The 109,782-nt window shown below is 72.9% G+C and carries 107 protein-coding genes and 1 tRNA gene (1 of these 108 only partly in view); 63 read left to right on the plus strand and 45 right to left on the minus strand.

What is annotated here, in order from left to right; translation table 11 throughout:
* Window positions 1–120 precede the first annotated feature (120 nt).
* On the plus strand, window positions 121–897 hold the full coding sequence (locus DOO78_RS14255; RefSeq protein ID WP_111470672.1) for an SDR family NAD(P)-dependent oxidoreductase: 777 nt from the start codon (window positions 121–123) through the stop codon (window positions 895–897).
* A gap of 158 nt (window positions 898–1,055) precedes the next feature.
* Here the strand turns inward: DOO78_RS14255 and DOO78_RS14260 are convergent, their stop codons facing one another.
* From DOO78_RS14260 to DOO78_RS14275, 4 genes are all read right to left on the minus strand, one after another.
* A complete protein-coding gene (locus DOO78_RS14260; RefSeq protein ID WP_111470528.1) occupies window positions 1,056–2,087 on the minus strand; it encodes an amino acid ABC transporter substrate-binding protein in 1,032 nt (343 codons plus the stop codon).
* Window positions 2,088–2,104: 17 nt separating this feature from the next.
* Window positions 2,105–4,003, minus strand: a complete 1,899-nt coding sequence (locus tag DOO78_RS14265) for a TRAP transporter permease (protein WP_111470529.1) — start codon at window positions 4,001–4,003, stop codon at window positions 2,105–2,107.
* A gap of 99 nt (window positions 4,004–4,102) precedes the next feature.
* Entirely contained in the window at window positions 4,103–5,089 is a 987-nt protein-coding gene (locus tag DOO78_RS14270) for a TAXI family TRAP transporter solute-binding subunit (protein ID WP_165838897.1), read from the minus strand.
* Window positions 5,090–5,195: 106 nt separating this feature from the next.
* Window positions 5,196–6,263, minus strand: coding sequence for an LLM class flavin-dependent oxidoreductase (locus DOO78_RS14275; RefSeq protein WP_111470531.1), 1,068 nt, complete (start codon window positions 6,261–6,263; stop codon window positions 5,196–5,198).
* 95 nt (window positions 6,264–6,358) lie between these two features.
* On the opposite strand from DOO78_RS14275, the gene DOO78_RS14280 reads away from it, so the two are divergent.
* The gene (locus DOO78_RS14280) at window positions 6,359–7,297 is read left to right on the plus strand and encodes an AEC family transporter (RefSeq protein ID WP_111470532.1); all 939 of its coding nucleotides are present in this window, start codon (window positions 6,359–6,361) and stop codon (window positions 7,295–7,297) included.
* 91 nt (window positions 7,298–7,388) lie between these two features.
* The gene (locus DOO78_RS14285; RefSeq protein ID WP_111470533.1) at window positions 7,389–7,625 is read left to right on the plus strand and encodes a hypothetical protein; all 237 of its coding nucleotides are present in this window, start codon (window positions 7,389–7,391) and stop codon (window positions 7,623–7,625) included.
* 26 nt (window positions 7,626–7,651) lie between these two features.
* Here DOO78_RS14285 and DOO78_RS14290 read toward each other — a convergent pair whose 3' ends face one another.
* Window positions 7,652–8,680 carry an amino acid ABC transporter substrate-binding protein gene (locus DOO78_RS14290; RefSeq protein WP_111470534.1) on the minus strand — a complete coding sequence of 343 codons (1,029 nt, stop codon included), beginning with the start codon at window positions 8,678–8,680 and terminating at the stop codon, window positions 7,652–7,654.
* A gap of 102 nt (window positions 8,681–8,782) precedes the next feature.
* Between DOO78_RS14290 and DOO78_RS14295 the strand changes: the two genes are divergently transcribed.
* On the plus strand, window positions 8,783–9,277 hold the full coding sequence (locus DOO78_RS14295) for a hypothetical protein (protein ID WP_111470535.1): 495 nt from the start codon (window positions 8,783–8,785) through the stop codon (window positions 9,275–9,277).
* Between the two features lie 98 nt (window positions 9,278–9,375).
* On the opposite strand, the gene pdxY is transcribed toward DOO78_RS14295, so the two are convergent.
* The gene (gene pdxY / locus DOO78_RS14300; protein WP_111470536.1) at window positions 9,376–10,224 is read right to left on the minus strand and encodes a pyridoxal kinase PdxY; all 849 of its coding nucleotides are present in this window, start codon (window positions 10,222–10,224) and stop codon (window positions 9,376–9,378) included.
* A gap of 203 nt (window positions 10,225–10,427) precedes the next feature.
* Between pdxY and DOO78_RS14305 the strand changes: the two genes are divergently transcribed.
* From DOO78_RS14305 to DOO78_RS14345, 9 genes are all read left to right on the plus strand, one after another.
* Window positions 10,428–11,744 carry an ABC transporter substrate-binding protein gene (locus DOO78_RS14305; RefSeq protein ID WP_243634549.1) on the plus strand — a complete coding sequence of 439 codons (1,317 nt, stop codon included), beginning with the start codon at window positions 10,428–10,430 and terminating at the stop codon, window positions 11,742–11,744.
* Between the two features lie 48 nt (window positions 11,745–11,792).
* A complete protein-coding gene (locus tag DOO78_RS14310) occupies window positions 11,793–12,728 on the plus strand; it encodes a branched-chain amino acid ABC transporter permease (RefSeq protein ID WP_111470537.1) in 936 nt (311 codons plus the stop codon).
* Window positions 12,725–13,693 (plus strand): branched-chain amino acid ABC transporter permease, encoded by a 969-nt coding sequence (locus DOO78_RS14315; protein ID WP_111470538.1) that lies wholly within the window; start codon window positions 12,725–12,727, stop codon window positions 13,691–13,693. Before DOO78_RS14310 ends, DOO78_RS14315 begins: the two co-directional genes overlap by 4 nt.
* Window positions 13,690–14,451, plus strand: a complete 762-nt coding sequence (locus tag DOO78_RS14320; RefSeq protein WP_111470539.1) for an ABC transporter ATP-binding protein — start codon at window positions 13,690–13,692, stop codon at window positions 14,449–14,451. Before DOO78_RS14315 ends, DOO78_RS14320 begins: the two co-directional genes overlap by 4 nt.
* The gene (locus DOO78_RS14325) at window positions 14,444–15,100 is read left to right on the plus strand and encodes an ABC transporter ATP-binding protein (RefSeq protein ID WP_111470540.1); all 657 of its coding nucleotides are present in this window, start codon (window positions 14,444–14,446) and stop codon (window positions 15,098–15,100) included. Before DOO78_RS14320 ends, DOO78_RS14325 begins: the two co-directional genes overlap by 8 nt.
* A gap of 161 nt (window positions 15,101–15,261) precedes the next feature.
* The gene (locus tag DOO78_RS14330) at window positions 15,262–15,654 is read left to right on the plus strand and encodes a hypothetical protein (protein WP_111470541.1); all 393 of its coding nucleotides are present in this window, start codon (window positions 15,262–15,264) and stop codon (window positions 15,652–15,654) included.
* Between the two features lie 178 nt (window positions 15,655–15,832).
* A complete protein-coding gene (locus DOO78_RS14335) occupies window positions 15,833–16,819 on the plus strand; it encodes a hydroxyacid dehydrogenase (protein ID WP_165838898.1) in 987 nt (328 codons plus the stop codon).
* 7 nt (window positions 16,820–16,826) lie between these two features.
* Window positions 16,827–17,435 (plus strand): glutathione S-transferase family protein, encoded by a 609-nt coding sequence (locus tag DOO78_RS14340; RefSeq protein ID WP_243634550.1) that lies wholly within the window; start codon window positions 16,827–16,829, stop codon window positions 17,433–17,435.
* 120 nt (window positions 17,436–17,555) lie between these two features.
* Window positions 17,556–18,881 carry an LLM class flavin-dependent oxidoreductase gene (locus tag DOO78_RS14345; protein ID WP_111470543.1) on the plus strand — a complete coding sequence of 442 codons (1,326 nt, stop codon included), beginning with the start codon at window positions 17,556–17,558 and terminating at the stop codon, window positions 18,879–18,881.
* A gap of 46 nt (window positions 18,882–18,927) precedes the next feature.
* Here the strand turns inward: DOO78_RS14345 and DOO78_RS14350 are convergent, their stop codons facing one another.
* Entirely contained in the window at window positions 18,928–19,362 is a 435-nt protein-coding gene (locus tag DOO78_RS14350) for a PsiF family protein (protein ID WP_111470544.1), read from the minus strand.
* Window positions 19,362–20,147, minus strand: a complete 786-nt coding sequence (aqpZ, locus tag DOO78_RS14355) for an aquaporin Z (protein ID WP_243634551.1) — start codon at window positions 20,145–20,147, stop codon at window positions 19,362–19,364. Before aqpZ ends, DOO78_RS14350 begins: the two co-directional genes overlap by 1 nt.
* A 431-nt stretch (window positions 20,148–20,578) precedes the next feature.
* On the opposite strand from aqpZ, the gene DOO78_RS14360 reads away from it, so the two are divergent.
* The 3 genes from DOO78_RS14360 to DOO78_RS14370 all read left to right on the plus strand — a co-directional run bounded on the left by DOO78_RS14360 (window position 20,579) and on the right by DOO78_RS14370 (window position 23,788).
* The gene (locus DOO78_RS14360) at window positions 20,579–21,442 is read left to right on the plus strand and encodes a transglutaminase-like domain-containing protein (protein WP_111470546.1); all 864 of its coding nucleotides are present in this window, start codon (window positions 20,579–20,581) and stop codon (window positions 21,440–21,442) included.
* A gap of 44 nt (window positions 21,443–21,486) precedes the next feature.
* A complete protein-coding gene (locus tag DOO78_RS14365; protein ID WP_111470547.1) occupies window positions 21,487–21,828 on the plus strand; it encodes a DOPA 4,5-dioxygenase family protein in 342 nt (113 codons plus the stop codon).
* A gap of 67 nt (window positions 21,829–21,895) precedes the next feature.
* On the plus strand, window positions 21,896–23,788 hold the full coding sequence (locus DOO78_RS14370) for a potassium transporter Kup (RefSeq protein WP_111470548.1): 1,893 nt from the start codon (window positions 21,896–21,898) through the stop codon (window positions 23,786–23,788).
* A 60-nt stretch (window positions 23,789–23,848) separates the two neighbouring features.
* On the opposite strand, the gene DOO78_RS14375 is transcribed toward DOO78_RS14370, so the two are convergent.
* The 10 genes from DOO78_RS14375 to DOO78_RS14420 all read right to left on the minus strand — a co-directional run bounded on the left by DOO78_RS14375 (window position 23,849) and on the right by DOO78_RS14420 (window position 34,833).
* The gene (locus DOO78_RS14375; RefSeq protein WP_165838899.1) at window positions 23,849–25,357 is read right to left on the minus strand and encodes an efflux transporter outer membrane subunit; all 1,509 of its coding nucleotides are present in this window, start codon (window positions 25,355–25,357) and stop codon (window positions 23,849–23,851) included.
* A gap of 16 nt (window positions 25,358–25,373) precedes the next feature.
* Window positions 25,374–26,960, minus strand: a complete 1,587-nt coding sequence (locus tag DOO78_RS14380) for a DHA2 family efflux MFS transporter permease subunit (RefSeq protein ID WP_111470550.1) — start codon at window positions 26,958–26,960, stop codon at window positions 25,374–25,376.
* Window positions 26,961–28,088, minus strand: a complete 1,128-nt coding sequence (locus DOO78_RS14385) for an HlyD family secretion protein (protein ID WP_111470551.1) — start codon at window positions 28,086–28,088, stop codon at window positions 26,961–26,963.
* Between the two features lie 133 nt (window positions 28,089–28,221).
* Window positions 28,222–28,479 (minus strand): hypothetical protein, encoded by a 258-nt coding sequence (locus DOO78_RS14390; protein ID WP_111470552.1) that lies wholly within the window; start codon window positions 28,477–28,479, stop codon window positions 28,222–28,224.
* Window positions 28,480–28,586: 107 nt separating this feature from the next.
* Window positions 28,587–29,222 carry an HAD family hydrolase gene (locus tag DOO78_RS14395; protein WP_111470675.1) on the minus strand — a complete coding sequence of 212 codons (636 nt, stop codon included), beginning with the start codon at window positions 29,220–29,222 and terminating at the stop codon, window positions 28,587–28,589.
* A gap of 34 nt (window positions 29,223–29,256) precedes the next feature.
* Window positions 29,257–30,363, minus strand: coding sequence for an ABC transporter permease (locus DOO78_RS14400; protein ID WP_111470553.1), 1,107 nt, complete (start codon window positions 30,361–30,363; stop codon window positions 29,257–29,259).
* Window positions 30,364–30,366: 3 nt separating this feature from the next.
* Window positions 30,367–33,096: a ribosome-associated ATPase/putative transporter RbbA gene (gene rbbA / locus DOO78_RS14405; protein WP_111470554.1), complete on the minus strand. Its 2,730-nt coding sequence runs from the start codon at window positions 33,094–33,096 to the stop codon at window positions 30,367–30,369.
* The gene (locus tag DOO78_RS14410) at window positions 33,093–34,067 is read right to left on the minus strand and encodes an HlyD family secretion protein (protein WP_243634552.1); all 975 of its coding nucleotides are present in this window, start codon (window positions 34,065–34,067) and stop codon (window positions 33,093–33,095) included. Before DOO78_RS14410 ends, rbbA begins: the two co-directional genes overlap by 4 nt.
* 329 nt (window positions 34,068–34,396) lie before the next feature.
* Window positions 34,397–34,472: transfer RNA gene (locus DOO78_RS14415), tRNA-Glu, on the minus strand.
* 85 nt (window positions 34,473–34,557) lie between these two features.
* Window positions 34,558–34,833, minus strand: a complete 276-nt coding sequence (locus tag DOO78_RS14420; protein ID WP_243634553.1) for a DUF6476 family protein — start codon at window positions 34,831–34,833, stop codon at window positions 34,558–34,560.
* Here DOO78_RS14420 and DOO78_RS14425 point away from each other — a divergent pair.
* From DOO78_RS14425 to DOO78_RS14465, 9 genes are all read left to right on the plus strand, one after another.
* Window positions 34,802–35,827, plus strand: coding sequence for an RluA family pseudouridine synthase (locus tag DOO78_RS14425; RefSeq protein ID WP_111470556.1), 1,026 nt, complete (start codon window positions 34,802–34,804; stop codon window positions 35,825–35,827). The genes DOO78_RS14420 and DOO78_RS14425 overlap by 32 nt on opposite strands.
* 232 nt (window positions 35,828–36,059) lie before the next feature.
* Window positions 36,060–36,941: an RNA polymerase sigma factor RpoH gene (gene rpoH / locus DOO78_RS14430; protein ID WP_111470557.1), complete on the plus strand. Its 882-nt coding sequence runs from the start codon at window positions 36,060–36,062 to the stop codon at window positions 36,939–36,941.
* 142 nt (window positions 36,942–37,083) lie between these two features.
* Window positions 37,084–37,911: an ABC transporter permease gene (locus tag DOO78_RS14435; RefSeq protein ID WP_111470558.1), complete on the plus strand. Its 828-nt coding sequence runs from the start codon at window positions 37,084–37,086 to the stop codon at window positions 37,909–37,911.
* On the plus strand, window positions 37,911–38,678 hold the full coding sequence (locus DOO78_RS14440) for an ABC transporter permease (RefSeq protein WP_111470559.1): 768 nt from the start codon (window positions 37,911–37,913) through the stop codon (window positions 38,676–38,678). Before DOO78_RS14435 ends, DOO78_RS14440 begins: the two co-directional genes overlap by 1 nt.
* Window positions 38,679–38,716: 38 nt before the next feature.
* A complete protein-coding gene (locus tag DOO78_RS14445) occupies window positions 38,717–39,742 on the plus strand; it encodes a taurine ABC transporter substrate-binding protein (RefSeq protein ID WP_165838900.1) in 1,026 nt (341 codons plus the stop codon).
* Window positions 39,739–40,527 (plus strand): ABC transporter ATP-binding protein, encoded by a 789-nt coding sequence (locus DOO78_RS14450; RefSeq protein WP_111470561.1) that lies wholly within the window; start codon window positions 39,739–39,741, stop codon window positions 40,525–40,527. Before DOO78_RS14445 ends, DOO78_RS14450 begins: the two co-directional genes overlap by 4 nt.
* Before the next feature lie 66 nt (window positions 40,528–40,593).
* Window positions 40,594–41,190, plus strand: a complete 597-nt coding sequence (locus tag DOO78_RS14455; protein ID WP_111470562.1) for a glutathione S-transferase N-terminal domain-containing protein — start codon at window positions 40,594–40,596, stop codon at window positions 41,188–41,190.
* 126 nt (window positions 41,191–41,316) lie between these two features.
* Window positions 41,317–41,847, plus strand: coding sequence for a VOC family protein (locus DOO78_RS14460; protein ID WP_207802906.1), 531 nt, complete (start codon window positions 41,317–41,319; stop codon window positions 41,845–41,847).
* Window positions 41,848–41,958: 111 nt separating this feature from the next.
* Entirely contained in the window at window positions 41,959–43,569 is a 1,611-nt protein-coding gene (locus DOO78_RS14465; protein WP_111470563.1) for a peptide chain release factor 3, read from the plus strand.
* Window positions 43,570–43,596: 27 nt separating this feature from the next.
* Here DOO78_RS14465 and DOO78_RS14470 read toward each other — a convergent pair whose 3' ends face one another.
* Window positions 43,597–44,019 (minus strand): DoxX family protein, encoded by a 423-nt coding sequence (locus tag DOO78_RS14470; RefSeq protein ID WP_243634555.1) that lies wholly within the window; start codon window positions 44,017–44,019, stop codon window positions 43,597–43,599.
* 248 nt (window positions 44,020–44,267) lie between these two features.
* On the opposite strand from DOO78_RS14470, the gene DOO78_RS14475 reads away from it, so the two are divergent.
* On the plus strand, window positions 44,268–45,311 hold the full coding sequence (locus DOO78_RS14475; protein WP_165838901.1) for an alpha/beta hydrolase family protein: 1,044 nt from the start codon (window positions 44,268–44,270) through the stop codon (window positions 45,309–45,311).
* A 123-nt stretch (window positions 45,312–45,434) separates the two neighbouring features.
* Here the strand turns inward: DOO78_RS14475 and DOO78_RS14480 are convergent, their stop codons facing one another.
* Both DOO78_RS14480 and DOO78_RS14485 read right to left on the minus strand, forming a co-directional pair.
* Complete coding sequence (locus DOO78_RS14480; RefSeq protein WP_111470566.1) at window positions 45,435–46,724, minus strand: adenylosuccinate synthase; 1,290 nt, start codon at window positions 46,722–46,724, stop codon at window positions 45,435–45,437.
* A 4-nt stretch (window positions 46,725–46,728) separates the two neighbouring features.
* A complete protein-coding gene (locus DOO78_RS14485) occupies window positions 46,729–47,958 on the minus strand; it encodes an ATP phosphoribosyltransferase regulatory subunit (RefSeq protein ID WP_111470567.1) in 1,230 nt (409 codons plus the stop codon).
* A 323-nt stretch (window positions 47,959–48,281) separates the two neighbouring features.
* Here DOO78_RS14485 and DOO78_RS14490 point away from each other — a divergent pair, with 323 nt between their 5' ends.
* The 5 genes from DOO78_RS14490 to DOO78_RS14510 all read left to right on the plus strand — a co-directional run bounded on the left by DOO78_RS14490 (window position 48,282) and on the right by DOO78_RS14510 (window position 53,230).
* Entirely contained in the window at window positions 48,282–49,094 is an 813-nt protein-coding gene (locus DOO78_RS14490; protein ID WP_111470568.1) for an alpha/beta fold hydrolase, read from the plus strand.
* Window positions 49,095–49,096: 2 nt separating this feature from the next.
* Window positions 49,097–49,999: an NAD-dependent epimerase/dehydratase family protein gene (locus tag DOO78_RS14495; protein WP_111470569.1), complete on the plus strand. Its 903-nt coding sequence runs from the start codon at window positions 49,097–49,099 to the stop codon at window positions 49,997–49,999.
* 67 nt (window positions 50,000–50,066) lie between these two features.
* Window positions 50,067–52,130, plus strand: coding sequence for a carbon starvation CstA family protein (locus DOO78_RS14500; RefSeq protein WP_111470570.1), 2,064 nt, complete (start codon window positions 50,067–50,069; stop codon window positions 52,128–52,130).
* Window positions 52,127–52,342 carry a YbdD/YjiX family protein gene (locus tag DOO78_RS14505; RefSeq protein ID WP_111470571.1) on the plus strand — a complete coding sequence of 72 codons (216 nt, stop codon included), beginning with the start codon at window positions 52,127–52,129 and terminating at the stop codon, window positions 52,340–52,342. The genes DOO78_RS14500 and DOO78_RS14505 overlap by 4 nt, the downstream gene beginning before the upstream one ends.
* Window positions 52,343–52,384: 42 nt before the next feature.
* Window positions 52,385–53,230 carry an SDR family NAD(P)-dependent oxidoreductase gene (locus DOO78_RS14510; RefSeq protein ID WP_111470572.1) on the plus strand — a complete coding sequence of 282 codons (846 nt, stop codon included), beginning with the start codon at window positions 52,385–52,387 and terminating at the stop codon, window positions 53,228–53,230.
* A gap of 262 nt (window positions 53,231–53,492) precedes the next feature.
* Here DOO78_RS14510 and DOO78_RS14515 read toward each other — a convergent pair whose 3' ends face one another.
* A complete protein-coding gene (locus DOO78_RS14515) occupies window positions 53,493–54,479 on the minus strand; it encodes a Bug family tripartite tricarboxylate transporter substrate binding protein (RefSeq protein ID WP_111470573.1) in 987 nt (328 codons plus the stop codon).
* 89 nt (window positions 54,480–54,568) lie between these two features.
* Entirely contained in the window at window positions 54,569–56,287 is a 1,719-nt protein-coding gene (locus DOO78_RS14520; RefSeq protein ID WP_111470574.1) for an N-acyl-D-amino-acid deacylase family protein, read from the minus strand.
* 175 nt (window positions 56,288–56,462) lie between these two features.
* On the opposite strand from DOO78_RS14520, the gene DOO78_RS14525 reads away from it, so the two are divergent.
* Together DOO78_RS14525 and DOO78_RS14530 are read left to right on the plus strand one after the other, a co-directional pair.
* A complete protein-coding gene (locus tag DOO78_RS14525; RefSeq protein WP_165838902.1) occupies window positions 56,463–57,125 on the plus strand; it encodes a DUF924 family protein in 663 nt (220 codons plus the stop codon).
* A 95-nt stretch (window positions 57,126–57,220) separates the two neighbouring features.
* Window positions 57,221–57,451 (plus strand): hypothetical protein, encoded by a 231-nt coding sequence (locus tag DOO78_RS14530; protein WP_111470576.1) that lies wholly within the window; start codon window positions 57,221–57,223, stop codon window positions 57,449–57,451.
* A 23-nt stretch (window positions 57,452–57,474) separates the two neighbouring features.
* Here the strand turns inward: DOO78_RS14530 and DOO78_RS14535 are convergent, their stop codons facing one another.
* A complete protein-coding gene (locus tag DOO78_RS14535) occupies window positions 57,475–59,190 on the minus strand; it encodes a gamma-glutamyltransferase family protein (protein ID WP_111470577.1) in 1,716 nt (571 codons plus the stop codon).
* Between the two features lie 145 nt (window positions 59,191–59,335).
* On the opposite strand from DOO78_RS14535, the gene DOO78_RS14540 reads away from it, so the two are divergent.
* The 7 genes from DOO78_RS14540 to phoB all read left to right on the plus strand — a co-directional run bounded on the left by DOO78_RS14540 (window position 59,336) and on the right by phoB (window position 65,858).
* Complete coding sequence (locus tag DOO78_RS14540) at window positions 59,336–60,130, plus strand: enoyl-CoA hydratase-related protein (protein WP_111470578.1); 795 nt, start codon at window positions 59,336–59,338, stop codon at window positions 60,128–60,130.
* Between the two features lie 302 nt (window positions 60,131–60,432).
* Complete coding sequence (gene pstS / locus DOO78_RS14545; protein WP_243634556.1) at window positions 60,433–61,488, plus strand: phosphate ABC transporter substrate-binding protein PstS; 1,056 nt, start codon at window positions 60,433–60,435, stop codon at window positions 61,486–61,488.
* Between the two features lie 152 nt (window positions 61,489–61,640).
* Window positions 61,641–62,609 (plus strand): phosphate ABC transporter permease subunit PstC, encoded by a 969-nt coding sequence (gene pstC / locus DOO78_RS14550; RefSeq protein WP_111470580.1) that lies wholly within the window; start codon window positions 61,641–61,643, stop codon window positions 62,607–62,609.
* Between the two features lie 6 nt (window positions 62,610–62,615).
* Window positions 62,616–63,521, plus strand: coding sequence for a phosphate ABC transporter permease PstA (gene pstA / locus DOO78_RS14555; protein ID WP_111470581.1), 906 nt, complete (start codon window positions 62,616–62,618; stop codon window positions 63,519–63,521).
* A gap of 74 nt (window positions 63,522–63,595) precedes the next feature.
* Window positions 63,596–64,390 carry a phosphate ABC transporter ATP-binding protein PstB gene (pstB, locus tag DOO78_RS14560; RefSeq protein ID WP_243634564.1) on the plus strand — a complete coding sequence of 265 codons (795 nt, stop codon included), beginning with the start codon at window positions 63,596–63,598 and terminating at the stop codon, window positions 64,388–64,390.
* A 14-nt stretch (window positions 64,391–64,404) separates the two neighbouring features.
* The gene (phoU, locus tag DOO78_RS14565) at window positions 64,405–65,124 is read left to right on the plus strand and encodes a phosphate signaling complex protein PhoU (protein WP_111470582.1); all 720 of its coding nucleotides are present in this window, start codon (window positions 64,405–64,407) and stop codon (window positions 65,122–65,124) included.
* A gap of 17 nt (window positions 65,125–65,141) precedes the next feature.
* A complete protein-coding gene (phoB, locus tag DOO78_RS14570; protein WP_111470583.1) occupies window positions 65,142–65,858 on the plus strand; it encodes a phosphate regulon transcriptional regulator PhoB in 717 nt (238 codons plus the stop codon).
* A gap of 114 nt (window positions 65,859–65,972) precedes the next feature.
* On the opposite strand, the gene dctA is transcribed toward phoB, so the two are convergent.
* From dctA to DOO78_RS14585, 3 genes are all read right to left on the minus strand, one after another.
* A complete protein-coding gene (gene dctA / locus DOO78_RS14575) occupies window positions 65,973–67,280 on the minus strand; it encodes a C4-dicarboxylate transporter DctA (RefSeq protein ID WP_111470584.1) in 1,308 nt (435 codons plus the stop codon).
* 117 nt (window positions 67,281–67,397) lie between these two features.
* The gene (locus DOO78_RS14580; protein WP_243634557.1) at window positions 67,398–68,504 is read right to left on the minus strand and encodes an alanine racemase; all 1,107 of its coding nucleotides are present in this window, start codon (window positions 68,502–68,504) and stop codon (window positions 67,398–67,400) included.
* Complete coding sequence (locus DOO78_RS14585) at window positions 68,501–69,625, minus strand: pyridoxal-phosphate dependent enzyme (RefSeq protein WP_111470585.1); 1,125 nt, start codon at window positions 69,623–69,625, stop codon at window positions 68,501–68,503. The genes DOO78_RS14580 and DOO78_RS14585 overlap by 4 nt, the downstream gene beginning before the upstream one ends.
* A 47-nt stretch (window positions 69,626–69,672) precedes the next feature.
* Between DOO78_RS14585 and DOO78_RS14590 the strand changes: the two genes are divergently transcribed.
* Window positions 69,673–70,776: a M20/M25/M40 family metallo-hydrolase gene (locus DOO78_RS14590; protein WP_111470586.1), complete on the plus strand. Its 1,104-nt coding sequence runs from the start codon at window positions 69,673–69,675 to the stop codon at window positions 70,774–70,776.
* Between the two features lie 113 nt (window positions 70,777–70,889).
* Window positions 70,890–71,492: a glycine zipper family protein gene (locus DOO78_RS27095; protein ID WP_111470587.1), complete on the plus strand. Its 603-nt coding sequence runs from the start codon at window positions 70,890–70,892 to the stop codon at window positions 71,490–71,492.
* Window positions 71,493–71,507: 15 nt separating this feature from the next.
* Here DOO78_RS27095 and DOO78_RS14600 read toward each other — a convergent pair whose 3' ends face one another.
* Window positions 71,508–72,239 carry an SDR family NAD(P)-dependent oxidoreductase gene (locus DOO78_RS14600; RefSeq protein ID WP_111470588.1) on the minus strand — a complete coding sequence of 244 codons (732 nt, stop codon included), beginning with the start codon at window positions 72,237–72,239 and terminating at the stop codon, window positions 71,508–71,510.
* 305 nt (window positions 72,240–72,544) lie between these two features.
* Between DOO78_RS14600 and DOO78_RS14605 the strand changes: the two genes are divergently transcribed.
* The 5 genes from DOO78_RS14605 (at window position 72,545) to DOO78_RS14630 (ending at window position 75,691) form a co-directional block, all read left to right on the plus strand.
* Complete coding sequence (locus tag DOO78_RS14605; RefSeq protein ID WP_165838903.1) at window positions 72,545–72,877, plus strand: c-type cytochrome; 333 nt, start codon at window positions 72,545–72,547, stop codon at window positions 72,875–72,877.
* A gap of 236 nt (window positions 72,878–73,113) precedes the next feature.
* Complete coding sequence (gene phbB, locus DOO78_RS14610; RefSeq protein ID WP_111470590.1) at window positions 73,114–73,836, plus strand: acetoacetyl-CoA reductase; 723 nt, start codon at window positions 73,114–73,116, stop codon at window positions 73,834–73,836.
* 213 nt (window positions 73,837–74,049) lie between these two features.
* A complete protein-coding gene (locus DOO78_RS28175; RefSeq protein ID WP_243634558.1) occupies window positions 74,050–74,697 on the plus strand; it encodes a YciI family protein in 648 nt (215 codons plus the stop codon).
* Complete coding sequence (locus tag DOO78_RS14625; protein ID WP_207802908.1) at window positions 74,697–75,086, plus strand: carboxymuconolactone decarboxylase family protein; 390 nt, start codon at window positions 74,697–74,699, stop codon at window positions 75,084–75,086. Before DOO78_RS28175 ends, DOO78_RS14625 begins: the two co-directional genes overlap by 1 nt.
* On the plus strand, window positions 75,083–75,691 hold the full coding sequence (locus tag DOO78_RS14630; RefSeq protein ID WP_111470592.1) for a GDSL-type esterase/lipase family protein: 609 nt from the start codon (window positions 75,083–75,085) through the stop codon (window positions 75,689–75,691). The genes DOO78_RS14625 and DOO78_RS14630 overlap by 4 nt, the downstream gene beginning before the upstream one ends.
* A 40-nt stretch (window positions 75,692–75,731) precedes the next feature.
* Here DOO78_RS14630 and DOO78_RS14635 read toward each other — a convergent pair whose 3' ends face one another.
* Complete coding sequence (locus DOO78_RS14635; protein ID WP_111470593.1) at window positions 75,732–76,079, minus strand: phage holin family protein; 348 nt, start codon at window positions 76,077–76,079, stop codon at window positions 75,732–75,734.
* A 70-nt stretch (window positions 76,080–76,149) separates the two neighbouring features.
* Between DOO78_RS14635 and yddG the strand changes: the two genes are divergently transcribed.
* Window positions 76,150–77,061, plus strand: coding sequence for an aromatic amino acid exporter YddG (gene yddG, locus DOO78_RS14640; protein WP_243634559.1), 912 nt, complete (start codon window positions 76,150–76,152; stop codon window positions 77,059–77,061).
* 4 nt (window positions 77,062–77,065) lie between these two features.
* Here the strand turns inward: yddG and DOO78_RS14645 are convergent, their stop codons facing one another.
* Both DOO78_RS14645 and gloB read right to left on the minus strand, forming a co-directional pair.
* Window positions 77,066–77,488 (minus strand): cupin domain-containing protein, encoded by a 423-nt coding sequence (locus DOO78_RS14645; RefSeq protein ID WP_243634560.1) that lies wholly within the window; start codon window positions 77,486–77,488, stop codon window positions 77,066–77,068.
* Between the two features lie 47 nt (window positions 77,489–77,535).
* Window positions 77,536–78,264 carry a hydroxyacylglutathione hydrolase gene (gene gloB / locus DOO78_RS14650; RefSeq protein ID WP_111470594.1) on the minus strand — a complete coding sequence of 243 codons (729 nt, stop codon included), beginning with the start codon at window positions 78,262–78,264 and terminating at the stop codon, window positions 77,536–77,538.
* Window positions 78,265–78,321: 57 nt separating this feature from the next.
* Here gloB and DOO78_RS14655 point away from each other — a divergent pair, with 57 nt between their 5' ends.
* Window positions 78,322–79,218, plus strand: coding sequence for a class I SAM-dependent methyltransferase (locus DOO78_RS14655; RefSeq protein WP_111470595.1), 897 nt, complete (start codon window positions 78,322–78,324; stop codon window positions 79,216–79,218).
* A gap of 107 nt (window positions 79,219–79,325) precedes the next feature.
* Entirely contained in the window at window positions 79,326–80,951 is a 1,626-nt protein-coding gene (locus DOO78_RS14660) for an ABC transporter substrate-binding protein (RefSeq protein ID WP_111470596.1), read from the plus strand.
* 152 nt (window positions 80,952–81,103) lie between these two features.
* Here DOO78_RS14660 and DOO78_RS14665 read toward each other — a convergent pair whose 3' ends face one another.
* A complete protein-coding gene (locus DOO78_RS14665) occupies window positions 81,104–81,412 on the minus strand; it encodes an EthD family reductase (protein WP_111470597.1) in 309 nt (102 codons plus the stop codon).
* A 288-nt stretch (window positions 81,413–81,700) separates the two neighbouring features.
* On the opposite strand from DOO78_RS14665, the gene DOO78_RS14670 reads away from it, so the two are divergent.
* The 3 genes from DOO78_RS14670 to DOO78_RS14680 all read left to right on the plus strand — a co-directional run bounded on the left by DOO78_RS14670 (window position 81,701) and on the right by DOO78_RS14680 (window position 85,483).
* The gene (locus DOO78_RS14670) at window positions 81,701–82,810 is read left to right on the plus strand and encodes an SMP-30/gluconolactonase/LRE family protein (protein WP_111470598.1); all 1,110 of its coding nucleotides are present in this window, start codon (window positions 81,701–81,703) and stop codon (window positions 82,808–82,810) included.
* 255 nt (window positions 82,811–83,065) lie between these two features.
* A complete protein-coding gene (locus tag DOO78_RS14675; protein ID WP_128080061.1) occupies window positions 83,066–84,400 on the plus strand; it encodes an ATP-binding protein in 1,335 nt (444 codons plus the stop codon).
* Between the two features lie 288 nt (window positions 84,401–84,688).
* A complete protein-coding gene (locus DOO78_RS14680) occupies window positions 84,689–85,483 on the plus strand; it encodes a hypothetical protein (RefSeq protein ID WP_128080062.1) in 795 nt (264 codons plus the stop codon).
* 100 nt (window positions 85,484–85,583) lie between these two features.
* On the opposite strand, the gene DOO78_RS14685 is transcribed toward DOO78_RS14680, so the two are convergent.
* On the minus strand, window positions 85,584–86,759 hold the full coding sequence (locus DOO78_RS14685) for an acetyl-CoA C-acetyltransferase (protein ID WP_111470601.1): 1,176 nt from the start codon (window positions 86,757–86,759) through the stop codon (window positions 85,584–85,586).
* A gap of 75 nt (window positions 86,760–86,834) precedes the next feature.
* Complete coding sequence (locus tag DOO78_RS14690) at window positions 86,835–88,127, minus strand: alpha/beta fold hydrolase (RefSeq protein ID WP_111470602.1); 1,293 nt, start codon at window positions 88,125–88,127, stop codon at window positions 86,835–86,837.
* A 404-nt stretch (window positions 88,128–88,531) separates the two neighbouring features.
* Between DOO78_RS14690 and phaR the strand changes: the two genes are divergently transcribed.
* The 3 genes from phaR (at window position 88,532) to DOO78_RS14705 (ending at window position 90,657) form a co-directional block, all read left to right on the plus strand.
* Window positions 88,532–89,134, plus strand: a complete 603-nt coding sequence (gene phaR, locus DOO78_RS14695; RefSeq protein ID WP_111470603.1) for a polyhydroxyalkanoate synthesis repressor PhaR — start codon at window positions 88,532–88,534, stop codon at window positions 89,132–89,134.
* Window positions 89,135–89,242: 108 nt separating this feature from the next.
* Window positions 89,243–89,707, plus strand: coding sequence for a helix-turn-helix domain-containing protein (locus tag DOO78_RS14700; RefSeq protein ID WP_111470604.1), 465 nt, complete (start codon window positions 89,243–89,245; stop codon window positions 89,705–89,707).
* 134 nt (window positions 89,708–89,841) lie between these two features.
* Window positions 89,842–90,657: a hypothetical protein gene (locus tag DOO78_RS14705; protein WP_128080063.1), complete on the plus strand. Its 816-nt coding sequence runs from the start codon at window positions 89,842–89,844 to the stop codon at window positions 90,655–90,657.
* Between the two features lie 60 nt (window positions 90,658–90,717).
* Here the strand turns inward: DOO78_RS14705 and DOO78_RS14710 are convergent, their stop codons facing one another.
* Complete coding sequence (locus DOO78_RS14710) at window positions 90,718–92,343, minus strand: ABC transporter substrate-binding protein (RefSeq protein ID WP_165838904.1); 1,626 nt, start codon at window positions 92,341–92,343, stop codon at window positions 90,718–90,720.
* 282 nt (window positions 92,344–92,625) lie between these two features.
* Between DOO78_RS14710 and DOO78_RS14715 the strand changes: the two genes are divergently transcribed.
* The gene (locus DOO78_RS14715) at window positions 92,626–93,864 is read left to right on the plus strand and encodes an ABC transporter substrate-binding protein (protein WP_111470606.1); all 1,239 of its coding nucleotides are present in this window, start codon (window positions 92,626–92,628) and stop codon (window positions 93,862–93,864) included.
* A 145-nt stretch (window positions 93,865–94,009) separates the two neighbouring features.
* Here DOO78_RS14715 and DOO78_RS14720 read toward each other — a convergent pair whose 3' ends face one another.
* Entirely contained in the window at window positions 94,010–95,473 is a 1,464-nt protein-coding gene (locus DOO78_RS14720; protein ID WP_243634561.1) for an NADP-dependent isocitrate dehydrogenase, read from the minus strand.
* Between the two features lie 138 nt (window positions 95,474–95,611).
* On the opposite strand from DOO78_RS14720, the gene DOO78_RS14725 reads away from it, so the two are divergent.
* The gene (locus DOO78_RS14725) at window positions 95,612–96,004 is read left to right on the plus strand and encodes a hypothetical protein (RefSeq protein ID WP_111470607.1); all 393 of its coding nucleotides are present in this window, start codon (window positions 95,612–95,614) and stop codon (window positions 96,002–96,004) included.
* Here DOO78_RS14725 and DOO78_RS14730 read toward each other — a convergent pair.
* A complete protein-coding gene (locus DOO78_RS14730) occupies window positions 95,958–96,704 on the minus strand; it encodes an aspartate/glutamate racemase family protein (protein WP_111470608.1) in 747 nt (248 codons plus the stop codon). The genes DOO78_RS14725 and DOO78_RS14730 overlap by 47 nt on opposite strands.
* Window positions 96,705–96,755: 51 nt before the next feature.
* Between DOO78_RS14730 and DOO78_RS14735 the strand changes: the two genes are divergently transcribed.
* Window positions 96,756–97,739, plus strand: coding sequence for a Bug family tripartite tricarboxylate transporter substrate binding protein (locus DOO78_RS14735; RefSeq protein WP_111470609.1), 984 nt, complete (start codon window positions 96,756–96,758; stop codon window positions 97,737–97,739).
* 206 nt (window positions 97,740–97,945) lie between these two features.
* Here DOO78_RS14735 and DOO78_RS14740 read toward each other — a convergent pair whose 3' ends face one another.
* The 7 genes from DOO78_RS14740 to DOO78_RS14770 all read right to left on the minus strand — a co-directional run bounded on the left by DOO78_RS14740 (window position 97,946) and on the right by DOO78_RS14770 (window position 105,233).
* Window positions 97,946–98,548 carry a TetR/AcrR family transcriptional regulator gene (locus tag DOO78_RS14740; protein ID WP_165838905.1) on the minus strand — a complete coding sequence of 201 codons (603 nt, stop codon included), beginning with the start codon at window positions 98,546–98,548 and terminating at the stop codon, window positions 97,946–97,948.
* A 224-nt stretch (window positions 98,549–98,772) separates the two neighbouring features.
* Entirely contained in the window at window positions 98,773–99,510 is a 738-nt protein-coding gene (locus DOO78_RS14745; protein ID WP_111470611.1) for a hypothetical protein, read from the minus strand.
* A gap of 57 nt (window positions 99,511–99,567) precedes the next feature.
* Window positions 99,568–100,002: a PaaI family thioesterase gene (locus DOO78_RS14750; protein ID WP_111470612.1), complete on the minus strand. Its 435-nt coding sequence runs from the start codon at window positions 100,000–100,002 to the stop codon at window positions 99,568–99,570.
* A complete protein-coding gene (gene hutI / locus DOO78_RS14755; protein ID WP_111470613.1) occupies window positions 99,999–101,222 on the minus strand; it encodes an imidazolonepropionase in 1,224 nt (407 codons plus the stop codon). The genes DOO78_RS14750 and hutI overlap by 4 nt, the downstream gene beginning before the upstream one ends.
* Complete coding sequence (hutH, locus tag DOO78_RS14760) at window positions 101,222–102,730, minus strand: histidine ammonia-lyase (protein ID WP_111470614.1); 1,509 nt, start codon at window positions 102,728–102,730, stop codon at window positions 101,222–101,224. The genes hutI and hutH overlap by 1 nt, the downstream gene beginning before the upstream one ends.
* Window positions 102,727–104,409 carry a urocanate hydratase gene (hutU, locus tag DOO78_RS14765; RefSeq protein WP_111470615.1) on the minus strand — a complete coding sequence of 561 codons (1,683 nt, stop codon included), beginning with the start codon at window positions 104,407–104,409 and terminating at the stop codon, window positions 102,727–102,729. The genes hutH and hutU overlap by 4 nt, the downstream gene beginning before the upstream one ends.
* Window positions 104,410–104,441: 32 nt before the next feature.
* Entirely contained in the window at window positions 104,442–105,233 is a 792-nt protein-coding gene (locus tag DOO78_RS14770; RefSeq protein ID WP_111470616.1) for a phosphatase PAP2 family protein, read from the minus strand.
* Between the two features lie 10 nt (window positions 105,234–105,243).
* On the opposite strand from DOO78_RS14770, the gene DOO78_RS14775 reads away from it, so the two are divergent.
* The 4 genes from DOO78_RS14775 (at window position 105,244) to DOO78_RS14790 (ending at window position 109,013) form a co-directional block, all read left to right on the plus strand.
* Window positions 105,244–106,275, plus strand: coding sequence for a lipid kinase (locus tag DOO78_RS14775; protein WP_111470685.1), 1,032 nt, complete (start codon window positions 105,244–105,246; stop codon window positions 106,273–106,275).
* Window positions 106,276–106,356: 81 nt separating this feature from the next.
* A complete protein-coding gene (locus DOO78_RS14780; protein WP_111470617.1) occupies window positions 106,357–107,730 on the plus strand; it encodes a formimidoylglutamate deiminase in 1,374 nt (457 codons plus the stop codon).
* Between the two features lie 64 nt (window positions 107,731–107,794).
* Window positions 107,795–108,244, plus strand: a complete 450-nt coding sequence (locus DOO78_RS14785) for a PH domain-containing protein (protein WP_207802909.1) — start codon at window positions 107,795–107,797, stop codon at window positions 108,242–108,244.
* A gap of 16 nt (window positions 108,245–108,260) precedes the next feature.
* Window positions 108,261–109,013 (plus strand): SDR family NAD(P)-dependent oxidoreductase, encoded by a 753-nt coding sequence (locus tag DOO78_RS14790; RefSeq protein WP_111470619.1) that lies wholly within the window; start codon window positions 108,261–108,263, stop codon window positions 109,011–109,013.
* A 422-nt stretch (window positions 109,014–109,435) separates the two neighbouring features.
* Here DOO78_RS14790 and DOO78_RS14795 read toward each other — a convergent pair whose 3' ends face one another.
* Window positions 109,436–109,782 carry the final stretch of a transposase gene (locus tag DOO78_RS14795; protein WP_165838906.1) on the minus strand. 412 nt of this gene lie beyond the right edge of the window, so 347 of the gene's 759 nt are visible here — the last part of the coding sequence; the start codon falls outside the window, past its right edge; the stop codon is at window positions 109,436–109,438.

Raw genomic sequence — 109,782 nt, forward strand, 5'->3', positions numbered from 1 at the left:
GCGCCCAAGTCTCTATCCCAGCGCCAAAGACACAAGCGAACCGGAGGTTCGCGCCCGGCGTCTGAGGGGCCGGTGATGGGTCACCAGCAACGGCCGTTCGTATAAGGCTTGGAGATCGGCATGCAGAAGGTCGCCCTCGTCACCGGCGCCGCGCGCGGCATCGGCCTCGGCACGGCGCGGCGCTTCCTCGCCGAGGGCTGGCGGGTGGCGCTGCTCGATATCGACGCGGCGGGGCTGGAGGCCGCGGCCGCCGGGCTCGGCGCGGCCGACCGGGTGCTTGCGCTGCCCTGCGACGTCGCCGAGCCCGGCGCGGTCTTCCCCGCCGTGCAGCGCGCCGCCGCGCGATTCGGCCGGCTGGACGCGCTGGTGAACAATGCCGGCACCGCGGTGTTCAAGCCGCTGCTGGAGACGACGCCCGAGGAATGGAACCGCGTGCTGGCGGTGAACCTGACCGGCCCCTTCCTCGCCACCCAGGCCGCCGCGCCGCTGATGGCGGAGGGCGGCGGCGGCGCGGTGGTGAACGTCACCTCCATCTCCGGCCTGCGCGCCTCGACGCTCCGCGTCGCCTACGGCACCAGCAAGGCGGCGCTGGCGCATCTGACGCGGCAGCAGGCGGTGGAGCTCGCCGCGCTCGGCATCCGCGTCAATGCCGTGGCGCCGGGGCCGGTCGAGACCGCCATGGCCAAGGCGGTGCACACGCCGGAGATCCGGCGCGATTACCACGACGCCATCCCCCTCGCCCGCTACGGGCTGGAGGAGGAGCTGGCGGAGGTCATCGTCTTCCTCTGCGGCGAGCGCGCGAGCTACCTCACCGGCCAGGAGATCGCCGTCGATGGCGGCTTCGACGCCGCCGGCATCGGCCTGCCGACGCTGCGGCAGGCGCGGCGCAACCTGTAGCGCGTCGCAGGCCAGCGGACCGGCCCCCGCAAGGCGCCCGTCGAAACCGTCGCTGCCCGTTGCCCTGCCGCGGCTTCGCCGCGACAGGCTGTGACGGATCCTCGACCCGCAGCGAATCACGGGGCCCCCGCGAAGACGCGCAGCGGCTTCGTGGGGAGCTACCGCATCGGCGGCGCCACCATCAGCCCGCCCCGGGTCCAGAGGTCGTTCGGCCCACGCGGCAGCTGCGCCGGGCTGTCCTTGCCGAGATGCCGGTCGTAGATCTCGCCGTAATTGCCCACCGCCCTGATGGCGTTCAGCATCCAGGCGCGGTCGAGGCCGAGCGCCGGGCCCAGCTCGCCGGTCTTGCCGAGCAACCGCTGCACCGCCGGGCTCGGGCTCTCGGCCAGCATCTTGCCGGCATTCTCGCGGGTGATGCCGAGCTCCTCCGCCTCGACGAGGCCGTAGACCACGTAGCGGATGATGTCGAACCACTGGTCGTCGCCCTGCTTCACCGCGGGCGCGTAGGGCTCCTTGCTGATGCGGTCGGGCAGCAGCCGGTGCGCCCGGGCGTCCGGGAAGGCGGCGCGGATGGCGGCGAGCTGGCTGGCATCGCCGGTGTAGCTGTCGCACCGGCCGCTCTCATAGGCGCGGCGCGCCTCGTCCTTGTCGGCGAAGATCACCGGCGTGAAGCGCACGCCCGTGTTGCGGCTCCAGTCCTGCAGGTTCAGCTCATGCGTGCTGGCCGAGACGAAGCAGATGGTGGCGCCGTCGAGCTGCTTCGCGCCCGTCACGCCGCTGTCGGCGCGCACCAGGAAGCCCTGGCCGTCGTAGAAATTCGGCGCGGTGAAATTGAGGCCGAGCTGGGCGTCGCGGAGGAAGGTCCAGGTGGTGGTGCGGGTCAGCACCTCCACCTGCCCCGTCACCAGGGCCGGGAAGCGGTTCTGCCCGGTCAGGTGCTGCCAGACCAGCTTCTCCGGGCTGCCGAGCACCGCGGCGGCGAAGGCGCGGCAGAGATCGGCATCCATCCCCTGCCAGACGCCGCGGCTGTCCGGCTGGCTCCAGGCCGGATCGCCGGTCGAGATGCCGCAGGAGAGCGCGCCGCGCGCCCGGACCGCGGCGAGGGTCGGGCCAGGCGCAGCCGGCTGCGCGGCCGCCAGGCCCGGGGCCAGCAGGGACAGGACCAGGCCGGCCCCTCGCAACAGGCGCATCGGCCTCCTCCTCCTCGTCATCGGCGCCCGGCCAGGAGCGGCCCGGCGCCCAGCAGCAGCAGCGCCCCGGCGCCGATGCCGAGGCGCAGCAGGTCCGGCACGCCGTGGTAGAAGGCCGCGAGGAAGCCCGCGGCCGCCAGCAGCAGCCGCGCCACCGGGCCCATCGGCCGCAGCAGGAAGCCGGCATAGGCGGCGCAGAGCGCGGTCAGCGCCACCACCTGGATCGCGGTCGCCACCAGCACCGCGCCGAGGCCGCCGCGCAGCATGATCCCGGGGTCGTAGAGGAAGGCGAAGCCCACGGTGAAGCCGGCGATGCCGAAGCGCGTCGCCTCCATGCTGGTGACGAGCGGGCTGGCGCGGGCGATCGCCGCCGCCGCGAAGGCCGCCGCCGCGACGGGCGGCGAGGCATCCGCCAGCACCGCGAAGTAGAAGATGAAGAGATGCGCCGGCAGCACCAGCGCCGCCTGCGGCACGCCGAGCGCGGCCGAGCCGAGCTCGAGGATCTGCGGCACGCCGATGGCCGCGGCGATGATGTAGGAGGGCGTGGTCGGCAGCCCCATGCCGAGCACCAGCACCGTCACCGCCAGCAGCACCAGCAGCAGCGGGAAGCTGCCCGCCGCCAGGTCCTTGATGATGCCGCCGAGCGCCACGACCATCCCCGTCGCGGTCAGCGCCGAGACGACGATGCCGGCGCCGGCGATGGAGACGGCGAGCGGCGCCATGGTCAGCCCGGCATTGGCCAGGCTCTCCAGGATGGCGCGGGGCCCCATGCGGCTGCGTCGGCGCAGCGCAGCGGTGGCGACCATGGCGATGGTCGCCCAGAAGGCGGCGAAATTGCCGCTCCAGCGCTCCGTCATCAGCCAGACCAGCAGCGCCACGGGCAGGATCAGGTGCGCATCCTGCGCCACCTCGCGCCAGGGCGGGATGTCGGCCGCCGGCATCGGCGCCATGCCGGCCTTCTTCGCCTCGACATGCACCGCGACCAGGATGGCGAAGTAGTAGAGGACGGCGCCGATCGCCGCCGCCACCACGATGTCGCCATAGGCGATGCCGGTGATCTCGGCCATGACGAAGGCGGCCGCGCCCATCACCGGCGGCATCAGCGCGCCGCCGACCGAGGCGGCGCTCTCGATCCCGCCGGCGATCGCCGGCCGGTAGCCGATGCGGACCATCAGCGGGATGGTCATGGCGCCGGTGGTGATGACGTTGGAGACGCTGCTGCCGCTCATCGTGCCGAACAGGCCGGAGGTGATGACCGCGACCTTGGCCGGGCCGCCGGTGAAGCGCCCGGCGACGGCGGCGCCGAGGTTGCTGAACAGCCGGCCGGTGCCGCTGCCCTGCATGAAGGCGCCGAAGATGATGAAGACGGCGATGGTGGTGGCGACGATGCCGGTGAGCGGCCCGTAGACCCCGCCGGCCGAGGGCACCAGCCAGGAGGCCTCGAGGATCTCGTTCGGGGTGAAGGGCCGGGTGTTCAGCACGCCCGGCAGCCAGTGGCCCCACTGCATGTAGGCGAGGCTGATGATCACCATCCAGGCGAGGCCGACCTCGACCGCGCGGCGCGTCGCCTCCAGCAGGGTGACGATGGCGAGCACCGCCAGCACCGCCATGGTGGGCGTGAAGGGATCGACATACTCCATGCGGTCGGAGACATCGGCCCAATGCGCCATCACCCAGGCATGCGGCGCGGCGGCGGCGGCGGCCCAGAGCCAGTCGGGCAGGCTCGGGCGCCCCTTCGGCGAGGCGGCCCGGGCCGGGTAGAGCAGGAAGAGCGGCGGGACGAAGACCAGCAGGTGGAAGCCGCGCGTGGTGAGCGGCTCGGGGAAGCCGAAGCCGCCGAAATAGAGATGGATCGCCGCCGCGGCGGCCAGCCAGAGGGTGACGGCGAGTTTCAGGGGTGCGGCCAGGTCGCGCATCGGGGGTCCTGAGTCATGGGTCGCGGGGCCGCATGGTCTTCTTGCGCCGCGCCGGCGGCGATCGGGGCGGGCGCCGGCCCGCCCCCGGCTGCGCCGCGCTCAGGCCGGCATGCCGGCGCCCTCGCGGAAGGCGCGGGCGGCGCCGGGGTGCAGCGGCAGCCCCTGGTACTTCCAGGAGGTCGCCGGGTCCCAGGCGCCCATGCTGGAATGGATGGCGGTCAGGCGCTGGCCCTTGTTGCGGATCAGGGTGCGGGTGATCTTGTAGGCGGCCTCCTCGGCGAAGCTCTCATGCACCAGGATGACGCTGTCCATGGTGGTGACGCCGATCGCGCCGCCCTGCAGCCCGGGATAGGTGCCGGCCGGGATGGTGCCCTCGGCATAGGCGTACTGGTCGATCAGGTGCCGGCGCAGATCGGCCGGGAACTCGACCAGCGTGGCGGCCCGCCGGCCCTGGGCGATCTCGGTGAGCAGCGAGGCCGGGCGGGCGAGCGCGACATAGAGGTAGTCCACCTGCCCGTCGGCGAAGGCGCCGCCGATATCGGCATAGCTGCCGTTCAGGTAGGTGCCGCCCTCGGCGCGGATCCTCTCGGGGCTGGTGCCGTAGAATTTCAGGATGCGCCGCAGGGTCATCTCGTCGGTCGAGGAGCGCTGCGGGCAGGCGAGCTTCAGCCCCTTCTGGGTGAGGATCGCCTTCATGTCGGCCGGCCCGCCCTCGGCGCGGCGGAGGAAATTGTGCTCGGTCGGCGAGTAGCCGCTGCCGAGGCAGCGCAGCGCCAGATGCGGCTCGGCATAGGGCTCCTCGCCCTTGCGGGCGGCGGCGGCGAAGGCGTCGATGCCCCAGCCCATGGGCGACTGGTTGCGGTTCACCCGCGTCGCGTTGGCGAGGCCGCCGCCGGGCACGACGCGGATCTGGATGTCCGGATTCTCGTCCTTGATCAGCGCCGAGAGCCCGGCCGCCATGGTGTACCAGCCGCCGCCGAGCGAGCCGGCGACCCATTCCAGGCTCTGCTGCGCCTGCGCGCGCCGCAGGAAGGGGGCGGCGAGCAGGCCGCCCGCGAGGACGCGGCGCGTCCAGAGATGCCTCATCGGCCAGGGTCTCCCGGTGTCACGGGAAGGAATGATGCGGCGCCAGCCCGCGGCCGGCAACCGGCCGGGCCGCGGATCGGTCGCCCGTCCGGCGGAGGGGCGCCGCTCAGCGGAAGGCGCGCATGATCCGGCCCCAATCCTCGATGGCGTGCTCCTGCCCGGGCACGATCTGCACCGTGAACTCGGTGTAGCCGGCATCGCGCAGGTCGCCGATCCGGCGCTTCAGCTCCGCCTCGGTGGCGGTGAAGCTGCTGAGCCGGATGAGGTCGGCGGTGACGAAGGGCCGCTCCTCCTCCTTGAGGAACATGAGGTGGCCGCGGTGGTTCTCGAGCCAGGGCGCGTCCTTCGGCTCGAAGCCGCGGGCCGCCGCGACATAGCCCTCGACCGCGGCGCGGCAGCTCTCCGGCACCGGCGAGATGTTGGGCAGGCCGGAGAGCGCCTCGTCCGCCGCCCGGTGCAGCATCACCGCGGCGCGCGGCCCGGCCTGGGCGATGGCGCGCGGGCTGTCATAGGGCTCGCCCTCCTCCAGCACGCAGCCGAGGACGAAGGCCGTGGCCTCCAGCGCGCCGGGCTGGCCCGATGCCTGCCAGGCCCCGCGCATCTCGCCGAGCATGGCGACGGCGGCCGGCACGTCGGAGAAGAAGTTGATCCAGCCCGCCCCGAGTCGCGCGGTGAGGGCCCGCGCCCGCGGCCCGGCGGCGGCCAGGTGCAGGCGCATCGGCGTCCGCGTGTCGATCAGGCCGAGATCGGGGTTCAGCAGCCGGATCTTCCGCCGCTGCCCCTCGATCTCGGTCTCCACCGTCTCGCCGGCGATCAGCGCCAGCATGACGTGGATATACTCCTCGAACTCCTTCAGCTTCATCGCGCCGAGCCCCATGGCCCGCCGCCCGGTGAAGCCGGTGCCGAGGCCCATATCCACCCGCCCCGGCGCCAGCTTGTTCAGCGTGGCGAAGGCGTTGGCGGTGACCGCGGCGATGCGGTTCGAGGGGATCAGCACCCCGGTGCCGAGGCGGATGCGGCGGGTCTTCATCGCCGCCGCGCCCATGGCGACGAAGCAATCCGCGCTCAGCATCTGGGTGTCGTAGAACCAGGCGGAGCGGAAGCCGAGCGCCTCGGCGCGTTCCGCCAGCCGCCAGCTCTCGGCATCGGTCGGCATGGCGATCCCGAATTCCATGACCCTTCCTCCCTTTTGGGCATCGGCGCCAGCCAAGCGCGCCCGGGCCGCGGCGGCAAGCTGGCGGCGACGCCGGCAGCGGCTATGCTGGGCCCGTGCTCGGCTTCCTCTCGCTCTGCCTGCCGATCTTCGCCGTGGTCGGCCTGGGCTGGGTCGCCCTGCGCCGCGGCGCCATCACGCCGGCAGTCGCCGACGCGGTCGGGAGCTTCGCCTTCAGCTTCGCCCTGCCGGCCATGCTGCTGCGGCTGATGGCGGCGCAGCCGCTGGCCGAGAGCTTCGAGATCCGCTTCTTCGGCGGCTATCTCGGCGCCTGCCTGCTGGTCTTCGCCGGCGTCATGCTCGGCGCCATGGCGCTCGCCGGGCGGCGCCGCGGCCAGGCGGCGGCCATCGCCGCGGCCGCCGCCATGGGCAATGTCGGCTATCTCGGCCCGCCCCTCCTGCTGCCGCTGATGGGCGAGCGCGCCGCCGGCCCGGTCGCCATGGCGATCATGTCGGAGGTCGCCATCGTCATCGCGCTCGGCAGCGTGCTGATGGCGCCGATGGGCGAGCGGGGGGTGATGCGCCGCGTGCTGCGCTCGCTGCTGCTCAACCCGGTGCTGCTCGCCATCGCCGGCGGCGCGGCGCTCGGCGCCCTCGGCCTGCCCCTGCCCGCCCCGGTGGACCGCTTCCTCGCCTTCCTCGGCGCGAGCGCCGGGCCGACCGCGCTCTTCGCCCTCGGCGGCGTGCTGGGACGCCTCAGCCTCGACCGCCGGTTGTTCGTGACCGCCGCCTCCGCGGTCTGTGGCAAGCTTCTTGCCTATCCCCTGCTGGTCTGGGTGCTGCTCGGGCCCCTGCTCGGGCTCGAGGCCTTCTGGGTGCGGACGGGCGTGCTGCTGGCGGCGATGCCGACCGCGACGAACGCCTTCGTCCTCGCGCAGCGCTTCCATACCGGGGCGGAGGCGGTCTCGGCGGTGGTGCTGCTCTCGACCGTCATCGCCTCCGTGGCCTTCCCGGCCACGGCCTGGCTGCTCACCCCGGCCGCGCCGGTTCCATAACGATGGCGCCGGGGAACGGGGCCGCTTGGGCGGGGCGTTCGCTGCACCGTCACTTGCGTGGCGGGCCCCACGCTCGGTAGGCGGAGAAGGCATGACAGGCCGAAGCGCGATCCTGGTGGCCCTCGTGGCCCTGCTTCCCGTCCTCGGCGCCTGCGGCGAGGTGGTCCCCACGGCTGCCAGCGCCGGGGATGCGCTGCCGGCCTTCGGCGTCGGCCCGCCGCGGCTGCGCGAGCCCCCTGCCACGCGCCCGGCCTGGCTGTCGGACCCGCATCCCAACCCGGAGCGCTACCGGGTGCCGGATGACAGCTTCCTGGACCATCTGGGCTGACGGCCGCCCCTGCCCCGCCCGATCGCTCAGCGGATGGGCGGCGCATACATCAGCCCGCCCTTGGTCCAGAGCGCGTTCAGCCCGCGCGGCAGCCCCACCGGGCTGGCCAGGCCGAGGTTGCGCTCGAAGATCTCGCCGTAATTGCCGACCGCCTTGATGGCGTTCGCCGCCCAGCCCGGCTCCAGCCCCATCAGCGCGCCATGGTCGCCGGTGAGGCCGAGCAGCCGCCGCACCTCCGGATTGGCGCTCTTGCGCTCGGCCTCGACATTCGCCTGGGTGACGCCCAGCTCCTCGGCGGTCAGCAGCGCGAAGAAGGTCCAGCGGACGATGTCGAACCACTGGTCGTCGCCCTGCCGCACCACCGGCGCATGCGGCTCCTTGCTGATGATCTCCGGCAGGATCACGTGCTCCTCCGGGTTGGGGAAGCTGGACCGCAACCCGGCGAGCTGGCTGGCATCGGTGGAATAGGCGTCGCAGCGGCCGGCGAGGTAGCTGCGGCGGGCCTCGTCGTTCTGCTCGAAGACGACGGGGCGGTAATCCACGTGGTGCAGCCGCGCCCAGTCGGTGAGGTTCAGCTCGTTGGTGCTGCCCGCGACGACGCAGATCGAGGCGCCCTGCAGGTCGGTCGCCTTGGCGACGCCAAGGGATTTCCGCAGCATGAAGCCCTGACCGTCGTAGAAATTGACCGCGGTGAAGTTCAGCCCGGTGGCGGTGTCGCGCGCCTGGGTCCAGGTGGTGGTGCGGATCAGCACGTCCACCTGGCCGGATTGCAGGGCCGGCAGCCGGGCGCTGCTGGTCAGCGGCATCCAGCGGATCTTCGCCGGGTCGCCGAGCACGGCGGCGGCCAGGGCGCGGCAGAGGTCGGTGTCGAGGCCGCGATACTCGCCGCGGCTGTCCGGCAGCGAGAAGCCGGCCGCGCCGGTCGAGGTGCCGCAGGTCAGCACCCCGCGCTGCTTCACCGCGGCGAGGGTCGGGCCCGGCGCCTGCGGCTCCGCCCGCAGCCCCGGGCTGAGGGCGAGGAGGAGGGCAAGCGCGGCGAGAAGCGGCTTCGGCATGGCATGTGTCCCGGCAGGGTGGGCGATGATGCTGGCACCGGGCGGCGGGCCACAAGCCGGGCCGGGCTTGCAGCGGCGCCCGCGGGGCCACACCTCGGCTGCATGCGCCGCCTGCTGCCGGTCCTGCTGTTGCTGCCGCTGCTCGGGCTGCCCGCCGGGGCGCTCGCCCAGGCCCGCTTCTCGCTGCCCGAGACGGGCCGGATGCGCGTGGTCACCCGGGCGCTCGGCTGGACGGTGCTGCGCGACAGCGCCGCGCCGGCCGATGCGGCGGAGACCGCGATGATCCTGATCCGCGCCCAGCGCCCGGTGCCGCCCGCCGCCCGGCCGGGGCATCTCGGGCGGCTGCTGCCCGGGCTGCGGCCCTTCCACTTCGCCCGCCTGCCGGCCGAGGGGGAGATCCGCCTGGCGGGCCTGCCGGGCCAGGTGATCGAGGCGCCGGCCACCGGCCAGCCGAGCGGCGCGCCGGTCCGGGTGCGGGCGATCTGCCTCTTCGGCCGCGAGCGGAGCTGGCTGCTCGTCGCCTCGGCCCCGGCGGGCGAATGGCCGGCGCTGGAGCCCGAGCTCGCCCGCGTGCTGGAGGGCTTCCGGCCGGGCTGACCGCCGCGGCGGCCGCCGCCAGGGCGTGATCGCTGGACGTGCCCTCGCCCAAAGCATGAAGCACCCGATCAGGTGATTCTGCCCGATCGGGATCTGCTCTAGCAGGGCTCGGCCGGGAAGACCTCGGAGGGCGCGACGAACTCCTCCTGCGCCGCGACGGTCAGCAGCTCGCGCGAGCCCGCCGCCGCCGTGCGCCGCAGCAGCCCATGGATCGCGGCCGCGGCCTGTTCCAGCGCCACCCGGGCGCTGCCCGAGCGCAGCCGGTGGAAGAGGAAGAGCGCGGCGATCGCATCGCCGGCGCCGTTGACCGAGATCGGCAGCAGCGGCGTGCGCACGCGCCAGGCCGCCTCGCCCTCGGCCGCCAGCAGGTCGAGCGCTTCCGGCGGCGTCTCGGCGGTGCGGAGCGAGGTGACGAGGACGCAGCGCGGCCCCCCGGCCTGCAGGGCGGCGACGGCCGCCTTCGCCTCGGCCAGGGTGGCGACGGGCGCGCCGGTCAGCCATTCCAGCTCGAACTGGTTGGGGGTGACGATATCGGCGAGCCCCAGGGCCCGGTCGCGGAAGAATTCCGGGATCCCCGGCCGGACGAAGACGCCGCGCCCGACATCGCCGATCACCGGGTCGCAGCACCAGAGCGCGGCGGGATTGGCGGCCTTCACCCGCGCCACCGAGTCGAGGATCGCCGCCCCCGTCGCGGCATCGCCGACATAGCCGGTCAGCACGGCATCGCAGCCCGCCAGCACGCCGCGCTCGGCGATGCCCTCGACGCACTCGCCGATCAGCGCCGGCGGCATCACCTGGCCGCGCCAGGCGCCGTAGCCGGTGTGGTTGGAGAACTGCACGGTGTGGATCGCCCAGACCTCGGCGCCGAGCCGCTGCAGCGGGAAGACGGCGCTGGCATTGCCGACATGGCCATAGGCGACCCAGGACTGGATCGAGAGGATGTTCACGCCCGCAGCCTAGGACAGGTCCCGCAGGGCTGGAACCACCCGGAGAGGCGGGAAGGCCCGGCCTCCAGGGGGCAGCGCCACGGGCCCAGCCCGGGGCCGGCGGGACGCCCGATGCCAGCCGCCCCTTTCCAGGCCGCGCGCCGACAGGCATGGTGCGGCCACGAACCGGACCGCAACCGGCCCTCCAGGGAGGACCCGCCTCGATGACCCTCGCCCTCAGCCGCCGCGCCGCCATGCTCGGCGCCGCCGCCACCTCGGGCAGCCTGCTCTTCGCCGGCGGCCAGGCCGGGGCGCAGCAGAAGCCCACCGAGCTGCGCGTCGGCATCACCACCTTCCTCTCCGGCCCGGCCTCGGTCTTTGGCGTGCCGGCGCGGCAGGCGGCCGACCTGCTCTTCGAGGAGATCAACAAGGCGGGCGGCATCGCCGGCATCCCGGTGCGCGCCTTCTACGTCGATGAGGGGCCCGGCACGGATCACCTCGTCGGCGAGTACCGCCGGCTGGTGCAGAACGAGGGCGTGCACATCGTCTTCGCCTCCATCTCCTCCGGCTCCTGCCTCGCCTGCACGCCGCTCTCGGACGAGATGAAGAAGACCACGCTGCTCTGGGACTGCGGCACGCAGCGCATCTTCGAGGAGGGCCCGCACCCCTTCGCCTTCCGCACCCAGGGCTACGGCACGCCGGAGGTGCTGGCGCCGCTGCTCTACCTGCTGAAGCACAAGCCGGAGTTCCGCAGCATCGCCGTCATCAACCAGGACTATGCCTGGGGCCGCGATTCCTGGGAGCTGTGGAAGGCCGGGATGGACGCGCTGAAGCCCGGCGTGCGGGTGCTGGCCGAGCTCTTCCCGCGCTTCAACAGCACCGATTTCAGCACCGAGATCACCCGCCTGCTGGCGCTGCGCCCGGACGTCATCCTCTCCACCTCCTGGGGCGGCGAGCTGGTGACGCTGATCCGCCAGGCCTCCGAGCGGAAGCTGTTCGAGCGCTCGACCTTCGTCCTGCCGGTGGCCGAGGCCTCGCTGCAGCAGCTCGGCAAGGCGATGCCGCAGGGCCATGTCATCGGCGCCCGCGGCGACCACTGGAACAACCACCCGAAGCCGAAGGACCCGGCGCGCTTCAAGCGCTTCGTCGACACCTACCGGGCGAAGTACAACGAGTACCCGATCTACCCCTGCCACCATATGGCGCAGGCGATCGCCGCCATGCAGGCCGGCATCGCCCGCGCCGTCGCGGCCAAGGGCGGCGGTTGGCCGAATGACCAGGAGCTGGCGAACGCCTTCCGCGGCCTGACCTTCGACAGCCCGACCTCGAGCATCACGCTGCGCGAGGACGGCCAGGGGCTGGAGGACCAGATCGTCGGCCTCTCGACCTTCACCGACAAATTCGCCTTCGCGGTGCCGAAGGACATGGTGATCTTCCCCGCCGCCATGGTCTCGACGCCGGTCGGGCAGAAGAGCGTGCCCTGGCTGAAATCGCTGAAGCCGGAGATCCTGGACCAGATGCCGGCGCCGATCGCGGGCTGAGCCGGGGCGCCGCCGGCGCCCCTCCCTTCCTTCGTTTAGGTCTGCTGCATGGGCGCGTGGTTCTCAGAGAACGGGCTGCTGATCGGGCTGGCCCTGCTGGATGGTCTCGCCAATGCGGCGCTGATCTTCATGGTGGCCGTCGGGCTCAACCTCGTCTTCGGCGTGCTGCGCATCGTCAACGTGGCGCATGGCAGCCTCTTCGCCATCGGCGCCTATGCCGCGGCCTCGCTCGGCCTGTTTCTCGCCTCGCTCGGCCTGCCGCCGGCCTTCGGCTTCGCGGCGCTGGTGGTGGCGGCGGCCCTGGTCGGCGGCCTGCTCGGGCCGCTGATCGAGCGGCTGGTGCTGCGCCGCATCTACGGCCAGGAGGAGGTGCTGCAGCTCCTCGTCACCTTCGCCCTCTTCATGATCCTCGAGGACGTGCAGAAGCTGGTCTGGGGCGTGCAGCCGATCCTGCAGGACGCGCCGATGAAGCTGCTGGGGACGGTCGAGGTGCCCTTCGGCGAGGACACCATCCCCTTCACCGCCTATCAGCTCTTCCTCCTGCCCGGCGTGGCGCTGGCGACGCTGGTGGGCCTTGCCTGGTTCCTCCGCCGGACGCTCACCGGGCGGGTCATCGTCGCCGTCACCACCGACAAGGAGGCGGCGATGGCCATGGGCATCGACGCGGCGAAGGTGACGCTGCTGACCTTCACCTTCGGCGCCGCGCTGGCCGCGCTCGGCGGGGCGCTGGCCTCGCCCACCACCTCGCTGGTGCCGGGCATCGGGGCGCAGACCATCGTGCTCTCCTTCGCCGTGGTAGCGACGGCGGGCCTCGGGCAGATCGAGGGCGCGGCGATCTCGGCGCTGATGATCGGCCTCGGCCGCTCCATCGCCGTCTACCTGGCGCCGGAATTCGAGGTGGTGGTGCCCTATCTGATCATGGTGGCGGTGCTGCTGGTGCGGCCGCAGGGGCTGTTCGGCGTGCTGGAGACCCGGCGGGTATGAGCGGCACCGTCACCGCACCGGCGCGCCGGGTGGCGCCGATCGGCGAGGCTCTGCTCGCCCTGCTCGGCATCGCCGCCGTCATCCTCGCCGCCTGGGCCGTGCCCTGGCTGAAATTCATCCTCACCGTGGCGCTGGCGAAGGGCATCGCCGTGCTCGGCATCCTGCTGCTGCTGCGCGCCGGGCAGGTGAGCTTCGGCCACAGCATGTTCCTCGCCATCGGCGCCTACACCGTCGCCTTCCTGGCGCCCGCCCTGCCCGAGGCGCTGCTGCTGCTGCCGCTCGGCGCCGCCATCGCCGGGCTGTTCGGCCTCGTCATCGGCCTCTTCGTGGTGCGCTACCGCGACATCTTCTTCGGCATGCTGAACCTCGCCCTCTCCATGGTGCTCTACAGCCTGCTGGAGAAGCTCTACAGCCTGACCAAGGGCACCGACGGCATCCGCGTCTCCGGGCTCCGCTTCGCCGGCATCACGCCGGATCTGGCGACCCAGGAATGGGTGATGTTCGGCCTCGCCCTCGGCCTCGCCATCCTCTTCGGCCTGCTGGTGCGGGCCTATCTCGGCTCGCCCATGGGACGGGCGCTGGCCGGCATCAAGACGCGCGAGACGCGGCTCGAGTTCATGGGCGTCTCGGCGCGGCGGGTGCTGCTCGCGGCCTATGTCCTGTCGGCCGTCATGGGCGGCGTCGCCGGCACGCTGGTGGCGATGACCTCGCGGCACGTGACGCCGCAGCTCGCCTACTGGACCTCCTCGGGCGAGCTGGTCTTCATCGCCGTCCTCGGCGGCGCCGGCAGTGCCCTCGGCCCCTTCCTCGGCGCCGCCGCCTTCGAGCTGGTGCGGGTCTATGCCGCGGCGGCGGTCGCCGATGCCTGGCAGATGATCCTCGGCGCCGTGCTGCTGCTCGTCATCCTCTTCGCCCCGGGCGGGCTCTGGGGGATGCTGGCCGGGCGGCTGGGGCGGCGGCCATGAGCGGCCCGCTGCTCTCCGCCCGCGGCCTCCGCCTCGCCTTCGGGGGCGTCAAGGCGGCGGACGGCATCGATCTCGACGTCATGCCGGGCGAGTTCCTCGCCATCATCGGCCCGAACGGCGCCGGCAAGACCACCTTCATCAACATGACGACCGGCTACCTGAAGCCGCAGGGCGGCAGCATCGCCTATGACGGCGAGCCCATCCTCGGCCTCGCGCCGCGCGCCATCGTCCGGCGCGGCATCGGCCGCAGCTTCCAGCTGCCGCAGCTCTTCGCCGAGCATACGGTGCTGGAGAACGCCGCGCTCGCCATCGCCGCCCGCTCCGGCCTGTGGTCGCCGCTCACGCCGCTGCTGCGCCCCGCCTGGCGCGCGGAGGCGATGGCGGTGCTGGAGCGCTTCGGCCTCGCGCCGCTGGCCGAGGCGCGCGCCGACGCGCTGAACGAGGGGGCGCGGAAGCTCGCCGACATCGCCATGGCCGTCGCGCTGCAGCCGCGCCTGATCCTGATGGACGAGCCGACCAGCGGCGTCGCCGCCGCCGAGAAGATGAGCGTGGTCGAGACCCTGGTGCGGGTGCTGCGGGAGGCGAAGGTGACGGCGGTCTTCGTCGAGCACGACATGGAGGTGGTGGAGCGCTTCGCCGACCGCGTCGCCGTCTGGAACCAGGGCCGCATCGCCGCCCTCGGCCCGCCGCAGCAGGTGCTGAACGACCCGGCGGTGCTGCGCGACGTCATCGGCATCGAGCCCGCCCACCATGCTTGAGCTGCACGACGTCTCGGTCGACATCGCCGGCGTGCCGGTGCTGCGCGCCGTGCATCTCGCCGTCCCGCCCGGCGGCCGGGTGGCGCTGATCGGCCGCAACGGCGCCGGCAAGACGACCACGCTCCGCACCCTGATGGGCCTGCTGCCGGTCCGCGCCGGCCGGGTGGTGACCGATGGCCAGGACACCACCGCCGTGCCGGCGCATCGCCGCGCCCGGCTCGGCATCGGCTATGCGCCGGAGGAACGGCGGCTCTTCGGCAGCTTCTCGGTGCGCGAGAACATGCTGCTGCCGGCACAGGTGCTCGGCCTCGCCCCGGCCGAGGTGGCGCGGCGGCTCGAGGCCGTCTTTGCCCTGCTGCCGGAGCTGAAGGACCTCGCCGGGCGCCGCGCCGCGGGCCTCTCGGGCGGCCAGGGCAAGATGGTGGCGCTCGGCCGGGCGCTGATGGTCGGGACCAGGGCGGTGCTGCTGGACGAGCCTTTCCAGGGCCTCGCCCCCGCCCTCGCGCTGCGCTACGCCGAGGCGCTGCGGCGCCTGCACGAGGCGCTGCCGGACGTCGCCATCCTGATCACCGAGAGCAATCCGGAGCTGCTGCGGCCGCTGGTCGAGCGGACCTTCGTCATCGAGCGCGGCGAGATCACCGCCGGCTGAGCCCGGCGGCCGGCGGCGCGCCTTCCCCCCCTGCTCCGGGTGCCCCGGGATCGAGCGGAGCTGATGGCCGGGCCGGCTGTCGCCGCCCGTCCCGTCGCCCATATGCAACAGAGACGCGCGAGGAAGCGGCGATGCGGTGCAGGGGATGCCGGCGGACGGCCTTGATCGCCACGCTGCTCGCGCTCGCCGCCTGCACGCCCCGCCCCTCGCCGCCGCAGCCCGACCCGGCGCTGCTCGCCACGCATGAATGGGCGCATGGGCCGCCCTGGGGTCCGCAGGAGCCGCCCTGGATCCCGCTTGCGGACTGGCCCGTCTATGGGCCCGGCTATGGTCCGGCCGGCTGGGCCTATGACCCCTGGGGGCCGGGCGGCTGGTGGGGGCCGTCCTTCGGAATCGGGCTCGGCTTCAGCCGCGGCCCCTGGTGGCGCGGCCATCGCAGCCCGCCGGTCTGGGCCCATCGCAGCCCGCCGGGCTGGGCCCATCGCAGCCCGCCGGGCTGGGCCCATCGCGGCTGGCCCGGCGGCCTCCGCGGCGGCGGCCATCGTCGCCGCTAGGGCAGATCCTGAACCGGTGTTCAGGGGAAGCGCCCTGGACCATGGTCCAGCGCGCTGATTGGTCGTGTGATTCACGCCTTCGGTGAGTCCCCCTCGGGCGATCACGTGCCAGCCCCCCTTCGCGCCCGGCGGGTTTACCGCCACCATGCCGCAACGCCAGAGGGGGAAAGATCCGGTCATGCCGCACCGCGTCCTGTTGTGCCGCACCCTGCACCCGGCCGGCATGGCCGTGCTGCAGGCGCGCCCCGATCTCGAGATCGTCGCGCTGCACGATCCGCCGGTCGAGCAATTCCACCAGCACCTCTCCTCGGCCGATGCCGCGCTCTGCTGGCTGGAGCGCGTGGACCGCGCCGCGCTGGCGGCGGCGCCGCGGCTGAAGGTCGTCTCGCGCTACGGCGTCGGCTTCGACACCGTCGACATCCCCGCCTGCACCGAGCGCGACATCCCGGTGATGGTGACGAACGGCGCCAACGACCTCTCGGTCGCCGAGCACGCCATGATGCTGCTGCTCGCCGTCGCGCGACGCGCCCTCGACCACGACCGTCATGTGCGCGGCGGTGGCTGGTGGGACGGGCCCGATCCCCGCATGGTCGATCTCGCCGGCCGCAGCGTGCTGGTCGTCGGCTATGGCCGCATCGGCAGCCGCGTGGCGAATTACTGCCGCGCCTTCCACATGCGAGTGATGGTGATGGATCCCGGCTTCCATCCCGCCCGCATCGCGGCGGATGGCTTCGTGCCGGTCCGCGACCTGCATCAGGGCCTGGCGCAGGCGGATGTGGTGACGCTGCATTGCCCGCTGAGCCCGGCGACGCGGCACCTGATGGACGAGGCCGCCTTCGCGGCGCTGAAGCCCGGCGCCATCCTGGTGAACACGGCGCGCGGCCCGATCGTCTCGCAACCCGCCCTGGTCGCGGCCTTGCAAAGCGGCCGGCTGCACGGCGCCGGGCTCGACGTGCTGGAGGTCGAGCCGTCGGATGCCGGCAACCCGCTCTTCGCCCTGCCGAACCTCGTCATCAGCCCGCACAACGCCGCCAGCACCGAGGAGGGCCTCGCCCGCATGGCGCGGCAGGCGGCGCAGAACATCCTCGACGTGCTGGATGGCCGCCGCGACCCGGCCTTCATGGTGAATGCCGAGCTCGCCCGCCCCCAAGACCAGCGCCGCTGAGGAGCCGATGATGAAGCTGTTCCATTCCGCAGCCTCGCCCTTCGTCCGCAAGGTGACGGTCTGCGCCGCCGAGCTCGGCATCGCGCTGGAGCGCCTGCCGAGCGCCGCGCATCCGATCGACCGGGACAAGACGATCATTCCCCTCAACCCGCTCGGCAAGGTGCCGACGCTGATCCTCGAGGACGGCACGGCGCTCTTCGACAGCCGCGTCATCTGCGAGTATCTCGACAGCCAGGCGGGCGGTGGCCGCCTCTTCCCCGCCGCCGGCCCGGCCCGCTGGCGGGCGTTGACGGAACAGAGCCTCGGCGACGGCATGCTCGATGCCGGCATCCTGCTGCGCTACGAGGGCGTGGTCCGGCCGCCGGAAAAGCAGTCCGAGGCCTGGCGCGCCGGCCAGATGGACAAGATCGCCTGCGGCCTGGCCGAGCTCGAGACGCGCGCCGCCGGCTTCGGCGAGCGGGTCGATATCGGCACCATCACCATCGGCTGCACCCTGGGCTGGCTGGATTTCCGCTTCGGCGATCTCGGCTGGCGGCAGGGCCGGCCGCAGCTCGCCGCCTGGTTCGAGCGCTTCGCCCAGCGGCCCTCCATGGCCGGCTCGCAGCCCGCCGCCTGAGGCAACGGGCGCCGACCGCGCCCCGCTTCATCCGGTCCGGGCATGGGGGGTATTCGCGGGAGGAGTTGCTCCCGCGGGACCCCGCTGCGCTAGGCTCGCCGCAACCGGCGGAGAGCCCGCATGCCCGCGAAGCAGCTGCATCTCGGCGCCTTCATGCGCCCGATCTCCATCCATACCGGCGCCTGGCGCTATCCCGGCGCGTGGCCGGATGCGAATTTCAACCTGAACGCTTATGTCCGGCTGATCCGGAAGCTGGAAGAAGGCTGCTTCGACGCCTTCTTCATGGCCGACCACATGGCGGTGCTGAACATGCCGCCCGAGGCGCTGCGGCGCAGCCACACCATCACCTCCTTCGAGCCGCTGACCCTGCTCTCGGCGCTGGCAATGGTGACGGAGCGGATCGGCCTGATCGCCACCGCCAGCACGACCTACAACGACCCCTATCACATCGCCCGGAAATTCGCCTCGCTCGACCATATCAGCGGCGGCCGGGCCGGCTGGAACCTCGTCACCACCGCCAATCCGGACGCCGCGCTCAATTTCGGCCATGACGCGCATATGGCGCATGGCGAGCGCTACAAGCGGGCCCGGGAATTCTACGACGTCGTCACCGGCCTCTGGGACAGCTTCGCCGACGACGCCTTCCTCCGCGATGTCGGGAGCGGCATCTTCTTCGACCCGGCGCGGATGCATGTGCTCGGGCACAAGGGGCCGGAGCTGTCGGTGCGCGGCCCGCTCAACATCGCCCGGCCGGTGCAGGGCTGGCCGGTCATCGTGCAGGCCGGCGCCTCGGAGGCGGGGCGGCAGATCGCGGCCGAGACGGCCGAGGCGGTCTTCGGCGCCTCGGCCACCATCGAGGAGGCCCGCGCCTTCTATGCCGACGTGAAGGGCCGGATGGATCGGCTCGGCCGCGACCGCGACCACCTGAAGATCCTGCCCGGCTGCTTCGTCGTCGTCGGCGACAGCCTGGAGGAGGCGCAGGCGAAGCGGGCCCGGCTCGACGGCCTGGTGCATTACGAGAGTGCCGTCGCCTCGCTCTCGGTCGCGCTCGGCGTCGATGCCTCCCGCTTCGACCCGGATGCACCCCTGCCGGAGATCCCCGAGACCAACCAGAGCAAGAGCGGCCGCGAGCGGGCCATCGCCCTGGCACGGCGCGAGGGGCTGACCGTGCGCCAGCTCGCCCAGCGCCTCGGCGGCTATGGCGGGCTCGCCATGCTCGGCACGCCGGCGATGATCGCCGACCAGATGCAGCTCTGGCTGGAGAGCGAGGCCTGCGACGGCTTCAACGTGATGTTCCCCTTCCTGCCCGCCGGGCTGGAGGAGTTCGTCGACCGCGTGGTGCCGGAGTTGCAGCGGCGCGGCCTGTTCCGGCGCGCCTATGAAGGCAGGACCCTGCGCGAGCATCTGGGCCTGCCGAGGCCCGGGAATCGCTTCTTTCCGGATTGACGCCGGGGCCACGCGGCCCCGGCATCCGTCCCTCAGTCCGGGTGGCTCAATTCCGGGTGGCGGGCGCCGCCGCCCCGGTGGCGCCGGTCGCGGTGCTGCCGCTGAGGCAGCTGCTCATGAAGCGCTGCCGCGCATCGCCGCCCAGCTTGCGGCCCGCCGCCTCGGCGTTGCAGCTCTTCATCCGCTCCTGCTGCGCCGTCAGCGCCGGCTGGGCCGGCGCCGCCGCGGTGCGGCCGGCCAGGCAGTCGCGCATGAAGCCCTGGCGGGCGTCGCCGGCGAGGCTTTTCGCGCCGGCTTCGCTGTTGCAGCTCTTCATCCGTTCCTGCTGCGCGGTGAGCGGCGCCGCGCCCCCTTGGGCCTGCGTGCCCTGGGCCTGAGTCCCCTGGGCCTGCGTGCCTTGGGCCTGCGTAGCCGGGGCCCAGGCGGTGGACGTCGCAAGGGCCGCCAGCAGGGCGAGCCCCGGGGCGAGGCGCCGGCGCATCAGCGCGGCTCCCGCGCCGTGGCGGGCGCCAGGGCTTCCGGCGTCGCCGAGCGGGCGGCGGCCTCCGCCGCGGCGCGGTCGAGCACGTCGAGCGGCCCTTCGGTGCTCAGCCAGCGATGCACCAGGCCGCTGATCACGGCGCCGATGATCGGGGCCACCCAGAACATCCAGAGCTGCTGCAGCGCGATGCCGCCGACGACCAGGGCCGGGCCGGTGCTGCGCGCCGGGTTCACGCTGGTGTTGGTGACCGGGATGCTGATCAGGTGGATCAGCGTCAGGCCGAGACCGATGGCGATCGGCGCGAAGCCCTTCGGCGCCCGCTCCGAGGTGCTGCCGAGGATGATCAGCAGGAAGAAGAAGGTCATCACCACCTCGGTGACGAAGCCGGCGCCGAACGCAAACTTGCCCGGCGAGGCCTCGCCGAAGCCGTTCGCCGCCAGCCCCTTCACCGCGATGTCCCAGCCCGGCTGACCGGAGGCGATGCTGTAGAGCAGGAAGGCGCCGACCACGGCGCCGACGACCTGGGCGACGATGTAGGGCAGCGCCTCGCCGGCCTTGAAGCGGCCGGCGGCGACGAGCCCGCAGGTGACGGCCGGGTTGAGGTGGCAGCCGGAGATGTGGCCGATGGCGAAGGCCATGGTCAGGACGGTGAGGCCGAAAGCCAGTGACACGCCGACGAGGCCGATGCCGACCTGCGGGAAGGTGGCAGCCAGGACGGCGCTGCCACAACCGCCAAGCACGAGCCAGAGCGTGCCGAGGAATTCCGCTGCGAGCTTTCGAGACACCAAACTTACCCTCCACGAGGGGCCGCCCCTCCGGCACCCCAACGTCGGCGCGGAGTGTACTGCGAGTTGCGTTCGTGGTTCGGGCGTCGCGGGAATGTGTCGAATCAGCAGAGAATGCCTGGGCATCGGCTGGATCGCGTCCTCTGCCCCGCAGACTGGTCCGATGCCACACCCTGGGATTGCTTCTTCTTTCGGCACTACCCGCCAGCGGCGACCACGAATGCCAATCTTTCGGTCGAAGGCCCGCCTGACTGCATCGATTCGCACCTGTCGGCTATACTTTGCCTCCGCTTTCAGCTACAGGCGCCTGCTCCTTCGCCCGTCGGCCGTGCCTGGCACCGCAGCGGGCAACGGGACCGCCGCCGGAAACCACGCTCCTGGGCCGGCGTTGTGCGGCCCCGCTCCGCAGCACTCGTTCCGGATACCCCGCGATGTACATCCGCACCGGCTACACCCTGTCCTTCGAAACCAACGGCCCGACGCCGATGAGCCTGCTGCTGAGCGTCCGGCCGGAGCGGCGGGGCGACCTGCGCAGCTCCGATGTCATCGCCTTCGACCCGCCGGTGCCGGCCACGCAGCATCTCGACGCCTTCGGCAACACCATGACGCGCATCGTGGCGCCCGGCGGCCCGCTGACCATCTCGGCCGACTTCCTCATCGAGGATAGCGGCCTGCTCGACGAGGCTGCGCCCGAGGCCCGCCAGATCCCGCCTGCGGAGCTGCCGGACGAGGTGCTGCCTTTCCTGCTCGGCTCCCGCTACTGCGACACCGACAAGCTGTCGCAGATCGCCTGGAACCTGTTCGGCACGGCGCCGGAAGGCTGGGGCCGGGTGCAGGCCATCGTCGACTTCGTGCACAACCGCCTGCGCTTCGACTACCAGCTCGCCGACGCCACCCGGTCCGCCTCCGAGGGCTACTGGCAACAGGTCGGCGTCTGCCGGGATTTCGCGCATCTGGCGATCGCCTTCTGCCGCTGCATGAACATCCCGGCGCGCTACGCCACCGGCTATCTCGGCGATATCGGCGTGCCGAAGGACCCGGCGCCGATGGACTTCTCCGCCTGGTTCGAGGTCTACCTGCAGGGGCCGGAGGGCGGCCGCTGGTACACCTTCGATGCGCGGCACAACAAGCGGCGCATCGGCCGCATCGTCATGGCCCGCGGCCGGGACGCCACCGACTGCGCGCTGACGACGAGCTTCGGCACGGCGATCCTCACCCGCTTCGAGGTCCATACCGACGAGGTGGTCGGCGGCTTCGCGCACCAGGCGCCGCGGATCGCCGCCGCCGCGGCCTGAAGGATGGCTTGACCGCCCCCCGCGCGGGGGCGGAGGCTCGCCGGATGCAGACGCCCATCGCCGGCTGGCACGCCCATGTCTACTACGACCCCGCCGCGACCCGGCCGGCCGCGGAGGCGGTGCGGGCGGGGATCGCCGGGGCCTTTCCCGACGCCATCCTGGGGCGGTGGCACGACGTGCCGGTCGGGCCGCATACGGCGGCGATGTACCAGGTCGCCTTCCCGCCCAGCCTCTTTGCCGCGCTGGTGCCCTGGCTGGCCCTGAACCGGCAGGGGCTGTCGGTGCTGCTGCATCCCGAGACCGGCCGGCAGCGGGCGGACCACACCCGCCACGCCCTCTGGCTCGGCACCCCCCTGCCCCTCAAGGCCGAGCTGCTGCCCGAATAGCCGTTGCCCGCGTAACTTTGCCGCCCCTTGCCGCGTTGCCGCTGCCGCACCGCGGAGACCTCGGCGCATGTCGCGCAGCACGGCCGCCATTTCCACCCCCGCCCTCGCCGGGCATCCGGCGATGCGGGCCATGCTGCTCGGCGCCCTCGGCGTGGTCTTCGGCGATATCGGCACCAGCCCGATCTACGCCTTCCGCGAGAGCCTGCGGACCGCGGCCGCCCATGGCATCCCGGCGGACGAGGCGGTCCTCGGCACCGTGTCCCTGATCCTCTGGTCGGTGACGCTGGTCGTCGCGGTGAAATACGTCGTCTTCGTCATGCGCGCCGACAATGACGGCGAGGGCGGGACCATGGCGCTGCTCTCCCTCGCCCTGCCCGCGGCCGGCCGCCTCAGGCCGCTGCTGCTCCCCATCGGCCTCGCCGGCGCCTCGCTCTTCTTCGGCGACGCGATGATCACGCCGGCCATCTCGGTCCTCTCGGCGATCGAGGGCGCCACGGTCGCCGCGCCGCGGCTGCAGCCCTATGTCATCCCGGCCGCCCTGGTGGTGCTGGCCGCCCTCTTCCTTCTCCAGTCGCGCGGCAGCGGCAGCGTCGGGCGTCTCTTCGGCCCGGTCATGGCCGTCTGGTTCGTGACGCTGGCGGCGACCGGCCTGTGGCAGGTGCTGCGGCATCCCGGCATCCTGGCCGCGCTCGATCCGCGGCACGCGCTGCAGGTGATCGGCACGGGCGGCGGCTTCGCGGCGCTCGGCAGCGTCTTCCTCGCCGTCACCGGCGGCGAGGCGCTCTACGCCGATATGGGCCATTTCGGCCGGCCGGCCATCCGCATCGACTGGTTCGCCGCCGTCATGCCGGCGCTGGTGCTGAACTATCTCGGCCAGGGGGCGCTCGCCCTGGCCGATCCGGGCAGCCTCGCCGATCCCTTCTTCCACCTCTTCCCGGGCTGGCTGCTGCTGCCGGCCGTGCTGCTCGCCACCGCCGCCACCGTCATCGCTAGCCAGGCGGTGATCTCGGGCGCCTTCGCCCTGGTGCAGCAGGCCATCCAGCTCGGCGTCCTGCCGCGGCTCGAGGTCCGGCAGACCTCGGAGGAGGCGGCCGGCCAGGTCTATGTGCCGCAGATCAACTGGCTCCTCGCCCTCGCCGTGCTCGGCCTGGTCCTCGGCTTCCGCAGCTCGGAAGCCCTGGCGAACGCCTATGGCATCGCCGTCGCGGGCGACATGCTGGTGACGACGATCCTGGTCGGCCTGGTGGCGCATGCCCGCTGGGGCCTGCCGCTCGCCGCGGTGTTGCCCGTGGCCGGCGCCTTCCTCGCCCTCGATCTCGGCTTCGTCGCCGCGAACCTGCACAAGATCCCGGCCGGCGGCTGGTTTCCGCTCGTCGTGGCGACGATCTGCCTGACCCTCCTGCTGGTCTGGATCCGCGGCCGGGCCGTCCTGCTCGAGCACCGGGACGAGGGCGCCGCCGAGCTCGCGCCCTTCCTGGCCAAGCTGGTTGCCGCCGGCGCCCCCGGCCGCGTCCCCGGCACGGCGATCTACCTCACCACGCGCCGGGCGCTGATGCCCGGCGCCCTGGCCCTCAACCTCAAGCACAACGGCGTGCTGCATGAGCGGGTCGTGCTGCTGACCGTCCAGGGCGAGCGCGTGCCGCGCATCCCGGAGGCGGAGCGGCTGCGGATCGAGCCGCTGCCGCACGGCTTCTGCCGCGTCCTGCTGCGCTTCGGCTTCGCCGAGCGGCCGAGCGTCCTGCCGGCGCTTGCCCTGCACCAGGAGGCGCTCGGCTTCGATCCCGGCACCGCCTCCTGGTTCCTCGGCCGCGAGGTGCCGGTGCCCTCCATGCGGCCGGACCTGCCGCCCTGGCAGGAACGGCTCTTCGCCTTCCTGACGCGCAACGCGGTGGGCGCCACGGATTACTTCGGCATCCCGAGCGACCGGGTGGTGGAGCTCGGCACGCGGGTCGAGATGTAGCGCGCGGCGTGGGGGCCAAACCCTGGTCTGGCACCATGTCTGGCCGCTTGGGTCACGTCGTCAGGCGCCGCCCGGCCGCGGCACCGGCTCCCAGCCGCCGCCGAGCGCCTTGTAGACCGCGACGAGATCGGTCGAGACCGCGGCGGCGCTTTCGGCCACCGCCAGCTCCGCCGCCAGCCGGGTGCGGTCGGCATCGAGCACCTCGAGGAAGGTGCCGAGCCCGGCGGTGAAGCGGGTGCGCGCCAGGTTCGAAGCCCGCCGTGCCGCCACCGCCTGGCGCCGCAGCCCGTCGCGCCGCCCCTGGTCGCCGTAATAGGAGGCCAGTGCGTTCTCCACCTCGTGCAGCGCGTCGAGCACGGTGCGGCGCCAGACGATGGCCGCCGTGCGTTGCCGCGCCTCCTCGAGCCGGATCTGCGCCCGCAGCCGGCCGCCCTCGAAGAGCGGGATGATCAGCGCCGGGCCGATGGAGAAGAAGCGGCTCGCCGTCTCGAAGAGATTGACCGTGTTGCCGGATTGCAGCCCGATCGAGCCGTTGATGCGCAGCGTCGGGTAGAGCTGCGCCGTGGCGACGCCGATCCGGGCCGTCTGCGCCGCCAGGGCGGCCTCGGCGGCGGCCACGTCCGGGCGGCGGCGGATGGTCTCGAGCGGCAGGCCGATCGCCACCGCGGGCGGCGCCGGCGGGATCGGCGCCGCGCTGGCGAGGCGCTCGCGCAGCGTCCCGGGCGCCTGGCCGAGCAGCCGGCTCAGCCGGTTCATCGCCTGCGTCACCTGCGCGTCGTATTGCGGCAGCGTCGCCTCGGTGCTGGCGACCAGCGCATCGGCATTGGCCACGTCCACCTCGGTGGCGAAGCCGGCGCCGTAGCGCGAGCGGGTGAGCTGGGCGTTGTCGCGCTGCAGGCGCAGGCTCTGCCGCGCGATCTGCTGCCGGGCCTGCAGCCCCCGCAATTCGAGATAGGCGCGCGCCGCCTCCGCCCGCAGCGACAGGCGCACATTGTCGAGCTGGCGCTCGGCCGAGCGGATATCGGCCTCCGCCGCCTCGACGCCGCGCCGGGTGCGGCCGAAGAGGTCGAGCTCCCAGGCCGCGTCGAAGCCGGCCTGATAGATGGTGAAGCCGGGCTTGGGGCCGGTCGAGATCGGCACGCCGGAGGCCGCGTTGGGCTGGGCCGCGGTCGCCGAGGCGCCGCCGCCGGCAATGGCGGCGAAGGGGCTGTTCTCGCTGATCCGCAGCCGCGTGTCGGAGGCCTGGGCATCGAGGGTCGGCCAGAAGCCGGCATAGGCGATGCGCCGCTGCTCCCGCGTCTCGGCGATGCGCGAGGTGGCCTCCTCGAGATCCGGGTTGCCCTGCTCGACCGAGGTGACGAGCCAGGTCAGCGTCGGGTCGTGGAAGCTCTCCCACCAGGCCGCGTCGATCGCGCCCGCCTCCGCCCGGCTGCGGGCATAGGCGGGCGGCGACAGGCTGGCCTCGGTCCAGCCCGCGGGCACCTGCGGCACCGGGCTGGCGAAGTCCGGCCCGACATTGCAGCCGGCGAGCAGGAGCGCCGCCCATGGCGCGAGCCGGCCCCGCCGCATCCCTCTCCGCGTCCCCCTATCCATGGCCACCGGATCCGGCTCCCTTCGGCACGTCGCGCATCAGGAAGACCAGCGGCCAGAGCACCAGCACCGCCACGCCGAGCAGCCAGAACGCGTCCATATAGCTGAGCACCTGCGCCTGTGCCTGCACCTGGGCGGCGAGTTGCGCAAGGGCCGCCTGCGACGCCTCCCAGGCCCCGAGCCCGGCACCGCGCAGCGCCTGCTCGGTCTGCCGCAGATGCTCGGTCCAGAGCGGATTCGTGTCGCGGGCGGATTCGATCAGCCGGTTCTGGTGGACCTGCGCGCCATGCACCACCACCGCGTTCATCACCGAGATGCCGACCGAGGCGCCGAGGTTGCGCATCAGGTTGATGAGCGCGCTGGCGTCGTTCGTCTTGTCGGGCGGCAGCCCGATATAGGCCGCCGTGGTGATCGGCACGAAGAGGAAGGGCAGCGCCACCACCTGCACCACGCGCAGCATCGAGACGTGCCAGAAGGACATGGTGAGGTCGATCCGGGTGGCATGCAGCAAGGCGCCGCCCGACCAGAGCAGCGCGGCGAGGATCACCCAGCGCGGCTGCACCAGCGTCGTCAGCTTCCCGGCGAATGGCATGACGAAGATGGTGCCGATCCCGCCGATGGCGAGCGTCAGCCCGGCCGTGGTGGCGTCGTAACCCATCAGCTCCTGCGTCAGCTGCGGCAGGAGTTGCGTGGTGCTGAACAGCGTGAAGGCGACGAGGAACATGATCAGGCAGGCGGCGAGGAAGGAGCGGTAGCCGAAGAGCCGCACATCCACCGCCGGCCGCGCCTGCCGCCGCTCCCAGGGGATCAGCAGCACGAAGCCCGCGATGCAGAGGACGGTCAGCCAGGAGACCAGCGGCGACCAGAAGCCGTCGTCGATCACGGCGCGGTCCAGCACGATCTGCAGGCTGCCGAGCGCCATGGCGGAGAGGCCGAAGCCGACCCAGTCGATGCCGCTGCCCTCGGCGAGGAAGCGCCGCCGGTCCTCCTGCACCGCCGGCGGCTCCTGCACGAAGACCGAGACCAGGACGAGCGACAGCGCGCCGACCGGCAGGTTGATCAGGAAGATCCAGTGCCAGGAGTAGTTGTCGGTGATCCAGCCGCCGAGGGCCGGCCCGATCGCCGGCGCGGTGACCACCGTCAGCCCGTAGAGGGCGAAGGCCTGGGCGCGCTTCTCCGGCGGGAAGGTGTCGGCGAGGATCGACTGCTCCACCGGCGCCAGGCCGCCGCCGCCGATCCCCTGGATGGCGCGGCAGACCAGCAGCAGGCCGAGGCTCGGCGCGAGCGCGCAGCCGAGCGAGGCCAGGGTGAAGAGCGCGACGCAGCCCATGTAGAAGCGCTTGCGCCCGAGCGCCGTCGCCAGGTAGCCGGAGACCGGCAGGACGATGGCGTTGGTCACCAGGTAGGTGGTCAGGATCCAGGTGCTCTCGTCCTGGCTCGCCCCGACCCCGCCGGCCATGTGGCGCAGGGCGACATTGGCGATGGTGGTGTCGAGCACCTCCATGAAGGTGGCGATGGAGACGATGGAGGCGATGAGCCAGGGCGAGCGGCGGCCGGCGGCCGAGCGCGGCAGGTCGGCCATCTAGTTGCGGATCCTGACGCTCGGCACCACGGAGAGGCCGGGCGAGAGCGGCAGGTCCCTCGCCCGCGCATCCTCGATGACGATCTTGACCGGCACGCGCTGCGTCACCTTCACGTAGTTGCCGGTGGCGTTCTGCGGCGGCAGCACCGAGAAGCGCGCGCCGGTGCCGGACTGGATGCTGTCCACCCGGCCGGCGAGGAGCGGGCGCGGATAGGCATCGACCCGCAGCTGCACGGCCTGGCCGGGATGGATGCGCCGCAGCTGCGTCTCCTTGAAATTCGCGGTCACCCAGACCTCGGGCTCGACGATCGAGAGCAGCGCCTGCCCCGGCGTGACGTAGTTGCCGACCTCGACCCCGCGATTGGCGACGCGGCCGGCGACCGGCGCCGTGATGCGGGCATAGGAGAGCTGCAGCCCGGCATTCTCGACCGCCGCCTCCGCCTCGCGCAGCGCCGCCTCGGCCGCCTGGCGCTGCGCCTCCGCCGCCGCCGCCTGGGCCTCGGCCGCCGTTACCTCCTGCTTCGCCGCCTCGACCCGGGCACGGGCGCTGCGGGCTGCGGCCTCGGCGTCGTCGGATTGCTGGCGGGTCACGGCGCGCGGATCGACGCTGCGGAACCGGCGGAGCGTCGTCTCGGTGTTCTCCCGGTCCGCCTCGGCGATGACCTGGTTGGCGCGCGCCTGGCCGATCGCCGCCCGCCGCACCGCCAGCTGCGCCTCGGCCTCGGCGATCTGCGCCGCGGCGCTGCCGCGCCGGGCCACCGCATTGGCCAGCGCCACCTCGAAATTGCGCGGGTCGATCTGCACCAGGAGCTGGCCGGCCTGGACCGGCTGGTTGTCCTCCACCAGGAGCCGCGCGACCGGGCCCGAAACCTGCGGCGCCAGGCGGGTCACATGCGATTCGAGGAAGGCGTCGTCGGTCGATTCCCAGAGCCGCGCCTGCCACCACCAGGCGGCACCGCCGCCCAGCACCAGGAGGCCGGCAACCAGGCCCGCCGCGATCAGCCAGCGCCGGCGGCCGGGCGATGCCGGCGTCTCCCCCTCCGCCGCATCGGCGTCCGGCGGGGGCGATCCCCGCCCGCGGCTGCGCGCCGCGGCCTGACTCTCCGATGTCGGCGGCACGTCGTCCATGCGCGGCAGGCCCCTGTCACGGCGCAAGCGCGCTGCCGCTGTCAGGGTTGCCCGGGATGGCGCGGCCGCGGAAGGAGGCGCCGCTGGCACGACCCCGCCCGCCGCGCCGATGGCGGGGACGGGCCGGGCGCGGTCACGCCGTCCGGGCGGGCGGCCGCAGGCGCAGCGGCCCGGACTGGCACATCAGGGCCTCCGCCTGCGCCCTCGCCTCCCGCGGGCTCAGGCTGGGCACGAAGACGGACAGCAGCCCGCCGGCCTCGCCCAGCGCCTGGCGGTGCGAGAGGCCGCGCTCGCGCGCATCGAGGTAGCGCGCCGACACCGCTTGCGACCACAACAGCCCAAGCGGGGCGACGGGGGCGGCGACGTCGAGGGATGTCGTTGCCTGGGTCATGCCCGAGCCTCCCGACCTGTTGCGCAAAGCGGTCATTTCGACCGCCCCATTCAACCCATCCCTGCGAGTCGCACCAAGCCCGAATGCGCGGCCCCGCCGCGGGGCCGTCAGCCGGTCGGCGGCAGCAGGCCGAGCGACCCGAGCTCGCGCCGCAGCGCCTCGGGGCCGGTGAAGTGGATGCCGTGCATCCCGATCGCCGTCGCCGCCGCCGCGTTGCGCGGGTTGTCGTCGACATAGACGATGTCGCCGACCCGCAGGCCGTAGCGCTCGACGAGCAGGTGGTAGATCCGCGGATCGGGCTTCACCATCCGCTCCTGGCCCGAGACGATGATGCCCCGGAACCAGGCGAGGAAGTCGAAGCGCTCGAGCGCGATCGGGAAGGTCTCGTGCGACCAGTTGGTCAGGGCGAAGACCGGCGTGCCGCGGTCCCGCAGCGCGCGCAGGATCGCCACGGCGCCCTCGATCGGGCCGGCCAGCATCTCGCCCCAGCGCTGGTGATAGGCATCGATCAGCGCCGCCTGGTCCGGATGCCGCGCCTTGAGCAGCGCCGTGCCCTCCGCCCAGCTCCGGCCGCCATCCTGCTCGAGGTTCCAGGCGCCGGTGCAGACCTCCGCCAGGAAGCGCTCCATGCCCGCCTCGTCGCCGGGAAAGAGCTTGCGGTAGAGATAGCGGGGATTCCAGTCGATCAGCACCCCGCCGAGGTCGAACACGACCGTGCCCCGCCCGGCCGGGCCTTGCGCCATCTCCGCCATCCCGATCCTCCCCACCTGTCCGCCGCTACTCCGCCAGGGTGTGCCGCAGCCGCCGATAGGCCGCCCCGAAGAAGAGCAGGCCCAGCAGGCACAGCACGCCGAGCCTCGGCGCCACAAGCGCGAAATCGGCGCCGCGGAACAACACCGATTGCGCGAAGGCCACGAATTGCGTGGTCGGCAGCACCTGCACCATCGCCTGCAGCCAGCCCGGCATGCTCTCGAGCGGCGTCATGCTGCCCGAGAGCAGCATCATCAGGATGAACACGGGCAGGGCCAGCAGGCCGAACTGGCCGGTCGAGGTCGTCAGGGTGGCGAGCAGCACGCCGAGCGCCGCCACGGAGACCTGGAAGACGATGGTCCCGAGCACGAAGAGCGGCACCGATCCGGCGATCGGCACCGCGAGCAGGCCCCGCACCACCAGCAGCAGCGACAGGGTGGCCGCCGCCACGATGACCAGCGCATTCGCCCCGATCTTGGCGAGCAGGATCTCGAGCGGCGTCACCGGCATGGCCAGCAGATGCTCGAGCGTGCCGTGCTCGCGCTCCCGCAGCATCGCTGCCCCGGGCAGGATGATCGAGAGGATCAGCGTGCTGTTCATCACCTGCATGACGGAGGTGAACCATTCCGGCAAGCCGTTCGGGTTGAAGCGCAGGCGGACCGCCAGGGCGATCGGCGGGGCGGCCGTCCCCAGCCGCTCGCCGATCGTCGCCAGCACGATCTGCTGGATGTAGGCGGCGCCGTTGCCGGCCTGCGCCATCGCCGTGGCATCGACATCGAGCCCGAGATCGACCGGGCGCGAGGCCAGCAGGTCGGACTCGAAGCGCGGCGGCAATTGCAGCACGAAGACGAAGCGCCCCGCATCCAGCGCCGGCGTCACCTCGGCGGGCGCGATCGCCGCCGGCGGCTGGAACAGGGGCGGCAGCAGCGCCGCCGTGACGGCGCGCGACAGCTCGGAGCGGTCCTCGTCCACCACCGCGATGGCGGCGTTGCGCACCTCGGTCTTCACCCCGGTCGCCACCGTGTAGACCGCGATGGTGAAGGTATAGACGACGAGCAGCAGCAGGACGGGATCGGCCCGCAGCACCCGAAGCTCCTTCAGCGTCAACCACAGGACGTTGCCGAGGCTGCGCATCGGTCAGGCCTCCTGCTTGCGCAACAGCAGCGAGGCCGCCAGGACGAAGCCGATGGCGAAGCCGGCCAGCGCCAGGTGGTTCACCCAGGTCTCGGCGAGGCCGAGCCCCTTGCTCATGGTGCCGATCGAGATCTGCTGGAACCAGCCGGACGGGAAGGCCAGCCCGATGGCGCGGGCCGCGCCCGAGAGCGAGGAGGTCGGCACCAGCAGGCCGGAGAAGTTCACCGCCGGCACCACCGAGAGGATCGCCGCGGCGAAGATGGCCGCGACCTGGCTCGCCACGAAGGCGGAGATCAGCAGCCCGAAGCCCGTCGAGGCCAGGACATAGAGCACCGCCCCGCCGGCGAGGGCGGCGCCGGAGCCGAGCACCGGCACGCCGAAGACCAGCCGCGCCGCCAGCACCAGCGCGGCGAAGCTCGCCAGCGCCACGGCGATGTAGGGAAGCTGCTTGCCGATGAGGAATTCGGGCGCCGTGACCGGCGTCGCGCGGAAATTGGCGATCGCCCCGCTCTCCTTCTCGCGCACCACGCCGACGGCGGCCAGCATGGCCGGCACCAGCATGAGCATGAGCATGATCACGCCGGGCACGATGGCGACGGCGCTGCGGAAGGCCTGGTTGTAGCGGAAGCGCGTCTCGATGCTGGCGGCATCGCGCTGCCGCGGCAGCGGCGAGAGCGCCTGCTCGTCGCGCAGCCAGGTCTGCGACAGGCCCATGACGTAGCTGCGGGCGGTCTCGGCGCGGAAGGGCATCGCCCCGTCCACCAGCACCGAGACCTCCGGCCGGTCGCCGCGGCGCAGGTCGTGCCCGAAGCGCGGCGGCACCTCGATGGCGAGGGCGATGCGGGCGGCGCGGAGCGCGGCCTCGGCCGCCGCCTCGCTCGGCAGCGGCGGCCGCGCGGAGAAGTAGCGGGACCCGGCGAAGCTCTCCAGCAGCCCGCGGCTGTCGGGCGACTGGTCGCCGTCGAGCACCGCATAGGGCAGGTTCTCCACGTCGAAGGAGATGCCGAAGCCGAAGGCGATCATCAGCACCACCGGCCCGACGAGCGCGAAGGCCAGGCGGACGCGGTCGCGCAGCAGCTCCAGCGCCTCGCGCCAGGCGCAGGCCAGCAGCCGCCCGGGGGCGAACCGGGTCGGCCGGGCCGGCTGCCGGGCCGCGGCCGGCGCCGGCAGGTCGGGCGTCGCCTCCTCGGGACCGGCCGCCTCCTCGAGCCAGCCGATGAAGGCCTCCTCCAGCGAGGCGGCGTGGCGCTGCGCCACCAGCTCGGCCGGCTTCCCCACGGCGAGGATGCGGCCCGCATGCTGCAGCGAGATGCGATCGCAGCGCTCCGCCTCGTTCATGAAATGGGTGGAGATGAAGATGGTCACGCCCTGCTGGCGGGAGAGGCGCAGCAGGTGCCGCCAGAACAGGTCGCGCGCCACCGGGTCGACGCCCGAGGTCGGCTCGTCGAGGATCAGCAGCGCCGGCTCGTGCACCACCGCCGCGGCCAGTTGCAGCCGCTGCCGCACGCCGAGCGGCAGGGATTCCGGCGCCGCATCGACCACCTGCTCCAGGTCGAAATCCCGCAGCACCGCGGCGATGCGGGCGGCGGCGCGGTCCGGCGGCAGATGGAAGAGATGCGCGTGCAGCTCCAGGTTCTGCCGCACCGTCAGCTCGCCATAGAGCGAGAAGGCCTGCGACATGTAGCCGACCTGGCGGCGGGAATCGCCGCCGGCGCCGGGGCGCTGCCCGAGCACGGTGGCATGGCCCTCGCTGGCCGGCAGCAGCCCGGTCAGCATGCGCATGGTCGTGCTCTTGCCCGAGCCATTGGAGCCGAGGAAGCCGAAGATCTCGCCGCGCCGCACGCTGAGGTTGACGTGGTCCACCGCGACGAAATCGCCGAAGCGCTTGGTCAGCCCCTCCGCCTCGATCACCGGCCCCTCGCCCGGGCGCGGCGGCGGCGGCGGCGTGATGACGACCGGCTCGTAGCCGCGGCGCCGGTCCTCCGGCAGCATGGCGATGAAGGCCTGCTCGAAGCTCGCCGTCCCCGTCCGCTGCCGGATCTCGGCCGGGCTGCCGGTCACGGTGACCTTGCCGGCATCCAACGCGGCCAGCCAGTCGAAGCGCTCCGCCTCGTCCATATAGGCGGTGGCGACCAGCACGCTCATCGTCGGGCGGCGAGCGCGCAGCCGGTCGATCAGGGTCCAGAATTGCCGGCGGGAGAGCGGGTCGACCCCGGTGGTCGGCTCGTCGAGGATGAGCAGGTCGGGCTCGCGCATCAGGGCGCAGCAGAGCGAGAGCTTCTGCTTCATGCCGCCGGAGAGCTGGCCGGCGGGCCGGTCGGTGAAGCGGGCGAGCCCGGTCGCCTGCACGAGCTCGGCCGCGCGCTCCCGCCGCACATCCCGTGCCTGGCCGAACAGGCGGCCGAAATACGCGATGTTCTCCGCCACCGAGAGGGTCGGGTAGAGGTTCCGCCCGAGTCCCTGCGGCATATAGGCGATGCGCTCGCGGAAGCGGGCGAGCGCGGCGGGGTCGCGCAGGTTCTCGCCCAGCGCCTCGAGCTCCCCCGCCTGCGGCCGGCGCACCGCGGCCAGCAGCGCCAGCAGGGTGGACTTGCCGACGCCGTCCGGCCCCACCAGCCCGACCATCCGGCCGGCCGGGATGGTCAGGGTGATGCCATCGAGCGCGCGCGCCGCGCCATAGCGGTGCCGGACATCGCGCAGCACCGCGGCGGCCTGGCCGGCCGTGGCGGTCACGGCAGGCGCACCTGCAGCCGCTCCGGCCAGGGCAAGGCGGGATCGAGCCGGAGATAGGCGAGGCCGCGCACGCCGCCCTTCACCTGCTCGGCATGCGCCTGCAGCAGCTCGGGCGGCAGCCGCAGCTTGACGCGGAACATCAGGTTCCCGCGTTCCGTCGTCGTCTCCACCTGGCGCGGCGTGAACTGCGCCTCCGGCGCCACGAAGCTCACGCTCGCCGGCAGGACGTAGGCCGGCACGGGGTCGAGCACCAGCCGCGCCTCGGCGCCATAGGCGAGCCGGCCGGCCTGCGCCGCGGGCAGGAAGACGATCATCGAGACATCGGTCGGGTCGATCAGCGTGGCGACGCGGCCGCCGGCGGCCACCACCTCGCCATCGCGGACGAGGCGATAGAGGACGCGACCGGCCCGCGAGGCGGTGAGGATCGTGTCCTGCAGCATGGTCCGCACCTGCGCGGCATTGGCTTGCGCCGCCTGCAGCGCGGCATCGGCGCGCTGCCGGCCGGCTTCCGCGGTCGCCACCGTCGCATCGCTCACCTCGACGGCCGCGCGCCGCTGGTCGAGCTGCTCGGTCGGGGCGTAGCCGCGTTGCGCGAGGGTCTGGGTGCGGCCGAACTCGGTCTGCGCGAGCTGCCGCAGGCTGGCGGCGCGGGCGAGTTCCGCCTTCGCCTGGGCGACCGCGTGCTCCGCCTCCCCGACCTGCGCCTCGGCGGCGCGGAGCTGCGCCTGCAGGGTGGCGTCGTCGAGTCGCGCCACCACCGCGCCGGCCGCGACCATCTGGCCTTCCTCGACGCTCACCGTCAGCACCCGCCCGGCGATCTTGCTGGCGACGTCGAATTGCTGCGCCTCGATGCGTCCGTTGGTCTCGACGATGCTGGCGGGCAGGGCGGGCAGGGCGGGAAGGGCCGTGCTCCGGCGCCAGACGGCGTAGCTGCCGCCGGCCAGCACCAGCGCGGCAAACCCGATGAGCACGGCTCGCTTCGAGACTGTCATCCGTCGATCCCGACCTGTGGCGGGCGGCGGGCGGGCTGCGAGCCGCGGACGCCCTCCCGGCCCGCCAGGGATAGAGGCTTCCGCGGCCCCTGCCCATCGCCCGCCGCCGGGAGGGCGGACGCCGGACCGTGATCCGCTCACGCGGGTCCAAGGATCTGGTCTAGGGAGGGTCGCCGATGAACAGCCAGCGCAGGAAGCGGCCGATGAGCTTCAGCAATTCCCAGAAATCGTGCGGGCTCACGGCAGCGCCAGGGACTCGGATCGGGGTGGGGGCGGCGCTGGAGCGGCTCCGCCATGATGGCGGCCGCTGGCGTCCCATAGGGGATTCGAACCCCTGTTGCCGCCGTGAGAGGGCGGTGTCCTAGGCCTCTAGACGAATGGGACGTGGAGGCGTCGTGGCGGGGCTTCTAGGGCCGGGCCGCGGGAGGGTCAAGCACCCTGTCGCCGTTCTTGCCTCAACGATCTCGCCTCACCGGCCTGGCCGGATCTCGCCGATCACCCGCCCGCGCTTCGGCTCCACCACCAGCACCCGCTCGCCATCCGGCCGCGCCAGCAGCACGGCGATGCCGCTCTCGGTGGCGGCAAGGCCGGTGATGCGCGTGCCCTCGGGCTGGTCGAGCGCCGCCTCCCAGCGCGTGCCGCTCGCCGCGCCACCAACCCGCTGGACGAGCACCATCACCAGGCCCACCGTGCCAGCGACGATCAACACCCCCATGACGACGACCAGGATCTTGAGCGCGCGCACCGACCATCCCCCCGAACCCACGGGCGGCGAGACCATCACCCTGATTGCGGCACCCGCCCAGGCCGGCCTGCGGGCCGACCGATTCCTCGCGGAGGCGATAGGCTCGCTGTCGCGCTCCCGCGTCAAGGCGCTGATCGCCGCCGGGGCCGCCAGCCGCGATGGCCAGCCGCTGCGCGACGCCGCCGAGGCGGTGCGCGCCGGCAGCACCTATGCGCTGGCGATCCCGGCCGCGACGCCCGCCCTGCCACAACCGCAGGACATCCCGCTCGCCATCCTGTTCGAGGACGCGCATCTGATCGTGCTCGACAAGCCGGCCGGGCTGGTGGTCCACCCCGCGCCCGGCAACCAGGACGGCACGCTGGTCAACGCCCTGCTGGCACATGCCGGCGAGGAGCTGCCGGGCATCGGCGGCGAGAAGCGGCCGGGCATCGTGCATCGCCTGGACAAGGACACCTCCGGCGTCATGGTCGTGGCCAAGACCGAGGTCGCCCACCGCGCCCTCTCGCTCGCCTTCGCCGAGCGCGACCTCGACCGGGAATACCTCGCGCTCGTCTGGGGCCTGCCCAGCCCGCCTTCCGGCCAGATTGAGGGGGCGATCGGCCGCCACCCGACGGACCGCAAGCGCATGGCCGTCGTGTCACGCGGCGGCAAGCCCGCCCTCACCCATTACGCCACCGACCGCGCCTGGGGAACCGCCTGCGCCCTGCTGCGCTGCCGGCTGGCGACCGGGCGGACGCACCAGATTCGGGTGCATCTCGCCGAGGTCGGGCATCCCCTGGTCGGCGACCCGGTCTATCTGCGTCGCACGCCTGCGGCGGCGCGAGGCCTGCCGGAGCCGGTGCGGCAGGGGCTTCTCGCCTTCCCCCGGCAGGCGCTGCATGCGGCGACGCTCGGCTTCCGCCATCCGGTGACCGGGCAGCCCCTGGCCTTCACCGCACCGCCGCCAGCGGATTTCGTTTTGCTTCTCACATTGCTGTCCGGTAACCCAGAGTAACCAACCCAGAAACTCGGTTTTTCTGGACAGCCAGCATCGCAGCCGGTACAAACATCCCGAGGCAGCGTCATCGGGTGCCGCAAAAGCTGGACGAGCGCCGATCTCGCCCCGTCGTGACCGGGGCAGGCGATGTCCGGTGGGCCTGCATGGCGTTCGAACTGCCAAGATCCGTCGCGGAGAGGGCACCGCCGTCACGGGGTCGCCCGCCGCGCGCAGGAGGCAGATGATCCAAATGGCTTCCAGCTCGGTCATTCCCGTTGCCCCCGAGGGCAACCTCTCCCGCTACCTGCAGGAGATCCGGAAATTTCCCATGCTCTCGCCGGAGGAGGAGCTCTCGCTCGCCCGGCGTTGGCGCGATGAAGGCGACGAGCGCGCCGCGCACAAGCTCGTTACCAGCCATCTCCGGCTCGTGGCCAAGATCGCCATGGGCTATCGCGGCTACGGCCTGCCGGTCGGCGAGCTCATCTCCGAAGGCAATGTCGGCATGATGCAGGCGGTGAAGCGGTTCGATCCGGACCGCGGCTTCCGCCTGGCCACCTATGCGATGTGGTGGATCCGCGCTGCCATCCAGGAATACATCCTCCATAGCTGGTCGCTGGTGAAGATGGGGACGACCGCGGCCCAGAAAAAGCTCTTCTTCAATCTCCGGCGCCTGAAGGGCCAGATGGCGGCCCTCGAGGACGGGGACCTGAAGCCGGAGCAGGTGGAGAAGATCGCCCGGGTCCTGCAGGTGCCGGAGCAGGACGTGGTCTCCATGAACCGCCGCCTGGCCTCGCCCGACCATTCCCTGAACGCGCCCGTCCGCTCGGACAGCGAGGGCGAGTGGCAGGACTGGCTGGTCGACGACCAGGAGACGCAGGAGAGCGAGCTGTCCGAGCGGGAGGATCTCTCCAACCGCCGCATGCTGCTCGGCGAGGCGCTGAAGACGCTGAACGAGCGGGAGCGGCACATCCTGATCGAGCGCCGGCTGAAGGACGAGCCGACGACGCTCGAGGAGCTCTCGCAGCAGTACAACATCAGCCGCGAGCGCGTGCGCCAGATCGAGGTGCGCGCCTTCGAGAAGCTGCAGAAGAGCATGAAGACCCAGGTCGTCGAGCGGAGGCTTGCGGTCTAGGCATTTCCCGCGAAGCGGCCCCAGCGGCCAATGGCCCGGCGGACAGTCCGCCGGGCTTTTTTTGTGCCTCGGCCGCCCGCCGGGTCTGGGCGGCGCCATGGCATGGGTGTTGCTATCACCGACGCCCGCGCCGAGTTGGACCATGCCCGACCTGCCCGTCCCCCTGCCGAGCCTGGCAGCCGCCCCGCCCCGCCGGCCTCGCCGCCCCCTGCCCCTGCCTGCCTATGGCGCCGGCGCGGTGGCGGCGATGCTGGTCGCCTGGTGGGCGGTCTCGGGCGGCCGCCTCGTCCCCGCCGAGCTGCTCCCCGCGCCCCTCCAGGTCTGGCAGGCCCTGACCGAGGTGCTGCGGGAGGGCTATCGCGGCACCACCCTCGCCGAGAACGTCCTGTCCACCCTCGGCCGGCTTGGCGGCGGCTTCGGCCTGGCGGTGCTCACCGGCGTGCCGCTCGGCCTCTGGATGGGCCGCAACCGCATCGCCGGCGCCGCCATCGACTGGATCATCCAGTTCCTGCGGCCGCTGCCGCCGCTCTCCTACATGATCCTGCTGATCCTCTGGCTCGGCACCGGCGACGCCTCGAAGACCGCGCTGCTCTTCCTCACCGCCTTCCCGATCATCGTCGCCGCCAGCGCCGCCGGGCTGCGCGGCGTCAAGCGGCAGCGGATCCAGGCGGCCGAGGCGCTCGGCGCCTCGCCCAGCCAGGTCTTCCGCCACGTCATCTTGCCCTCGGCGGCGCCGATGATCTTCACCGGCCTGCAGATCGCCCTCGCCGCCGCCTTCTCCACCGTGGTCTCGGCCGAGCTCATGGCGGCCAGCGACGGGCTCGGCTGGATGGTGATCTCGGCCAGCCATTTCCTGCGCAACGACATCATCATCCTCTGCATCCTGCTGCTCGGCCTGCTCGGCATCGCCCTCGCCTGGGCGCTCCGCCTGCTCGACCGGCGGCTGGTGCACTGGCGGGGCCGCGACTGATGCGCAGCCTGCCGAACTGGGCGGTCACCGGCCTCTCGATCCTTCTCGTCCTCTCGGCCTGGGTGGCGGTGACGCGGCTCGGCCTGGTGCGCGACCTGTTTCTGCCCGGCCCGCGCGACCTCTGGCTCGGCCTGCAGGAGCTGCTGGACGAGGGCTACAAGGGCCGCACCCTGCCCGAGCATCTGGGCATGAGCCTGCTGCGCGTCGGTACTGGCTTCCTCACCGGGGCGCTGGCCGGCACCGCGCTCGGCCTCGCCATGGGCGTCTCGCGCAAGCTGGACGCGATGGCCGCGCCCTTCATCGAATTCCTCCGCCCGCTGCCGCAGCTCGCCTATCTGGTGCTGCTCATCGTCTGGCTGGGCATCGGCGAGGGCAGCAAGATCAGCATGCTCTTCCTCGCCGCCCTGCCAGTCGCCGCCGTCGCGGCGCGGGACGGCGTGCGCAACATCCCGCCCGAGCGGCTGCGCATGGCGGCCGCCCTCGGCGCCTCGCCGCGGCAGGTCTTCTGGCATGTGGTGGCGCCCTCGGCCCTGCCGGAGATCCTCACCGGCGCCCGCCTCGCGCTCGGCATCGTCTATGCCACGCTGATCGCGGCCGAGATCATCGCCGGGTCGAGCGGCATCGGCTGGATGATCCTCGATGCCGGGCGCTTCCTGCGCTCGGACTACGCCTTCGTCGGCATCCTGGTCATCGGCCTGACCGGGATCGCCATCGACCGCCTGCTGCTTTGGCTCGAGCGGCGTATCGTCCACTGGGCCGGCCGCTGACCCGCCCCATGCCCACCGCAACGACCAGGGAGACCGCCATGACCGCGCTGCCCCTCACCCGCCGCTCGGCCCTCGCCGCCGCTGCCGCCGCCACCGGTGCCCTGGCGCTGCCGCGCCTCAGCCGCGCCGCCCCGGCCAAGGTGAATGTCGGCTTCTTCACCGAGGCCAAGCCGACCATGATCGCCAAGGGCCAAGGCTGGTTCGCCGAGGGCGTCGGCGCGCCGATCACCTGGACCGAATACGGCAGCGGCGCCGAGATCAACACCGCCATGGTCGGCGGCTCCTGCGATATCGGCCTCGCCACCGGCTCGGTCGCCACCGCCGCCGGCATCGCCCAGGGCCTGCCCTTCCAGGTGATCGGACTGGTCGACAATATCGGCCCGGCCGAGGAGATGACGGTGCGCACCGCCGCCAACATCCGCAGCCCGGCCGATTTCAAGGGCAAGAAGGTGGCGACGCCCTTCGGCTCCACCAGCCATTTCCGCCTGCTCGGCTTCCTCAAGACCAACGGCCTGTCGCAGCGCGACGTCACCGTGCTCGACATGAAGCCGGCCGCCATCCAGGCCGCCTGGGCCAAGGGCGAGATCGACGCCGCCTATGTCTGGGCCCCGGCCAAGAGCAAGATCATCGAGGCCGGCGGCACCCCCTTCCGCACCTGGGACGCGCTGGACAAGGCCGGCTACGCCATCGCCGACACCATCATCGTCCACAACGACTTCGCCAAGGCGCAGCCGGCCTCGGTGGTCGGCTTCCTCAAGGCCTATGGCAAGGCGCTCGGGATGTGGCGCAGCAGCCCGGAGGAGGCGGCGAAGCTGGTGGCGCAGCAGGCCGGCGTCTCGCCCGAGACGGCGATGGCCGAGATGAAGGCCTATGAGTTCGTCGACCTGCCCGCCCAGACCGGCGAGGCCTGGCTCGGCACCCCCGGCAAGCCCGGCAAATTCGCCGAGGTGCTGAAGGGCACCGCCGACTTCCTGGTGGAGCAGCGCTCGCTCCGCTCGGCGCCGCCGGTCGGCACCTTCGGCAGCGCGCTGAACACGCATTTCCTGCAACAGGCGGTGGCGTGACGCGGCCGGGCTTCGTCCGCTTCGACGAGGTCTCCGTCCGCTACGGCGAGGGCGCGGGCGCCGTGCTGGCGCTGGAGCGGGCGGACCTCGCCTTCGCGCAGGGCGATTTCGTCTGCATCGTCGGCCCCTCGGGCTGCGGCAAGACGACGATGCTGCAGACCCTGGCCGGCTTCCTGCGCCCGACCGGCGGCACGGTGAGCCTGGATGGCCGCCCGGTCGAGGGGCCGGCGCCGGAGCGCGGCGTGGTCTTCCAGCAGCCGACCCTGTTTCCCTGGATGACGGTCGCCGCCAATGCCGGCTTCGGCCCGCGCATGCGCGGCGAGAACCGGGCCCAGGCGAGGGAGCGGGTGGAATACTGGCTGCGCACCACCGGGCTCTGGGAGTTCCGCGACCGCTACCCCTATGAGCTCTCGGGCGGCATGCAGCAGCGCCTGGCCATCGCCCGGGCGCTCTGCAACGAGCCGAAGGTGCTGCTGATGGACGAGCCCTTCGGCGCGCTCGATGCCCTGACGCGCGAGCACATGCAGGAGGAGCTACACGCCGTCTGGCGGCGCACCGGCATGACGGTGGTCTTCATCACCCATTCCGTCGAGGAGGCGGTCTATCTCGGCACCGAGGTGGTGGTGATGTCGCCGCGGCCGGGCCGCATCCTCGAGCGCATCCCGCTGCCCTTCGCACGCGAGGCGGCCGACCAGGACATCCGCCGGGTCAAGAGCGGCGCCGGCTTCATCGCGGCGCGCGAGCGAGTACTGTCGCTGATCTGGGGCATGCAGCACGACGCCTGACGCGGATGCAGGCGGCTTGCCGCTGCGGCCGCGGCGGGCGATGGTCGCGGCGGAGGATCTGCCCCGATGAAGCTCGCCTACTCGCCGAACAGCCCCTATGTCCGCAAGGCCGTGGTCTGCGCCATCCTGCGCGGCATCGATGGCCGGATGGAGCTCTGGTCGGTGCCGACCACCGACCCGGCGCTCGCCGCGCTGAACCCGCTCGCCAAGGTCCCTTCCCTCGTCACCGATGACGGCACGGTGCTCTACGACAGCCCGGTGATCTGCGAGTATCTCGACAGCCTCGGCGAGGCGGCGCCGCTGATCCCGCCGCCCGGCCCGGCGCGCTGGACCGCGCTGCGGCAGGAGGCGCTGGCCGACGGCATCCTGGACGCCACCCAGCCGCGCCGCCGCGAGGTGGCGCTGCCGCAGGACGAGGGCCGGCGCGACTACATCGCCGTGCAGCAGGGCAAGGTCGCGCGCGCCCTCGACGCGCTGGAGGCGGAGGCCGGCGGCCTCGGCCCGCTCGCCACCATCGGCGAGGTCAGCATCGCCTGCGCCCTCGGCTATCTCGATTTCCGCTACCCGCACGAGCCCTGGCGCCCCGGCCATCCGGCGCTGGAGGCCTGGTACGCGAAGGTCGCGGCGCTGCCCGCCATGGCCCGGACCGTGCCGCCCGGCTGAGGCGCCCGGCTGAGGCGCCCGACGCCGCGAACCGGCCGGCGGGGCGCGGCCTCATCGGCCGCCGTCATGGCGGGTATTGGCGCGCTGGATTGGCGCATCGGCGGGGCGGGGGCCATCTTCGTCCCCATGCACGGAGCCATCGCCATGCCCGACCCCGCCAGCCTGCCCAGCCCGGCCAGATCCATCGATCCCGAGGCGCGGATCGGGCACGTGCATCTGAAGGTCGCCGATCTCGACCGCGCCCTCGGCTTCTGGCGCGACGTCATCGGCCTCGAGGTGCAGGAGATCTGGGCCGGCCAGGCCGCCTTCCTCTCGGCGGGCGGCTACCACCACCACATCGCCCTCAACACCTGGGAGAGCGCCGGCGGGCCGCCGCCGGCGCCGGGCACCACCGGCCTCTACCACGTCGCCCTGCTCTATCCCGACCGCCGCGCCCTCGCCACGGCGCTGCTGCGGGTGCTGCAGGCCGGGATCCCGCTTGAGGGCGCCTCCGACCACGGCGTCTCCGAGGCGATCTACCTGCGGGACCCGGACGGCAACGGGGTCGAGCTCTACCGCGACCGCCCGCGCGTGGAATGGCCCCGCACCAGCGAGGGGACGTTGCACATGACCAATCGCCGTTTCGACTTGCAGGCGTTGCTGGCGGAGCTGCGATAGGGGCCGCTTCCTCCCTCCCCTGGTCCTCCCCGGGCCCCCTTTCCCTGGCCTTTCCCCCCCGGGGCGCCTACATCAGCGGCAACCGATCCCACAGTTCCAGAGACATCGCCCGTGGACGCCCACGTCGCCCAGACGCCGGTCGCCGCCGAAGCGGCCCGGCGCCGGACCTTCGCCATCATCGCCCATCCGGATGCCGGCAAGACCACCCTGACCGAGAAGCTGCTGCTGAAGGGCGGCGCCATCCAGCTCGCCGGCGCGGTGCGGGCCAAGGGCAATGCCCGCCGCACCCGCTCCGACTGGATGAAGATCGAGCAGGACCGCGGCATCTCCGTCGCCACCTCGGTCATGACCTTCGAGCGCGGCGGGTTGGTCTTCAACCTGCTCGACACGCCGGGCCACGAGGACTTCTCCGAGGACACCTACCGCACGCTCACCGCCGTCGACGCGGCGGTGATGGTGCTCGACGCCGCCAAGGGCATCGAGAGCCAGACCCGCAAGCTCTTCGAGGTCTGCCGGCTGCGCGACATCCCGATCATCACCTTCGTCAACAAGATGGACCGCGAGGCGCGCGACCCCTTCGAGCTGATCGACGAGATCGAGAAGACGCTGGCGCTCGATGCCGCGCCGGTGGCCTGGCCGGTCGGCCGCGCCGCGCAATTCGCCGGCACCTGGGACCTGCTGGAGCGGCGCTTCCTGCCGGTGGATGCCGATGACGGCGCCGCAATCCGCCTCGCCGGGCTGGACGACCCGCGGCTCGAGGCGCTGGTCGGCGCCGAGCGGGCGGCGGCGCTGCGCGAGGAGGCGGAGCTGGCCGAGGCGGGGTTGAACGCCTTCGACCTGGAGGCCTTCCGCGAGGGCCACCTGACCCCGGTCTTCTTCGGCTCGGCGCTGCGCGACTTCGGCGTCGGCCATCTGCTCGACGGGCTGGCCCGCTACGCCCCGCCGCCCGGCCCGCGCGCCGGCGACCCGCGCGAGGTGCAGCCGGGCGAGGACAAGCTGACCGGCTTCGTCTTCAAGGTGCAGGCGAACATGGACCCGAACCACCGCGACCGGGTCGCCTTCCTTCGCCTCTGCTCGGGCAAGCTGACCAAGGGCATGCGGCTGAAGCAGGTGCGCACCGGCAAGCAGGTGCCGGTGAACGCGCCGCTCTTCTTCTTCGCCAAGGACCGGCAGGTGGCCGAGGAGGCCTGGCCGGGCGATGTGGTGGGCGTCGCCAACCATGGCACGCTGCGCATCGGCGACACGCTGACCGAGGGCGAGGAGCTGAATTTCCGCGGCGTGCCGAGCTTCGCGCCGGAGATCCTGCGGCATGTCCAGCTAGAGGACCCGATGCTGGCGAAGAAGCTGAAGACCGCGCTCGACCAGCTTGCCGAGGAGGGGGTGGTGCAGCTCTTCCGCCCGCTGGACGGCTCGCTGCCGGTGGTGGGCGTGGTCGGGCAGCTGCAGCTCGACGTGCTGCAGTCCCGGCTGAAGGTGGAATACGGCGTGCCGGCGCGCTTCCAGGACACGATGTGGTCCATGATGCGCTGGGTGACGGGCGGGAAGCCGGAGCTGGAGCGCTTCGCCGAGGCCAATCGCCGCGATGCCGGCGAGGACCATGATGGCGAACTGGTCGCCTTCTTCGGCTCCGACTGGCGGCGCAAGCGGGCGGAGGAGGAATGGCCCGCGCTCCGCTTCCATGCGGTGCGCGAGCAGCACGGGCTAGTCGCCGCCAAGCGGTAGCGGCCCCGCGCGGGGGCCGGCCCGCCCTCAGCGCCGCAGCGAGGCGACGTCCCGCGGCAGCGGGCCGGGCTCCGACTCGGCGCCGCGGGCGATGTCGATCGCCCAGGCCCCGGGCCCGGCGGCGACGAGGTAAAGGAAGAGGAAGCAGTAGAGGATCGCCGCGTCGCCGCCGTTGAGGACGGGGAAGAAGCTGCGCGGGGCATGCGCCATCCAGTAGGCGAAGGCCATCTGCCCGGCGAGGACGAAGGCGACCGGCCGGGTGAAGAGCCCGATGACCAGCAGCGCGCCGCCGACCAGTTCCAGCACCGCAGCGAACCAGAGCAGGCTGAAGGTCGCCGGCAGGGCGCCGCCCATGGGCGGCCCCGGGAAGGCGAAGAGCTTCTGCGTCCCATGCTCGATGAAGAGCAGCGCAGCGACGATACGGAGCACCGCGAGCATTCGCGGCGCCATGACGGCCATGTCCCACATGGAAGGAGCGTAACACCCTGGCTCCCCCCGTGGGGATCACGGGATTGGCAGCGCGCGGCCCGCGGGAGGCCGATGCCGGAACCACCCTCCCCCGCGCGTGTTCTTCCAACGCAACGCTGCAAGACGCATCCCTGCAAGACGCAACTTTGTAAGACGGGGGGCCGCCCCGCCTCGCCCGGATAGGCGTGGGCGTCACCATGGGCCCGCCCCCCCGAGGAGAGACACCCAGAATGACGCCCACCGCCGACGCGCTGCTGGCGCAGCTGTCGCTCGATGCCTATTCCGATGCGCCGGTTGCCCTGCCGGACGGCTTCACGGCCCTCGACCCTTCCAATTTCAATATGGCGCTCGCGCCCGGCGAGACCTTCTCCGAAGGCATCTTCCATAGCGGCAATGCCGCGGCGCTGCTCAGCGTCGGCTGGGTCGAGGGGCTGGCAACCATCGTCGTCGCCTTCCGCGGCAGCGACGACACCACGGACAGCCTGCAGGACCTGAACGGCATCAACGCCGCCTATCCCGCCTTCTCCTCGCTGATCGCCGCCGTCGACACCGCCTCCGAGGCCTGGGGCGCGCCCGTCATCGTCACCGGCCACAGCCTCGGCGGCGCCATGGCGCAGCTCTACATGGAGAGCCACCCGAACGTCGCGGGCGAGCCCGGGCATGCCGCCGTCACCTTCGGCTCGCCGGGCGCCGTGCTGGCAGAGGGCACGGATGAGAGGATCACCAACTACGTCATCGCCGACGATCCCGCCGTGGTGCTCGGCGCGCATCGCGCGGAGATCGGCGAGCTGCTGCGGGCCAGCCCTGAGCTGGCCGATCTTGCCGCCACGCAGATCGCCGAGGAGCTGCCCGGGATCAGCAAGGAGCAGGCCCTCGCCTCGCTGCCCAACCTCACCGTCAATTACGACAACCACGGCCAGATCGTGCTGCTGCCGACCGCCGATGGCGGGCTCGATCCCGAATCGGCGCTCGCCGGGCTGGTGAAGCTCGATGCCAGCCGCCACGATGTCGATCTCTACCAGGCGGAGCTTCCCGGGGCCACGGAGCCGGGCGGCTCGGTCATCATCCCCGAGGGCCCGACGACGGACCCGACCCTGCACGCGATCTTCGACGGCTCCGGCTGGGATCCCGATGCGTCGCGCGGCGTCACCGAGGATCTGCTCAGGACCTGGGCGGAGGATCGCCTCGGCACCCTGCCGGCGGAGGTGACCGATGCGCTGGACCAGATCGGGTCCCGCCTCAACGATATCGGCCAGGACCTGCAACTGGTCTGATGCCGAGCGCAGGACGGTTGCACCGTCCTGCGCCGCATGGGCCGGGGCAGTCCCCCGGCCTGCTTCGCTTCGCGCGACCAGGCGCGGTGCCCATTCGAGCGCTCGGTCTGGCGCCGGCCGAGGTTACCCGGCGAAGGGATCGCGCAGCGTGATGGTGTCGTCGCGGTCCGGGCTGGTGGAGAGCAGCACCACCGGCGCCTCCACCAGCTCCTCGATGCGGCGGACGTATTTCACCGCCGCCGCCGGCAGGTCGGCATAGCTGCGCGCCCCGCGCGTGCTCTCGCTCCAGCCCTCGAGCACCTCGTAGATCGGCTCGGCCGCCGCCTGCGCCGCCATGGCGAAGGGCAACCGCCGCATCTCCTGGCCGCGGACGCGGTAGCCGGTGCAGAGCTTCAGCTCCCGCAGCCCGTCCAGCACGTCGAGCTTGGTGAGGGCGAGGCCCTGGATGCCGCCGATCTTCACCGCCTGGCGCACCATGCAGGCATCGAACCAGCCGCAGCGCCGCCGCCGCCCGGTGACGGTGCCGAACTCGCGCCCGCGATCGCCGAGCCCCTTGCCGATCTCGTCGAACAGCTCGGTCGGGAAGGGGCCGCTGCCGACGCGGGTGGCATAGGCCTTGGCGATGCCGAGCACCATGCCGACCGCATCCGGCCCGATGCCGGCACCGGCCGCGGCATTGCCCGCCACCGTGTTGCTGCTGGTGACATAGGGGTAGGTGCCGTGATCGACATCGAGCATCACCGCCTGCGCGCCCTCGAACAGCACGCGCTTGCCGCTCTGCCGCGCCTCGTCCAGCCGCTCCCACACCGCCTCGGCGAAGGGCAGCAGCTTCGGCGCCCAGGCGAGGAGCTGGTCGAGCAGCCCCTGCTTCTCGAACTCCGGCGCGCCGAGGCCGCGCAGCAGGGAGTTGTGGTGCAGCAGCAGCTCGTCGAGCTTCCGCGAGAGCGTCTGCGGCTCCGCCAGGTCGCAGAGGCGGATGGAGCGGCGCCCCACCTTGTCCTCATAGGCCGGGCCGATGCCGCGCCCGGTGGTGCCGATCCGGTCGCCGCCGCGCGCCGCCTCCCGCGCCTTGTCGAGCGCCGGGTGCAGCGGCAGGATCAGCGGCGTGTTCTCGGCGATGCGCAGATTCTCGGGCGTCACCCGCAGCCCCTGCGCCGTGACCCTGTCGATCTCGTCCAGCAGCGCCTGCGGATCGAGCACCACGCCGTTGCCGATGAGGCCGATCTTGCCCCGCACCACGCCGGAGGGCAGCAGGGAGAGCTTGTAGGTCTCGTTCCCCACCACCAGCGTGTGGCCGGCATTGTGGCCGCCCTGGAAGCGCACGACGAGGTCGGCGCGGCTGGCCAGCCAGTCCACCACCTTGCCCTTGCCCTCGTCGCCCCATTGGGCGCCGATCACGGCGACATTGGCCATCGGCCTAGTCCTTTCGATGCAGTTCTGGCGCGGGCAGCGGCGTGGCCTCGCCATCCCGCAGGATATGCGTGCAGCGGAGCGCCTGCGGCGCATCCTCGGCGGATAGCGCCCGCACGGTGGCGAAGCCCTCGGCCCGCAGCGCCGCGAGCGCCGGCTCCGGCACCCCGGACGGCACGAAGACCCGCCGTCGCGGCGGCGGCGGCGGCGCCGCGCGCTGCACCGCATCCGGATAGAGGCTCATGCCCGTCGCCGGCTCCTCGTTCAACGACCGGTAGCGGCCGCCACGGCCGAGCTCGCCGGTCGCGCCCGGCCCGAAGACGGTGAAGGCGACGCCGGTGTGGTAGTGGAAGCCGCGGAACTCCATCGGGTCGAGGGTGATCCGCAAGGCCGGGTCGCGCGCCCGGATGGCCGCGATCACCGCCGCGGCATTGTCGGCGATCGCCCGCGCCGCCGGCGGCAGGTCGAGCCCGGCCAGCGCGGCCAGCGCCGCATCCGCCGGCCCCGCCGCGCGCAGCAGTTCCGGCAGCAGCGCCGCGAGGTCGACGGCGAGCGGCGCCGCCCGGGCGGCGATGGTCAGCACCGCCACCGGGTCCTTGCGGTCGATCCCCTGGCGGAGGGCGGTGACCATGGCTCGCGCCGCCTTCGGCCGTATCCCGCGCGCCTCGAGCGCCTCGCCGGTCAGCCCGGCGGCGTCCAGCAGCACCCCGGCCATGGTCGGCAGGCTGATATCGAGGGTGATGCCGGCCACCCCGGCCCGGGCCAGCGCTTCGGCCGCGACCACCGCCACCTCGGCATCCGCCTCGGCCGCCGCGCTGCCGATCAGCTCGACGCCGACCTGCGGCAGCTGCCGCTCCGGGGCGATCTGGGTGCCGCGCACCCGCAGCACCTGCCCGGCATAGCAGAGCCGCAGCGGCCGGGCCTGCAGGCCGAGCCGGGTGGCGGCGATGCGGGCCACCTGCGGCGTGGTATCGGCGCGGAGCCCCATCATCCGCTGGCTGACCGGGTCCATCAGGCGGAAGGTCTGCTCGGCGACCGCGGCGCCGGAGCCGGCGAGCAGGCTGTCCTCGAATTCCAGCAGCGGCGGCTTCACCCGCTCATAGCCATGGGCGCCGAAGGCGGCCATCAGCGTCTCGACGAGGGCGGCCTCCCGCTCGGCCTCGGGCGGCAGCAGGTCGATCAGCCCTGCCGGCAGCAGGCCGGTCGGCGGCAGGTCCTGGGCAGCGTCGTCGGTCATGACTGCCGCGGTGTGGCAGCGGGTGGCGGGCGACGCAAGAGGCCCCGCCCGCCGCATCCTGCCGGCGGCAGGGATGCGCCCGGCCTGCCGGGCCGCCGCCCCGGCGCCACCGGGGCGGCGAGGCCGTTGATCCGGATGCCGGCGGCGGCCGCCTCGTCGCGCGCCAGCGCCGCCGGCCGGGCCGCCGCCGGCGGGGCGGGAGGGCGGCGGCGCGGCATGCGGCCTCCGGGCCTGTCTCCCGGCTCGCGGCGGGCTGCGGCCCCGCGGCCGAGGCTTGGCGGGCCGCGCGGGCCGGCGCATGGTCCGGGACGAGGAAACACGGGATGCCCCGCATGCCTGAGATGACGGTGGACGGCTATCCGCTGAGCTATGCCGAGAGCGGCGCCGGCGATCCGCTGGTGCTGGTGCACGGCACGCTCGGCGACCAGCGCTACTGGGCGCCGCAGATGCCGACCCTCGGCCGGCACTACCATGTCATGGCGCTCTCCATGCGGCATTGCTGGCCGGGCCGCTGGGAGGCGGGCGGCGACTTCACCATCGACCGGCATGTCGCGGACCTCGCGGGCTTCATCCGGGGCCTCGGCGCCGGGCCGGTGCGCCTCGTCGGCCATTCCCGCGGCGGCCATATCGCCTTCCGCCTGGCGGAGCGGCATCCCGAGCTGCTCCGCGCCCTGGTCCTGGCCGAGCCGGGCGGCGAGCTGGACGAGAGCCTGGGCGGCCAGCCCGCGAGCGGCGCCCAGCGCGGCGCCTTCGCCGAGGGGGCGGCGCTGGTCGAGGCCGGCGACATCGAGGCCGGGCTGCGCCGCATCGCCGAGCACACCGGCGGCCCCGGCGCCTGGGAGCGCCGCAGCGAGGCGCGCAAGACCATCAACCGCGACAATGCCCGCACCCTGCTCGGCCAGCGGAACGAGCAGCGCCGCCCCTATTCCCGCGCCGCGGCGGAGGCGATCCGCGCCCCGACGCTGCTGGTGGTCGGGGCCCAGACCCTGCCGAATTTCGTCGCCAATGCCGATGCGCTGGAGCGGCACATCCCGGGCTGCGAGCGGGTCTCGATCCCGCGGGCGGCGCATTCGATGAGCCAGGACAACCCCGCCGATTTCGACGCCGCGGTGCTCGCCTTCCTGGAACGGCACTGAGCATGCGCAGCGTCCTCGTCACTGGCGGCAGCGGCAAGGCCGGCAGGGCGGTGGTGCGCGAGCTGCTGGCGCATGGCTATGCGGTGCTGAACGCCGATCTCCGGCCCGCCCCCCTCCCCCCGGGCGCAGGCCCCGACACCGCCATGCCCGCGCATGCGATGCAGGTGGACCTCACCGAGTTCGGCGCCGCCGTCGAATGCCTGCAGCGCATGGCCGGCACGCTGGACCGCCGCCGCGACCCGCTCGGCAAGCCCTTCGCCGTGGTGCACCTGGCCGGCATCCCCGCCCCCGGCCTGGCGACGGACGCGGCCACCTTCCAGACCAACATGATGACCACCTACAACCTGTTCTCGGCCGCCACCCTGGCCGGGGTGGAGCGGGTGGTCTGGGCCTCCAGCGAGACCACCTACGGCCTGCCCCTCACCCGCAGCCCGCCGCTCTTCGCCCCCGTCACCGAGGAGCATCCCCTGGTGCCGGAGAGCGGCTATGCCCTGGCCAAGACGCTCTGCGAGCGGATGGCCGAGGAAATGCACCGCTGGAATCCCGGCACCCGCTTCACCGCGCTGCGCATCTCCAACATCCTGGAGGCCGAGGACTACGCCCTGATACCCGGCTTCCAGCGGGACCCGGCGCTGCGCCGCTGGAACCTCTGGTCCTGGGTGGATGCGCGGGACGTGGCCCAGGCCTGCCGCCTGGCGCTGGAGGCCGACACCGCCGGCTGCGACGCCTTCACCATCGCCGCCGCGGACACCGTGATGGAACGGCCGAGCCGCGAGCTGATGGCCGAATGCTTCCCCGATGTGCCGATCCGCGGCCCGCTGGCCGAGCACGGGACGCTGCTCGGCATCGAGAAGGCGCGGCGCCTGCTCGGCTACGCGCCGCTGCATAGCTGGCGGCAACGCTAGCGCGAGCAACTTCGGCAAGGCTCGTGCGCTTGCGCTCCGCCGGGATACGGGTGGGGAGGCACGTGTCATGCAGGGAAGCCTTGGACGGCATCTGCCCTGGGTCCTGGTCGGCCTGATCGGGGCGGGCGCCCTGGCGATGATCGCCACCGCCCGCGGCGAGCCGGTCGGCGCCGTCTGGGTCCTCGCCGTCTCCATCGCCTGCTACCTGATCGCCTATCGCTACTACAGCCGCTTCATCGCCGAGCGGGTGATGCAGCTCGACCCGGCGCGGCCGACCCCGGCGGTGCGGCACAATGACGGGCTGGACTACGTGCCCACCAACCGCACCGTCCTCTTCGGCCACCATTTCGCCGCCATCGCCGGGGCCGGGCCGCTGGTCGGGCCGGTGCTGGCGGCGCAGATGGGCTACCTGCCCGGCATGCTCTGGATTCTCGTCGGCGTGGTGCTGGCCGGCGCGGTGCAGGACTTCATGGTGCTCTTCGTCTCGATGCGGCGCGACGGGCGCTCCCTCGGCGAGCTGATCCGCGCCGAGCTGGGGCCGGTGCCGGGGGTGATCGCCCTCTTCGGCACCTTCATGATCATGGTGATCATCCTCGCCGTGCTCTCGCTCATCGTGGTGAAGGCGCTGGCCGAGAGCCCCTGGGGCAGCTTCACCGTCGCCGCCACCATCCCGATCGCGCTGCTGATGGGCATCTATCTCCGCTTCCTCCGGCCCGGCGCCATCGGCGAGGTCTCGGTGCTCGGCTTCGTGCTGCTGATGCTGGCGATCCTCGGCGGGCAATGGGTGGCGGCGGACCCGGCCTGGGCGGCCGCCTTCACCTTCAGCGCCACCCAGCTCTGCTGGCTGCTGATCGGCTACGGCTTCGTCGCCTCCATCCTGCCGGTCTGGCTGCTACTGGCGCCGCGCGACTACCTCTCGACCTTCCTCAAGATCGGCACCATCCTCGGCCTCGCCCTCGGCATCCTGGTGGTGCTGCCCGAGCTGCGCATGCCGGCGGTGACGCGCTTCGTCGATGGCAGCGGCCCGGTCTGGTCCGGCAGCCTCTTCCCCTTCCTCTTCATCACCATCGCCTGCGGCGCCGTCTCCGGCTTCCACGCCCTCATCTCCTCCGGCACCACGCCGAAGCTGATCGACAACGAGAGCAATGCCCGGCTGATCGGCTATGGCGGCATGCTGATGGAGAGCTTCGTCGCCATCATGGCGCTGATCGCGGCGAGCGTGATCGAGCCCGGCGTCTACTTCACCATGAACAGCCCCGGCGCCGCGATCGGCACCACCGCCGAGAGCGCCTCGGCCGCCGTCACCGCCATGGGCTTCCCGATCACCCCGGCCGAGATCGCCCAGACCGCGCAGGATGTCGGCGAGACCAGCATTATCTCGCGGGCCGGCGGCGCGCCGACCCTCGCCGTCGGCATGGCGCACATCTTCCACCAGGTCATCGGCGGCAAGGCGATGATGGCCTTCTGGTACCATTTCGCCATCCTGTTCGAGGCGCTGTTCATCCTGACCGCCGTCGATGCCGGCACCCGCGCCGGGCGCTTCATGCTGCAGGACCTGCTCGGCGTCTTCGTCCCCTCGATGCAGGACACCGCGAACTGGGCCTCGGGCGTGATCGCCACCGCGCTCTGCGTCGGCGCCTGGGGCTTCTTTCTCTACCAGGGCGTGACCGATCCGCTCGGCGGGGTGAACACGCTCTGGCCGCTCTTCGGCATCTCCAACCAGATGCTGGCCGCCGTCGCCCTCACCCTCTGCACCGTCGTCATCTTCCGCATGAAGCGCGAGCGCTATGCCTGGGTGACGATCCTGCCGACCGTCTGGCTGGTGGCCTGCACGCTCACCGCCGGGCTGCAGAAGATCCTCTCCTCCGATCCGCGCGTCGGCTTCCTCGAGCACGCCGCGCGCTTCCAGGCGGCGCTCGACCAGGGGCAACTCCTGGCGCCGGCGAAGACGCCGGAGCAGATGGCGCAGATCATCTTCAACGACCGCATCGACGCGGCGCTCGCCGCGCTCTTCGTCGCCGTCGTCCTCGCCATCCTGGTCTTTGGCGTGCGCTCCTGCCTCGAGGCCTACCGCGCCGGCGGCTGGACCGCGCATGAGATCGGCGGGCCGCGGCAGGTGGCGGCGGAATGAACACCGCCGCCCCCGCCGCCGGCCTGCGCCCCTGGCTGCGCTGCCTCTGCGACACCGCGCGGCTGATGGTCGGCCAGCCGAATTACGACATCTATCTCGAGCATGCGCGGCGGCAGCATCCGGACCAGGCGCCGATGAGCCGGACCGAGTTCTTCCGCAACCGCGAGGCGGCCCGCTTCGGCGGCAGCACCCGCGGCTTCCGCTGCTGCTGAGGCGGGCGCACACTCCTCCCATAACCAAGGGGGAGGAGCGCCATGCGCATGCAGGGAAAGGTCGCCGTCGTCACCGGCGGCGCCTCGGGGATCGGCAAGCGGACGGCGGAGCGCTTCGTCGAGGAGGGCGGCCGGGTCGTCATCGCCGACATCCAGGAGGCTGCGGCCGGGCGGCTCTGCGAGACGCTCGGCGCGGCAGCCGCCGCCATCCGCTGCGACGTGACGGAGGAGGCCGACATCGCCGCCGCCATCGCGCTCGCCGGGCAACGCTGGGGCCGGCTCGACCTGATGTTCAACAATGCCGGCCGTCCCGGCGACCCCAACCCGATCGAGACCATGCCGGCGGCGGGCTGGGACGACACCATGGCGGTGCTGCTCCGCTCGGTCATGCTCGGCATCAAGCATGCGGCGCCGGTGATGCGGGCCCAGGGCTCGGGCGCCATCGTCTCCACCGCGAGCATCGCCGGCCTCATCCCCGGCTCCACCGCGACCGCCTATTCGGTGGCGAAATCCGCCGTCATCCAGCTCACCAAATGCGCGGCGCTGGAGCTGGCCGAGCATGGCATCCGGGTGAACTGCGTCTGCCCCGGCCCGATCGCCACGCCGATCTTCGGCCGCTCCGCCGCCCTGCCGAGCCAGCTCGACCAGCGCGTCGCCGAGACGGCGCGGGCGCCGCTTGCCGGGTTCCAGCCGATCCGGCGCGAGGGGCGGCCGGACGACATCGCCGAGGCGGTGCTCTACCTCGCCGATGACCGCGCCGGCTTCGTCACCGGGGTGGCGCTCACCGTCGATGGCGGCTTCGCCGCCGGCATGACGCCGGGCGAGCGGACCCGCATCTGGGCCCCGCTGCGCGGCGCGGTGGCGGCGCTGGCCGAGGACGCCGGCTGATACCAACGGCCGTTGATGGTGACCCATCAACGGCCCCTCAGTCGCCGGGCGGTTTGCTCCGCAAACCTTGGCTTCGCGCCACTGGGCGCGGCGCCCATTCGGGCGCTCGGCATGAATGGAGCATTCATGCCGTTGGTATGAGACTGGGCGCAAACCTCCGGTTTGCCGGGGCCTTCGCGGCATGAGCCGCGGCGCCCGTTCGGACGCCCGGCCCTGCGGGCCGCAGGCCGGAGCTTCGTGCGCCGGGTATCAGGCGCCGGGCTCAGCGCGTGGTCGGTATGCCCGCCTCGGCGATGACCCGTCCCCATTTCGGGATGTCGGCGGCGATGCGGTCGCGCATCGCCTCCGGCGTGCTGCCGACCGGGTCGAGGCCGAGTTGGGCGAGCCGCGCCCGCTGCTCGGGATCGGCGAGCACGCCGAGCGCCGCGGCGCGGACCTTGTCGATGATCGGCCGCGGCGTGCCGGCCGGCGCCATCAGCCCGAACCAGGAGAGCGCCTCGAAGCCCGGGAAGCCCTGCTCGGCGACGGTCGGCACCTCCGGCGCGGCCACGGTGCGGCCGGAGGAGGTGACGGCGAGGCCGCGCAGCCTCCCCTCGCGCAGCAGCGGCATGGCGGCGCCGGCATTCTGGATGCCGACCGGCAGCACGCCGCTCATCACATCGGCCAGGTTGGCGCCGCGATAGGGCACGTGCTCCATGCGGATGCCGGCCTGGTGGCAGAGCATCTCGCCGGCGATGTGCTGCGGCGTGCCGACGCCCGGCGTGCCATAGGCGAGCCCCCCGGGCCGCGCCCGCGCCGCCGCGATGAGGGCGTCGAGCGTCCGCGGGCCGCTCTCCCGGTTGGCGAGGATGACCGAGGCCATGGCGAGTGTCGCGCAGATGGAGGCGAGGTCCCTCAGCGGGTCGAAGGGCAGCGCCTGCATGGCCGGCAGCACGGTGATGGCGGCATTGCCGGCCCAGAGCAGCGTGTAGCCGTCGGGCGCCGCCTTGGCGACGCGGTCGGTGCCGATGGCCCCGGAATTGCCGCTGACATTGTCGACCACCACCGGCTGCTCCCAGGCCTGGCCGAAGGCCTGGGCGAAGATCCGCGCGGTGACGTCGGTGGCGCTGCCGGCGGTGAAGCCGACGACCAGCCGCACCGGCCGGCTGGGCCAGGCCGGCTGCGCCCGCGCCGGACGAGGCAGGGCGGGCATGGCGGCGAGGAGGCCGGCGCCCCCCAGCAGGCGCCGCCGCGGCAGCGTTGGACTCATGCGACGTTGCTCCCGCCACCGCCGGCCTCTGCCGGGCCGGCTGGTGGACGGGCGATCCTACCGCGACCGCGTCGGAACCGGAACGCCGATCAGGCGGTGGCGCGCACCAGCTTCCCCGGCCGCGCGCCGGTCTCCTCGCCCCGCTCGAAGATCGGCACGCCGCTGACCATGGTCAGGTCGTAGCCATCGACCCGCTGCACCAGCCGCCGCCCGCCAGCCGGCAGGTCGTAGGTCATCTCCGGATGGTGCGGCCGCAGGGCGTCGAAATCGATGACGTTGACATCGGCCTTCTTGCCGACCGCCAGCCGGCCGCGGTCGTGGAAGCCGAAGAAATCCGCCGTCTCGCTGGTCTGGCGTTTGATGACGAATTCGAGCGGCAGGCGCTCGCCGCGCTGCCGGTCGCGCACCCAATGCGTCAGCATGGTGGTGTTGAGCGAGGCGTCGCAGATCACGCCGCAATGCGCGCCGCCATCCGAGAGGCCGAGCACGGTGTGCGGGTCGGTGATCATCTCCCGCACCACCTCGAGATCGCCATGGACGTAGTTGGTGACGGGGAAGTACAGCATCCGCCCGCCATCGCCGCCGGTCAGGTAGTCGTAGCAATAGGTGGCCGGGTCGACCCCCTCCTTCGCCGCCAGGGCGGCGATGCTGCGCTCCGGCGGCGGCTCGTAGTCCGGCGTCTCGCCGAGGACGTACATGCGGTCCCAGCGGCTGGCGATCTGGCGCGAGAGCGGCGGCAGGATCTCCATCAGCCGCGGGCTGGCCTCCTCGGCCAGGATGGCGGCGCGCATCGCCGGCTCGCGCAGCCGGGCAAGCTGCTCCGCGGGGCTGAGGCGCGCCAGCTCGGCGAAGCTCTCGCGCAGCGCGAAGGGGTTGAGCGAGGTGGTGAGGCCGAGGATCAGCCCGACCGGCCGCCCCGCCACCTGGGCCGAGAGGGCGAGCCCCTCCTGCCGCGCCGCGCGGATGCCCCGCATCAGGCGCCGCCAGCGCTCGGGGTCGTAGCTGCGGTCGGTCAGCAGGAACCAGACCGGCCGGCCGCTATCCTTCGCCACCTGCCGCAGCCAGCCGAACTCGGCCGCCTCGTCCTCGAAATCCGAGAGCATGCCGAAGGCGCCGCGGCCGGCCCGGCCCATCGCCCGGCCGATGGCGATCAGCTCCTCATGCTCGGCATAGCGCCCGGGCACCAGCTCGCCGGCCGGGGTCTTGTGCTGGTCGGTGCGCGAGGTGGTGAAGCCGAAGGCGCCGGCCCGCAGCGCCTCCTCGGTCAGCCGCGCCATCAGCGCGATGTCCTCCTCGGTCGCCATCTCGCGGTTGATGGCGCGCTCGCCCATGGCATAGACGCGCAGCGGGTGATGCGCGATCTGCGCCGCGACGTCGATGGTCCGCGGCAGCCGGGCCAGGGCGTCGAGATAGCTCGGGAAGCTCTCCCAGTCCCAGCGCAGCCCCTCGGCCAGCGCGATGCCGGGGATGTCCTCCACCCCCTCCATCAGGTCGATCAGCGCCTGGTGGTGCGCCGGGCGGACGGGGGCGAAGCCGACGCCGCAATTGCCGAAGAGGATGGTGGTGGCGCCGTGCCAGGAGGAGGGGGCGAGCACCGGGTCCCAGGTGGCCTGGCCGTCGTAATGGGTGTGGATGTCCACCCAGCCCGGCGTCACCAGCCGGCCCTCGGCCGGGATGTCGCGCCGGGCCGGCCCCGCCTTGCCGCCCACCTGGGCGATGCGGTCGCCATCGATGGCGAGGTCGCCGGTGAAGCGCGGCGCCCCCGTGCCATCGACGATGGTGCCACCTCGGATCACGACGTCATGCATGGGACCGGCTCTTTCTCGCTGTCTTGGTCGGGCGACCGAGTGTGCCGGGGGATGGGGTCCGCGTCCACTGGTTGTCGCGCCCCGGGGGGCGCCACCGCGTGTGCGCGAACGCACAGACCCTTTCGCAACCGTATGGCACGGTCGGCACAGACTGCGATCCTGGGGGGGATCAGCGATGCCGGATGCAGAGACGATCCAGCAGGTGCTGGAGACCTGGTTTCCGCCAGGGCTGGAGACCGCCGATGCCGGGACGCATCACCGGGCCTTCGAGGCCTGGTTCGATGGCGGCGTCGCACCATCGCCCGCCGTGGCGCGGCTCGCCCGGGCCGCGCTCGCGGGCCATCTCGACGGCTGGACGGCGACGGCGCACGGGCGCCTCGCCCTGCTTCTGCTGCTCGGCCAGGCGCCCCGCTGCCTGCACCCCGGCACGCCGCAGGCCTATGCCGGCGACCCGGATGCGTTGCGGCTCGCCGAGGAGGGGCTGCGGAACGGTCATTACGATGCCCTCGACCATGCCTGGGAGCGGAGCCTGTTCCTGCTGCCCCTCGCCCAGGCCGAGGGGCCGGACCACCGCGAGCGGCTGATCCGCCTCTGCGCCATGGCCGAGGCGGTGGCCTGGTCGGCGCCCGAGGCGCTGCGGCCGCTCTATCGCTGCGCCGCCGACCAGGCGCAGGGGCATCGCGCGGTGATCGCCCGGTTCGGCCGCTACCCGCACCGCAATGCCATCCTCGGCCGCGCCACGACCGAGGAGGAGGCGGATTACCTGACCACCGGCGCGCTGACGCCGCGCCGGAGGCCGCCGACCGCGGCGCGGCTCGAGCTGGTGGACGCCCTCTAGGATAGCCCCCTGCCGCCCCTCTCCGGGATGAGCCTAGCAGGCCGCACCGGCGGCTTGCGCCGCACGGCCGCCACCCCACCTGGCCGGCGGCATCCGTGCAGGCGCCGGAGCACCCGCTCGCCGCGTCGCGCTACGACTGCGTGGTGATCGGCGCCGGGGTGCGGCTGCCGCCGCGCAGCCGCCTGACCTTCGAGGCGCTGCTGCACGCCAGCCACCGCGGCGCCCGCGACGCCGCGATCGCCCTCAACACGCATCCCGAGGACAGCGACCTGGCCGCCGGCCGCTGGCCGGGCGCCTCGGCGGCGAGGCCAGGGCGCCCGGGCTGATCGCGGCCCGCAGGGCCGGAGCCTCAGGCCATCACCGCATAGGCCGGGCGGCGCGGATCGGCGCCGGCGGCGAGCAGCCCGGTGGCGGGATCGGTCTTCACCACCTCCACCGCCCCCGCCAGCCAGCTCCGCTCCGGCCAGTCATGGATCGCATGGCCGCGCGCGGCGAGCGCGGCGCGGGTCGCCGGCGGGATCGCTCCCTCCACCGCCAGACGGCCGGGGAAGGCCTCGAAGGGCGCGAAGCTCGAGGGGAAGGAATAGCTGGCGACGCGCGGCGCCTCGATCGCCTCCTGCACCTCCATCCCGAATTGCATGATGTTCAGCAGCACCTGCAGCATGGCCTGGATCTGCACGTCGCCCCCCGGCGTGCCGAAGGGCATGACGCCGCCCGCCGCGGTCACCAGCAGCGCCGGGTTGGGCGTCAGGCGCGGCCGCTTGCCGGGCGCCACGCCGGCGGGATGCGCCGGGTCCGGCCGGCTCTGGCTGCCGCGGCTGGAGGGGATCAGGCCGAGCCCCGGCACCACCGGCGCATTCCAAGATCCGTCCGAGGGCGTGGCGCTGAAGGCGTTGCCCCAGCGATCGACCACGGCGCAGTAGGAGGTGTCGGCCTCGACCGGCGGGATCGCCCGGCCCGGGACCGCCCAGCCCGGCGCGGCGCCCGCGGCCAGGGCCGATCCCGGCTGCTGGCCGGGCATGCCGATCATGGCCTGCCGGGGATCGAGATCGACCAGCCGCGCCGCGACATGCGCCTCGGACAGCAGGTGATCGAGCGGCACGTCGACGAAGGCGGGGTCGCCGAAATGGTACTCCCGGTCGGCCATCGCCAGCTTGATGCATTCGGTGAAGAGGTGGAGGTAGTCCGGGCTGTTGTGCGCGAGCGCGCCGATGCCGCCCCGCTCCAGCAGCAGCAGCGCCTCGAGCAGCGCCGGGCCCTGGCACCAGGGGCCGCAGGTGATGACCTCATGCCCGCGCCATGTCCGGCGCACCGCCGGCTCGAGGCGCGAGCGGAAGGCCGCCAGGTCCTCGCGGCCGAGATAGCCGCCCTCGCGCGCCATGAAGGCGCAGATCTCGCGCGCGATGTCGCCGCGGTAGAAGGCGGCATGCGCCGCGGCGAGGCCGGCGGCGCGGCCATGCCGGGCGGCCGCCTTCTCCTCGTCGGCCATGTATTGCAGGGTCCGGGCGAGGTCCGCCTGGAGGAACTTCTCCCCGACCTGCGGCGGCCGCCCGCCGGGGAGGAAGATCGCCGCATTGCCAGGCCAGCGGGCATAGTCGGCGGCATGGTCGCGGATGGTCTCGGCCAGCAGCGGATGCACCGCGAAGCCGTCGCGGGCGAAGCGGATGGCCGCCGCGGCAACCTCGCCGAAGCCCATGGTGCCGTGCCGCTCGAGCGCGGTGATCCAGGCATCCGGCGCCGCCGGCACCACGGTGCGGAGCACGCCCTCGGGGATGCGCCCGGCATGCGCGCGCTGGAACAGGTCGGGCGGCAGGGCGCGCGGCCAGTGGCCGAGCCCGGCGATGGTCTCGACCGTGCCATTGCCCTTGCGGATCAGGATCGGCGCCACGCCCGCGACATTCACCAGGTCCGGCAGCAGCACGCCGAGCGCGATGCCCGTGGCGCAGCCGGCATCGATGGCGTTGCCGCCCGCCTCGAGCACCGCGAAGCCGGCCGCGGCGGCGAGGTAGTGGCCGGCCGAGACGGCGTGCCGCGTGCCGTAGAGCGTCGGGCGGGTGGCGAACATGGGCGTCCCTCCGGTCCCGCCGAGCCTCGGACCGGGCCCCGGCTGAGTCAAATCCTGGGCCGAGTCACATCCCGGGCCGGGGCACGGTCCCGCCCGCGCCCGCCGCGCTGTAGGCTGCGGCCCCCAGCCATCCGGGAGCGTTCGCATGTCCGAGGAAACGCCGATCCTGATGAGCCGCGACCCGCGCGGCATCGTCACCGCCACCCTCAACCGGCCGCATCGCGGCAATGCCTATAACGAGGCGCTGCTGCGGAGCCTCATCACGGCACTCGAGGCGCTGCGGGAGGACCCCGGTCTCCGCGCCCTGGTGCTGCGCGGGGCGGGACGGCATTTCGCCGCCGGCGCCGATATCGACTGGCTCGCCGAGGTCAGCGAATACCCGCCGGAGCGCGCCTACCAGGCCTCCCTCGCCACCACCCGGGCGATGCAGTTGCTGAACGAGTTCCCGCGCCCGACCTTCGCGGTGATCCAGGGCGCCTGCTTCGGCGGCGGCGCCGGGCTCGCCTGCTGCGTCGACGTGGCGCTGGCGACGCCGGCGGCGCTGTTCGGCCTCACCGAGGTGCGGGTCGGCGTCTCCCCCACCCCGATCTCGACGCAGATGGTGCAGGCGATGGGGCTGCGGCACACCCGGCGCTACGCCCTGACCGGCGAGCGCTTCGGTCCGGCCGAGGCGCTGCGAATCGGCCTGGTGCACGAGGTGCTGCCGGCCGAGGAGATCGAGGCGCGGCTCGCCGCCATCCTCGACGAGACGCTGCTCGCCGCGCCCGGGGCGATCGCCGTCACCAAGGAGAGCTTCCTCGGCGCCAACGGCCTCCTGCTGGATGCCCGGCAGATGGCGCTGCTGGCGCATGAGGGCTGGATGCAGCGCGCCTCGGCCGAGGGCCGCGAGGGGCTGGCGGCCTTTCGCGGCAAGCGGCGCCCGGCCTGGTATCCGGGCTGAGGCGCCCCGCGGAACCGCCGCGCGGCGTCCCATGGGGCCGCTCCGGCTCGGGGGCCATCACGGCCTGCCGCCTCGGGACGATGGGCAGCAAGATTTCCGACGGGCGTTGCGGCCGGCGGCGCAACCCTGCGGAGAGGGGTGCGCCGCGGGCCTCGGCGATAGGGATCATTGGCCGAGTCATCCGGCCGCCGTCATCGAAGCTTCATAAAACTGCAACCGTGTCGACTTCTCGCGGGTTTACCAGAGCGCCGCCTTGCCCGGGACCGCCGCGTCCCGGGCCACCTCCTGCCGGAGAGAGACGCGTGCAACGACGCAACCTGCTCATCGCCACCGGAATTGCGGCCACCGCCCCGCTGCTCGGCCGCCCCGCCCTCGCCGAGCAGACGCCGATCACCGGCGCCGGCGCCAGCTTCCCCCGCCCCGTCTATGAGCGCTGGGGCCAGGCGGCGCGCGAGGCCATCGGCGTCCAGCTCAACTACCAGTCCATCGGCTCGGGCGGCGGCATCAACCAGATCACGAACCGCACGGTGGATTTCGGGGCCTCCGACGCGCCCCTCGCCGCGGCCCAGCTCGCCGAGCGCCACCTGCTGCAATTCCCGACCGTCATGGGCTCGGTGGTGCTGATCGTGAACCTGCCGGGCGTCGCCGACAACGCGCTGCGCCTGACGCCCGAGCTGGTCGCCGACCTCTTCCTCGGCAAGCTGACGCGCTGGAACGACCCGCGCATCGCCGAGCAGAACAAGGAGCTCAAGCTCCCCAACCTGCCGGTGGCGCCGGTCTATCGCGCCGATGCCTCGGGCACGACCTTCGTCTTCACCTCCTACCTCGCCCGCGTCTCCGAGGCCTGGAAGTCCGGCCCGGGCGCCGCCACCAGCGTGCAATGGCCGGGCGGCCAGGGCGCCCGCGGCAACGAGGGCGTGGCGAACACCGTGCGGCAGACCCCGGGCGGCATCGGCTATACCGAGAACGCCTATGCCACGGTGAACCGACTGGTGACGACGCAGCTCCGCAACAAGGCCGGGCAGTTCGTCAAGCCGGAGATGCCGAACTTCCTCGCCGCCGCGAAGGCCGCGAACTGGAACGCGCCGAACTTCGCCGCCGACCTGATCGACCTCGACGGCCCCGAGACCTGGCCGATCGTCTCGCCCACCTTCATCCTGCTGCCGGTCAACCCGACGCCGGACCGCCTCGCGGGCAGCCTCGCCACGATGAAGTTCTTCGACTGGGCCTACAAGAACGGCGCCGAGGCGGCGCGGCGGCTGGAATACATCCCGCTGCCGGATGCGGTGCATGCCGCGATCCGCAGCGCCTGGGCCGCGGTGAAGTCGCCGGACGGCAAGGCCATCTGGACCGCCTGACGCCCGCGATCCGGCCCTGAGGGGCCCGATCCGCAGCGGCCGGGGGGCGCGCCCCCCGGCCTGACCACCCTGCCCCCAGGGGTCGCCCCCAAGGCCACCCCAAGGGCCACGAGCCGGGCACCGCGCCGGCGCCCGGCCACGGAGACCACCGCTTGTCGCACGCCACCACCCTCGCCGCCCCCGCCCGCCGCCGCGCCGGCGATGGCGGCGACCGCCTCTTCGCCGGGCTCTGCCTCGGCGCCGGCATCCTGGTGCTGCTGCTGCTCGGCGCCATCATCCTCACCCTCTTCCTCGGCGGCCTGCCGGCCTTCCGGGCCTTCGGCGCGGAATTCCTCTGGAGCACCGCCTGGTCGCCGGTCGAGGGACGGGAGAAGTACGGCGCGCTGGTGCCGATCTTCGGCACCGTGGTCTCGGCGGTGCTGGCGATCTTGGTCGCCGTGCCGCTCGCCTTCGGCGTCGCCTTCTTCCTCACCGAGCTGGCGCCGCCCTGGCTGCGCCGGCCGGTCGGCACCGCGATCGAGCTGCTGGCCGCCATCCCGTCGATCATCTACGGCATGTGGGGCCTCTTCGTGCTGGTGCCGCTGGTGCAGCAATACATCCAGCTCACCCTCGGCGACGCCCTCGGCGCCATCCCGCTGGTCGGCTTCCTCTTCGCCAGCAACAGCTTCGCCGGCACCTCGCTCTTCTCCGCCGCGCTGGTGCTGGCGATCATGATCCTGCCCTTCATCGCCGCCACCATGCGCGACGTCTTCGGCCAGGTGCCCGCCGTCTACAAGGAGAGCGCCTACGGCCTCGGCTGCACCCGCTGGGAGGTGATGCGCGGCGTCGTGCTGCCCTACACCCGCGTCTCGGTGGTCGGCGGCATCATGCTCGGCCTCGGCCGGGCGCTGGGCGAGACCATGGCCGTCACCTTCGTCATCGGCAACGCCAACCGCCTGCCGACCAGCCTCTTCGACCCCTCCACCACCATCGCCTCCATCGTCGCCATGGAGTTCCCGGAGAGCCTGATGGGCAGCCTGAAGCAGTCCTCTCTGCTCGCGCTCGGCTTCCTGCTCTTCGTCATCTCCTTCATCGTGCTGGCGATCTCCCGCCTGCTGCTGCGCAGCCGGCTGAAGGGCTGACCCGGAATGAGCACCACCACCCTCCCCGCCCTCACGCCGGTCAAGGATGCCGGCGTCGCGGCCTCGCTCGGGCGGCGGCGGAAGCGGCTCGACGCCCTGCTGCGCTGGTTCTGCATCGGCGCGACCGCGCTTGCCCTGCTCTTCCTCGCCTCCATCCTGCTGACCCTCGTCCTGCGCGGCCTCGAGGGGCTGAGCTGGGCGACCTTCACCCGGGAGTTCCAGCCGACCACCTATGGCGACCCGGAGGCGCCGACCGGCGGGCTGCTGCACGCCATCATCGGCTCGCTGATCCAGACCGCGATCGCAACCGCGGTCGGCACCCCGATCGGCCTGCTGGTCGGCACCTATCTCGCGGAATACGCCCGCGGCTCGCTGCTCGGGAACGCGGTGCGCTTCGTCTCGGACGTGCTGCTCTCGGCGCCCTCGATCCTGATCGGCCTCTTCATCTACCAGCTCGTCGTGCTGCCGATGGGTGGCTTCTCGGGCATCGCCGGGGCGCTGGCGCTCGCCATCATCGTCATCCCCGTCGTGGTCCGCACCACCGAGGACATGCTGCAGCTCCTGCCGAACACGCTGCGCGAGGCGGTGGTCGGGCTCGGCGCGCCGAAATGGAAGATGATCACCCTCGTCGCCTACCGCGCCGCCCTGCCGGGCATCGTCACCGGCATCCTGCTCGCCGTCGCGCGCATCGCCGGCGAGACCGCGCCGCTGCTGCTGACCAGCTTCGGCAACTCGGTGCTCTCGACCGACCTCGCCCGCTCCATGGCCAGCCTGCCGATCGCCATCTACCAGCAGGCCAATTCCGGCTTCCCCGACCTGATCGCCATCGCCTGGGCGGGGGCGCTGATCGTCACGGCCGGCGTCCTCATCCTCAACATCGTCGCGCGCTTCGCCGTGCGGTCCCGCAGCTAGCAGGAGACGCATCGATGAGTTCCACCTCCGGCCTCGAGGCCCAGGGCATGAAGCAGACGCCGGGCCGGCCCGCCATGGCCGGGCTGCAGGCGCGCTCCGAGGCGGCGCTGAACGCCACCGCCCGCGTCGCCGTGCGCAACCTCGAATTCTTCTACGGCGACAACCGGGCGCTGAAGGGCATCACCCTCGACCTGCCGGAGCGGCAGGTGACCGGCATGATCGGCCCCTCGGGCTGCGGCAAGTCGACGCTGCTGCGGGTGCTGAACCGCATGTACAGCCTCTATCCCGGGCAGCGGGCGACCGGCGAGGTGATCCTCGACGGCCGGAACATCCTCGATGCCGATGTCGACATCAACGCGCTGCGCGCCCGGGTCGGCATGGTGTTCCAGAAGCCGACCCCCTTCCCGATGACCATCGCCGAGAACATCGCCTTCGGCATCCGCCTGCACGAGCGCCTGACCAAGGCGCAGATGGAGGAGCGGATCGAATGGGCGCTGACCCGCGCCGCGCTCTGGGGCGAGGTGAAGGACCGGCTCAACACCAGCGCCATGGGCCTCTCGGGCGGGCAGCAGCAGCGGCTCTGCATCGCCCGCACCATCGCCGTCCGCCCGGAGGTGATCCTCTTCGACGAGCCGACCTCGGCGCTCGACCCGCTCAGCACCCTGAAGATCGAGGAGCTGATCGACGAGCTGAAGCGCGACTTCACCATCGCCATCGTCACCCACAACATGCAGCAGGCCGCCCGCTGCGCCGACCAGGTGGCCTTCTTCTATCTCGGCGAGCTGATCGAGGTGGCGCCGGCGGCGCAGCTCTTCACCGCGCCGCAGCATGCGCGGACCCAGGAATACATCACCGGGCGCTTCGGCTGAGACGGGGGCGGAGGATGGAGAAGATGCAGGAACACACCGTCCGCTCCTATGGCGAGGAGCTGCGCCGGCTGCGCGAGCTGGTGGCCCGCATGGGCGGCCTCGCCGAGCGGCAGGTGGCCGACGCGGTCACCGCCCTGGTCCGCCGCGACGCCGAGCTGGCCTCCGAGGTCATCGGCCGGGATTCCGAGATCGACGCGCTCGAGCGCGAGATCGAGGAGTTCTGCATCCGGCTGCTGGCGCTGCGCCAGCCGGTCGGCCAGGATCTCCGGCTGATCATCGCCTCGCTGAAGATCATCCACGCCATCGAGCGGATCGGCGACTACGCCCGCAACGCCGCCAAGCGCAGCGTGGTGCTGGCGCAGCAGCCGGCGCTCGGCAGCCTCAACGGCTTCCAGCGCATGGCGCGGATGGTGCAGGAGAACCTGAAGGGCGCGATGGACGCGCTGGTCAACGAGGACGCCGCCCGCGCCGACGAGGTCTGGGCCAACGACCAGCCCGTGGACGAGGTCTACAACGGCATCTTCCGCGAGATGCTGACCTTCATGATGGAGGACCCGCGCAACATCACCGCGGCGACGCATCTGCTCTTCGTCGCCAAGAACCTCGAGCGCATCGGCGACCACGCGACCAACATCGCCGAGACCGTGCACTACGCCGTCCGCGGCCAGCCGCTGACCGAGGAACGCCCGAAGGGCGACAGCTCGCCCTTCGCGGTGGTCCGGCCGCCGGCCTGACCGAAGGCGCCCCGGCCATGCCCGACATCATCCCCGGCAGCGCCCGGCCCACCATCCTCGTGGTCGAGGACGAGGTGCCGCTGCTCACCCTGCTCCGCTACAACCTGGAGAAGCAGGGCTTCCGCGTCGAGGAGGCGGCGGACGGCCAGGAGGCGCTGCTGCGCATCGCCGAGGCGAAGCCGGACCTGGTGCTGCTGGACTGGATGCTGCCGCAGCTCTCGGGCCTCGAGGTCTGCCGGCAGATCCGCCGCCGCCCCGCCACGCGCGACCTGCCGATCATCATGGTGACGGCGCGGACGGAGCAGCAGGACACGGTGCGCGCCCTCGACACCGGGGCCGACGACTACATCAGCAAGCCCTTCGCCATGGACGGGCTGCTGGCCCGCATCCGCGCCCTGCTGCGCCGCTCCGGCAGCCTCGCCATCCGCGGCAGCCTGGCCTTCCGCGACCTCAGCATGGACCAGGACGCGCACCGCGTCACGCGCGGCGGCCGGCCGCTGCATCTTGGCCCGACCGAGTACCGGCTGCTGGAATTCCTGATGCAGCATCCGGGCCGCGTCTTCTCGCGCGAGCAGCTCCTGGATGCGGTCTGGGGCCGCGACATCCATGTCGAGCCGCGGACGGTGGACGTGCATATCCGCCGGCTGCGCAAGGCGATCAACGGCCCCGGCGAGGAGGATGTGATCCGCACCGTGCGCTCGGCCGGCTACGCCCTCGACGTGGAGGCGGCCTGACGCCGGCGCACGAGGCTCCGACCTGCGGCCCGCAGGGCCGGGCGCCCGAACGGGCGCCGCGGCTTATGCCGCGCGGCCAGGCAAACCGGAGGGTTGCGCCCGGTATCACGCGGCCTATTCCGCCGGCCGGCCGACCGGGGCCACCTCGTCGAGGTCGTGCGCCGCCGGGCCGCGCGCCAGTTCCGCCTGCAGCCGGTCCTGGTCCAACTCGCCCTCCCAGCGGCTGACCGCGACGCAGGCGACGCCGTTGCCGACGAGGTTGGTCAGCGCCCGGCACTCGCTCATGAACTTGTCGATGCCGACCAGCACCGCCAGCGCCTCGATCGGGATGGCCGGGATCACCGAGAGGGTGGCGGCCAGGGTCACGAAGCCGGCGCCGGTCACCCCGGAGGCGCCCTTCGAGGTCAGCATGGCGACCAGCAGGATGGTCAGCTCCTGGCCGAGCGTCAGCTCGGTGTTCGTGGCATAGGCCAGGAACATCGTCGCCAGGGTCATGTAGATGTTGGTGCCGTCGAGGTTGAAGCTGTAGCCGAGCGGCACGGTCAGCCCGACCACCTGCGGCGCGCAGCCGAGGCGCTGCATCTTGCGCATGATCTGCGGCAGCACGCTCTCCGAGCTCGAGGTGCCGAGCACGATCAGCAGCTCCTCGCGGATATAGGCGATGAAGCGCAGGATCGAGAAGCCGCAGAAGCGCGCGATGGCGCCGAGCACGATGAGGACGAAGGCGATGGAGGTGAGGTAGAAGGTCGCCACCAGCTCGCCGAGCTGCACCAGGGAGCCGAGGCCGTAGGCGCCGATGGTGAAGGCCATGGCGCCGAAGGCGCCGACCGGCGCCGCCCGGACGACGATCTTCACCACGCCGAAGAAGATCTCGGCCAGCCGGTCGACGGCATGGCTGGCGGCGAGGCGCGCCCGCTCCGGCAGGGCGTTGATGGCGAAGCCGGTCAGCACCGCGAGCAGCAGCACCTGCAGCAGGTCGCCATGGGCGAAGGCGCCGATGAAGGTGTCCGGGATGATCGCCATCAGGTGGTCGGTGAAGCTGTCCGCCTTGGCGCGCGCGGCATAGGCGGCCACCGCCTTGGCGTCGAGCTGGCTCGGGTCGATGTTGAAGCCGCTGCCGGTGCGGAACAGCTTGGCGACGATGAGGCCGATGGCGAGGGCGAAGGTCGAGACCACCTCGAAATAGAGGATCGCCTTGAGCCCGACCCGGCCGACCTTGCTCGCCTCCCGCACCGAGGCGATGCCGTGCACCACGGTGCAGAACACCACCGGCGCGATCACCATCTTGATCAGCTTGATGAAGGCGTCGCCGAGCGGCTTCATCGCCGCCCCGATCTGCGGCCAGAGCACGCCGAGCAGGACGCCGAGCGCGATGGCGACCAGCACCTGGACATAGAGCAGCGACAGCCAGCGCCTCACCATGAAGCATCCCCCTCCGCAGGCCGGATCCCGGCCGCCGCGCCCATTGGAACGTCGCGCCTCACGCCGGCGTTGCGGCGTGGTTACGCGGCCGTCGTCCCCGCCCCGGCCTTGCCGGCCCTACCAGCCATTCACCCGCTCCCAGACCGCCACCACCTCGGCGCCGCCCTCCAGCACGTGGTAGCGGTCATAGGCCGCGGCGGTGAGGCAGGCATGGTTGGGGGCGACGCGCAGCCTGGCGCCGACCGGCAGGCGCTCGAAGGGCAGCGGCGCCCGGCCCTGCACCTCGCCATGCTCCTGATAGGCGCGCGCGACGACCGGCTCGCCCGGCAGCGGCCGGCCGTCGCGGTCGAGCACCAGGCCGAAGCCGTAGTCGCGCGGCGCCGCCGCGGTGCTGCGGTCCTTCGACAGCGCCAGCGCCCCGGCATCCAGCAGCAGCGTGTTGCGCTCCGGCCGCCGGCCGATCACCGAGGCCAGGACGGTGACCGCGATGGCCTCCGGCGGATGGGTGCCGAGCTGCGCCTGGAAGAGGTCGCCGAACATGTAGACCCCGGCGCGCATCTCGGTGACGCCCTCCATGCTCGCCGCATGCATCGCCACCGGCGAGGAGCCGAGCGAGACGATCGGCACCGCATGGCCGGCGGCGCGCAGCCGGGTCGCCGCGGCCAGCAGCCCGGCCCGCTCCGCCTCGGCGATCGCCGCCATCGCGGCGATGCTGCGCCCCTCGTAGCTGTGGCCGGAATGGCTGATGACGCCGGCGAGGCGGGGGCCGAGGGCGGCCGCGATCGCCGCCAGGGCCGGCCCCTCGGGCGCGACGCCGCCCCGCCCCTCGCCGACATCCACCTCGATCAGGGCCGGGAGGCCGGCCGGATGCGCCGCGATGGCCCGGGCGGCGTCGGGATCGTCGGTGATCACCTTCACCGCCGCGCCCGCCGCGTTCAGCGCCGCCACGGCATCGAGCTTCTGCGGCGTGATGCCGACGGCATAGATCTGGTCGCGCCAGCCGGCCTCGGCGAAGTAGCGCGCCTCGGCCAGGGTGCTGACGGTGATCGGGCCGAAATCCGGCGCTGCCAGTGCCGCCACCTCCCGGCTCTTCGCGGTCTTCAGGTGCGGCCGCAATTGCAGGCCGGGATGCCGCGCCACCGCCGCCTGCAGCATCGCCAGGTTGCGCCGCAGGATGCCGCGATCGAGGAGCAGGCAGGGGGTGGGCAGGTCGTCCAGGGTCACAGCGCTACCCCCAGCAGCTCGGCCAGCCGCGGCGTCGCCTTCAGCCCGCTGCCGGTCAGCACCAGCACCGTCCGCTCCGTCGGCCGGATGGTGCCGGCCGCCAGCAGCTTGGCGAAGGCCGCCGCCACCTGGGCGCTGGTCGGCTCGACATAGGTGCCGCCGCGGGCCAGGGTGAGCGTCGCCTCGGTGATCTCGGCCTCGGAGAGCATCACCGCCCCGCCGCGGCTGAGGCGCAGCATGCCGAGGCATTCCGGCAGGCGGAGGGGCTGCGCGATGGCCGTGCCCTCGGCGATGGTCGGCTGCGGCGCCGCCGCCTCGAGGCCGAGGAACTCGCGCGCGATCGGCGCGCAATGCGCCGGCTGCGCGGCGAAGAGGCGCGGCATGGCCTCGATCTGCCCGGCCCGCAGCAGCTCGGAGAAGCCGAGGCCGCAGCCGAGCAGGTTCGAGCCGGCGCCGCAGGGGACGATGACGTTGTCCGGCGCCTGGAAGCCGAGATCCTCCCACAGCTCATAGGCCAGGGTCTTGGTGCCCTGCAGGAAGAAGGGGTGCCAGTTGTGCGAGGCGTAGAAGAGGTTCGCCGCCTCGCGCAGCGCGGCATCGGCGCAGTCCTGCCGGCTGCCCGGGACCAGCGCGATCTCGGCGCCGCTCGCCCGCGCCTGCACCGTCTTGGCCGGGCTGGTGCTCTCCGGCACCATGATCTTCGCCCGCATCCCGCCGGCCGCGGCATAGGCGGCGATGGCGGCGCCGCCATTGCCCGAGCTGTCCTCGAGCACCGCATCGATCCCCTGCGCCCGCAGCAGGGAGAGCATCACCGAAGCGCCGCGGTCCTTGAAGCTGCCGGTCGGCATCAGCCACTCGCATTTCAGCAGCGCCGTGGCGCCGCCGAGGCGGCGCGGCACCAGCGGGGTGCCCCCCTCGCCCAGGCTGATCGGCTCGCCGGCGAGCGGCGGCAGGGCGGCGCGGTAGCGCCACAGGCTGCGCGTGCCGTGGTCGATGTCGTCGGGCGCGAGTCCCGGCAGGTCGGTCAGCAGCAGCGGCTCGCCGCCATCGCCGCACCAGCGGGGGGGATCGAGCGGCCAGGTCCGGCCGGTTCGGGGATCGAGATAGGCGAGCGGGTCCATGCCGGCGAGACTTGCCCTTTCGTCCCGCCGGGACAAGCTTTGCCGGCATGGATGACGCCGATGCCCTCGCCCGCCTGGCCGCCGAGCTGGTGGCGATCGACAGCCGCTCGGGCCGCTCGAACCTCGCCATCGCCGAGCGGATCGAGGCCGAGCTGGGCGGCTTCGAGATCGAGCGGCTGGACTATGCGGACGCCGCCGGGGTGCCGAAGCGGGCGCTGGTCGCGCATCGCGGCCCGCCGGGCGGGCATGCCCTCTCCGGCCATATGGACACGGTGCCCGAGACCGGCTGGCAGGAGGACCCCTGGCGGCCGCGGATCGATGCCGGGGGCGTGCTGCACGGGCTCGGCAGCGTCGACATGAAGGGGGCGGTCGCGGCCTGCATCCTGGCGGCGAAGGCCGCCCCGCCCGGCACCCCGGCGACCTTGCTGATCACCACCGACGAGGAGACCACCAAGGCCGGCGCCCGGGCGGTGGCGGGGAGCGCCCTCGCCCGCTCGCTCGGCCTCCGGGGAATCGTGGTGGCGGAGCCGACCGGCCTCGTGCCGGTGCGCGGCCACCGCTCCTCGGCCACCATCACCGCGACCGCCGAGGGGGTGCAGGCGCATTCCTCGACCGGCCAGGGGCGCAACGCCAATTGGGCGCTCATCCCCTTCCTCGCCGAGATGCAGGCCATCCAGCAGCGGCTGCGCACCGAGCCCGGGCTGCAGGACCCGGCCTACGACCCGCCCTTCGCCGATTTCAACCTGGTGATCGACAACCACGGCACGGCGGTGAACGTGACGCCGGCGCGGGCGACGGCGCGGATCAAATTCCGCGCCAGCCGGCGGCTGGAGACGGCGCCGATCCTCGACGCCATCCGCGCCGCCGGCCGGCGGGCGGGGGTGGCGGTCGAGATCGCCGCCGAGGGGCCGCCGCCTGAGCTGGCGGAGGATCACCCGCTGGTGGCGCTCGCCAGCCGCCTCACCGGGCAGGCGGCGCGGACGGCGCCCTACGGGACGGATGCCTCGGAGCTGCAGGCCCTGGCCCCCTGCCTCATCCTCGGCCCCGGCAGCATCGAGACGGCGCACACGCCGCGGGAATGCGTCGCCCTGGCCGATCTCGCCGCCGCGGTGCCGCTTTTTCTCCGCATTCTGACCGCAGCCTCACCCTGACGCCTGCCGCCGGCAATCTTCGCCGGCGCCAGGATATCCCCGGCGCGGCCAGCGCTCCCCATATCGGGACTCGGACTCGAGCCCGGCGCCGATGCCGGGCAGGAAACAGGATCATGCGACCCCTTCCCATCTCCCTTGCCCTGCTCGTCCCCCTCGGCCTCGGCGCCTGCACCGTGGCGCCGCCGAGCGGCCCGAGCGTCCTGGCGCTGCCCTCCCGGGGCAAGGACCTGCAGGCCTTCCAGGCCGAGGATGTGAACTGCCGGAATTTCGCCGGGGCCCAGCTCGGCGGCAACACGCCGCAGCAGGCGGCCAACCAGTCGGCGGTCGGCAGCGCCGCCATCGGCACCGGGCTCGGCGCCGCGGCCGGCGCGCTGATCGGCTCGGCCGGCGGCGCGATGGGCGCGGGCGCGGCGATCGGCGCCGGCGCCGGCCTGCTCGCCGGCTCGGCGGTCGGCGCCGGCAACGCCCAGGCCTCCAGCGGCAGCCTGCAGCAGCGCTTCGACATGGCCTACACGCAGTGCATGGCGAGCCACGGCAACAGCGTGCAGGCGGCGCCGCTGCCGACCACCATCCTGCCGGCGCCGGCCTATGCCTATCCCTATGCCTACCCCTATCCCGCCTGGGGCTATCCCTATTACGGCCCGGGCTATTGGGGCCCGAGCGTCTCCTTCGGCTATTACGGCGGCTGGGGCGGCTGGCGCGGCCGGCGCTGGTAGGCGCCGGCCGGAGGGTCAGAGCGAGGCGCCGCCGTCGACCGAGAGCTCCGCCCCGGTCATGTAGGCGCTATCCTCCGAAAGCAGGAACAGCACCGCCCGCGCCACGTCATCCGCCTGGCCGATGCGGCCGATCGGGATCTGCGAGAGGCGCACCGCCCGCTGCTCGTTGGTCCAGACCTTGACCATGTCGGTGTCGATCGGGCCCGGATGCACGCTGTTCACCCGGATGCCGCGCGGCGCGAGATCCACCGCGGCCGCCTTGGTCATGCCCCGCAGCGCCCATTTCGTCCCGCAATAGGCGAGCGCGCCGGGCGAGCCGCGCAACCCGGCGGTCGAGGAGATGTTGACGATCGAGCCGCCCCCGGCGCGCTCCATCGCCGGCACCACCGCCTGCATGCCGAGGAAGCAGCCGAGCTGGTTCACCCGCATATGCCGCTCGAACAGCGCCGCATCGGTCTGCATCAGCGTCCGCGGCACGTAGATGCCGGCATTGTTGACCATGCCGGTGAGCGGGCCGAGCTCCTCGGCCAGTTGCACCGCCGCCGCCCAGTCGGCCTCCTGCGTCACGTCCTGGCGGATGAAGCGCGCCGCCGGGCCGAGTTCCTCGGCCAGCGCCTGGCCTTCCTTCTCCAGCAGGTCGCCGAGGACGACCTTCGCGCCCTCGGCCACCAGCATGCGGGCCTCGGCCGCGCCCTGGCCGCGGGCGCCGCCGGAGATCAGCACCACCTTCCCCGTGAATCGCGGCATCGCTTCCTCCCCCTGTCTGCCGGGCGGAGCCTAGAGCAGATCCCGATCGGGCGACGAGACCCTGCCGGCGAAGGGCTGGGGCCCGTGCGGTGAACGCGGGCGAACCGGCTCCCATGCCCTGCCCCCGAACGGTGCGGACCGGCATGCCTTGAGAGCGGATCGCCGAGCGGCGGGAGCGGCCCGGCGCAGGGACGCGCCGGGATCTGACGCGGATCAATCCTCCCGGACCGGCGGATGCGCCATGCTGGCGCGGGATGCGGCGGTCCGCATCCCGCCCCGGCCGGCGCCGGGAAGGAGGAGATGGCATGCGGATCTCGCTGGCAACGGCCTTCTGCGCGCTGCTCGCGGCCATGCCCGTGGCGGCGCAGGATGCGGCGCAGCAGGCGCGGCTCGCCACCGGCCGCAAGGTGGCCGAGACCTGGTGCGCGAATTGCCATCTCATCGGCCCGCAGGCGCGCGGCCCGACCGGCGACGCGGCGCCGCCCTTCCACGCCATCGCCCGCATGCCGGAGACGAGCGACGCCACGCTGCGCGCCTTCCTGCGGATGCCGCATGCGACCATGCCCGACCATCAGCTCCGCCAGGAGGAGCTCGATGGCGTCGTCGCCTGGATCCTGGCCCTGCGATCCGGCCGGTAGAGGTGCCTGGCGAAACGGCACGCAGAAAGAATGACAAGGCCGCGGCGGCGCAGGCCGCGGCGGAACGGTTGCGCTTGCGGCCGGACGGCGCGGCCCGCCGCGGGACCGGCGGCACGGCTTTCGCGCTTGATCCGCCCGTCCATCCGGGCTGACCTTGGGCCACGGCACCGCGCATCGCCTCGCCCGGCGCGGCGCCGTTATCATATCCCGGGCGCAAGCAGAGAGGAGACGGGGGCATGGCTCGAGTTGCTTTGGTAACCGGCGGGCAGCGCGGCATCGGGGCCGCGATCAGCGAGGCATTGAAGGCGGCCGGCCGGACGGTGGTGGCGAGCTACGCCGGCAACGACGCGGCGGCGCAGGCCTTCACCGAGCGCACGGGCATCCCGTGCTACAAATTCGACGTCGCCGACTACGAGCAGTGCGCCGCGGCGGTGAAGAAGATCGAGGCGGAGGTCGGCCGAATCGAGATCCTGGTCAACAATGCCGGCATCACCCGCGACGCCACGATGAAGCGGCTCTCACGCAAGATGTGGGACGACGTCATCGATACCAATCTCGGCTCCTGCTACAACCTCTGCAAGCTGGTCTGGGACGGCATGACGGAGCGGAAGTTCGGCCGCATCGTCAATATCGGCTCGATCAACGGCCAGGCCGGCCAGTATGGCCAGGTGAACTACGCCGCCGCCAAATCCGGCATCCACGGCTTCACCAAGGCGCTGGCGCAGGAAGGCGCGCGGATGCACATCACCGTCAACGCCATCGCGCCCGGCTATGTCGATACCGAGATGGTGCGCGCGGTGCCGCCCGACGTGCTCGAGAAGATCATTGCCCGCATCCCCCGCGGCCGGCTCGGCAAGGCCGAGGACATCGCCCGCGGCGTGGCCTTCCTCACCGCCGACGACGCCGATTTCATCACCGGCTCGACCCTCTCCATCAACGGCGGCCAGCACATGTACTAGCTCCCCGCAGAACCGCGTCGCGGCTCTGCGGGGGCCCCGCGGAGCCGCCTCCTGCGCAAGGGACGTCACAGCCTGCCGCGGCGAAGCCGCGGCAGGACAACGGGCCGCGGCGGTTCCGATGGGCGTCCTGAACGGGGCCGCCTGCCGCCGGGGCATGGCGGCAGCCCGTCATCCGGGGCATGCTGCGGCGCCAGGAACGGGGGAGACGACGCGATGGGCTATGCCGTGCTTGCCTTCGACGGCGAGGACAGGGAGGCGCCGGCACGCCGCATGGCGGCACGCGACCGGCACCTGGAGGTGCTGACCCGCTGGGCCGGCGATGGCCGCCTCGCCTTCGGCACGCCGCTGCTCGCCGCGGATGGCCGGGCCATCGGCTCGCTGATGATCCTCGCCGTGCCGGACGAGGCCGGGCTGCGCGACTACCTCGCCGAGGAGCCCTTCAACCAGTCCGGCGTTTGGGCGCGGCACGAGGTCTTCCCCTTCCGCATCGCGCCCCTGCCCTATCGCCGCCTGCCGCAGCCCGGCACGCCGATCGCGCCGTCGCGGACCCATACCGTCATCCTCGCCCATGACGGGCGCGATGCCGGCGCCGCGGCGCGCCGGCAGGCGGTGCGGGCGCAGCACATCGCCCGCGTCGGGCCGATGGCCGAGTCCGGCCTGCTCGCCATCGGCGGCGCCATCCTCGATGCCGGCGGCGCGATGATCGGCTCGGTCGCGGTGACCGCGCACGACACCGACGCCGCGGCGCGCGCCTGGATGGCGGAGGATCCCTATGTCACCGGCGGCGTCTGGCAGGAGACGGTGCTCCACGGCACCCGCTTCGCGCCGCTGCCCTGGCAGGCGCTGCCGGGGGGCGTGTGATGCCGCGCCTGATCGACTACGCCGAGGCCGGGCCGGAGGTGCGCGCGGTCTACGACGCCATCAAGGCGGCGCGCGGCGTGCCGGACGTGAACAATTTCTGGAAGGCGCTCGCCGTCGACCCGCCGACGCTCCGGCGCACCTGGGAGAGCCTGTCGCAGGTGATGGCGCCCGGGGCGCTGGATGCGCGGACCAAGGAGATGCTCTACCTCGCCGTCTCCATGGCGGCCGGCTGCGCCTATTGCACCGCGAGCCATGGGGCCGCCGCCCGTCGCGCCGGCATGGACGAGGCGATGTTCGGCGAGCTGCTCGCCGTGGTCGGCATGGCGGCCGAGACCAACCGGCTGGCCGAGGCGCTGCGGGTGCCGGTCGATCCCGCCTTCGAGACATGATCCGCGACCTCCGCATCTGCTTCGTCGGCGACAGCTTCGTCGCCGGCGCCGGGGACGAGACGGCGCTCGGCTGGGTCGGGCGCGTCACGGCCGCCGCCTGGGACCGCGGCGTGGCGCTCACCGCCTACAATCTCGGCGTGCGGCGCGATACCAGCGCGGATCTCCGGCGGCGGATGGAGGCGGAGGTGCTGGCGCGGCTGCTGCGCGCCGGCGATGCCCAGGCGGTCGTGCTCAGCTTCGGCGTCAACGACTGCACGCATGAGGACGAGATGCCGCGCGTGCCGCCGGAGGTGACGGAGGAGAATGCCGCGGCGCTGCTCGGCTGGGCGGCGACGCGCTGGCCGGTGCTGATGGTCGGCCCGCCGCCGGTGCTGGACGACGCCGCGCATGATGCGCGCGTCGCCGCGCTCTCGGCCCGGCTCGAGGCGCTCTGCGCGGCGATGCACCTGCCCTATCTGCCGGTGCACGCGCCGCTCGCGGGGAGCGGCGCCTGGCGCAACGCGGTCGGCCGCGGCGACGGCGTGCATCCCGACGGCGCCGGCTATGCCGCCCTCGCCGGCCTGGTCGAGGGCTGGCCGCCCTGGCGGCGGCTGACCACGGCCTGAGCCACCACGGCCTGAGCCAGGGCCAGGCCCGCGAGCGGCGTCAGCCCCCCGGCGGCGCGAAGAGCCGCGTCGCCGCCCAGCTCATGATCGAGACCACGATCGCGCCCCAGAAGGCGGCCCAGAACCCGTGCACGCTGAAGCCCGGCAGGAACCAGGATGTCAGGCCGAGCATGGCGGCATTCACCACCAGCAGGAACAGCCCGAGCGTCAGGATGGTCAGCGGCAGCGAGAGCAGCACGAGGACCGGCCGGACGAAGGCGTTCACCAGCCCGAAGACCAGCGCCGCGAGCAGCAGCCAGCCGAGGCTGCGCACCTCCATGCCGGGGACGATCTCGGTCGCCGCCCAGAGGGCGAAGGCGGTGATGAGGGTTTGCGCCAGGAATCCCATGCTGCCGTCGTCTCCGCGAATCCGGCGGGCAGAGTAGGCTGCGCCGCCGCTTCCCCCGAATGGAACCATCGTGACCGCGACCCCGCATGGCGCTCCGGACGGCACCACGCCGCTGCGCGCCACCCTCGCCGGCTGCGCCGCCCTGCTGCTCTGGGCCTTCCTCGCCCTGCTCGCGCGCCTCGCCCAGCCCCTGCCGCCGCTGCTGCTGACCGGGCTCGCCTTCGCCGTCGGCGGCTCGCTCGGCCTCGCCGTCGTGGCGGCGCGCCGGCGGCTCGGCGCGCTGCGCCAGCCGCCGCTGGTCTGGCTGCATGGCGTCGGCGGGCTCGCCGGCTACCATGCGCTCTACTTCGCCGCCCTCGCCCTGGCGCCGCCGGTCGAGGCCAACCTGCTGAACTACACCTGGCCGCTGCTCATCGTGCTGCTGGCCGCGCCGCTGCGCGGGCTGCCGCTCGGACCGCGGCGGCTGGCCGGGGTGGGGCTCGGGGCGGCCGGCGCCGTGCTGCTGCTCTCGGGCGCCGAGGCCGGCGGGGCGGCCGCGGCCGCGGCGAACCCGGCCGCCGGCTATGCCCTGGCGCTCGCCGCCGGCGTCACCTGGGCGCTCTACTCGGTGCTCGCCGGCACGCGGCGCCTGGCCCGGGTCCCGACCGAGGCGGTGGCCGGCTTCTGCCTCGCCGCCGCGGCGCTCGCCCTGCTCGGCCATGCCCTGTTCGAGCCGCCGGCCTGGCCCGCCGGGCGGCAATGGCCGGCGCTGCTGCTGCTCGGCGCCGGGCCGGTCGGCGGCGCCTTCTTCCTCTGGGACATCGGCATGAAGCGCGGCGATCCGCGCCTGCTCGGCACCCTGGCCTATGCGGTGCCGGTCGCCTCGACGCTGCTGCTCGTCGCCTTCGGCGAGGGCCGGCTCGGCCCCGCCACCCTCGCGGCGGCGGCGCTGGTCGTCGGCGGCGGCGCGCTGGCGGCGACGGCGCGCGCCGACCGGTCCTGAGCGGTCACGCCGGCGATCGCCCTCCCCCCGGCTGCCAGCCGGGCGGCGCCATCTCGAAGCCGGCGAAGGCGAAGGCCGGGCTGACGGTGCAGCCGAGCAGGCTCCAGCCCCCGCGCGGCGCCGCCGCCTGCCAGCAGCCGGCCGGCACCAGGGCGAAGGGCCGCTCGCCGGCGCCGAGATCGGGGCCGAGCGACAGCGTCTCGACGCGCCGCCCGTCCGGCGACAGCGAGAGCGTCAGCGGCGCCCCGGCATACCAGTGCCAGGCCTCCGCGGCATCGACGCGGTGCCAGTGGCTGCGCTCCCCGGCGGCGAGCAGGTAGTAGATGGCGGTGCCGGCGCCGCGGCCGCCATCGGCCGGGCGGTCGCGCCAGGCCTCGCGGTAATGCCCACCCTCCGGATGCGGCGCGAGGCCGAGCGCCGCGATCACCCGCGCCGGGTCGAGGCCGGGGTCGCGCAGGTCCGGCAGCGCCGGCCTCAGCGGAAGCTGTCCTTGGCGCTGCGGATGGCGGCGAGCCGCGCCACGTCCGGCGCCCGCAGGAAGGGGTTCGTCGCCCGCTCCCCGGCGATGGTGGTCGGCACGGTGGGCTCGCCGGCGGCCCGCTGCGCCGCGGCCTGCTGCGCCCGCGTCCGCAGCGCGGCATTCTCCGGCTCCACCGTCAGCGCGAAGCGGGCGTTGCTCTCGGTGTATTCGTGGCCGCAGCAGACGAGCGTCGGCCCGGGCAGGGCGGCGAGCCGGCCGAGGCTGTCGAACATCTGCCCGGCCGTGCCTTCCAGCAGCCGGCCGCAGCCGAGCGAGAAGAGCGTGTCGCCGCAGAGCAGCACGTCGTCGGCCGCGAAATGGAAGGCGATGTGGCCGACCGTATGGCCCGGGGTGTCGATCACCGTCGCCCGGCTCTCCCCGAGCGCCACCGTGTCGCCCGGCCGCACCGCCTGGTCGAGCCTCGACAGCCGGTGCGCATCCGCCGCCGCGCCGACCACCCGCCCGCCGCAGCGCGTCTGCAGGGCGGCGGTGCCGGCGACATGGTCGCCATGATGGTGGGTCAGCAGGATCAGGTCGAGTTTCGCACCCAGTTTCTCGACTGCCGCGATGGCGGGCCCGGCCTCGCCGGGGTCGCAGACCGCGACCGCCCCGCTCGCCTGGTCCTGCAGCAGCCAGATATAGTTGTCGGAAAGACACGGGATGGCGGTGACCGAGAGCGGCATGCGGGCTCCTCCTCCAGCCCCGCTCCAACGGGGCACCGGCTGCTCTATATCGAGGGCATGAGCCACGAGGTCCACGGGCTGGGGAATTTCTACGCCACCCCGGCGGGGCTGGTGACCGCCCGCCTGCTGCGCGATTCGCTGCGGCAGCTCTGGCCAGCGCTGCCCGGCCAGGCGGTGCTCGGCCTCGGCTATGCCAGCCCCTTCCTCCGGCTCTGGCGCGGCGAGGCGGCGCGCTGCGTCGCCGCCACCCCGACGCCGCTGCCCCGCTGGCGCTGGCCGCGCAGCGCGCGGAGCTGCAGCACGGCGGTGGAGGAGGATGCGCTGCCCTTCCCCGACCTGACCTTCGACCGCATCCTGCTCGTGCACGGGCTGGAGACCGCCGAGAATGCCCGGCGCATGCTGCGCGAGGCCTGGCGGGTGCTGAAGGATGACGGGCGGCTGATCGTCGTGGTGCCGAACCGGCTCGGCCTCTGGGCGCATCTGGAGCGCACGCCCTTCGGCCATGGCCAGCCCTATTCGTCCGGGCAGATCGAGCGGCTGCTGCGCCGGCAGATGTTCCAGGTGGAGCAGCGCCGGGGCGCGCTCTTCGTGCCGCCCTTCCAGAGCCGGCTGCTGCTGCGCGGCGCCGGCGCCTGGGAGCGGCTCGGCGGGCCGCTCTTCCCCCGCTTCGCCGGGGTGATGCTGGTCGAGGCGGTGAAGGATTTCGCGGCGCTGGTGCCGACCGGGGCGGTGCAGGCCAAGACCCGGCGGGTGGTGGTGGCGGAGGGGGCCTATTTCTCCCCGCGCAGCCGCGCCGCGCCGTCGCGGGGGCCCCTCGGTCCGCTCGGGCCCGAGGGATGCCACGGCCTGCTGCGGCGGGGGCGCGACGGGGCCATGCACGGGGCCATGAACGGGGCCATGGGCGGCGTCGGGCTCCGCCGCGCCCTCATCGCCGGGCGGCCCCACCTGGGCTGACGCCGCCGGCCGGCGGGGCCGGCGCGGCGGCACGGGGATTGCGGCTCGGGGATTGCGGCACGGGGATTGCGATGACGGCCCCGATCCTGCTGCCGGGAACACGCCGCATGTCCCTCTCCCGCCGTGCCCTGCTGGGCGCCACCGGCCTCGCCTCGCTGCCGGGCCTGCCCGAGCCTTGGGCAATCCGCCCCGCCGCCGCCCAGACGGAGCGGGTGCTGCGCTACGGCATCTCCATGGCCGACATCCCGCAGACCACCGGCCAGCCGGATCGCGGCGCCGGCGCCTACCAGTTCACCGGCCACACGCTCTACGACCCGCTCGTCGCCTGGGAGATGGATGTCGCCGACCGGCCAGGCAGGCTCGTCCCCGGCCTCGCCACCACCTGGGAGGCCGACCCCGCCGACCGGCGGCGCTGGATCTTCCGCCTGCGCGAGGGCGTGCGCTTCCACGACGGCGCCGCCTTCGACGCCGATGCGGTGATCTGGAATTTCGAGAAGGTGCTGAACCCGCAGGCGCCGCATTTCGACAACCGGCAGGCGGCCCAGGTGCGGCCGCGCCTGCCCTCGGTCGCCGCCTGGCGCAAGCTCGACGCCATGACCGTCGAGGTCACCACCAGGACCGTCGACAGCATCTTCCCCTACCAGATGCTGTGGTTCCTGATCTCCTCGCCGGCGCAGTACGAGAGGCTGGGGCGGAGCTGGGAGCGCTTCGCGCAGGAGCCCTCCGGCACCGGCCCCTTCCGCCTGGCCCGCCTCGTGCCGCGGGAGCGGGCGGAGCTGGTGCGCAACCCGGACTACTGGAACCCGGCGCGGCGGCCGAAGCTCGACCGGCTGATCCTGGTCGTCGCGCCCGAGGCGGTGACGCGCACCAACGCGCTGCTCACCGGCCAGCTCGACCTGATCGAGACCCCGGCACCGGACCTGGTGCCACGGCTGCGGCAGGCCGGCATGCGGATCACCGAGAACGTTACGCCGCATGTCTGGAACTACCATCTCTCGCTGCTGGAGGGCTCGCCCTGGCGCGACCTGCGGCTGCGCCGCGCCGCCAACCTGGCGATCAACCGGGATGAGGTGGTGGCGCTGATGAACGGGCTGGCCAAGCCGGCGGTCGGCGTGGTCGATCCCGCCTCGCCCTGGTTCGGCCGGCCGGAATTCCAGGTGCGCACCGATATCGACGCGGCGCGCAAGCTGTTGGCCGAGGCCGGCATCTCGCGCGGCTCGCCGCTGCGCACGAAATTCCTCATCGCCACCGGCGGCAGCGGCCAGATGCTCTCCATGCCGATGAACGAGTACATCCAATCGGCCTGGCGCGAGGTGGGGATCGAGGTGGAGTTCCAGGCGGTGGAGCTGGAGGTGCTCTATACCTGCTGGCGCCAGGGCGCGGCCGGCGAGATCGCCCGGCAGGGGCAGGTCACCGCCAACAACGTCGCCTATGTCACCAGCGACCCGCTCTATGCGCTGATCCGCTTCTTCCATTCGAAGCAGGTGGCGCCGACCGGGGTGAACTGGTCGCATTACAGCGACCCCGAGACCGACCGGCTGATCGATGCCGCCCTCACCACCTTCGACCCGGCCGAAGTGGACCGGCTGATGGCGCGGGTGCATGAGCGGGTGGTCGATCAGGCGCTGCTGGTCTTCGTGGTGCACGACACCAACCCGCATGCGCTGGGCAAGGCGGTGCGCGGCTACACCCAGGCGCAGCACTGGTTCCAGGACCTGACGACGCTCGCCTGATACGGACGGCCGTTGCTGGCGACGCATTAACGGCCCCCAGGGGTGGTCCCCTTCGCCGGGCGCGACCCTCCGGACGGAAGCCTTCATGCCGTCGGCAGGAGACGCGGCGCCGGGTCCCCACGGAGCCGCGGCGCGGCTCCGTGGAGGCGCCTTCAGCCGATCACCTCGTTGACCTGCACCACCGGCTTGCAGTCGGTGAAATTCGGGATGTCGCCGAAGAGCTCCGGCCCATGCGCCTCGGCCGCCTTCTGGAACTCGGCGACGGAGCCGAAGCTGAGCAGCGTGATGACGCGATAGGGCGCCGCGCCCTCCGGCCCGGGCGTGCCGCGCATCACCCGGCTGTCCTTAAGGCCCAATCCCGACCAGCGCTCGCGCACCAGCGGCATGTGCTTCTGCAGGTAGTAGGTCTCGTCGAATTTCGTGCCCGACTCGTTCGGGTACAGCACGCTGACGGTGATCATCGCATCCTCCCCTGCACCGGAGCCTCGCCGGTCCCGGCTGCGTTGCGGCCTGCCTGCCCCCCGGCCGGGTGGGCTTGCCGTGCCGGGGAGCCTAGAACCGATCGCGCCGGGGCCGGAAGGCCTGGCGGCCTCCCACCGTCATGCTCCTGCCGCCGCGCGCCCGCGGTCACCCGCGCGCACGGAATTGCGATGCCGGCGCGCCGGCCTTGCCTCGCCCATGCCCGGCCATGCAACCCTCGGCCCCTGACCGGTGCCGCTCAGGACGCCGGTCATGGGGAGGAAGCAGGAATGCAGGACAGACCCGATGGCGCCCCGGGCGGGGCGCCCGGCCGCCGTGCCGTGCTCGGCGGGCTCGCCGCCGCCATCGCCGCCGGCGCCGCCATGCCGGCGCAGGCGCAGCGCGACTTCGGCCGCGGCGCCGGCCCGGTCCGCTACCCCGACGCCGATATCGTCGCCCTCGACAAGAAGCGCTTCACCGCCCCGCTCGGCAACAGCGCCATCAAGCGGCTCTACACCGGCCTCGGCTGGGCGGAGGGCCCGGCCTGGCACGCGACCGGCCGCTTCTGGGTGTGGTCGGACATCCCGAATGACGAATGCCTTCGCATGAACGAGGAGGACCACTCGGTCCATCGCCGCTTCCGCAGCCCCTCCGGCTTCTCCAACGGCAACACCTTCGACCGCGAGGGACGGCAGATCGCCTTCCGCCACTTCAACCGCGACGTGGTGCGCTACGAGCCGGACGGACGCCTCACCGTGCTCGCCGCGCGCGGCCCGGACGGGCCGCTGAACGCGCCGAATGACGGGGTGGTGCATCCCGAGGATGGCAGCATCTGGTTCACCGACCCGGGCTACGGCGCGCTGATGAACTACGAGGGCCAGCGCGTGCCGGAGGCCGCGACCAGCCCGCGCCCGCTGATCAAGGAGGCGGTCTACCGCATCGACGCGCAGAGCGGCCAGGTCGCCAAGGTGGCGGACCAGCCCTTCAAGCCGAACGGCCTCTGCTTCTCGCCCGACTACCGCCGGCTCTACGTCGCCGACAGCGGCAGCAGCCACTATCCGGAGGCGAAGAACATCGTCTGGGCCTTCGATGTGGACGGCCCGCGCCTGAGCAACCCCCGCACCTTCTGCAGCATGGAGTACCAGGGCAAGTCCGGCTTCGGCGACGGGGTGCGCTGCGACGAGGCGGGCAATCTCTGGGTCGGCGCCGGCTGGGTGGGCGACGGCTATGACGGGGTGCATGTCTTCGCCCCCGACGGCGCCCGCATCGGCCTCATCAAGCTGCCGGAGATCTGCGCCAATCTCTGCTTCGGCGGCACGCGCCGGAACCAGTTGCTGATGACGGCGAGCCAGTCGATCTACCTGCTCCCGGTCGAGACCCGCGGCGCGCATTTCTGCTGACCCGCCCCGGCCCGGGCCCGCGCGGCGCCGCGCGGGCCCCTCCGCCACGCCATCATGGCAACAACAGTTCATGAACGGTCCGATGCCTGCGTCCCCGGCGGCCGGCGGGCATGCTAAGCAGGGCCCGATGCTCGATGACGCGTGGAGGCGCCTTCTGCTCGCACCCCCCTGGCCTGGCGCCGATTGCGGCTCCCGGCCCATCCTCCGCGGGATCGCGGCAACCTCCCGGGCGCGGGCCGACGCAGCGAGGGCACCGTGCCGGTTCGCGCGCTGACCGACCTGTTCCGCCAGCGCGAGGCGCCGCCCGCCGAGGAGCCCGAGATCACCATCCCGCCGATGCCGGGCAGCGAGCCCGGCGAGGAGGGAGGGCCGTCGCGGCAGCCGGGCCTCGACGCGGCGCGGCGGCGGCTGGCCGAGAGCTTCACCCCGACGCGCCCGCTGGTCGGCCGGCGCAAGCGCAAGGATGGCGACCAGAGCAGCAGCATCGGCTTCATCGGCCGGGAGACGGAGCGCGAGCGCATCATGCGCGCCGTCGCCGAGGACCGCTCGCATGTCGTCATTTTCGGCGAGCGCGGCCGCGGCAAGACCTCGCTCGCCAACATGGTCATGGCCCAGGCCCTGGCCATGGGCTTCGTCGTCGCCCGGCATGTCTGCGCCGCCAACAGCGACTTCGACAGCATCATGCGCGGGCTGTTCCGCGACATCCCGCGCTGGCTGAGCACCCTCGGCCCGGCCGGGCCCGAGGACCCGCCCGGCGCGCTCGGCCTGCTGCCGACGCGGCCGGTGCTGCCGGGCGACATCATGGTCGCCTCCAACGCGCTGATCGAGCTGCGCCTGCTGCTCGTGGTCGACGAGTTCGACCGGGTGGTGGACCAGGAGACGCGCACCTCCTTCGCCGACACGCTGAAGCAGCTCTCGGACCGCGGCGTGCCGCTGTCCTTCGTCATCATCGGCGTCTCGGAGAGCGCCGAGGAGCTGCTCGGCCGGCACCCCTCGATCCAGCGCTGCGTCACCCGGGTGCCGCTGCCCCTGCTCAGCCAGGAGGAGGTGGAGGAGCTGGTGGAGCGCGGCGCCGAGCGGGCCGGGCTCGACTACTCCCCCGCCGCCCGCACCTGCATCGCCGAGCTCGCCCGCGGCGTGCCCTATATGGGGCAGCTCCTGGCGCTGCGGGCCGGCCAGTCGGCCCTCGACCACGGCCGCACCGCGGTGCAGGGCAGCGACCTCATCGCCGCCATGCAGGCGGCGGTGGTGGAGGCGGACCCGCGCATCATCGCCCTCTATGACAGCGTCACCCGCATGGAGCGCGACCCCGCGGCGCTCGGCATCCTGCGCGCCGCCGCGGCCGGGCGGCAGGACGGGCTCGGCCGGTTCCAGGCCTGGCAGGACGGCGCGGTGCTGCGCGTCGCCGGCGTCCGCGCCGATCCCGATGCCTGGCGCCGCGTGCTGCAATCCGGCGCGATCCATCCCTTCCGCGGCGAGGGGCCGGATCTCTACGTCTTCGGCGAGGCGATGCTGCAGCAGCTCGTGCTGCTGCGGGCGGTGCTGGCGCAGCAGGCGCCGCGGCCGGCGGCCGGCGGCACGGCGGCCTGACCCGCGCGGGATCGGGCCCCAGGTCCGATCCCCCCTGTCCTGCCCACGCCCGGGCCGCTCACCTTGGGGTCGCTCACCTCGGGGCCGCCCGCGCCGCGGCCAGAGGCCCGGCGCCGCCCATGACCATTCGGCGCATGACAACGGCTTGAAAACAACGTGGGGTAGTGGCGCGGCGTTCGCCAAGGGGCCCGCCCTGGGTTAGCCTGCCCTTGGAGGATGGGCCGCCGCCGCCTACCTGCGTCTCGCGCCCGCCTTGCCCCGTCCGCCCTGCTCAAGGTGCCCCGCCGCATGCCGACCATGCCCCTCGCCCAGGCCGCCGGCACCGCCGATGCCGCGGAGGCGTCCCTGCTCGCCGAGGCGGTCGATGGCCTCGGTCCCGGCTGGCGCCTGCTGGCGCGGCGGCCGGCCTCCGCGGGGCGGCCGCTCTGGGCCGCCGGCCAGGGGCCGGCCATCCTCGCCAATGCGGCGCTCGGCCTGGTGCTGCTCGACATCGCGCCGCGCGCCTCCATCGGCGCCGCCGAGCAACTCCGCGCCGCGCTGGCGGCCGCCGAATTCGGCCGGCGCTTCCCCGGCCATCTGCCGATCGTGCACCGGATGCTGCCGCGCGAGCATATCGGCCGCCTGCCCGACATCCTCGACTACGCGCTGTCCTGGGAGCCGCCGCTGACCCTGCCGGCGGAGGAGGCCTGGGTCGAGGCGGTCGAGCAGGTGATCGCCGGCCCGTTGCCCGTCGAGCCCTCCCCTGCGCCCCCGGCGCCCGATCCGGCGGCGGCCGAGCCCGTGGCGATGCCGCCGGCCGAGGACCCGGTCGCCGCGCCGCCGGCGGCACAGGCGCCGCCGAGCTATGCGACGCCGCTGCTGATCGGCTGGACGCTCATGCTGGCGATCGGCGCCGCCGTGGCCACCTGGCAATCGGCGCCGCGGCCTGCCCCGGCGCCGGAGGCCGCGGCACAGGCGCCGGCGGCCTCGCGGCCCGCGGCGACGCGGCCGAGGCCGATCTCCGCCTCCCAGGCGCCGGCGCGCCAGGACGAGGCCCTGCGGCCCGCGGTCTGGCGCGCCGCCCCGGACCGCCCGGCGCCCTGAAGCGGCCCCAATCCGGCGGCCTCACCGGATCGGGCGGGAACGGTCCGCAGGCGGCAGCCTCACCCGCGTCCCGCGCGGTGAAACCGTCCTGCGCCCGGTCTCAGACCCGCTCGACGCACATGGCGACGCCCATGCCGCCGCCGATGCAGAGCGTGGCGAGGCCGCGTTTGGCGTTGCGGCGCTGCATCTCAAACAGCAGCGTGTTCAGCACCCGCGCGCCCGAGGCGCCGATCGGATGGCCGAGCGCGATGGCGCCGCCATTGACGTTCACCTTGGACGGATCCCAGCCGAGATCCTTGTTCACCGCGCAGGCCTGCGCCGCGAAGGCCTCGTTCGCCTCGATCAGGTCGAGCGTGTCGATCGACCAGCCGGCCTTCTGCAGCGCCTTGCGCGAGGCGGGGATCGGCCCGGTGCCCATGATCGAGGGATCGACGCCGGCCGTCGCCCAGGAGACGATCCGCGCCAGCGGCGCGATGCCGCGCTTCTTCGCCTCCTCGGCCGACATCACGACGGCGACCGCGGCGCCGTCATTGATGCCGGAGGCATTGCCGGCGGTGACGGTGCCGGCCTTGTTGAAGGCGGGGCGCAGCTTCTGCAGCACCTCGAGCGTGGTCTCCGGCTTCGGGTACTCGTCGTTCTCGACGACGATGTCGCCCTTGCGGGTCTTCACCGTGACCGGCGCGATCTCGTCCTTGAAGCGGCCGGCCTTCATCGCCTCGCCCGCCTTGCGCTGGCTGGCGGCCGCGAACTCGTCCTGCTGCTCGCGGGTGATCTGGTACTTCTCGGCGACGTTCTCGGCGGTCGTGCCCATGTGGTAGCCGTGGAAGGCGTCCCAGAGCCCGTCCTTGATCATGGTGTCGACCATGGCGAGGTCGCCCATCTTCTGGCCGGCGCGCAGGTTCGCCGCATGCGGCGCCTGGGTCATGCTCTCCTGGCCGCCGGCGACGACGATGGCGGCATCGCCGGTCGCGATCTGCTGCGCCGCCAGCGCCACGGCGCGCAGGCCCGAGCCGCAGAGCTGGTTGATGCCGAAGGCGGTGTGCTCCACCGGGATGCCGGCGGCGACCGAGGCCTGGCGCGCGGGATTCTGGCCGGCATTCGCGGTCAGGATCTGGCCCATGATGACCTCGTCCACCTCCTCCGGCTTCACCCCGGCGCGCGACAGCGCGGCCTCGATCGCGATCTTGCCGAGCACATGCGCCGGCAGGGTGGCGAAGGCGCCGTTGAAACTGCCGACCGGCGTGCGGGCGGCTGAGGCGATGACGATCTCGGTCATGACTGGCATTCTCCCACCCTGACTATTGCGACGCAGTATGGCGCCGCACCCGGAAGGCTCACAAGCCCGCCGCGCTCAAGCCCCGCGCCGTCGCCGGGGCCGGCCGGGCAGGGCCTCGATCCAGGTCAGCAGGGGACGCCAGAGATGGGTCTCCGCCGCTCCCCCCGCGACCATGCCGACATGGCCAGCCGCCGCGTGATGCACAAGGGCCGCCGGCATGCGGGCCGCCAGCGCCAGGGCCGAGGCCGGCGGGACGATGCGGTCGCGGGCCGGGATCGCCAGGAAGGCCGGCAGGGCGATGCGCTCGGGCGCCACCGCCTCGCCGGCGACGCGCCAGGCGCCGCGCGCCGGGCTGTTGCCGCCATACCAGCCGCCGAGCGCCTCGCGGGCCACCGGCGCGGCGAGGGCGATGCCGTCGTTCAGCCAGTCCTCCAGGGCGACGAAGCGCCGGGCCTCGGCGCTGTCGGGATCGAGCCGGCCGAAGCGGCGGTACTTCTCGGCGATCCCGGCCGGGTCCTGCGCCGCGAAGAGGGCCTGCAGCGCATCGACGGGCAGCGCGCCGGCGGCCTGCAGCAGCGGCTCGAGCACCTCGAGCGTCGCTCCCAGGCCGCGGGCCCGCACCGGGTCCTCGGCCCAGAAATCCCAGGGCGTGGCCAGCAGGGCCAGGCCGCGCAGCGCCGCCGGCCGCCGCTGCGCCAGGGCGAGGCCGAGCAGCCCGCCCATGCAGTAGCCGGCCAGCAGGACCGGCTGCCCGGCCAAGCCGGCGGCGGCGGCCACGGCGCGTTCGAGCCGGCCGGCGATGTAGTCCGTCAGGCTGAAGCCGCGCTCCGGCGGGCCGGGCTCGCCCCAGTCCAGCAACAGGATGCGCAGCCCGGCCGCGGCGAGGTGGCGCAGCATGGACCCGCCCGGCATGAGGTCCAGCACCTGCGCCCGGTTGACGAGGGAGGGCACCACCAGCAGGGCGCCGAGGCGGCCCTCGCCGCCATAGTCCAGCAGGCGCGAGCCGCCCTCCCGCCAGGGCGCCGGCGGCTCCGGCAGGTCGCGCCGGTAGGGATGGCGGCGATAGGCCAGGATGCCGGCGAGGAGCGCCGCGTCGCGGTCGAGCAGCCGGCGCTCGACGGCGGCGGCGAAGGCCTCAGGCGGATGGCCGCTTGCGGCGAGGGCGGCGGCGATCCGCCGCGCCTCCCGCCGGCCCTGCCTCGAGCGCGGCCAGGCGCCGCTCCAGGGCGGCGATGCGGCCGTGCAGGGCGGCGGTGTCCGCGCCACCCAGCGCGTCGCCAGGGCCATCGCCAGGTGCAGCGCCAGCGGCCGCGGGCCGCGGCGGGCCGGCGGGTCCGTTTCCGTCGTGTCGGTCGGCGCCCCGCTCATGGCCGGCCTGGACGGGGCTGGCCGTGCCGAGCCAGGTGGCGGCGAGGCCGAAGGCCTGGCGCCAGGCGGTCACCACCTCGGGGTCGGCGGCCAGGGCGGCGAGTTCGCCCTGCCAGAGGGTGATCCAGGCCTCGGCCAATCGGTCCAGCGCCGGGTCGCAGCATGTCCCGTCCCCTCGGTCTGCCTGCCGGCCATCCTGTTTGCCGCTCCGCGGGGCCTGTCCGCCGCCCGGTGCGGCCTGCTCGTCGCCCGCCGGGGAATCGGCGCCGGGATGCTCCCCGGTCGCGCCGTGGTGCATTGCGGAATCCTTCTAACGCAAGCGCGGAAACGGCGTGCTATCCTGCCTGGACCCCCGCATGACGGCGCCGCACGCCGCTCCGCGACCAAGAAGGGACGCCAACGCCATGTCAGAGAACGCCGCCCGCGCCGAGACCACGCCAGACGCCCCGGCGCAACCGGTGGTGGTCAAGAAATACGCCAATCGTCGCCTCTACAATACGGAATCCTCCAGCTACGTCACGCTCGAGGATCTTGCCAACATGGTGAGAAAGGGTCGCGACTTTATCGTCTTCGACGCAAAATCGGGAGAGGACATCACCCGCTCCGTCCTCACGCAAATTATCGTCGAGGAGGAGGCGAAGGGGCGGAGCCTGCTGCCCGAGAGCTTCCTGCGCCAGCTCATCGGCTTCTACGGCGACAGCCTGCAGAGCGTGCTGCCGCGCTACCTGGAATTCGCCATGGCCGGCTTCGCCCGGCAGCAGGAGCAGATGCGACGCTCGGTCGAGCAGGCCATGGGCGGCTTCAATCCCTTCGGCGCCCTGCCAGGGCTGGAGGAGGTCGGCAAGCAGAACATGGCGATGCTGGAACGGGCGATGAGCCTCTTCGCGCCCTTCCGCCCGACCGATCCGAACGCGACCGTCGAGGAGTTGAAGGCGGAGATCGAGACGCTGCGGCGACAACTTTCGGAAGCGATACGAACCGGTCGCGGTTCCTCGCCTGGGGGGTGAGTTTCGCGGCTTCCGCTTCCATCACGCGTTCGTCACGCTCGGTGGTGGAACGCCCGCAATGCAGCGGCATTCCGTTGGGTGAGATTCTCAACGGCAAAGGGCACGCCGATGGTGCAGACAACAACCCAGACCGAGCCACGGCGTAGTGATGGCGCGAAGCCGGGCCAGCGCGCCAATGCCGCGGATCGGCATGTCGGGTCCCGTATCCGCGAGCGCCGCGTCATGATGGGGCTGTCGCAGCAGCAGCTGGCCCGCATGATCGGCGTCACCTACCAGCAGGCGCACAAATACGAGCGCGGTCTCAATCGCATCTCCGCCGGGCGTCTTTTTGAGATTGCGCAGGTGCTCGGCGTCGGCGTGTCCTGGTTCTTCGAGGGCCTCTCGCCGGAATCCGAGCAGAACGAGATCTCGCCGCGCCAGCGCATGTGCCTGGAGCTCGCGCGCAACTTCGCGATGATCGACAACGAGAAGCATCAGGAGGCGCTGAGCCAGATGGCCCGCGCCCTCGCCGCGCAGAGCCAGGCGGCGCAGTCGAGCCTCGCCGCCGACGGCGACGCCAGCGACACCCACTGAGCGCTGGCGGCCCCCTGCCGGGCGCGGCGGCCGGGCGAGGCCCGGCCTGCCCGCTGACCCTCACCTGCTGACATTGCGTGTCGACACGACGATCCCCCGCCCCGCCCCTGCTGCGCCCCCAGCGCCGCTGGACCTTGCGTGCCGTCCTCTTGGTGTTGGTGCTGAGCCTGGCCGGGGCGCTCGGCGGCATGGTCATCGGCCTGGCGCTGCGCCCGGCCTCGCCCCCCGGGATGCCGCCCCTGGAACGGGACCGGGCCACGCCGCCCGCCGCGGCGCCGCCGGGCGACGCGCCCGACCTGGCGGCGCTGGAGGCCGAGGCGGCGCGGCTCCGGGCCGCCGCCGAGGCTGCCCAGGCCCGGCTCGATGAGCTGACCCGGGCGCGCGCCGCCGCCGAGGCCGAGCAGCAGGTGCGCCTCGATGCCCTGGCCCGCGCCCGGGCGGCGGCCGAGGCGCAGCTCGCCGGCCTGCAGCGCGACATCGCGGCGGCCCAGCGGGAGGCGGCCGCGCAGCGCGAGGCGGCGGCCGCCGCGGCACGCCGGGAGGCCGCCCCGCCACCGGCGGCGGCCCCGGCCCCAACCCCCGCCCCAACCCTGGCCGCACCGCCGGCGCGGCCCCTCGCCCCGCCCCGTCCGGAGCCCCCGCCGCGGCAGGAGGCGGCGGGCGGCCAGCCGCGCGTGGTGCTGCATTACCGCGCCGGCTCCGGCGCCGGGGCCGAGACGGCGAATGCCCTGCTCGGCTCGCTCCGCGAGGGCGGCTTCGACGCCCAGGAGGCCCGCGCCGCCCCGGCCGTGCCCTCGCAGCGGGTGGTGCGCTACTTCCATGCCGAGGATGCGCCGACGGCGGCGCGGCTCGCCGGCCGCCTCGGCCGCGGCTGGGCGATCCAGGATTTCCGCGGCTACGAGCCCTCGCCGCCGGCCGGGACGCTGGAGGTCTGGGTGCCCGACCGCTGAATGCCCCACCGCCGAGGCCGGCAGCCGGCCGGCGTCCCGCCCGGAACGCCGGCCGCGGGCTCAGCCGGTGACGCGCACCGGCGTCAGGTCCTGGAACCAGGACCGCGCCTGCACGAAGCCCTGCACCTTCTTGTTCATGGCCCGCGGGTTCAGGTCATGCGCGACGAAGAGGAAGAGGGCGTCGTCCACGATCTTGCCGTGCAGCTCGGCGCAGAGCCGGTCCTGCGCCGCCGGATCGAATTCCGACAGGATCCTGCCGATCAGCGCGTCGTAATCCGGGCTGCCGAAGCCGCCCCAATTGTTGCCCGCCGGGGGCGTCAGGTCGGAGCGGAGGAAGCGGATCATCGCCGTGAAGGGATCGATGGCGGTGAAGGAGATGTTGATCCCGGTGATGCCGCGGTTCGACGGCGCCTTCCAGCCGTCGCGCCAGATCGAGAGCAGGGTGTTCCATTCGAACACCTCGAACTCGATCTCGATGCCGACCTCCTTCAGCATCTGCTGCAGCGCCTCGTTCATCGCCATGGGCTGCATCTGGCCGGAGCCGGAGGTGGAGATGCCGATCTTGGTCTTCAGCGGCGTCTTCGGCGTCACCCCCGCCTCGGCGAGCTGCTTCCTCGCCGCCGCCGGGTCATAGGCCCATTTGAAGCCCTTCACCTCGTTCCAGGGATGCCCCTTCGGCAGCAGCCCGGCCCCCTCGTCCATCAGCCCGCCCAGCATCTCCTTCATCGCCGCGCGGTCGATGGCGAGGTTGGCGCCGCGCCGCACCCGCGCGTCGCGCCAGGGCGAGCCCTCGGCGACGGCGAGCTGCCAGGTCCAGTTGTGCGGATACTGGTTGGTGACGATCTCGAGGCCCGCCTGCTTCAGGCTCGGCACCGCATCCGGCGGCGGCGCCTCGATCCAGTCCACCTGGTTCGAGCGGAGCGCGGCGACGCGGGTGTTGGGCTCGGCGAGCGGCAGCAGCACCAGCTTCTCGCATTTCGGCACCCGCGCCGCGTCCCAGTAGCCGGGGTTGCGCACCAGCACCGCCCGCTCGCGGATCGACCAGCTCTCCAGCTTCCAGGGGCCGGTGCCGACCGCCTTGGTGTTGTAGGCGTCCCAGCTCTTCCCCGCCGCCTCCCAGGCGCCCTGGTGGACGATGCCGATCCAGCTCACCCCATAGGGCACGGTGCTGTCGACCGTGCTGGTCTCGAGCGCGAAGCTCGTCTCGTCCAGCGCCTCCCAGCGGATCACGGTCGGGATGCGGACGCGGCCGAAGGCGGCGGCGCGCTGGTCGAAATGCGGCGCGTCGGTCTTCAGCACCCGGTCGAAGGAGAAGGCCACGTCCTGTGCCGTCAGCTTCTTGCCGTCGTGGAATGTCACGCCGTCGCGGAGGGTGAAGACCCAGCGCTTCGGATTGGCCGGATCGACCGTCCAGGCGGTGGCCAGGCCCGGCCGCAGCACGGCGGCGGCATCGGCCTTGGACAGATCCCATTCCACGAGCTGGTCGTAGAGGGTGATGCCCATGAAGCGGTGCCCCTCCGCCCCCTGATCGGGCACGCCATTGGTCAGCGGCACGGCGGCGGCGGTCATGCCGACGCGCAAGGTGCCCGCGCCTTGGGCAAGCGCGAGATCCCAGGGCAGCGCGCTGGCGGCCATGATGCCGCCCAGGCCCCCCAGCAGGCCGCGCCGTCCGAAGCCGGTATGCATGTGATCACCCTCTGTCCCGGTCCAGGCCGCGGTCGCGCCGCGGCCGATGCGGCGGGGGACAAGCAAGGCCCGGGCCGCGCCGCGCCCACCCCGCCATGCCCGACCCACCGCGCCCCTCCGCCGGCCGGGTGGCGTCGGCCCCCGGGGGCGCTCCCGCTCCCCCGCCCCAGGCTCCTATTTTCAGAGCATCTTCGCCCGATCAGGTGAGTCCACCTGATCGGGATCTGCTCTAGGCTGGCGCCGAGAGCGGCCAAGCCAGGCCGCCTGCCTGGGAGACCGTCCATGCCCCCGACCCGCCGCGCCCTGCTGGGGGCGAGCGCCCTCGCCCTGCCCTTCGCCATCCCCGCCCGCACCCGCGCCCAGGCCGACGAGACCATCCGCATCGGCGTCCTCACCGACCTCGCCGGCCCCTATCGCGACGTCACCGGCCCCACCTCCGTCGCCTGCGTCCGCCAGGCGGTCGAGGAGTTCGCCGCCGGCAATCCCGGCATCAAGGTCGAGATCATCACCGCCGACCACCAGAACAAGCCGGATGTCGGCATCAACACGGTGCGGCAGTGGTTCGACCAGCGCGGCGTCGACCTGGTCACGGATGTCGGCAACAGCGCCATCGCCCTCGGCATCAACCCGATCTGCGTCGAGCGCGACCGTATCCACCTCAACGCCTCGGCCGGCACCTCGGAGCTGACGGGCAAGGCCTGCACGCCGAACACCATCCACTGGGCCTACGACACCTATTGCCTCTCCAACACCACCGGCACGGCGCTGACCCGGGCGGGCGGGCGGAGCTGGTACTTCATCACCGCCGACTACGCCTTCGGCCATGCGATCGAGCGCGACACCACCCGCTTCGTCGAGGCCGCCGGCGGCAAGATGCTCGGCGCCTCCCGCTATCCCTTCCCGCAGACCACGGATTTCTCCGCCTTCCTGCTGCAGGCCCAAGCCAGCCGGGCGCAGGTGCTCGGCCTCGCCATGGCCGGCGACGACCTGGTGAACTGCGTCAAGCAGGCGCAGGAATTCGGCCTGGCCAAGTCGGGGATGAAATACGCCGCCATCATCGGCTCCATCACCGGCGTGCTGGCGGCGGGGACCGAGACCATGCAGGGCATGTACATCGCCGAGACCTTCTGGTGGGACCTCGACGAGCGGACGCGCGGCTTCACGCAGCGGGTGCAGAAGAAGCTGCCCCCCGGCGTCTTCCCCAATTACGTGCACGCCGCCAATTACGCCGGCGTGTCGCACTACCTGAAGGCGGTGAAGGCGCTCGGCCCGGCCCAGGCGAAGCGCAGCGGGCGCGAGGTGGTGGCGCTGATGAAGCGGATGCCGACCGATGACGACGCCTTCGGCAAGGGGCTGATCCGCGAGGACGGGCGGAAGATCCACCCCTCCTACCTGTTGCAGGTGAAGCGGCCCGGCGAGGTGCGCTACCCGGGCGATGTCTACACCCTGACCGAGACCCTACCCGCCGAGCAGGCCTTCCGCCCCCTCGGCGAGGGCGGCTGCCCGCTGGTGAAGGGCTGATACTGACGGCCGTTGATGGTGACCCATCAACGGCCCCATCGGCAGTCCCCTTGGCACCGGGCGCCCAGCCGGCTCTGCCGGCTGCAAGTCGGGACGGGAAGCCGCCCACGCCCATGACGGCGCGCGGCGACGTCGCGGGAAACGCTCAGGCCTTGCTGAAGGCGTCGGCGCCGTCGAAGCGCTGCAGCTTCTCGATATGCATCCAGTTGTGCTGGCGGCCGATGCGCTGCAACAGGTCGGTGATCTCGGCGATGCCGTTGCCCTTCGGCGGCTCCTTGAACATGAAGCGGGCGCGGAAATGGTCGACCAGGAAGCTGTGGCCGCCGATATCCGGCCAGACCTGGGCGCCGCGGCTGCCGATCATGGTCAGGTCGAAGGCGCTGCCCTCGGCCGCCGCCTGCAGGGTGATGCTGATCGCCCGCGGGTCGCGCTCGCTCTCGACGAAGACGTCGACGCCGACCAGCTCGCGGGTCGAGGCGGCGCGGTACCAGGTGATCTGCGGCCAGCGCTTGAGCGCGATCGGCCGATATTCCCGCTCCGGCACCGCCCCGCTCTCGCGGCCGAGATTGGCGATGATGCGCTCGACATAGACTGCGGTCGGCACCCCCTCCCCCTCGCGGGCGATGTCGCCGGTGAGGTCCTTCCCCTCCTCGAGCGTGACGTAGAGCGCGTGCTCGATCCGCCGCGCGGTGGCGAAGTCGCCGATATGGCGCAGCATCATCAGCGCCGAGAGCAGCAGCGCCGTCGGGTTGGCCACCCCCTTGCCGGCGATCTGCGGCGCCGAGCCGTGCACCGCCTCGAACATCGCCGCCTCGTCGCCGAGATTGGCCGAGGGGGCGACGCCGAGCCCGCCGACCAGCCCCGCCGCGAGGTCGGAGAGGATGTCGCCATTCATGTTGGTCATGACCGTGACATCGAATTGCTCGGGGCGGATGACCATCTGGTGCGCGCAATTGTCGACGATCATGTGCTCGTGCTGCAGCCCGGGATACTCCGCCAGCACCTGCTCGCCGATCCGCTTCAGCATCCCCTCGGTCAGCTTCATGATGTTGGCCTTGGTGGCGACGGTGACCTTCCGCCGCCCCTCGGCCTGCGCCACGGCGGCGGCGAGGCGGGTGATCCGCTCGCACCCCACCTCGGTGATCAGCTTCAGGCACTGCGCGACGCCCGGCGTCTGCATGTGCTCGATGCCGGCATAGACATCCTCGACATTCTCGCGCACCACGACGAAGTCGACCCCCCGCCCGGAGAAGGGGGTGCGGATGCCCGGCAGCTCGCGCACCGGCCGGACGTTGCCGTACATCTCGAAGGTCTTGCGCAGCGCGACATTGGCGGATTTCTCGCCATACCCGACCGGGGTCTCGAGCGGGCCCTTCAGCACGACGCCGGTGCGGGCGATGGAATCGAGCGTCTCCTGCGGCGCGCCGGCGGCGATGCCGCGGCGGAAGGCCTCGGCGCCGGCCAGCGCCTCCTCCCACTCCACCTCGGCGCCGGCCGCGGCGAGCACCTGCTGGGTCGCCCGCATCACCTCCGGGCCGATGCCGTCGCCGGGGATGGCGGTGACCTTGGTCCGGGCGCGGGTGGCGGTGGGCATCGGGGCGGAGTCCATGGGAGCATCCTGCAAGGGAGCGTGCTGCATCGCAGCATAGCGCCCGCGCCTCAAGCGCGGAATCGGCGGCTAGCCTCCCCGGGGGCCTTCCGCGGCTTTCTTCACGTGGCCTTCACCGCGCCGCCCGAGGATCGGGGCATGCGCTGGCCGATCCTCCTCCTGCCGCTGCTGCTGGCCGCCCGCGCCGCGCCGGCCCAGGCCCCGGACGGTTCGCCGCCCGCCTGCGATGCCGGCCGCGAGGGCATGACCGCCTGCTTCGGCGAGAGGCTCTGCCGCTGCCGGCACGAACCGGGCGGCAGCCTGGCCGGCCGGCCACCGGGCCATCGCTGGGATTGCGGCGTGCTGCGCCCGGCCTGCGGCGTCGCCCCGGCCGCGCCGGACCTGCCCGGCCTGTCCCTCATGCCCATGCTGCAAGCCACCCAGGGCGGAACCGCCGGGGAGGCGACGGGCGGGGCCGGCAGCGGGACCGGCCTGTCCGGCCGGCTCAGCCCCCGAAGCGGCGCGGCCGCAGCCCCGCATGGAACCAGGTGATCAGGGAGTAGATGTCGTAGACCGGGCGGCCGAGCGCCGCCTGCAGGGCCGCGGCATAGGGCGGCATGTTGGTGCATTCGAGCACGATCGCCCCGACCTCCGGATGCGCCGCGACCAGCGCCCGCCCGGCCTCCAGGATGTCCTGCTCGGCCAGCGCCACGTCCATGTCCTCGGATTCGGCCCGGATCAGGACGCGGAAGAACTCCCGCCCGCCCTCGGTGCCCATGACCGGTATGTCGTTCGGCACCCCCGCGGCCGCGAGATGCGCCGGGGTCAGCGTCTCCCGGCACACGGTCAGCAGCCCGACCCGCCGGCCGGGCGGCAGGGTCGCCTGCACCCAGGGCACCTGCAACAGCGAGGAGGTGGCGACGGGGACGCCGACCGCCGCCTGCAGGTCGTGCTGGAACAGCGAGAGGAAGCCGCAATTGGTGGTGATGGCCTCGGCGCCCTGCGCCACCAGCTCCTCCGCCGCGGCGATGAAGTCCGGCAGCAGGCCACGCGCGCCCTGCAGCACCACCCGCTCCGGGCTGGCGCCGCGCACCACGCGGTAGAGCACCGGGAAGGGCCAGGTGCCGGCATGGCCCATATCCCCATGGATGCGCGGAAAGCGGGCTTCCAGCATCAGGATGCCGAGCGGCGCGCCATAGATCGCCTTGCCGCCGCGGGCGAGGCGCGAAGGGGCAGCGGAGTGCAGGTTCATGCCGGCAGCCTAGACGACTATATTGCACCGCGAAACGGACAGGAGAGCCGGATGCTCCGCCGCGCAGCGCTGCTGCTTGCCCTGATGCTGCCCATCCTGCCGGCCCGGGCCGAGGCGCCCTGGCCCGGCGAGCGGCCGATCATCCTGCTCGGCGGCTTCCCCAACGGCTCGGGCGTCGACATCTATGCCCGCAAGCTGGCCGAGCCGCTCGCCCGGGCGCTCGGCCAGACCGTGGTGGTGGACAACCGCTCCGGCGCCGGCGGCAACATCGCCAGCGAGGCGGTGGCCCGGGCGAAGCCGGATGGCTACCTGTTCCTGCTCGGCACGGCGGGAACGCATGCGATCAACGCCGCGCTCTACCGCCACCTGCCCTTCGACCCGATGCGCGACGTGACGCATGTGGCGCTGCTCGGCGACGTGCCGAACGTGCTGCTGGTCAATCCGGAGAAGCGGCCGCAATACGGCAGCTGCGCCGATCTGGTCGCCGCGGCGAGGGCCCGACCGGGGGCGCTCAACTACGCCTCCACCGGCAACGGCGCCTCGACGCATCTGGCGGCGGCGCAATTCGCCGCCGCGGCCGGGATCGAGCTGACGCATGTGCCCTATCGCGGCCAGCCCGGGGCGATGCAGGCGCTGCTCGCCGGCGATGTCGATCTCTTCTTCAACCAGGTCGGCCCATCGATCGGGCCGGTGCAGCAGGGGCAGGTGAAGGCTCTCGGCGTGACGGTGCCGAAGCCGGTCGCCGCCCTGCCTGGCGTGCCGACCATCGCCGAGGCCTGCCGCCTGCCGGGCTTCGAGAGCAGCACCTGGTACGGGCTGTTCGGCCCGCCCGGCCTGCCGCCGGAGATCCAGGCGCGGATGAACGCGGCGGTCGCGGCGATCCTGCAGGCGCCGGACTTCCAGGCCTGGCTGGTCGAGAGCCAGGGCATCACCCCGCCCTCCGATCCCTCGGTCGCGGCCTTCCGGCGGGTGCACGAGGCGGATCTCCGCCGCTGGGCGGAGATCGTGAAGCGGTCCGGCGCCAGCCTGGACTGATGCCAACGGCGGTTGCTGGTGACCCATCAACCGCCCCCATGGGCGGTCCCCTTGGCGCCGGGCGCAAACCTCCGGTTTGCCTGAGCCTTCGCGCCGTCGCGCTACCCGTTCGGGCGCTCGGCCCTGCGGGCCGCAGGTCGGAACCTCGTGCACTGGGTATGAGGCCCCCCTCGAGAGGTTGCCTCCCTGGGGGTGGCCGTCCCGGGTCAGACCCGGCGCAGCAGGGCGGTCACCCCCTTCTGCAGCACCGCCTCGGCCGGCGGCGCATCGCTGCCCGTGCTCGGCAGGCCGGCCCGGTCGAGCATCGCCACGCCATGCGACAGGGCCCAGACCTGCAGCGCGACTAGGCGCGGATGGCCCGACCCGGCCGGCAGCACCGCCGCGACCACCCGCGTCAGCTCCTCGAAGGCGCCGCCGGTGTCCTGGTCCGCGGCGACCGTCGGCTGGAAGGTGAACATGGCGGCGTAGTAGCCCGGCTCCTCGCGGGCGAAGGCGAGATAGGCGGGCCCCATGCGGAACAGCGCCTCATGGGCGTCGCGGGCGCCGGCGGCGGCCTGGTGCAGCTGCTCGGCGAATCGGCGGAAGCCGCGGCGGGCGAGTTCGGCGAGCACTTCCTCGCGGTCGCGAAAATGGCGATAGGGTGCGCTGGCCGAGACGCCGGCGCGGCGGGCCGCCTCGGTCAGGGTGAAGCCCAGCGGGCCGCGTTCGGCCACCAGATGTCGGGTCGCTTCCAGGAGCGCCTCGCGCAGATTGCCGTGATGATACCCGCGCTTCGGGGGCAGCTCCGGGATGCGTTGTGCCTGGGCCATGGGAAGCAAGTTCCAGAGAAGCCGCTGAACTGCAAGGGGTTGACGCAGGATTTCAGAACTAAAAAGACACGTTCCCACGCAGCCCTGGCCTGGCATGCGGCTCGCTTGGATTCAAAATATCGTGTTTCCTGAATATCCTATGCGATGTGAAGCAGTCTCTCGCCGTTCAGTGCATCTCATTTTCTATCATGTTTTAGCCCCTGCTGCGTCGCGCGGGTCTGCGATTACAGGTCGAACGACAGTATTATCTTTCCCGCCCAGCGATCACTGGCATGCGTCAGCCCATGCCCGAGGCCGAGATGCAGCCCGATCGTCTCGCCGAGCCGCATATCCGTGGTGACGAAGAGCTGGTGCGCCTGCCCGTGCGCCGCCGCCGGGTGGTCGATGCGGCCGAAATCCATGTAGTGCTCGAGGCCGAGCCAGACCCGCTCCGCCACCTGCCGCACGCCGCGGATCGCCGGCGCGAAGACCGGCCCCTCCCGCCCGAGCGGCACCTCGACGGCGGGGTTCAGGATGAGCTGCCAGGGCCCGCGGCGCAGGTCGATGATCGGCCGCAGCGTCACCGCCCAGTTGGTCGCCGAGAAGCGGATCGGCTGGCTGCGCAGCTCGAGGTCGAAGCCGAGGGCCAGCGGCCGGTCGCCGGCGCCGGGCATGACGAAGCTGTTGCGCAGCTTGACGCCGCCGCCGAAGACCTCGCCCGAGAACTCCTTCGCCACCGGCAGGTAGAGCGCCACCTCGTGCCAGGGCGCGGTGACGTAGCCGATCTCGGCGGTGAACAGCGCGCCGTTCCGCGGCGCGCCCTCGCCGTCGAGGATGCCGCGCCGGCCGGCATTCAGGTGGAGATTGAGATCCACCCCGCCCGGCTCGCCGATGCGGCCGTCGAAGACCTGGAACTCGTCGAAGCCGGCGCCGCGCGCGAGACCGGGCAGCAGCAGGGCAAGCAGCAGCAGCGCGCGGCGCATGGGGCGGGTCCCGATCGTCCGCCGCCGCAACGCATCTCCGCCGCTGCCGTTCCCGCCTCAGCCGGGGGCGATCACCGCCCAGCTCGTCGTCACATGCGCCGCCAGCGCCTCCGATCCCTCGGCGCGGATCAGGATCTCGCCGAAGACCATGCGCTTGCCGCGCTTGACGAGGCGCGCCTCGGCCAGCACCGGGCCGGCGCCGGCCGGGCGGAGGAAGTTCACCGTCATCGTGCTGGTCACGCTCTCGTCGCGCCCGCCGGAGACGGAGAGCAGCGCCGCCCACATCGCCACATCGGCGAGGCCCATCAGCGCCGGGCCGGAGACGGTGTTGCCCGGCCGCAGCAGCAGCGGCCGCGCCGGCAGCCGCAGCAGCGCGGTGCCGGCCTCGGCGGCGAGCACCTCCACCCCCCAATCCTCGGCCAGCGGCACGCCGCGGCGCAGGATGGCCTGGATCTCGGCCGGGCTCGGCCCGGGATGGCTCGGTGTCGTCATCGAAGTCCTTCGCCCCGCTGTTCCTCGACCACGTGGCCCCCGACCACGCGGCCGATGCAGGGATTGCCGCCGATCCAGTAGCAGAGCTCGGCCGGGCGGGCGATGCGGTAGAGGGCGAGGTCGCAGCGGAGGCCCGGCGCCAGCCGGCCGCGATCGGCGAGGCCGAGCGCCGCCGCCGCCACCACCGTCACGCCGCGCAGCGCCTCGGCGACGGTGAGCCGGAACAGGGTGCAGCCGAGGTTCAGCATCAGCAGCAGCGAGAGGGCGGGCGAGGAACCGGGATTGAGGTCGCTCGCCAGCGCCAGGCGCAGCCCGGCGGCGCGCATCGCGGCGATGTCCGGCCGGCGCTCCTCGCGGATGAAGTAGCAGGCGCCGGGCAGCAGCACCGCGACGCTGCCCGCCCGCGCCATCGCCGCGATCCCCGCGGTCGAGGCATATTCCAGATGGTCGGCCGAGAGGGCGCCGTATCGCGCGGCCAGCGCGGCGCCGCCGAAGTCGCAGAGCTGGTCGGCATGCAGCTTCACCGGCAGGCCGGCGGCCCGCGCCGCCTCGAAGACCAGCGCCGTCTCCTCCAGCGTGAAGGCGATGCGCTCGCAGAAGGCATCCACCGCATCGGCGAGCCCGGCCCCGGCCGCCGCCGGCAGGATCACTTCGGCGACGTGCCGGGCATAGTCGGCGCGCCGGCCGGCGAATTCCGGCGGCACCGCATGCGCGGCGAGCAGCGTGGTCCGCACCGAGACCGCCGCCGTCTCCCCCAGCCGCCGCGCGACGCGCAACTGCCGCAGCTCGGTCTCGAGATCGAGCCCGTAGCCCGACTTGATCTCGACCGTCGTCACCCCCTCGGCCATGAGCGCGGCGAGGCGCGGCCGCGCGGCGGCGAGCAGCGCGTCCTCCGACGCCGCCCGCGTCGCCCGCACCGTCGAGAGGATGCCGCCCCCGGCGCGGGCGATCTCCTCGTAGCTCGCGCCCTCCAGCCGCTGCTCGAACTCGGCGGCGCGGTCGCCGCCGAAGACGAGATGGGTGTGGCAGTCGATCAGCCCGGGCAGGATCCAGGCGCCGGCGCAATCCACGGTCTCGGCAGCCGGCCCGGGCAGCGCCGCGCGCGGCCCGACCCAGGCGATGCGCCCGCCCCTCGCCGCCACGGCGCCATCCTCGACGAGGCCGAGCCCCTCGCCCTGCATGGTCGCCAGATGGGCGTTCAGCCAGACCCGGTCGAACATCAGCCGAGCCCCGCCAGCGAAGCGAAGCGGCCCCGCTCGACCAGCGCCTTCACCGCGGCGATGTCGGGCGCCATGGCGCGGTCCGCCTCCCAGGCGCCGGCGACGCCGCGCACCAGCCCATGCGCCCCCTCCAGCGCCGCCGAGGATTGCAGCGGGCGGTGGAATTCCAGCCCCTGCGCCGCGGCCAGCAATTCGATGGCGAGGATCGCCGCCAGGTTCTCCGCCATGTCGTGCAGGCGGAGCGCGGCGCCGGTCGCCATGCTGACATGGTCCTCCTGGTTGGCGCTGGTCGGCAGGCTGTCGGTGCTGCGCGGCACGGCGAGCGCCCGGTTCTCCGCCACCAGCGCCGCCGCCGTCACCTGCGCCAGCATGAAGCCGGAGTTCAGCCCGCCCTCGCGCACCAGGAAGGCCGGCAGGCCGGACAGCGCCGGGTCGGTCAGCAGGGCGATGCGCCGCTCGCCGATGGCGCCCAGCTCGGCCAGGGCGAGGGCGATCGAATCGGCGGCGAAGGCCACCGGCTCGGCGTGGAAATTGCCGCCCGAGAGCACCTCGCCCCCGGCGATGACCAGCGGGTTGTCGGTGACGGCATTCGCCTCCCGCTCCAGCACCGCCGCCGCATGGCCGAGCAGGTCGAGGCAGGCGCCCGCCACCTGCGGCTGGCAGCGCAGCGAATAGGGGTCCTGCACCCGCGGGTCCCCGGTGCGGTGGCTGTCGCGGATGGCGCTGCCCGCGAGCAGCCCGCGCAGCGCCGCGGCGACGCGGATCTGCCCCGGCTGGCCGCGCAGCGCGTGGATGCGCGGGTCGAAGGGCGTGTCGCTGCCGCGCGCCGCATCGGTGCTCATCGCCCCGGCGACGAGCGCGGTGCGCAGCAGGTCCTCGGCGGCGAAGAGCGCGGCCAGCGCCAGCGCCGTGCTCACCTGGGTGCCGTTCAGCAGCGCCAGCCCCTCCTTCGGGCCGAGCGAGAGCGGCGCGAGGCCGGCGCGGGCCAGCGCCGCCGCGCCCGGCAGCACCTCGCCGCCGAGGAAGGCCTCCCCCTCCCCGATCAGCACCAGGGAGAGATGCGCCAGCGGCGCCAGGTCGCCCGAGGCGCCGACCGAGCCGCGCGCCGGGATGGCCGGGATGATGCCGGCCTCGAGCAGCGCCAGCAGCGCCTCCACCACCGCCCCCCGCACGCCGGAGGCGCCGCGGGCCAGCGACAGCGCCTTCAGCGCCAGCACCAGCCGCACCACCGGCGCCGGCAGCAGCGGCCCGGTGCCGGCGGCATGGCTGCGCACTAGGTTGAGCTGGAGCTGGGCGAGCTGCCCGTCCGGGATGCGGGTGCTGGCCAGCTTGCCGAAGCCGGTATTGACGCCGTAGAGCGGCTCGCCCCCGGCCATGCACGCGGCCAGCGCCGCCGCCGAGGCCTCGACCCCGGCGCGCCAGCCCGCCGGCAGGACCAGCCTCTCGCCCTCCATGACCGCCCGCAGCGCGGCGAGGCTGGCGCCGCCCGGCACGCCCGCCGCCGTCATGCCGGCCGCCCCACGCCGCCGAGCATCGGCAGGTCGAGCCCATGCTCGCGGGCGCAGTCGATGGCGATGCCGTAGCCGGCATCGGCATGGCGCATGACGCCCGTGGCGGGGTCGTTCCACAGCACGCGCCGCAGCCGCCGTGCCGCCGCCTCGGTGCCGTCGCAGAGGATGACCATGCCGGCATGCTGCGAGAAGCCCATGCCGACGCCGCCGCCATGATGCAGCGAGACCCAGGTGGCGCCCGAGGCGGTGTTCAGCAGCGCGTTCAGCAGCGGCCAGTCGGAGACGGCATCCGAGCCGTCCTGCATCGCCTCGGTCTCGCGGTTGGGCGAGGCGACGCTGCCGGAATCGAGATGGTCGCGGCCGATGACGATCGGCCCGATCTCGCCCCGCGCCACCATGGCGTTGAAGGCGAGGCCGAGCCGGTCGCGCTGCCCGAGCCCGACCCAGCAGATGCGCGCCGGCAGCCCCTGGAAGGCGATGCGCGAGCGCGCCATATCGAGCCACTGGTGCAGGTGCGGGTCGTCCGGGATCAGCTCCCGCACCTTGGCATCGGTCTTGTAGATGTCCTCCGGGTCGCCCGAGAGCGCCGCCCAGCGGAAGGGGGCGATGCCGCGGCAGAACAGCGGCCGGATATAGGCCGGCACGAAGCCCGGGAAATCGAAGGCCCGCGCCAGCCCCTCCTCCTTCGCCATCTGCCGGATGTTGTTGCCGTAATCGAGCACCGCGGCGCCGCGCGCCTGGAAATCGAGCATCGCCTGGACGTGCTGCACCATGCTGCGCCGCGCCGCGGCGGCGACGGCGCCCGGGTCGCTCTCGCGCTTCGCCTCCCATTCGGCCAGCGTCCAGCCGGCCGGCAGGTAGCCATTGGCCGGGTCGTGGGCGCTGGTCTGGTCGGTGACGATGTCGGGCACCACGCCGCGGCGGACCAGCTCGGGGAAGACCTCGGCGGCATTGCCGAGCAGCCCGACCGAGATCGCCCGCTTTTCGTCGCAGGCGCGGCGGATCATGGCGAGCGCGGTGTCGAGGTCCTCGGCGCGGTGGTCGAGGTATTTCGTCTCCAGCCGCTTCTCGATCCGGCTCGGCTGGCATTCGACGCAGAGGATGGAGGCGCCGGCGAAGACGCCCGCCAGCGGCTGCGCCCCGCCCATGCCGCCGAGCCCGCCGGTGAGGATCCAGCGCCCGGCCAGCGAGCCGCCGAAATGCTGCCGCCCGGCCTCGGCGAAGGTCTCGTAGGTGCCCTGCACGATGCCCTGGGAGCCGATATAGATCCAGGAGCCGGCCGTCATCTGGCCGTACATCATCAGCCCCTTGCGATCGAGCTCGGAGAAATGCTCCCAGCTCGCCCAGCGCGGCACCAGGTTGGAATTGGCGATCAGCACCCGCGGCGCGTCGGCATGGGTCTCGAAGACGCCGACCGGCTTGCCGGACTGCACCAGCAGGGTCTGCGTCTCCTCCAGCCGGCGCAGCACCGCGACGATGGCCTCGAAGCTCCGCCAGTCGCGGGCGGCGCGGCCGATGCCGCCATAGACCACCAGCTCGCCCGGCCGCTCGGCCACCTCGGGGTCGAGGTTGTTCATCAGCATCCGGAGCGGCGCCTCGGTGCTCCAGTGCTTCGCGGATCGCTCCAGCCCACGGGGGGAGCGGATGACGGGGGCGTTGCGGAGAGGCTCGCTCATGCGCCGAGGATAGCGAGGCGCGGGCGGCCGCGTCAGCCGCGATCCTGCGGCCGCGCCGCGGCGTGGCCCCGGCGCCGCGGCCCGGCCCAGCGCCGGAGCAGCAGCCAGCAGCCCATCGCCCAGGCGGCGCCGAGGCACCAGCCGGCGAGCACGTCGGTCGGCCAGTGGACGCCGAGCCAGACCCGGCTGGCCCCGACCAGCAGGGTCAGCAGCACCGCCACGGTGAGGATGTAGGCGCGGTGCCGCCGCCGCCCCGCCTCGGCCGCCAGCAGCGCCCCGAGGGTGAGGAAGGCGATGGCCGAGAGCATGGCATGGCCGGAGGGGAAGCTCGCGGTCTGCACCTCCATCAGATGCGGCACCAGCGCCGGCCGCGGCCGGTCGAAGCCCCGCTTCAGCAGGTCGTTGAGCAGCAGCCCCCCGGGCAGGGAGAGCAGCAGCAGCCCCACCGCCCGCCAGTGCCGGTCGAGCGCCAGGTACAGGAGGGCGATCAGCCCGAACAGCGCCAGCACCGGGATGCTGCCGAGCGCCGTGACCTCGCGCGCGGCGAGGCTCAGCCAGGCCGGCCCGATCGGCTGCCGGGCATCCCCGGGCTGGCGCAGCGCCAGCAGCACCGCCTCGTCGAAGGCATGGTGCTCCGGCTCGATCAGCTCCAGCACCGCGGCGAAGCCGAGCAGCCCGGAGGCCAGGATGGCGAGCGCCGCCAGCGCCGCGCCCTGGCCGAGGGCGAAGCGGCCGAGCCGCGGCAGGAGCCCCGCGCGGCCGATGCCCTCGCGGCCGATGCCCTCGCGGCCGGCGCCCTCGCGGGCAGCGCCCCCTTGCTCCATGCTGGGCTCCATGCTGCGGCAACCCCTGGCGGCCTCGCCGGTTGCCAGGGGCGAAGATGCGGGAGCCGGGACCATCGCCATCGAAACCACCGCCACCGAAACCGCCGGGGCCGGGCGGCCGGCCGAGCCCGGGCCGCCCACCGGGCGCACGCTGCTCATCGTCAACCGCCGCGCCCGCAACGGCGCCGAGCAGGCCGAGGCGGCCATCGCCGCCCTGGCCGGCGCCGGGCTCGACGTGCATCCCTATGACCCGCCCGAGGAGATGGGCTGCGCCGAGGCGGTGACCACCGGCCTCGCCCAAGGGGAAAGACTTGGCGGCTTCGACCGCGTCGTCATCGGCGGCGGCGACGGCACGCTGAACGGCGCCATCCCCGGCCTCCGGCGCGCCGGCCTGCCCTTCGGCATCATGCCGCTCGGCACCGCCAACGACCTCGCCCGCAGCCTCGGCATCCCCTTCGATCTGGAGGGGGCGGCGCGGGTGATCGCCACCGCCGCGCCGCGGCCGGTCGATCTCGGCGAGGTGAACGGGCATTGCTTCTTCAACGTCGCCAGCATCGGCTTCAGCGCCGAGCTGGCCGGCGAGCTGAAGGCCGAGGCGAAGAAGCACTTCGGCACGCTCGGCTATGCGGTGGCCGCGCTGGGCCTGCTGCGCCGCGCCCGCCCCTTCTCCGCCTGGCTGGCGCATGACGGCGGCGAGCAGCGGGTGCGCACCATCCAGGTCTCGGTCGGCAACGGCCGGCACTATGGCGGCGGCATGACGGTGGCCGAGGATGCAAGGCCGGATGACGGGGTGCTGCATGTCTACAGCCTGGAGCTGCGGCACTGGTGGCAGCTCGTCGCCCTGCTGCCCTGGCTGCGCCGCGGCACCCAGGGGCAGTGGCGGGAGGTGCGGGCCTTCCGCACCACCGACCTCGTACTCCGCACCCGCAAGCCGCGGCCGGTCAACACCGATGGCGAGCTGACGACGCACACCCCGGCGCATTTCCGGGTGCATCCGGCGGCGCTGCGCGTCTTCGCGCCGCCCGGCGAGACGGGGACCTAGCGCCCGCCTCCCCCCTGGTGTCCCGCCCCCTGGCGCCCCAACCCCTGGCGCCTTGCCCATCGCCGCGGGCATGATCCGGCCATGCCGGAATTCCACGCCCGCGCCGCCCTGCTGCCGGATGGCTGGGCCGCCGATGTCCTGATCGCCGCCGACGATGCGGGCTGGATCACCGCCGCGACCCCCGGCGCCGCGCCGGGCGCCGCCGCGCGCCTGCCGGGCGCCGTCATCCCCGGCCTGCCGAACCTGCACTCCCACGCCTTCCAGCGCGCCATGGCCGGCGGCGCCGAGCGGCGCAGCCCGGCCGGGCAGGACAGCTTCTGGACCTGGCGCGAGACCATGTACCGCTTCGTCGCCCGCCTCGACCCCGACACCGCCGAGGCGGTGGCGCTGCAGCTCTATGTCGAGCTGCTGGAATGGGGCTTCACCGCCGTCGCCGAGTTCCACTACCTGCACCACCAGCCCGATGGCACGCCCTATGCCGGCATCGCCGAGATGGCGCTGCGCCACCTCGCCGCGGCGCGCCGCGCCGGCCTCGGCATCACCCTGCTGCCGAGCCTCTACCGGCATGGCGGCATCTTCGGCGCGCCGCCGAGCCCGGGGCAGCGCCGCTTCCTCAACGACCTCGAGCCGTATGGCCGCATCCTCGAGGCCTGCCGCGCCGCGACCGCCGGCGACCCGCAGGCCGCGACCGGCATGGCGCCGCACAGCCTGCGCGCGGTGACGCCCGACATGCTCGCCGCCCTCGCCCCGCTGCCGGGGCCGATCCACATCCACGCCGCCGAGCAGGCGAAGGAGGTGGCGGAATGCCTCGCCGCCACCGGCGCCCGGCCGGTCGCCTGGCTGCTCGACAACGCGCCGATCGACGCGCGCTGGTGCCTGATCCACGCGACGCACATGACGCCGGAGGAGACGGCGGCGCTGGCCGCGCGCGGCGCCGTCGCCGGCCTCTGCCCGAGCACCGAGGCCTCGCTCGGCGACGGCCTCTTCCCGCTGCCCGGCTTCCTCGCCGCCGGCGGGCGGCTCGGCATCGGCACCGACAGCCATGTCGGCACCTCGCCGCGTGACGAGCTGCGCCAGCTCGAGACCAGCCAGCGCCTGGCGCGGCAGGAGCGCGCCGTCGCCGCCAGCGAGGCGGTGCCGCATCCCGGGCGGCGGCTGCTCGAGGCGGCGCTCGCCGGCGGGGCGCAGGCGAGCGGGCGGCGGATCGGCGCCATCGCGCCCGGGCTGCGCTGCGACCTCGTCGCGCTCGACGACGCGCATCCCTCGCTGATCGGCCGCGCCGGGGATGCGCTGCTCGATGCCTGGGTCTTCTCCGGCCAGGGCAACCCGGTCGATACGGTGGTCGTGGGAGGACGCCGAATGGTTGAAAACGGTCGCCACATCATAAGGGTAGAAGCAGGGAAGCGTTACACTTTGGCAATTGAAAAACTCTTGGATGTGCGTTGTAACAAGTAAATTTTCTCGCTTATTCGATCGAGAAGATTTTATATTTCCGCTGCTCAATAGATTTGTGATCGTTATGGCATACGTTGCAGCAAACTTAATGACTGGGGAAGAAATTGTTTCTGAAGGAAAAATACATTGGTTCGTGTATATCGTTCCTATCATTTCGATTATAGCATCTTTCTTCCTTATGGCAACTGATGCGTCTGTCTTTGGATTTTTAGTTTTATTGTTCGGAATTTTGCGGCTGATTTCGGCTTTTATAGTGCGCAATACAACAGAATTAGTAATAACAAATAGGAGAATTATTGCAAAATTTGGCTTTATACGCCGCAATACAGTAGAACTTCTCCACCGAAATGTAGAGAGCTTGCACGTCAGCCAGGGAGTGTTTGGCAGATTATTCCGATTTGGTACAATCATCGTGAATGGTACCGGCGGAGTAAGGACCCCTGTGCCTGATATTGATCACCCACTTGAGTTTCGGCGCACCGCACTGCGCCTTCTGGACAATAGAGAGCAATAACGGTTGACTCGGTGATATGACCCAACAACTGCACGGGAAGACCGCCTATGTCACCGGGGGCAGCCGCGGCATCGGCCGCGCCATCGCGCTGGCCTTCGCCGAGGCGGGGGCGAATGTGGCGATCTGCCATCTCGGCGATGCCGAGCAGGCGGCGACCCTGGTGCAGGCGGTGACGGCGCGCGGCCGGCACGGCTTCCAGAGGGAGGCCGACGCCGCCTCCCCCGCCGCGCTGCGCGACTTCGCCGCGGCGGCCGAGGCGGCGCTCGGCCCCTGCGACATCCTGGTGAACAATGCCGGGATCAACCTGCGCGGCCCCTTCGAGAGCATCACCGAGGAGGTCTACGACCGCGTCCTCGACGTGCACCTGAAGGGCATGTTCTTCATGGCGCAGGCCGTCTATCCCGGCATGGTGGCGCGCGGCCAGGGGCGGATCATCAACATCGCCTCGCAGCTCGCCTTCAAGGGCGGGCCGGGGATCGCGCCCTATTGCGCCGCCAAGGCGGGCATCGTCGGCTTCACCCGGGCGCTGGCCTGGGAGGCGGCACCGAAGGGCATCCAGGTGAACGCCATCGCCCCCGGCCCGATCGAGACCGACCTGACCCGCGCCCGCGGGCCGGACTGGAAGCGGCACATGGAGGAGACGCTCCTCGCCGGCCGCCTCGGCCAGCCGGAGGAGATCGCGGCGACGGCGCTGCTGCTCGCCGGGCCGGGCGGCGCCTTCTATGTCGGCGCCACGCTCTCGCCGAACGGCGGCGATATAATGTACTGATATTGGCGTGCGCCCGTGCTGGCGCACGGACGCCTTCAGTCGCCAGCGCCGGCCTCCGCCGGCTCGGCTACGCGCCATTGGGCGCGGCGCCCGTTCGGGCGCTCGGCCCGCTGCGCGGGCCGCGAATTGGCATGGCGTGCGCCCGTGCTGGCGCACGGTCGCCTTCAGTCGCCAGCGCCGGCCTTCGCCGGCTCGGCTACGCGCCATTGGGCGCGGCGCCCGTTCGGGCGCTCGGCCCGCTGCGCGGACCGCGACTTGGCATGGCGTGCGCCCGTGCTGGCGCACGGTCGCCTTCAGTCGCCAGCGCCGGCCTTCGCCGGCTCGGCTACGCGCCACCGGGCGCGGCGCCCATTCGGGCGCTCGGCCCGCTGCGCGGGCCGTTGGGTCCGATGTCCCCAGGCGATGCGGTGCATCGCTCCGCATCAGGCCGGCTCCCAGCCGCGGGGGATGCGGGTGCGGCCGCCGGCGAGGCGGTGCATCTGCTGCAGCAGGAGCCGCAAGCCCGGCGGCGCCCGCCAGTGCGGATGCGCCCGGCGGAAATGCGCGATCCGCAGCAGCAGGGGGGTGTAGATCGCGGACAGATCGGGATCGGGCAGGTATTGCGAGGGCGCCGGCAGGGCGCTGAACAGGCCGAGCCGCCGCGCCAGCAGGATCGCCCGCAACCCCATCAGCCGGATGCCCCGCCGCACCGCGCAGCAGAGCCGGTGGGTGATCGCCCGCAGCGCCGCCGGCGCCCCCGGCTGCGCCACCGCCTCCAGCAGCCGCAGCC

The organism is Roseicella frigidaeris, assembly GCF_003258945.1.
GTDB classification, from domain to species: Bacteria; Pseudomonadota; Alphaproteobacteria; order Acetobacterales; family Acetobacteraceae; genus Paracraurococcus; species Paracraurococcus frigidaeris.

Coding starts and splice junctions, on each gene's coding strand:
- DOO78_RS14255 (WP_111470672.1), top strand. CDS start 121: ATGCAGAAGGTCGCCCTCGTCACCGGCGCCGCGCGCGGCATCGGCCTC.
- DOO78_RS14260 (WP_111470528.1), bottom strand. CDS start 2,087: ATGCGCCTGTTGCGAGGGGCCGGCCTGGTCCTGTCCCTGCTGGCCCCG.
- DOO78_RS14265 (WP_111470529.1), bottom strand. CDS start 4,003: ATGCGCGACCTGGCCGCACCCCTGAAACTCGCCGTCACCCTCTGGCTG.
- DOO78_RS14270 (WP_165838897.1), bottom strand. CDS start 5,089: ATGAGGCATCTCTGGACGCGCCGCGTCCTCGCGGGCGGCCTGCTCGCC.
- DOO78_RS14275 (WP_111470531.1), bottom strand. CDS start 6,263: ATGGAATTCGGGATCGCCATGCCGACCGATGCCGAGAGCTGGCGGCTG.
- DOO78_RS14285 (WP_111470533.1), top strand. CDS start 7,389: ATGACAGGCCGAAGCGCGATCCTGGTGGCCCTCGTGGCCCTGCTTCCC.
- DOO78_RS14290 (WP_111470534.1), bottom strand. CDS start 8,680: ATGCCGAAGCCGCTTCTCGCCGCGCTTGCCCTCCTCCTCGCCCTCAGC.
- DOO78_RS14295 (WP_111470535.1), top strand. CDS start 8,783: ATGCGCCGCCTGCTGCCGGTCCTGCTGTTGCTGCCGCTGCTCGGGCTG.
- DOO78_RS14305 (WP_243634549.1), top strand. CDS start 10,428: ATGACCCTCGCCCTCAGCCGCCGCGCCGCCATGCTCGGCGCCGCCGCC.
- DOO78_RS14310 (WP_111470537.1), top strand. CDS start 11,793: ATGGGCGCGTGGTTCTCAGAGAACGGGCTGCTGATCGGGCTGGCCCTG.
- DOO78_RS14315 (WP_111470538.1), top strand. CDS start 12,725: ATGAGCGGCACCGTCACCGCACCGGCGCGCCGGGTGGCGCCGATCGGC.
- DOO78_RS14320 (WP_111470539.1), top strand. CDS start 13,690: ATGAGCGGCCCGCTGCTCTCCGCCCGCGGCCTCCGCCTCGCCTTCGGG.
- DOO78_RS14325 (WP_111470540.1), top strand. CDS start 14,444: ATGCTTGAGCTGCACGACGTCTCGGTCGACATCGCCGGCGTGCCGGTG.
- DOO78_RS14335 (WP_165838898.1), top strand. CDS start 15,833: ATGCCGCACCGCGTCCTGTTGTGCCGCACCCTGCACCCGGCCGGCATG.
- DOO78_RS14340 (WP_243634550.1), top strand. CDS start 16,827: ATGATGAAGCTGTTCCATTCCGCAGCCTCGCCCTTCGTCCGCAAGGTG.
- DOO78_RS14345 (WP_111470543.1), top strand. CDS start 17,556: ATGCCCGCGAAGCAGCTGCATCTCGGCGCCTTCATGCGCCCGATCTCC.
- DOO78_RS14350 (WP_111470544.1), bottom strand. CDS start 19,362: ATGCGCCGGCGCCTCGCCCCGGGGCTCGCCCTGCTGGCGGCCCTTGCG.
- DOO78_RS14360 (WP_111470546.1), top strand. CDS start 20,579: ATGTACATCCGCACCGGCTACACCCTGTCCTTCGAAACCAACGGCCCG.
- DOO78_RS14365 (WP_111470547.1), top strand. CDS start 21,487: ATGCAGACGCCCATCGCCGGCTGGCACGCCCATGTCTACTACGACCCC.
- DOO78_RS14370 (WP_111470548.1), top strand. CDS start 21,896: ATGTCGCGCAGCACGGCCGCCATTTCCACCCCCGCCCTCGCCGGGCAT.
- DOO78_RS14375 (WP_165838899.1), bottom strand. CDS start 25,357: ATGCGGCGGGGCCGGCTCGCGCCATGGGCGGCGCTCCTGCTCGCCGGC.
- DOO78_RS14380 (WP_111470550.1), bottom strand. CDS start 26,960: ATGGCCGACCTGCCGCGCTCGGCCGCCGGCCGCCGCTCGCCCTGGCTC.
- DOO78_RS14385 (WP_111470551.1), bottom strand. CDS start 28,088: ATGGACGACGTGCCGCCGACATCGGAGAGTCAGGCCGCGGCGCGCAGC.
- DOO78_RS14390 (WP_111470552.1), bottom strand. CDS start 28,479: ATGACCCAGGCAACGACATCCCTCGACGTCGCCGCCCCCGTCGCCCCG.
- DOO78_RS14395 (WP_111470675.1), bottom strand. CDS start 29,222: ATGGCGCAAGGCCCGGCCGGGCGGGGCACGGTCGTGTTCGACCTCGGC.
- DOO78_RS14400 (WP_111470553.1), bottom strand. CDS start 30,363: ATGCGCAGCCTCGGCAACGTCCTGTGGTTGACGCTGAAGGAGCTTCGG.
- DOO78_RS14425 (WP_111470556.1), top strand. CDS start 34,802: ATGACGACGACCAGGATCTTGAGCGCGCGCACCGACCATCCCCCCGAA.
- rpoH (WP_111470557.1), top strand. CDS start 36,060: ATGGCTTCCAGCTCGGTCATTCCCGTTGCCCCCGAGGGCAACCTCTCC.
- DOO78_RS14435 (WP_111470558.1), top strand. CDS start 37,084: ATGCCCGACCTGCCCGTCCCCCTGCCGAGCCTGGCAGCCGCCCCGCCC.
- DOO78_RS14440 (WP_111470559.1), top strand. CDS start 37,911: ATGCGCAGCCTGCCGAACTGGGCGGTCACCGGCCTCTCGATCCTTCTC.
- DOO78_RS14445 (WP_165838900.1), top strand. CDS start 38,717: ATGACCGCGCTGCCCCTCACCCGCCGCTCGGCCCTCGCCGCCGCTGCC.
- DOO78_RS14455 (WP_111470562.1), top strand. CDS start 40,594: ATGAAGCTCGCCTACTCGCCGAACAGCCCCTATGTCCGCAAGGCCGTG.
- DOO78_RS14460 (WP_207802906.1), top strand. CDS start 41,317: ATGCACGGAGCCATCGCCATGCCCGACCCCGCCAGCCTGCCCAGCCCG.
- DOO78_RS14470 (WP_243634555.1), bottom strand. CDS start 44,019: ATGGCGCCGCGAATGCTCGCGGTGCTCCGTATCGTCGCTGCGCTGCTC.
- DOO78_RS14475 (WP_165838901.1), top strand. CDS start 44,268: ATGACGCCCACCGCCGACGCGCTGCTGGCGCAGCTGTCGCTCGATGCC.
- DOO78_RS14480 (WP_111470566.1), bottom strand. CDS start 46,724: ATGGCCAATGTCGCCGTGATCGGCGCCCAATGGGGCGACGAGGGCAAG.
- DOO78_RS14485 (WP_111470567.1), bottom strand. CDS start 47,958: ATGACCGACGACGCTGCCCAGGACCTGCCGCCGACCGGCCTGCTGCCG.
- DOO78_RS14490 (WP_111470568.1), top strand. CDS start 48,282: ATGCCCCGCATGCCTGAGATGACGGTGGACGGCTATCCGCTGAGCTAT.
- DOO78_RS14495 (WP_111470569.1), top strand. CDS start 49,097: ATGCGCAGCGTCCTCGTCACTGGCGGCAGCGGCAAGGCCGGCAGGGCG.
- DOO78_RS14500 (WP_111470570.1), top strand. CDS start 50,067: ATGCAGGGAAGCCTTGGACGGCATCTGCCCTGGGTCCTGGTCGGCCTG.
- DOO78_RS14505 (WP_111470571.1), top strand. CDS start 52,127: ATGAACACCGCCGCCCCCGCCGCCGGCCTGCGCCCCTGGCTGCGCTGC.
- DOO78_RS14510 (WP_111470572.1), top strand. CDS start 52,385: ATGCGCATGCAGGGAAAGGTCGCCGTCGTCACCGGCGGCGCCTCGGGG.
- DOO78_RS14515 (WP_111470573.1), bottom strand. CDS start 54,479: ATGAGTCCAACGCTGCCGCGGCGGCGCCTGCTGGGGGGCGCCGGCCTC.
- DOO78_RS14520 (WP_111470574.1), bottom strand. CDS start 56,287: ATGCATGACGTCGTGATCCGAGGTGGCACCATCGTCGATGGCACGGGG.
- DOO78_RS14525 (WP_165838902.1), top strand. CDS start 56,463: ATGCCGGATGCAGAGACGATCCAGCAGGTGCTGGAGACCTGGTTTCCG.
- DOO78_RS14535 (WP_111470577.1), bottom strand. CDS start 59,190: ATGTTCGCCACCCGCCCGACGCTCTACGGCACGCGGCACGCCGTCTCG.
- DOO78_RS14540 (WP_111470578.1), top strand. CDS start 59,336: ATGTCCGAGGAAACGCCGATCCTGATGAGCCGCGACCCGCGCGGCATC.
- pstA (WP_111470581.1), top strand. CDS start 62,616: ATGAGCACCACCACCCTCCCCGCCCTCACGCCGGTCAAGGATGCCGGC.
- pstB (WP_243634564.1), top strand. CDS start 63,596: ATGGCCGGGCTGCAGGCGCGCTCCGAGGCGGCGCTGAACGCCACCGCC.
- phoU (WP_111470582.1), top strand. CDS start 64,405: ATGGAGAAGATGCAGGAACACACCGTCCGCTCCTATGGCGAGGAGCTG.
- phoB (WP_111470583.1), top strand. CDS start 65,142: ATGCCCGACATCATCCCCGGCAGCGCCCGGCCCACCATCCTCGTGGTC.
- dctA (WP_111470584.1), bottom strand. CDS start 67,280: ATGGTGAGGCGCTGGCTGTCGCTGCTCTATGTCCAGGTGCTGGTCGCC.
- DOO78_RS14585 (WP_111470585.1), bottom strand. CDS start 69,625: ATGGACCCGCTCGCCTATCTCGATCCCCGAACCGGCCGGACCTGGCCG.
- DOO78_RS14590 (WP_111470586.1), top strand. CDS start 69,673: ATGGATGACGCCGATGCCCTCGCCCGCCTGGCCGCCGAGCTGGTGGCG.
- DOO78_RS27095 (WP_111470587.1), top strand. CDS start 70,890: ATGCGACCCCTTCCCATCTCCCTTGCCCTGCTCGTCCCCCTCGGCCTC.
- DOO78_RS14600 (WP_111470588.1), bottom strand. CDS start 72,239: ATGCCGCGATTCACGGGGAAGGTGGTGCTGATCTCCGGCGGCGCCCGC.
- DOO78_RS14605 (WP_165838903.1), top strand. CDS start 72,545: ATGCGGATCTCGCTGGCAACGGCCTTCTGCGCGCTGCTCGCGGCCATG.
- phbB (WP_111470590.1), top strand. CDS start 73,114: ATGGCTCGAGTTGCTTTGGTAACCGGCGGGCAGCGCGGCATCGGGGCC.
- DOO78_RS28175 (WP_243634558.1), top strand. CDS start 74,050: ATGGGCTATGCCGTGCTTGCCTTCGACGGCGAGGACAGGGAGGCGCCG.
- DOO78_RS14625 (WP_207802908.1), top strand. CDS start 74,697: ATGCCGCGCCTGATCGACTACGCCGAGGCCGGGCCGGAGGTGCGCGCG.
- DOO78_RS14630 (WP_111470592.1), top strand. CDS start 75,083: ATGATCCGCGACCTCCGCATCTGCTTCGTCGGCGACAGCTTCGTCGCC.
- DOO78_RS14635 (WP_111470593.1), bottom strand. CDS start 76,079: ATGGGATTCCTGGCGCAAACCCTCATCACCGCCTTCGCCCTCTGGGCG.
- gloB (WP_111470594.1), bottom strand. CDS start 78,264: ATGCCGCTCTCGGTCACCGCCATCCCGTGTCTTTCCGACAACTATATC.
- DOO78_RS14655 (WP_111470595.1), top strand. CDS start 78,322: ATGAGCCACGAGGTCCACGGGCTGGGGAATTTCTACGCCACCCCGGCG.
- DOO78_RS14660 (WP_111470596.1), top strand. CDS start 79,326: ATGTCCCTCTCCCGCCGTGCCCTGCTGGGCGCCACCGGCCTCGCCTCG.
- DOO78_RS14665 (WP_111470597.1), bottom strand. CDS start 81,412: ATGATCACCGTCAGCGTGCTGTACCCGAACGAGTCGGGCACGAAATTC.
- DOO78_RS14670 (WP_111470598.1), top strand. CDS start 81,701: ATGCAGGACAGACCCGATGGCGCCCCGGGCGGGGCGCCCGGCCGCCGT.
- DOO78_RS14680 (WP_128080062.1), top strand. CDS start 84,689: ATGCCGACCATGCCCCTCGCCCAGGCCGCCGGCACCGCCGATGCCGCG.
- DOO78_RS14685 (WP_111470601.1), bottom strand. CDS start 86,759: ATGACCGAGATCGTCATCGCCTCAGCCGCCCGCACGCCGGTCGGCAGT.
- DOO78_RS14690 (WP_111470602.1), bottom strand. CDS start 88,127: ATGAGCGGGGCGCCGACCGACACGACGGAAACGGACCCGCCGGCCCGC.
- phaR (WP_111470603.1), top strand. CDS start 88,532: ATGTCAGAGAACGCCGCCCGCGCCGAGACCACGCCAGACGCCCCGGCG.
- DOO78_RS14700 (WP_111470604.1), top strand. CDS start 89,243: ATGGTGCAGACAACAACCCAGACCGAGCCACGGCGTAGTGATGGCGCG.
- DOO78_RS14710 (WP_165838904.1), bottom strand. CDS start 92,343: ATGCATACCGGCTTCGGACGGCGCGGCCTGCTGGGGGGCCTGGGCGGC.
- DOO78_RS14715 (WP_111470606.1), top strand. CDS start 92,626: ATGCCCCCGACCCGCCGCGCCCTGCTGGGGGCGAGCGCCCTCGCCCTG.
- DOO78_RS14720 (WP_243634561.1), bottom strand. CDS start 95,473: ATGGACTCCGCCCCGATGCCCACCGCCACCCGCGCCCGGACCAAGGTC.
- DOO78_RS14725 (WP_111470607.1), top strand. CDS start 95,612: ATGCGCTGGCCGATCCTCCTCCTGCCGCTGCTGCTGGCCGCCCGCGCC.
- DOO78_RS14730 (WP_111470608.1), bottom strand. CDS start 96,704: ATGAACCTGCACTCCGCTGCCCCTTCGCGCCTCGCCCGCGGCGGCAAG.
- DOO78_RS14735 (WP_111470609.1), top strand. CDS start 96,756: ATGCTCCGCCGCGCAGCGCTGCTGCTTGCCCTGATGCTGCCCATCCTG.
- DOO78_RS14740 (WP_165838905.1), bottom strand. CDS start 98,548: ATGGCCCAGGCACAACGCATCCCGGAGCTGCCCCCGAAGCGCGGGTAT.
- DOO78_RS14745 (WP_111470611.1), bottom strand. CDS start 99,510: ATGCGCCGCGCGCTGCTGCTGCTTGCCCTGCTGCTGCCCGGTCTCGCG.
- DOO78_RS14750 (WP_111470612.1), bottom strand. CDS start 100,002: ATGACGACACCGAGCCATCCCGGGCCGAGCCCGGCCGAGATCCAGGCC.
- hutI (WP_111470613.1), bottom strand. CDS start 101,222: ATGTTCGACCGGGTCTGGCTGAACGCCCATCTGGCGACCATGCAGGGC.
- hutH (WP_111470614.1), bottom strand. CDS start 102,730: ATGACGGCGGCGGGCGTGCCGGGCGGCGCCAGCCTCGCCGCGCTGCGG.
- hutU (WP_111470615.1), bottom strand. CDS start 104,409: ATGAGCGAGCCTCTCCGCAACGCCCCCGTCATCCGCTCCCCCCGTGGG.
- DOO78_RS14770 (WP_111470616.1), bottom strand. CDS start 105,233: ATGGAGCAAGGGGGCGCTGCCCGCGAGGGCGCCGGCCGCGAGGGCATC.
- DOO78_RS14775 (WP_111470685.1), top strand. CDS start 105,244: ATGCTGCGGCAACCCCTGGCGGCCTCGCCGGTTGCCAGGGGCGAAGAT.
- DOO78_RS14780 (WP_111470617.1), top strand. CDS start 106,357: ATGCCGGAATTCCACGCCCGCGCCGCCCTGCTGCCGGATGGCTGGGCC.
- DOO78_RS14785 (WP_207802909.1), top strand. CDS start 107,795: ATGGCATACGTTGCAGCAAACTTAATGACTGGGGAAGAAATTGTTTCT.
- DOO78_RS14790 (WP_111470619.1), top strand. CDS start 108,261: ATGACCCAACAACTGCACGGGAAGACCGCCTATGTCACCGGGGGCAGC.